Origin of the sequence: Paraburkholderia bengalensis, from assembly GCF_037126505.1 — a bacterium.
GTDB classification, from domain to species: domain Bacteria; phylum Pseudomonadota; class Gammaproteobacteria; order Burkholderiales; family Burkholderiaceae; genus Paraburkholderia; species Paraburkholderia bengalensis.
This window is the reverse complement of record NZ_JACFYJ010000018.1, coordinates 1-107,863: the sequence shown is the minus strand read 5'-3', so window position 1 is coordinate 107,863 and position 107,863 is coordinate 1. Positions and strand designations below refer to the sequence as shown.

Here is a 107,863-nt window from a genome sequence, read left to right as displayed (position 1 = left end):
GCCTTCCCGGCGCAGCATCACGTGCACGCGGCGATAGCCATAGTGCACACGCGTCTGCGTGATCTCCCTGATGCGCATGACGAGCGCGCTTGGGTCGCGCGCCACGGACTGATAGCTGTACACCGAACGGGACAGCTTCAATACCGCACAGGTCTGCCGCTGGCTCGCGCCAAAGCGATGCATCAGGTGTGTTGCGAACTCACGCAGCCGGGAAGGCTTCAGGCTCTTTTTGCCTCCACATCCTGCAACATCGGCCTTGTCCAGTGACAGGTCAGCCACCAGTCTTTTGAGCTTCGCGTTTTCTTCCTCGAGCTGCTTCATGCCCCGCACTTCCGAGGGCGACAGCCGCCGAACTTCGTACGCCAGTTATAAAACGTCGCATCGCTGATGCCCATCTTGCGACACACCTCGGCTACGGGTGTACCCAGCTCGGCCTGCTTCAGCGCGTAGGCAATCTGCTCGTCGGTGTACCTGCTCTTCTTCGCGGCATGACCTCCTGGTCGCAGTTCCTGAATCATGCCGGATTTTTCCACCTCTGACTGGTCCGGAATTCCGGGTCAGCCTCAGCTTCCCGCGAGCCCGAGCGTGAAGCCGGTGGTCTTAACCTCATGCGTTTGGTCGTGGTGCGTCGTACCCGTGGCCGCATCGATAATCACGTTTGCGCCCGTGCCAACTATGTTCTGCCCCGCGATCAAGTCGCTGCCCGTGACATGCAGATCGTTGCCGGCTGACAGATGCAGACTGCCATCCGTGCTGCCGATTAGGGTCGCATTGTTCGTCACGACGCTATCGTGCGTCGTGTCTTTATGATCGTTCGAGCCATATGAAATGCCCACGCCGCCCGAACTACCCAATCCCGTTTTCAGATCCTCATGAAAGTGACTGCTCTCTTCTCACGCAATTGGGTCCTTGGTATTTGAGCCTTCGGCTTGGAACCCGCTACCGGTGCTATGCCAAGTGTCGTGCTGAACTATGTCAGTGGGCACCTCATATTGAGTTGGCCACTTCCGCCAGTACAGGTTTCGTTTGTTCCCCACCAACGCATGGCAGCAATTGATGCGCATCCCCGAACACCGCACAACGTTGCTCGGCGCTTGTGACGCCGGAACGCCTTCTCCAGCACCGTAAGCATTTTGATGTTTGACGAAGAGAATCCCGGTGACGAGGAATAGCGGTTGGGCCCGCCGTTGCGACTTGCCCCAGCCTACGGATGCAGAAATCTTTCGCGTTCTGATACTAGACTGTGAAAACACGCTACGGCGCAGCACATCGTTCCAGGAGAAAAGTCATGAGCATTCTGTTAATTGGCGCAAGCGGGAGAACGGGTCGGCTAGTAGCCGAGAAATTGCATGCCTCTGCCATCCCGTTCTGCCCGTTGATACGCAACCCGGCAAAAAGCGATGCTTTCGAGCGGTTCGGCGTCCGGCCGCTCATTGCCGACCTGTCTGGCGATTTCTCGCATGTGTTCAGCGGCGTACATACCGTCATTTATACCGCCGGCTCGGCAGAAACCGAGGGCGCGGAGCAAGAACGCCTGATCGACCGCGACTCGATCATCAAGTCGGTCGATTACGCAAAGCAAAGCGGTGCGGGTCTTTTTGTCGTTATCAGTACATTGCTTGCGTACGCGCCGGAACGCTCGCAGCAAGCACTGCAACACTACGCGCAAATGAAACGCGAATCGGACGACTACGTGATTGCTAGCGGGCTCGATTACCTTGTGCTGCGCCCCGGCACGCTGACAATGGAGCCGGGAGTCGGAACCATCCAGATCGTGTCGAATGCCGACGCTGCGGGCGACCCGGTGGCGCGTGAAGACGTGGCCGAGGTCGTTCTCGATGCGCTCAAGGCGCGCCTGGCGAACAAGGTAATTGGTTTTGCAGGAGGGGACGTGCCTATCGTAGATGCGTTAGCCCGCGTGTAGCCCTGCGACCGCTTTCTCGAACGCATACCGCATGCCTTGGCGTTCTTCAGGCGAAGTCCGCGGATGAGTCTGCCTGTCGAAGGCAGTATTCTGGATTGACAGACTGATTTCGATCGACGCGACGCCTTGATGATCCGAGTCTGACGGCGGCGACTCAGGTCAACTGTCGGATTGGCCGCCTTCGCGGGGCGGCCCTCCTTGCTGTCGCTGCGCGTGCACCACGCGATCACGCTCTGCTTGCGCCGCGATCGTCGCGTCGACCGGGTCATCACGCTGCCGCATCAGCCAGTAGACGATCCCGAGTGCCACCAGCGCAAATGCAAGCGCCGCGATCTGGGCAGGCGCACTGGCCGGATCGAGAATGATGAATTTGCGGGCGATTGCCAGCAGCGCAACCAGAAGCACCGTTTTGACCTGCACGATGTGATCGCGCCGCGCCATTACACGCGTAATCGAATGCTTGAATTCCATCGCGATCAGCAGCGTCATGACCATACCGAAGATGGTCTGATACACCGCGTGATCCAGCGGGTTCAGCGCGTCCGCGACCAGCAACGAAATCACCGCGTGGATCAACTGCCAGAGCGACACGAGGATAATGATAGAGATGACGAAGCTCAGCACATGCGCGACAAGCTGCTCGAATCGTTCATAGAAGGTGAGCATGTCCCACTGCAGACGCAACGCATCGAGATCCTTGCGTAGCCAGCTTTTCTTACTTTCCATGACTCGACTCCCGAAAGGCCGTCGCTGCGCATCGAGCGCACCGCACGTGCATGGATTGCGCACGCGCCGTGCATGCATAGTCCATTCGACGGTCGTAACGCACATGCTACGATCCTTCGCGTTTGCGCGGCTTCTTTATGGATCGCTGCCCAAAACAGAACTGACGTATTCGGTTATTTGATAACAACGAACAGCGGTCGAACCATTCTCGCGCTTCTGATAAAGATCCCTGTCGAGTATTCGATGAGGTACTGAGCCGCAAGCAGGTCCATTCACTGTACCCCAACGAGCGCGAGATGGATTGCGCCATTTTGGCGGCGCCAGCTCGCTAGGGGCATTTCCTGTTTTTGGTGCTATACCGTGTCCGTCCCTCGGCCACCCGCCACGCAAGCGAGCCGCACGGTCTCCAGTGGCCCCTCAGTATTCGATGGTGATCCGATTGTCGACCCACATCACACCGGGGGCAAGCCATGCGATCCGCTCAGCCTCCTCCCGCGCAGCCCATGTGCGAACCGTGCCGCGCAGGACGACCTTATTACCTTCGGCCTCCACCGTGATGTGCTGTGCGTCGACTTCCGCGTTGCGCTTGAACGCGTCCTCGATCTTGTGTTTGAGGTTCTCGGGCTCGACCTTCGGCTTGATCTCGATCTCGTTTATCAGGCCGGTTACGCCGCTCACTCCCAGCGCCGTGTCGGCGGCACGGCGACGTTGGTAGTCCCATTCGACTTCGCCCTTCAGCGTCACGTTTCCGTCCCTGACGACGGCCTTGATGGTGCCCGCCGTATCTGGCAGTTCGGCCTTCAGTTCGGCAATGATCTCGCGCACGATATCCGGATCGGGGCGCTTGTTGATCAGCGGCAAGCGCACCTCCACATCGTTTGCGATTCCCCTGACACCGCGCACACGCGTCGCATCCTCTTCGGCCTTGCGCCTTTGCCGGAAGCTGCGCGCGAAACCCGACAACGTGACCGCGCCGTCCTTGACCGCAACCCCGATATCTGAAGGATCGATGTCCCGATCCCACTTCAGTTCGTACTCCACGTCTCGCTTGATGTCTTCGTCGGTTCTCATCGCTGCTCCTCGGTTTGTTGACGGACTGACGCTCGCACGCGGGCCACGCCAGTGCCACACGAATCGGGCCACGGTAGGGCGCGCCGAGACGATTTTCTTCCTTACGTCTGTGCAGTTTTTACGCAATGCCGCCGTACGTTCGCATCTGAAAGCCGCGCAGCAGGAGCTGCAGAGATCCGACACGTCCTGCAGGAATCAGGAAGAAGTGCAAGCCACAAGAATCTAGTGTTGATGCCATCGCCGTATCGTCAGGGATCGGTGACGTGTATCTGCTTGTTGTCATGTCGCGATTTCTGATCTGCGTGATGGAGGTGACGATCTCTGCTTCCAACGGCCGTAATTGCGTGCGCGTAACGGCGGTGCGACAGCGAGATTCCGCTGGTATGACAAACGCAAGTCGCGTCGACATCCGGAAGGAAGCGCCGATGACCTTGGATCAGCAACTCGACGAAGCGCTCGGAGAGACCTTTCCTGCGAGCGATCCAATCGCCGTTCACCCCGAGCCCGAACAACCCGCGAAGACGCAAACTCAGTCGTCGCCGGTACTAAGGCAGACCAGGGGATCACGCCGAAGTGACTGACGCCGACTAACCGACGCGTCTATAGCAGCACTTTTCGGAGCCAATATGGCTGAGACGGAAATCGCGCCCGGGGCCGCCGGGCAGCACGACGAGCAGGTCTCGCCGCGCAAGCTCTTCGAACCCGTAAAGGTCGGACCCTACAACCTGCGTCATCGTGTTGTGATGGCGCCCCTGACGCGTTCGCGCGCAAGCCGACCAGGCAACGTTCCGACGCAGCTCAATGCCTGCTATTACGCGCAGCGCGCAACGGCCGCGCTCATCATCAGCGAGGCGACGCAGGTGTCGATGCAAGGACAGGGCTATGCATGGACGCCTGGAATCCATAGCCGCGAGCAGGTCGAAGGCTGGCGGCTCGTGGCCGACGCCGTGCACGAGACGGGCGGGTTGATGTTCATGCAGCTGTGGCACGTCGGACGCATATCGCACCCCTCGTTGCAGCCCGATGAAATGCTGCCCGTTGCGCCCTCTTCTGTTCGGCCGAAAGCGGAGGCGTTCATCGAGAACGAGCGCGGCGAAGGTGTCGTCGCGCCTTGCGTCACACCTCGCGCGCTACAGGTCGAAGAGATGCCGTATCTCGTACGCCAATACTCAAGGGGTGCGCGCAACGCAAAGGCTGCCGGAATGGACGGCGTCGAAGTGCACGCGGCGAACGGGTATCTGCTCGATCAGTTTCTGCTGTCCGGCTCGAACCGCCGCACGGACGAATACGGCGGATCGAGCGAGCGTCGGGCCAAGCTGCTGTTCGAGGTGATCGAAACGGTGTGCGAAGTATGGGGGCCGGAAAAAGTCGGCGTCCGGCTGTCCCCTCTCGGCACCTTCAACGACATGCATGACCACGATCCCGAGGCGACCTTTTCTTACGTCATCGAGAAGCTTAATCGATACGGGCTGGCTTATTTGCACATCGTCAATCCCGCGCTGGCGGCGACGGGTGAGGACGTCGCTTTCACGGAGCGCGCGAAACGCATGAGCGAGACGATACGCCGCACCTACCGTGGCGTGTTGATGGTCGCGGGCGGATTCGACGGCGGCAGCGCGGAAAGATGGCTCGAGGACGGCAACGCGGACCTGATCGCGTTCGGACGCCTGTTCATCGCCAATCCCGACCTCCCGGAACGCTTGCGGTCGCGCGCTCCGCTCAATTCGCCGGACCCGTCCACATTCTACGGAGGCGGCGAGCGCGGATATACCGACTATCCGTCGCTCGCGCAGGAGCGAGGCGAGGCCCCACGGTCCGTCATCGATGGGCGTTGGAGATAACGTGTCGTTGACCGGCCGGCATCGCAAGCGTGACGCGATGCATTGCGATGCCCGCCGAGCCAGCGGCCAATCACACCGAGAGGCGCATCATGGCTGTCACTACCTGGGTTGTCGTTGCCGACGGCAGCCGTGCTCGAATCTTCGAGACGCGGGGACTTAAACTGGACTTGCAGGAAATCGAAGACCTCGTCAATGTCGTCCCTGGTGGACGGACGTTGAGCGAAAAGGATCGCGAAAAATTCGCGAAGACCGTCGCAGACTACATCGAACAGGGACGGCTCCATCAGCGGTATCAGCGATTGCGATTTGCCGCGGAGCCGAAGTTTCTCGGGATGCTCCGCGAGCGTCTGAGCGAAGAGACGCGCCAGATGCTTTTCGAAGAGCTCAACGAAGATCTCTCGGCACTCGATGCGCGCGAAATTCAGGCGCACCTGCAAAGGCATTGACGTCGAATTCCAGAACGATCGTGTGCCGCATGGCGTCTGCCGTCGCGTAGCGATGGAAACAATACCTGGTTGCTCGATGACGACGGCGAAACACCGCATAGCCGATGCTTGCATTCATACCTTATCGTCGAGCATTACAGCCACGGTCCCCGCCTCACCCTGCACGCCTGCATCGAGATCGACTTCATGCGAAGTCAACCCGCCAATGGCTTTTAGCAGCCGGGGCGAGAAGCTCGCGCCGAAGCGCGCGATGAGCGCGCGCCGCGAATTTTCGTCAGCGTTGGACAACGCTCGCAGTTCATCGAGCGGCAGGCCGACGAACAGATCGAGGGGATACGGCGGAGCCTCGGGATCGCCGCCTTTCGGCGGTGTTTCGGGCACGCGAAACCGCAAGCCGGGTTGAAGATGCGAAGCGAGTTCCATCGTCACATCGTATCGAATCGGGCCTTGCAGCGCCGTGACCGCTTCGCTTTGGAGGAAAGGCGCGATCGACTCGAGTCGCGCCAGTTCTTCGTCGCTGAGTAGCATACGGTGCCCCTCTGTTGACACGGAATCCGGCCGCGCGATCTGCCGGGCGCAACGTTCACGTCCGCAACGTTCCCGGCATTCCACGCGCAATCCTGCATCGAACGGGCATTAGCGGGCAGCGAGCATGCCGATAATGAGCCCGCCGATGAGCGCCATCGAAACAGCTTTCCACGGACTATCATGGACGAAATCGTCGGTCGATTCGGAGACAACGCGGTACTTCGATTTAACGACGTCCTGCGCATCCGTGAGCTTCTCCTTCAGACCAGCCAGCGCGGCACCGCTTGCTCGTTCTCCGTTGCCGTCGTTCGGGTTCGCAGACGTCTGGAATGAACCCGCAGAGCCGGACGTCGTGGATAGATGGGACTCGGCCATTTGAACCTCCCGTTTCTGGTTGAATTGCCTCTAACGGACAGCAACTGGCGTGCCTCGCGAAAAGGATGAAGGCGCCAAACCTCATCAACAGATGTCCGCGCGCCCCGGTTTTACAGGCGCTCTATCAGGCGCGGATCTCCCGCTGCGCAATACTCGTGACATGCCGTACGCGCCGCGTTCGCTGCGCCGTGCACGAACAGTGCTGCGTCCGAGCGTCGCGACATCGACACCACGATGGAAGGGGGCGAAGGCTGCAAAGGTAACTCCACCACCTCGCCGCGCGCGATCAGATCGTCGACGAAAAGACGCGGAATCGCCGCCACGCCGAAACCATCACGCACAAGTTGCACGATTACCGAAATCGACGGCGACCCCGTGATGCGCGTGTCTGCGAGCGGTACGCCATTCGCGAGCGCCAGCTTGCCGACGATGTCCTCCAGCGCCCGATACGGCGCAGTTCCGCGCCCGAACGTCAGGATCGGCTGACGCAGCACATGTTTGGCGAGTCCGCTGCGCGAAAGCGGCAGCAGACCCGCGCGCGCTATCCAGTGCACGGGGTAGTTGGCAAGCGCATCGCACACCACCGATTCCTCGTCGCTGCCTTCCACGCGAATGATCAGATCGAGCTCACCCGCCATCAGCCGCCGCTGCAATACCACACTCACGTCCACCGCCAGTTCGACTTCGAGTTGCGGAAAGTCGTCGGCGAGGCGTCGCATGTAATCGGCGAGCCAACTATGCACGACCGTCTCGATCACGCCGAGCCGCAGCTTGCCGCGCATCGCGCCTTCATGCGAGGCCGCGGCCTGTAACTGGCGCGTCGCCTCCACCACGGCCTTCGCATAGCCAAGCAGATATTCGCCGTTGGCCGTGAGCCGGAACTCGCGGCTCTCCCGATCGACAAGCGTGGTATGCAACTCGTCTTCCAGCGACTTCAGCCGTTGCGAGATCGCAGCGGGCGTGGCGTGCAACGCCGTCGCCGTGGTGCGGAAGCTGCGCAGCTTGGCCAGCGTGACGAAAGTCTCGAGAAAGCGCGTATTCATAAGTCGAGGGCCGCTAGGGCGACAAGAAGAACCGCTCCAAAAATCTCAACGTGATCGGGGAAAACCCGCAAACTCGTTAAGAAATTCTATTCATTCAACGCAAATAAAACTAGTTGGCGTCAAATTTTCTTCTTTTCTATGCTTTGTCTGAGCGCAGGACCAACGTTTCGCACCCTTTACGTTGTAGGCAGACAACCCAGAGCCATCCGCACCAGCACGCCGACACCATGACTCCATTCGAATTCCGCCAAGCCGTACGCCATCGCGACTTCCGCGGCCCGACAGCCGGCCATTGCGGCGACTACGCGCAAGCCAATCTCGCGGTTCTGCCCGCCGCGCACGCGCACGATTTCCTGCGGTTTTGCCACGCGAATCCCAAGCCTTGTCCGCTGCTCGGCGTGGGCGAGCCGGGCGATTTCCGCGTGCCGGTGCTCGGGCGCGATATCGACATCCGCACCGACGTGCCCGCCTACAACGTCTATCGCGACGGCGAGCTGAGCGAACGTGTCGAATCGATCGAGACGCTCTGGCAGGACGATTTCGTCGTGTTCGCAATCGGCTGCTCGTTCTCGTTCGAGCAGATGCTCGCAAAGGAAGGCATCGGGCTGCGTCACGTCGAAGAAGGCCGCAACGTGCCGATGTACCGCACCACGATCGCGAACCGGCGCGCGGGCGTGTTCGGCGGCGAACTCGTCGTGTCGATGCGCCCATTGCGCGGCGCCGACGCGATCCGCGCCGTGCAGATCACGAGCCGCTTTCCGGGCGTGCACGGCGCGCCCGTGCATATCGGCGATCCGGCGGAACTCGGTATCGCCGATCTCGCACGCCCTGAGTTCGGCGATGCAGTGACGATGCGCGCAGGCGAGTTGCCCGTGTACTGGGCGTGCGGCGTGACGCCGCAAACCGCGCTGATGGCCGCGAAGCTGCCGCTCGCCATCGCGCACGCGCCGGGGCACATGCTGATGACGGATATCACCAACGCGTCGCTGGCCATCTTCTGATCGCTGCGGCGGCGCTTATGGCGTGACATGGCGCTATCGCCGCGCCGCCAGCCGATTCGAAGCATCACTCGCAGTATCTCGAAGCCATCCGGCTATCCAGCCCGGAGGGAATGACGCATCCCTACGCTCGTGCGCGGCTTCGCTCGTTACTCATGCGTCTATCCACGGGAGCAGCAGATGGACAGCAAGACACTCACGGCAAACGTCGACGATGCTGCCGGCATGAACACAACGGCAGACACGCAAGCGCTTTCCTGGTACGCCGAAGCCAGTCCGCGCGCCCGTCGCGCGTTCTGGAGTTGCAAGGTCGGCTACATGCTCGACGGCATGGACACGCAGATGCTCTCGTTCGTCATTCCGACACTCGTCGCGACATGGGGCATTTCGCTCGCCGATGCCGGCTTCATCGGCACCATGACGTTGCTGTCCTCCGCGCTCGGCGGCTGGGTGGCGGGAATCCTGTCCGATCGCATTGGCCGCGTGCGCACCCTGCAGCTCACCGTGCTTTGGTTCGCCGTGTTCACTGCATTGTGCGGACTCGCCCAGAACTACGGCCAGTTGCTGGCGGCGCGCGCGTTGATGGGCTTTGGCTTCGGCGGCGAGTGGACGGCGGGCGCCGTGCTGATCGGCGAAGTGATCCGTGCACGCGATCGCGGCAAGGCGGTCGGTCTCGTTCAGTCGGGCTGGGCGCTCGGCTGGGGCATGGCCGCTCTGCTCTACGCCGTGCTGTTTTCCGTCATGGCGCCGGAAATCGCGTGGCGCGCGTTGTTCCTGATCGGCCTCGTGCCCGCGCTGCTTGTGCTTTTCATCCGCCGCTATGTGAAAGAACCCGAAGTATTCGAGCACGCTAAAGTTCACCAGAAACACACGCAGGACACGCCGCGTTTCACCGAAATCTTCTCGCCCAGACTGCTTTCGACGACCGCACGCGCCGCTCTGCTCACGACGGGCGCACAGGGCGGCTACTACGCCATCACGACGTGGCTGCCGACGTTTCTCAAGACCGAGCGTCATCTGACCGTGATGGGCACGGGCGGCTATCTCGCGATGATCATCGCGGGTTCGTATGTGGGCTATCTGTGCAGCGCGTGGCTCACGGACCGCATCGGCCGCAAACCGAACTTCATTCTGTTCGCGCTCGGTTCGATGGCGATCGCCTTCGCGTACACCGCTTTGCCGCTCACCAATACGTCGATGCTGTGGCTCGGCTTTCCGCTCGGTTTCTTTGCGTCGGGCATCTTCTCCGGTATGGGCGCGTTTCTCACCGAACTCTTTCCGACCCGCGTGCGCGGCTCCGGTCAGGGGTTTTGCTACAACGTCGGCCGCGCGATCGGCGCACTGTTCCCCGTGCTGATCGGCGCGCTGTCGAGCCGCTTCGGTCTCGGCACGAGCATCGGCCTGTTCGCGGTGGCTGCGTATGGCGTGCTGATCATCGCCGCGCTCACGTTGCCCGAAACACGCGGCCGTGAACTCGAATCGGCCTGAACTGCGCGCTGTTCACCGCATTGCCTGCACCTCATTACATTTTTCGCATCAAGCCCACGACATGATGAAGCACGATCAAGCCTCCGATGTTTGCACGCCGTCCCGCTGGCAGTTCTGGATCGACCGCGGCGGCACCTTCACCGATATCGTCGCGCGCCGCCCGGACGGCACGCTCATCACGCACAAGCTCCTTTCAGAGAACCCCGAACAGTATCGCGATGCGGCCGTCGCCGGCATTCGTCATTTGCTCGGTCTGGAGGCGGGCGTTGCCATCACGCCGCGCCACGTCGAGATGGTCAAAATGGGCACCACTGTCGCGACCAATGCCCTGCTCGAACGCAAGGGCGAACCCGTCGCGCTCGTCACGACACGAGGCTTTCGCGATGTGTTGCGAATCGCGTACCAAAATCGTCCGCGGCTCTTCGACCTCGACATCGCATTGCCCGAAGCGCTTTATGAGCGCGTGGTGGAAATCGACGAACGCATGAGCGCACAGGGCGAGATCGTCGCGCCGCTCGACCGTGTCGCGGCTGAGCGTGCACTGCGCGAGGTCTACGACGGCGGCATCCGCGCGCTCGCGATCGTGCTGATTCACGGCTATCGCCACACGTCGCATGAACGTGAGCTGGCTGAGATCGCGCGTCGCATCGGTTTCACGCAGATTTCGGTGTCCCACGAAGTCTCGCCGCTGATGAAAATGGTCTCGCGTGGCGACACGACCGTCGTCGATGCGTATCTGTCGCCGATCTTGCGCCGTTACGTGGATCAGGTCGCCCACGAAATGCCGGGCGTGAACCTGCAGTTCATGCAAAGCAGCGGCGGACTGACGCGCGCCGACGTCTTTCAGGGCAAGGACGCGATTCTCTCCGGGCCGGCGGGCGGTATCGTCGGGATGGTGCGCGCAGCGCAGGCGGCAGGCTTCGAGCGCGTGATCGGCTTCGACATGGGCGGCACGTCGACGGACGTGTCGCACTTCAACGGCGAGTTCGAGCGTGTGTTCGAAACGCAGGTGGCAGGCGTGCGCATGCGCGCGCCGATGATGAGCATCCATACGGTGGCAGCAGGCGGCGGCTCAGTGCTCGACTTCGATGGCGCGCGACTGCGGGTCGGCCCGGAATCGGCGGGCGCCAATCCCGGCCCCGCAGCGTACCGGCGCGGCGGCCCGCTCGCGGTCACCGACTGCAACGTGATGCTCGGCAAGATCCAGCCCGACTATTTTCCGCGTGTGTTCGGTCCACACGCAAACGAGCCGCTCGATCGCGCTATCGTCGCAGACCGTTTTCAATCCCTCGCTGATGACATTTTCGCGGCAACGGGCCAGCGCCGCACGCCGGAAGAACTGGCCGAAGGCTATCTGGAGATCGCTATCGGCAGCATGGCGAACGCAATCAAGAAGATTTCGGTGCAACGCGGCCACGACGTCTCGCAGTATGTGCTGACCACGTTTGGCGGCGCGGGCGGCCAGCATGCCTGCGGGGTGGCCGACGCGCTCGGCATGACGCGCGTGTTCGCGCATCCGCTCGCGGGCGTGCTCTCCGCGTACGGCATGGGACTCGCGGATCAGACGGCCATGCGCGAACGAGCACTGGAAATCACACTCGACGAAGCATCGGTGCCTGTACTGAAAGCCGCACTCGATGCGCTCGCGAACGAGGCGACACGCGCACTGCTCGACCAGAGCGTGGACCCCGCGCGTATCTCGACCGAGCGGCGCGTGCATTTGCGTTACCAGGGCACCGATTCGTCGCTTGCTGTGCCGGCGGGCAGCGTCGACGACATGCGCGCCGCGTTCGAGGCGGCCTATCGTCAACGCTACGCGTTTTTGATGGCGGACACGCCGCTTATCGCAGAACTCGCGTCCGTCGAAGCCATCGGCCATTCCGATGCGCCTGTCGATACGGGTAGCCTGCCGAGGCGCGCGGCAGACGACGCGCTTCGCGCACAGACGACCGTTCGCATGTACTCGGGCGGTCAGTGGCACCATGCATCGCTCTATCAGCGCGACATGCTATGCGCCGGCGACACGCTCGACGGTCCGGCGATCATCGCTGAGAAGAACGGCACGACTGTGGTCGAACCGGGATGGCAGGCGGAGCTCACCGCACAGGGTAACGTGGTGATGACGCGCGTGCAGCCGCTCCCCACGCGCCGCTCGATCGGCACCGAGGCAGACCCCGTTCGCCTCGAAATCTTCAACAACCTGTTCATGTCGATTGCTGAGCAGATGGGGTTGCGCCTGCAAAATACGGCGTACTCGGTGAACATCAAGGAACGTCTCGATTTTTCGTGTGCGATCTTCGACGACGAAGGCAACCTGATTGCCAATGCGCCGCACATGCCGGTGCATCTGGGCTCGATGGGTGAAAGCATCCGGACGGTGATCGAGCGCAATCGCGGCGCCATGCGCGATGGCGACGTGTTCATGCTCAACGACCCGTATCACGGCGGCACGCACTTGCCCGACGTGACCGTCATCACCCCCGTATTCGCGGACGGATCGTCCGAACCGCTCTTCTACGTCGGCTCGCGCGGCCATCATGCGGACATCGGCGGCATCACGCCCGGCTCGATGCCGGCATCCTCGTCGCATATCGACGAGGAAGGCGTGCTGATCGACAACTGGCAGCTCGTGCGCGCAGGCGTATTGCGCGACGCCGAGACGCGCGCGTTGCTTGCGTCGGGCCGCTATCCCGCACGCAATATCGCGCAGAATATGGCCGATCTACGCGCGCAGGTCGCCGCGAATCAGAAGGGCGTGGACGAATTGCGCCGCATGGTCGCGCAATTCGGCCGCGACGTGGTGCTCGCTTTCATGCGTCACGTGCAGGACAACGCCGAAGAGGCGGTGCGCCGCGTAATCGGCGCGCTCAAGGATGGCAGCTACCGCTACGAGCTCGACAATGGCGCGGTGATCGACGTCGCGATTCGCGTCGATGCCGCGACCCGCAGCGCCACGGTCGATTTCAGCGGCACGTCTGCGCAACTGCCCAACAACTTCAATGCGCCGAAGGCGGTCTGCATGGCAGCGGTGCTCTATGTGTTTCGCACGCTCGTTGGCGACGATATCCCGCTCAACGCGGGTTGCCTCAAGCCGTTGTCGGTGCTCGTTCCGGACCGTTCGATGCTCAATCCGGTATATCCGGCAGCGGTGGTGTCGGGCAATGTCGAGACGTCCTCGGCCATCACCAATGCGCTGTATGGCGCACTCGGCATCGTGGCATCGAGCCAGGGAACGATGAACAACTTCACCTTCGGCGATGCCCGCTACCAATACTACGAAACGATTGCAGGCGGCAGCGGCGCGGGCAACGGTTTCAGCGGCGTCGATGCCGTGCAGACGCACATGACCAACTCGCGCCTGACTGATCCCGAAGTACTCGAATGGCGCTACCCAGTGCGGCTCGAATCGCATCTGATCATGGCGAAATCGGGTGGCCTCGGGCGCTGGCACGGCGGGAACGGGGCGATCCGGCGCATTCGCTTCCTCAAACCGATGACGGCATCGATTCTGTCGAATAACCGCATCCATGCGCCTTTCGGCGCGTGTGGCGGACGGGCAGGACGGCGCGGCAGCAATCGGGTCGAGCGCGCGGATGGTCAGGTCGTTGCACTAGGTCACATCGCGAGTGTCGACATGGAGGCGGGCGATGTGTTCGTGGTCGAAACGCCGGGGGGGCGGTGGTTTCGGTGAAGTTTGACTCCCGCACAGTGGGGGTTGCGTCCAGCGTGGTCCAGGCGTGCCACGCTGGATGTTGAACTGTCAGCCGTGGGTAAGGTACATCTCCGGGGTAAAGCGGCCGTTCGAGGGTCCCGGGCGCCTTCAATGCGAACGGCTCCGAAACTGGCCGGGTAAACCCGCCTGGTTCCCGCCAGTTTGGCCGGACACTCGTGCTTTCAACGGACGGCACCCTCGGCCTCGATGAGAGGCTGCAAGTTTGCATGATGATGCGGTGCATTCGTTGCGATCCGCGACAGGTTCTTCACCGCCGACCTCCAACGGCGGAGCGCTAAACATTAATTGTTTCTGCGGCCCGCCCGCCCAGCGCTGCCTGCTTGATGTAAATCAACGATCATGGGTTCGCGCCCGCTAACGTCGAACCACTGATTCGCCTGTCACGCAGATGCCTCCGACCGGCCCACGGCTGGTACAGATTTCGCATGCAGGTCCCATCGCGCGACGTGCGCAATAGCTGTCTATCGGCTTTCAACGACACTCGCGCGGCGTGATACGCCAGCCGAGGCTCAAGACAACAAGGTTGCCTCGGCCGGGAGAAGCAATACAAGGAGGAGACAATGCAGCAGTCTGCAAGTCCATTGGCCTGTGCCAGCGGCTGGAGTAGTCCATCGATCCAGAAAGCGCATGAGCGGTCGGAAAAGTTCGGGCTCAAGGCATTGATGCGGCCCGACTATGACGTGTTGACGGGCGGTGAACTGCGAATGAAGCTCGAGCAGAACCGCGCGCTCAGCGCTCACGCGATGCCCGTCATGGAGACGCTGCGCGAACAGATCGCGAACACGCAAAGCATGATCGTACTCACCGACGCGCAAGGACTGATCCTTCATTCAGTAGGCGACGACGACTTTCTCCGGCGTGCTGAAAAGGTTGCACTCAAGGCGGGGGCCAACTGGGCGGAAGAGCGGCAAGGCACGAATGCGATCGGCACTGCGATCGCAGATCGCTGTCCGACTGTCGTGCATGGCGACCAGCACTATCTGGCCGCCAATCGCTTCCTGACCTGCGCTAGCGTGCCGATTCTCGATCCGTACGGCGATCTCGCGGGCGTGCTCGATGTGACAGGCGACCATCGCAGCTATCACCAGCACACCATGGCGCTGGCAAAGATGTCCGCGCAGATGATCGAAAACCATCTGTTCACGAGTACGTTTCGCCATACGCTCCAGATCGCGTTTCACGCCCGGCCGGAGTTTCTCGGCACATTGATGGAAGGCATCATGGCCTTCACGTGCGACGGGCGTTTTCTCTCCGCCAATCGAAGCGCGCAATTCCAGTTCGGGCTTCCCCTCGCCGCAATGCGCGCGCATACGTTGTCATCCCTCTGCGGATTGACCACGCCTCAATTAATCGACCGTCTGCGCACCAGTCAGGGACACCCCATTTCGCTCGCGCTGAACAATGGGACGGTAGTATGCGCAAGCGTCGAATTTCGCCGTCCGACGCTTGGAGAGTCCGTTCAGCTGCCCGTTGCATTTGACCCTGCTACGCCGCCCGCTGTACGCCACGCCCAGCCAGCACGTTCCACTCTGGTCGACAGCTCACCGTCGAAGCTTGCATGTCTGGATACGGGCGATGGGCAGGTTTCGACCGTCATCGAGAAGGTTCGCAAGGTGATCGGCAAGGATATCCCTATCCTGATCACCGGCGAAACGGGCACCGGCAAGGAGCTGCTCGCGCAGGCAATTCACAATGACTCGCCGCGCCGCTCGGGCCCATTTGTCGCCGTCAATTGCGCGTCCATCCCCGAGAATCTGATCGAATCGGAACTCTTCGGCTATGAAGAAGGCGCGTTCACGGGTGCACGTCGTAAGGGTGCGGCAGGCAAGCTGTTGCAGGCCAACGGCGGCACCCTCTTTCTCGACGAAATCGGCGACATGCCGTATCCGTTGCAAGTGCGTCTGCTGCGAGTTTTGCAGGAACGCGTGGTGGACCCGCTGGGCTCGAGCAAATCGGTGCCCGTCGATGTCGCCATTATTTGCGCCACTCACCGCAACCTGCGCGAGATGATCGCCCAGAACCGGTTCCGCGAGGACCTGTACTACCGGCTGAACGGGCTGGTCGTCAAACTGCCGCCGCTGCGCGAGCGCACCGATCTCGCTGTCGTGATCGAAAAGATGCTGGTCTCGGTGCGATCCGAGCAGGCTTCGGACGCGCCGTTGAGCGTCGCCGGCGACGTCATGACGTTGTTCGAGCAATGTGCGTGGCCGGGCAACTTTCGGCAGCTTGGCAATCTGTTGCGCACAGCCGCCGCAATGGTCGACGACGACGGGCAGATCAGGCGCGAGCATCTGCCTGAAGATTTCTTCGAGGATTGCCGCTGTGTCGCCATGCCCGGTGGTCAGCCAGCGGGTGATCCGATGCAACCGCCCGGTGCGCGGCTGCAGGACGTCGAAGCCTCGGCGATCGCCGCCGCAATCGCGCAGCACAATGGCAACGTCTCGGCAGCGGCGCGCATGCTCGGCATTTCGCGCAATACGGTCTATCGCAAGATGCCGCCACTCGGTACAGGCCGGGCCAATTAGAAGCACGAACGCGCCGCGCGTCATGCTCGGCGGTTTGCATGCTGCGCAAACAGGTGTTGCATTTCGCAACACCTGTTCCAGATCTGAACGCTGTGTTCAGTGCCCTCGCCCATACGGTATCAAGCGATTCGCGATTGGCCGATCCCGCGCGGTAGCCGCCGGTTCGAACGAGCACACATCAATGGCACACGACTTGCCGTGACCATCGCGCGGCCGATCCGCAGGCACACTCCGCTCTGCCGAAGGCGTCGCACGATCACTCAAGGAGACATTGATGAAGACAACTTCGATCCCGGCCACGCGCTTCGCGCTGCTCGCAGCAGGCGTCGCGGCAACCACCACCCTGAGACCGGCAATGCGTATCGTTGCCGCGTGTCTCGCGCTTGCATCGATGCCTTCCATTGCCAGCGTGAAAATCTGTACGTTTCCGGGCAGCCCGACCGCATCGCTCGATCAAGCCGTCGCGCGGGACGTCTTTGCTGCTGCGGGTATTACGGCGCAACTGGTCCAGCATGGCATTGGCGACGGCGACGATGACGGTGTCTCGCTCAAGGAACTCAATCGCACCCTGGCACGCGACTGCGATGTCATCGCAGGCTTTCCGCTTTCAACTGTGGCGGATGCATCCGGTGGGAAACTGACGTTCTCCCGCGGCTATCTGCGCGCGGGCTACGTGAGTATCGCTGTGTCTGATGCAAACCCGGACAGTGCCGTAAAGGACATCGTCGCGGCAACCTATGCGAGCCCCGCGCAATTGATCGCCGTGCAAACCTCAAACGCGAAGCTGCACCTGGAAAACACGTCGGCGCTGACCATCGAGGCAGTGGCGAAGGGTCAGGCACAGCGCGCAATCGTCTGGTATCCGGCGGTAGTGGCTTATCAGCATGCGCATCCGCAGCAGCATTTCATCATCGCACCCGCTCATTCGCCGTACTCGGATTGGCAGCTTGTCTTCGCCTTCGGTGCGCGCACAGCGGCACTCCGTGACCGGATCAATGCCGCCATGAGCGCGTTATCGAACAATCAGCGACTCTCGACCCTCACTCGCGAATGGGCGCTGCCCCGAAATGCGACCGATGCGGCCGCTGCTGCCAAAGTCGACGCGATGCATGATCGAGGCGAATCGACATTCGCCTCGATCATGCATGCATCCTCAAACGTCGCGCGTCCCGGTTCACCGGGACTGTGACGACGCACAGCGTGCGCACGTCGACAGACCCACCGAAGCCTGCCCTACGCTGTTGCACCTGATGTTCCGTTTCGCAACACGTGTGCTCCGGATCCGGACAGCGCCCTGCTGCACAAAACGTCGGATGCGGCGCAAAGCTTCGGCACAGAGCTTGCGTTGTACCACCCCGACCGCAATCCAGACAGCGGTTTTCAACCCGGTCATCAAGGAGACAGCCATGCAGTGGACGACACCCGCCTACACCGATCTGCGTTTCGGTTTTGAAATCACGATGTACATCGCCAATCGCTGACGTCATGTCGCATTGCCGTCGCACGTTGCATGCAGCGCGCGACGGCACACGGAGCCGTCATCATGAAGATCAGGGTTCTCGGTTCGGGCGCAGGCGGCGGACTGCCGCAGTGGAACTGCAACTGCACGAACTGCAGCCGTGCGCGTCGCCGACTGGACGACGTACTGCCCCGCACACAATCGTCGATCGCTGTCAGCGACGACGGCGTCAACTGGATTCTCATCAACGCCTCGCCCGATCTTCTCACGCAGTTGCGTGAGCATCCCGAACTGCAGCCCGCCCGTTCGATTCGTGACACGGGCATTGTGGCCGTGATGCTCGTCGATGCGCAGATTGATCATGTGACAGGTCTGCTGATGATGCGCGAACGCACCTCGCCGCTGCCCCTTTATGCGACCGCGCCTGTATTCGATGACCTGTCGGGTGAACTGCCGATCGTACCGCTGCTCGGCCACTATTGCGGCGTGCAACAGCACGACATCACACCCGGCGAGCCATTTACCATTGCGCCCGTCACAGGCGTGCGCTTCACGGCGATTCCCGTCAACAGCAATGCACCGCCCTATTCCGCGCGCCGCGATATGCCGCTTCCAGGCGACAACATTGCGTTGCTGATGGAAAACGTCGCGACAGGCGCTCGCGCGTTCTACGCACCGGGCCTGGGTGAAGTCACGCCGCAAGTGCGCGATGCGATGTATGCGTCGCAACTGGTGATTGTCGACGGCACTTTCTGGTCCGAGAACGAAATGATTGCGCACGGCCTCTCTGGAAAGCGCGCCAGCGAAATGGGACATCTCGCGCAATGCGGCCACGACGGCAAGCCAGGCATGGTGCAGTGGCTCGACGCATTGCCGGGCTCCACGCGCAAGGTATTCATTCACATCAACAACACGAATCCGATCCTCGATCCGCATTCAGCCGAATACGCAGTGATTCGTGCGCGCGGCATTGAAGTGGCGCGAGACGGAATGCATTTTCAGGTATAACCATGAACGCCCCCTTACCCGCCCTTGCGCACGCGCACGAAACGCCCTGGTCCGAAGCTGAATTCGAAGCGCGCTTACGCGGCATGAACGCGCGCTATCACATCTATCATCCTTTCAACCAGCGGCTCAACAGCGGCCGATGCACACCCGCTCAGTTGCGCGGGTGGGTCGCCAATCGCTTTTACTATCAGATCAACATTCCGCTCAAAGACGCGGCGATTCTCTCCAATTGCGACGATCGCGAAACGCGCCGGCTATGGGTGCAACGCTTGCTGGATCACGACGGCTACGCGGGCGAGCCCGGCGGAATAGAAGCATGGGCACGTTTGGCCGACGCCGTTGGAATCGATCGCGATGCGCTCTGGTCATGCGAGCAGGTGTTGCCAGGCGTGCGGTTCGCCGTTGACGCGTATGTGAATTTCGCCCGACGTGCCCCCTGGCAGGAAGCTGTGTGCTCATCGCTCACGGAGATGTTCGCGCCGAAGATCCACCAGGATCGCCTCGCCGGATGGCCGTCGCTCTATCCATGGATCGACGATGAAGGGCTGCAGTATTTCCGGCATCGCATTCCCCTCGCGCAACGCGATGTCGAACACGGTCTGGCCGTCACCTTGCAGCACTTTCGCACGGCCGCCGAACAGCAGCGCGCGCTCGATATCCTGCAATTCAAGCTGGACGTCCTGTGGTCTATGCTCGACGCAATCGAAAAGGCCTATCCCCTATGAATCCGACGCCCGAAAACACCAGCGCGAACGTGCGCCCGCAATTGCGCCAACTCTTCCGCCTGCAATGGGAACCGGTGCAGGATGCGTATGTGCTGCTCTATCCCGAAGGCATGGTGAAGCTCAATCCGAGTGCGGGCGAGATACTGTCGCGTTGCGATGGCACGCGCGAACTCGACGACATCATCGGTGAACTCGAAACCCTCTTCGATACGTCGGGTCTCGCAACCGACGTGTACCAGTTCATCGATCACGCGCGGCAACGCGGCTGGCTGGAATGAAATGGACCGTGCAAATCCGGTTGCTCGACATTGCTCGTCACAGCCGCTGTGGCTGCTCGCGGAGCTGACGTATCGGTGTCCGCTGCACTGCGCGTTCTGCTATAACCCGCTCGATTTCGCGCAACTCGACGACGAACTCGATACAGCGACATGGCTCGACGTCATCACCCAGGCGCGTGAACTTGGCGCCGCGCAAATCGGCTTCTCCGGCGGAGAACCGCTGCTGCGCGACGATCTCGAAACATTGGTCGAACATGCCCGCCGTCTCGGCTTCTATACGAATCTGATCACGTCGGGCGTCGGCCTCAATGAAACACGCATCGAAGCGCTCAAGCGAGCGGGCCTCGATCATATTCAGCTTTCGTTTCAGGATTCGTCGCGCGAAATGAACGACTTTCTGTCGAGCACACGCACCTTCGAACTGAAGCAACGCGTCGCGAAGCTGATCAAGGCGCACGGTTACCCGATGGTGCTCAACTGCGTGCTGCATCGATACAACCTGCCGCATGTCGCGCAGATCATCGACATGGCCATCGAGATGGGTGCCGAGTACCTCGAACTCGCCAACACGCAGTACTACGGCTGGGCAATGCTCAACCGTGCACAACTGATGCCGACACACGAGCAATTGGTCGAAGCGGAAGCGACGGTCAACCGGTATCGCGAACAGCACGGCAACCGCTGTCGCATTCTTTTCGTCGTGCCCGATTACTTCGAGTCGCGACCCAAGGCCTGCATGAACGGCTGGGGATCGGTTTTTCTCGGCGTCGGCGCCGATGGTGCGGCACTACCCTGTCATGCAGCCCGCCTGTTGCCGGGGCTCGCGCTGCCGAACGTGCGCGACGCGACGCTGGCCAGCATCTGGCACGAGAGCGCCGCATTCAACGCGTTTCGCGGCGACACGTGGATGCGCGAGCCATGCCGCTCCTGCGACGAACGCCATCACGATCATGGCGGCTGCCGCTGCCAGGCGTATCTGCTGACGGGGGATGCCGCGGCCGCCGACCCCGTCTGCGCGAAGTCGTCAGCGCACGGCGAGATTGAAAAGGCTGTGGAGTTCGCACGTGCGCCGATGCGGGAACGCGATGTCCAGCCAATCGTGTTCCGCAGCCGAAGCGAATCGCTGCGCCTTGCATCAGCAGCGGGTCATATCGCCGGTGCCGAAGATTGACACCAGCGGGCAACGCCTCTTGATTCGCTACTGCACCGCTGAAGATCGCATGCGCTGTCACGTTTGGCAACAGCCGGTCTGATCCAGTGCTCCACGATGTAACACACCCGATCTCTCATGTGCGATGCGAGTTCGAACCATGCCATGGCCAGTCCACACCAAGCGTGGATGCAGGCAGGTTCCTCTCCCATGTCATGGTCAATGGCATGTGAATTGCCTTAATGACCCGCAGCCTTTACGCAGATATCGCAGATCAACGCACCTCTGCCGACAGGCGTCGCATCGATAATCCACAGGAGACAGTGATGAAGACAAGTTCGGCTTCCGCCGTTCGGCTTGCGATGCTGGCAGCAGGCGTCGTGACAGCCATCAGCATGACGACACGGCCGGTTGCAGCCGCAGCCGACTATCCCGCGGTGACATACGAACGGCTCACGTCGGCGCAAAGCGATCCGGGCTGGCTGACGTACTATCGCACGTACAACGGCCAGGCGCATTCGCCGCTCAAGCAGATTGATGCGTCCAATGTGAAAAACCTGAAGCAGACCTGGGCCTACAGGTTTCCCGTCGATCTTCAGCAAGGCTTCGAGGCAACGCCGATCATCAACGGCCGCTTCCTGTTCGTGACGACGCCCAAGGACAACGTCTACGCGTTCGATGCTGTCACGGGCAAACAGCTATGGAAGTACGAACCGAAACTCGGTGCGGAGTCGTTCAAGACAGCCTGTTGCGATGTCATCAATCGGGGCGTCGCGCTGTACGGAAAGAACGTTTATGTCGCGATGCTGAGCGGCGAAGTGGCAGCACTCGATGCGCAAACTGGCGCGGTCGTCTGGAAGAAATCGATGTTCGAGCCGGGCCTTGGCTACGCGTTCTCGCTTGCGCCGCTCGCGCTGGATGGTGCGATCGTGGTTGGCAGTTCGGGTGGCGAATACGGCGCGCGCGGTTTCATCGCAGCACTCGATCCCGAGAACGGCAATGTGTTGTGGAAGCGCTATACGGTGCCCGGTGCGAAAGAGGCGGGTGGCGACACGTGGCCCGACGGCATGCAGGAACACGGCGGCGCACCGGCGTGGCTGACGGGCACTTACGATCCCGATAGCAAGACGTTGTACTGGGGCGTCGGCAATCCGGGACCGTGGCTCGCGGACCTTCGGCCTGGCGACAATCTCTACTCCGATTCATTGCTCGCACTCGATCCGAAAACGGGTAACCTCAAATGGCACTACCAGTACACGCGTCACGACACGTGGGACTATGACGGCGTCAATACTCCCGTTCTCGCGAACATCAAGTACGAAGGCAAGGACTATGACGCCATCATTCATGCAGACCGCAACGGCTATTTCCACGCAATCGATCGCAGCAACGGCAAGCTGATCTATGCACGGCCCTTCGTCAAGGCGACGTCGGTCACCGGCTACACGGCCGATGGTGTGCCCGTGCAGGACGCGGCGAAGTATCCGAAAGCCGGAACGACGATCGAGACATGTCCGAGTTTCCTCGGTGGCAAGAACTGGTGGTCGGTTTCGTACGATGCGGACAAGCACATCGCCATCGTGCCCGCCTTGCATGCGTGCATGTCGCTGTCCGGCAAATCGGTGAATTACATGGAAGGTCTGCCGTATCTCGGCGAGGGCTTCGAGATCAAGCCTGAACCAGGCAGCAAGGGCTATGGCGAACTTCAGGCCATCGACGTGAACACCGGCAAGAAGATCTGGAGCCACTGGAGCAAGCTGCCGTGGAACGGCGGCGTCGCGACGACGGCGGGTGGTCTCGCGTTCAGCGGCTCGCTCGATGGCCATCTCTATGCGTTCGACGTCACGAACGGCAAGGTGCTGTGGCAAAGCCCGAAACTCGCGAGCGGCATTATCGCGCAGCCTTCGGTGTTCGAGATCGAGGGCAAGGAGTATGTCGCCGTGCTCGCAGGCTATGGCGGCGCCAATCCGATCTGGGGCGGCCCGATGGCCAAGGCGGCGGACAAGGTGCCGCGCGGCGGCACGCTGTACGTGTTTGCGCTCAACCACTCGTGATCTTTCTGTATGGGACGGGCAATGCATCGTCAGTTCGCGCTGCGTCCGCCCGCCCCGATCTTTCCGGACGTACCGACATGAACCACTCTCTCAATCGTATTCCGGCGATGCGTCTCGTCGCCGCGTGTCTCGCGCTCGCATCCGTGCACGCGATGGCGGGGACACGGGATAGCGTCATCGCACGCGATGGTTTCGCGCAAGCGGGCATCAACCCGATATCCGCGACGCGAGACCTCACCGACGATGCCACCCGCTACCGCGACGGCCCATCCGCTTCTCGCACGACTGCGCGACACGCGGTTCTCTCCGCTACCCAGGGCAGCAGCAAGGGCGGCTTCGTCAAGATTGCAGCCGACGCGGGCAGTGACGCACCATCGTTCGATCAGGCGCAAGCCGCGCACGGCAAGGCTCTGTATTCGGCTGCTTGTGCGAAATGCCATGGCGCGCAGTTGCAGGGGATGGCGGGACCCGCGCTGCAAGGCCCCGCCTTTGCGCCTGCGTCCAATGCTCACCTGACGATCGGCGCCGTGTACACCTACATGGCCACCAACATGCCCGCCGACAAGCCCGGCAAGATGAAGGATCAGGATTACGCCGACATCATGGCGTTCCTCCTTTCTTCGAATGGTTATCGGGCTGGCGGCGCGAAGATGACGGCCGACACGGTGCGCGCGTCGACGACGAAGCTCAACGCAGGACCATCGCATTAAGCAACTGTGAGGCACGCCTCTTTCCGGTTTGACGAAGGAGGCGCTTAGGGTCCCAGCGCTGCCCGGGACGCGCTCGCTTGAGTCGTCGGTCGATGGGGTTGCTTTCTGGCATACGGGCAAGAACGGCGACTGCTTCAATGCTCGGTGACAGGATGGTTGCGCGCGGCTAACGGGAGCCGCCGTCATGATCCGGGGACTCACGCCCGACGACCTGAAGCGGGACGCAGAAACCCACACGGAGGACGGTGCCGTAGAAGCTGCACGTTTTCTTACGCTGGTGATCGGAGCCGGCGAAAGAAGCCTTCGCACGCGAGGATTCCGGTAGATCGAATCTGCGCGTTTTCCAGCCTAGAATGAATGTACGCAAGCGCCGCCACCTGCGACGCTTCAAGTGAACGGCGCGGAGGGGCCATGTTTCGCACAAGCTTCATTGGCCGGCCAATCGCTGTGGCGGGCGCGTTCACGCTGTGCGGGTGTGTCTACTATGGGCCATACAGCTACTACCCCGGCGCCGGTGGCTACTACGCCTGCACGAGTGGCGACGCAGCGTCTACAGCGAGTCAGCAATCGACTTTAGCGGGCAGCCATGTCGGCGCCTTGACGCCGAATGCTCTGCCGGCATCCGGCCAGAACTGCACGTTCGTGTCGGTACCGCCGCCTGCGTACTATCCAGTCCCCGTTTATTACGGCCGCCCCGTGTACTACTACGGCTATCCGTAGTGCGCAACGCTGTCGAGCGCTCCGTCCCCCTCCTCGCCAGGACCGCGCCGAACCGGGGTTCTTTGCCGCGATAACCGGAGGCGAGCGCCGTTCGCGCGCGAAGATCAGGATCCGCATATGCGCCGCACGCACTTGCAGGACACCTGTGTTCAATGATCGAACCAGCGATATTGAAGCGCAAACGTGATGGACTTGTAGTCGCCGCCAGCGCGCGTGACAAACCCGCTGGAAAGCGCCAGCTTCGCGGACCAACCGCGTGCGAAGGGTGCGGAGAATGTCAGGCCGTAACGCATGTTGGCCTGCCTGTCTTCATTGGGCACCCCGTTCGTGCTTGAGCGGCCGCCCGCGGCGTAGCCGATGTCGGCCGCGATCCATAACCCCGGACGGAAGCTATACCCAGCGTGCAGTTGGAGTAGCATCAAAGGGTCCTGGCCGCGCGTGTTGCCGTTAAAGAAATCATTGTTGCGTGTGAAAAACCACGCACCAGCCGACGCGTCGAAGAACCAGTTGCCATAGGGCTGCGAGAAACCGATCTCGGGTCTGAATCCCCAGCGGTTGGTGCCTATGTTGACCAACCGTGAAGGGAGATACTGACCGGTCGGAGCCGATACCGTGAGGCTGATGCCGGCCGAGCTCATTTGCTCGCGCCGGGCGAATTCCTCGGGCGTGAGCGCCGGACTGCCGATGAAGTTCCACGCAAAGCGCAGCTTCAGATCGCCAATGCCGGCGCGATGCACTTCGGCAGGCGCGCCAATGACGACGCCGCTGAGATTGCCGCTGCTGAAGGGCATCGCGAATGCGAGCGATGCCGTGTGGCCAGCCAGCGCGAACGTGCGCGAGTAAGCGAGCGACACAGTGCTGATCTTTGCCCGCACGCCGGTAATGGGCAGGGACGGGTCCGTCAGCACGTCGCCATACAGATACGCATAGCTGGCGACGAGAAAGTTCGTGCCGATCGGCGACGGCGAATAGCTACGCGGCTCCAGCTCCTGCGCTTGCGCGCCCATCGCCAGAAGCAGAAGCGCGACGGCGCTGGCGTGCCGAAGCTTCCAGTGGGTGAACAGACCCCTCATGCTCACCGCTACCTGGCAGGCCGCCAGCAGCGACGATGCACGGCGCAATCGGAGTGGGAACCACACCACGAGCATGATTAACCCAGCGCATCAGTGAGCTCAATCACGAGGTACAGGACATAGGCCCCATTGTTTGCGCACACGCCATGTCCGATAAAGACTACTGCGAGTCCACGCGGTGCGGCTTGCCGCCGTCCGGCAGGATCAGGCGCGTCGTGTTCCCGGAGCGGCGTCATGGTCAATGCCGCCCTACACAGCCAGACTATATGATCACTGGAAACACAGCTATTGGACCTTGGTCGCATGTCGCCGCAATAGCGCACCCTTTTCGGAGATCTGTCTCAATCCGCCGCGGGCGGCTCCTGCATACGTGCTGGCGCTCCAACTCCGGAAAAACCCCCTAGGCGAACTGATATAGCTTGACCGGATTGTCGACGAATATCCGTTGCTGCCAGTCCGCACGCCCAATCCAACTCGCGATCATGTCCAACAGGTTCGCATCGTCCGGCTTGTGCGTCTTCTGCGTCGGATGGGGCCAGTCGGTACCCCATAGCATCCGCTCCGGCGCCATTTCGATCAGCGTTTTCGCGACGGGCGCAACGTCTTCGTACGCAGGCGCGCCCGTCTTGCTATCGACATACGGCCCCGACAACGTGATCCACGTATTGCCCTTTTCAACCAGGCGTTGCGCGGCACGCAATGCATCCGACGACAGCCCGCCCGGTTGCGGAACGTGCGCGATATGGTCGATGACAAGCGGGCAAGGCAGCGCCGCCAGATGGCGTTCCAGCTCCGGCAGCCGCGCGCCCTGCACGACCAGCTCGATATGCCAGCCGAGATTGGCGATACGTGCTGCAAGCGGCTCAAGCATGTCCAGCGTCGTGGCGCCCGGATAACTCAGGTTGAAGCGAATCGCGCGGATGCCGCCCCGATGCAATGTCTGCAGTTCGGCATCGCTTACTGAACTATCGACGACGGCGACGCCCCGCGCCTGATCGCCGAATTGACTGAGCGCTTCGAGCGTGCAGCGGTTATCCGTTCCGTACGTCGACGGCGTGACGACCACATTCCGCTTCACACCAAGGCGCGCCTGCAGCAGCCGATACTGGGCGACCGTCGCATTCGGCGGACGAAGCGTCGTGCCCGGCGCAACCGGGAACCGGTCGTCGTAGATATGCATGTGACAGTCGATGGCGCCTTCCGGCAACCTGAACGATGGCCGCTCCGTGCCGCTCGACCATGTTTCTTGCGCACCGGCAAGCTTCGGCAGCGCTGCCGACATCAGCGCCGCGCCACCGGCCTGGAGAAATTCACGCCTTGTTCTGGTCCTCATGCTCAGATGGCACCCGTCTTCCCGGCAAGACGGCTTGCCGGACCGTTGCGCGTCAGGAGCAACAGCGTCGCGACGCTCACCAGTGTGAGAATGGCGAGCGGCATCAATGCCAGCGCGTAGCTACCCGTCGCATCCTTCACCCATCCGTAGACGTTCACCATCAGCCCGCCGCCGAGCAGATTCGCGATCGCGTTGACGGTCGCAAGACCCGCCGCCACGGCGCTGTTCGACAGCATGTCGGTAGCCAGCGCCCAGAACGGGCCCTTGAAGGAATACGCTCCGACCAGCACCGCGCACAGCATGCAGATCGTCGGCAACAGTGAGCCGCTCAGCGACGTCGCGAACAGGCCCACGCCGATCAGCAGCATCGGCACGACGGTGTGCCAACGGCGCTCGTCCAACCGGTCCGAGCGGCGCCCCCAGTAGACCATCAGAACGGATGCCACCGCGTACGGAACCGAGTTCAGCAAGCCCGTCTGCATGACGGAAAGACCAAACGACTTGAGCAGTTGCGGCTGCCATACCGACAGCGTGCTGCCCGCCGCCGACGCACACGTATCGACGAGCGCGAGACACAACACATAGCGATTGCGGAACAGTTGCGCGAGCGGCAGCGACGGCACCTTCTTCGGCGCCTTGTGCTCGCTGACAAGCGCGTTGACGAGCCACGTGCGCTCGTCGTCGTCGAGCCATTTCGCGTTCTCAGGCTTGTTGGTCAGCATGAACAGACAGGCAATGCCGAGCAGCACGGTCGGAATGCCTTCGAGAATGAACAGCCAATGCCACCCGCGCAGCCCCCCGAATCCGTCCATCTGCAGGAGCAGCGCCGAAATCGGCGAGCCGATGAAGCTCGCGGCGGGAATCGCGACCATGAAGGTCGCCACGATTCGCGCGCGGTACGACGCCGGAATCCAGTACGACAGATACAACAGCACGCCGGGGAAGAAGCCCGCTTCGGCCGCGCCAAGCAGAAAGCGCAGCACGTAGAACGTCGTCGCGTTGTGTACGAGCGCGGTCGCCGCCGACACGATGCCCCACGTGATCATGATGCGCGCGATCCAGATGCGCGCACCGTACTTTTGCAGCGCGAGATTGCTCGGCACTTCGCAAAAGAAGTACGAAATGAAGAACAGACTGCTGCCGAACCCGAAGACCTTCGCCGACATGCCAAGGTCATGATTCATCTGCAAAGACGCCATGCCTACGTTGCCCCGGTCGATAAAGGCAAGCAGGTAGCACACCATCAGGAAGGGAATGAGTCGCCAGACGACCTTTCGTATCGTCCGGCGCTCGATCGCGGACTTTTCCATGACACCAGTTTGCATTGTCGTCTCCCTTTATTGTGCGCCTGTGCGCTGATTCGTGAATCGTTGCCACGCAATGACGGCGATGACGCCGCTGGCAAGCACCGCCGCCATTGCTGCAAAGGTATGTCGTACACCAAGTGCTTCGGATGCGGTCCCGACGAGCAGATAGCCGAACGGCATCGTACCGTTGTAGGCCATCCCATACATGCCGACGAGCCCGCCGCGCACGTGCTCGGGACACTGCCGCTGGATGGTCGCGTTCGTCGACGTGGCCGCAAAAGTGAGGCTGAAGCCGAGCATGTAAAACGCCGGCACCGTGACCGCCGCCTCCGACGTCGCGGCGAGCGCTGCCAGCGCACCGACGGCCGTCCACGGCGCCCACGCGATGAATCTCCGTGAAGCCATCGGACCGATCGCCGAAGAAAGCAGGATCGCCGCGCTCAATGAACCCGCTCCGGCGCACGCGAAGAACACGCCCGTAAAGCGCGCCGCGTCGTGGAACCCCTGATCCGCGAGCAGCGGCACGAGCGTTTGATAGCTGCCGGCGAACAAACCGATGCACGCGAGAATCGGCAGATAGCGCGCGGAGAACACATCGGACATCACATAGCCCACCGCGTCGCGCAGGCTGCTGTCCGCCCGCGCAGGCCGTGCCGCGGAGGCCGTTCTGATCGAACGCACGCAGGTCGCCATGAAGCAGAGCGCCAGCGCGTAAATCACAAACGATGTTCGGGGTCCGAGCGTCGGGTAGACGAAGCCCGCAATCGTCGGGCCCACCATGCGGCCGACGTTGTAGACCATCGTGTTCATCGCGACGGCATTCGACGTATGCGCCGGATCTTCCAGGCTCGTGAGCAGCAGAACCTGGCGCGCGGGTGTTTCGATCGCACTCGACACGCCGATGGCGAGCGCATGCGCAAGGATCAGTTTCACACCGAGCACGCCGAGCAACGACAACGTGAAGAGACTGGCTGTGAGTATCAGCGAGGTCGTGAGCACGCACAGCGTCGCGCGCTTCGCATTGGCCGAACTGATCCGCGAGCCTGCAACCGGTGCGACGATCAGCTGCGGTCCGTACAGCAGGAAGTTGAGCAGCGCGAGAATCGCCGCCGAACCCGACAGGTGATACACGAGCAGGTTTAGCGTGACGTTCTGCGTCCAGCTTCCGAGCACGGACGCGACCTGTCCGCTCAGATACCGACGCAGCGACGCCTCCGCCAGCGCCGGAAACAGCCTGCTGACGAAGCCGGTTTGTGCGGTCATCGTCACGACAGCGCCTTGCCGCGCGTTTCCGGCGCGAAAAACACGACTACGGCGGCGGCGATGAATGCGACGATCGTCGTCGCCAGTCCCATCACGAAACCGCCCGACGTCGACGCGAGTGCGCCGATGATCAACGGCGCAATGAAGCCGCCAAGACGGCCACCGTTGTACGCGAGGCCCATCAGAAATCCGCGCGATGCCGTATCCCCGATGATCTCCGCGAGGAACGGTCCTGCGCCGGCGAAAATGCCGTTCACGCTAAAGCCAGTCAGGAAAATCGCAATCATCAGCAGCAGCGCATCCGATGACGTGATGTACACACCGACGGCGGCCGCCCCGACGAGCAGATAGGCAAGGAACATCGGCCGCCGGCCGAGCCGGTCGACGAACGCCGAGAACAGCAGAAATCCACTGATCGCACCGAACTGCAGCGCGAGCACAAACTTCAGGCTATGCACGAAGTCGAGATGCTTCACCGTGACGAGGAACGTTGGCGTCCACGTAAAGACGCCCCAGTACAGATACTGCAGAAAAAAGATGAACCCGAATGCCGTCACCAGTCCGCGCACATTGAGCTTGTCACGGCTAGCCGTGGCCACGCGTCGAACCGACGACTTCGCCTGCCTGCGCTCCAGCCAGATCGGCGATTCAGGCGTTTTTCTGGCGACCCAGAACAGAATGAAAAACGGCGACGCGCCGATCAGAAACAGCAGACGCCAGCTGTTTCCGCCGAGTCCATCGTTCACGCCGCTGACGATGCCCGAGATCGTGATGGCGAGAATCGCGCCGATGGGCAAACCCATCTGCATCAGTGCCCCGCCCTTGCCGCGCCGGCTTGCGTGCCATGTCTCGGCGATGAGGGCGGCACCCGCCGTCCACGTACCGCCCATGCCCAACGCGCCAAAAAAGCGCAACGTGGCGAACCAGTGTTCGTTCGGCGCGAACGCAATCAGGCCGGAGAACAGCGAATAAATGCCGACGCAGAGCAACGCGGTACGCACGCGCCCCAACCGGTCCGACACATAACCGAACAGAATGCCGCCGATGATCTGTCCGGCCGCCGTGATGCTCGTGAAAAGGCCGAGCTGTGCCTTGCTCAAGCCGAACTGAAGGGCCAATGTCGGCAGGAGAAGCGAAAGCAGGAACGAGTCATAGCTCTCGAACGTCCACCCGAGTCCCGCGAGCGAAAGCGACCGCCACTCGGTGCCCGTGATGTTCTTCAAACCCTTGGCTTGCGCGCCGTCCGTGAATTCAGTTGCAGCAACCGTTGCACTCGTTTTCATGTGTTGTCTCCTGCAATCGCGAGCCGGTAGGTCGTCGCCGCAGTCCGGCTGAAGAGCGCGGTCTTTTCATCGGCGGACATCGCGGACGCGAGTCGTTTGAAGGCGTTCCACAGGACGCCATAACTGAACATCCCTTTGTCGACGGGAAAATTGCTTTCGAACATGCAGCGATCCACACCGAACAGTTCGATGCAAACATCGAAATAGGGCCGCCACGCGACGGCCAGTTCCTCGGACGAAGGCGGCAGCGCGCGCGCGGCGAAGTCGAAGCCGAACACGTTCATGCCTGCACCGCCGAGCTTGATGCGCGTGTTGGGCAGGCTCGCAAGCCGCGCGAGTTTCTGCTTCCATTCGGCATGCACAGCCGCGCGTTGACCGGCATGCGGGCCCGCGCCCAGCGGACCGCCAAAATGGTCGATAACGACAGTCACGTCTTGTGCAGCACGTGCGAGTTCGTACAGATCGTCGAGTTGCGTGTGGTAGACCCACGCATCGAGCGACAAATCGAAGCGGCCGAGCGTCCTGACACCCTGCCGGAACGCCGGATTCGTCATCCGGTCGCACGGCGGCGTGACCGGGCTGGAACTCACCTCGGGACTCGCATGCCACGCGAGCGGATTGCGCATGCCTCGCAGACGTCCGCCGGATACCTGCAGCATCGCTTCGAGCACGCGTTCGAGTTCTGCGCCCAGCGTCAGGTCCGCGCCACCGACGATCGCCTCGCAGCAGCGCGCTTCGCCATACGCGCCGCTTGCGAACATCGCAGCGACGCCCGTGGCGAACTCGACTTCGCCGACCGGCTTCATCGCTTCCGGACCGTCCTGTCGCAACATCGAGCGGCATTGCACGTAGACCGTCGACACGACTCGATGCCCGCTCGCCACATCCCTGCCGAATTCATCCGCGAGATACCGACCTGTCTGGCGGTCCCACAGGTGATGATGCGCATCGACGATGGCAAGCGCCGGTTCGAGCACCGGCTCGTCGCGAAGCGCGAGCCACTCGGGTCGGACAGGCAAATGAGGCGCGTGGACGATCTGCATGACAGTCGCCCTTTAAAACTTCTGGCGCATGCCGATGACCACGCCCGTCTGGTTGTGGCCGGCCGCGACCGTTCCATAACCGTTGACGCCGAGCGCCGAGCCGTCCTTGTTGCGCGCAAAGCCCGCCGTCGCGTAGACATCGGTGCGCTTGGACAGCAGGTAATCGGCGCAAAGCACAGCGAGCCACGGATCGGCGCCGGTCGAATGGACGTCCTGGTAGTAGCCCGTTGCCGTCAGCAGGAAGGCTGGCGTGACGTAGTACTGCGCGCCCGCCCAGTAAAGATTTGCGGCACTCGCTTCCGAGCCGTTTGCAACGACGATCGGGTTCACCGGCAGGAACGCATTCGACGCACGCAGATAGCGGTAGCCCGCAAAGCCCTTCACGGGTCCAATCTGATAAGAAGCGGCTACCGTCGCGCGACGCTCGGTCCCCGTGTTGGTTGCCACCGTGTTGCTGTTGCGCTGCTCGTACGACACGCTCGCCGCCAACGGACCTTGCGCGAACGTCAGCGCGCCGCTGAAAAAGCGCCCGGTGATTTCGGCGCCCGGCACTTCGGCGCCGTAGCCTGTGTCGTAGCGCGTGCTGTACATCGCCTGTGCCGTCAACGGGCCGAATACGCCCGTGTATTTCGCGGAGTTGTCGATCCGCGCAGCCATCGCGTAGTCGAGCGACAGCACCGAGTAGCGCGACGATGCGCCCATCGGATCGAACGCCACCGCCTGTTCGTAGAGCAGCGCGTTCTGCCGGCCGAAGGTCAACTGCTGGCCTTTATATGAAAGGCCGACCCACGCCTGACGGCCGAACAGCCGGGAAGTCGTGGTCGCGTTCGCGCCGAGACCTTTGGTCGATTGCGCGGTCGTGCCGTCATTGATGTTGAAGCCGCTCTCCAACTGGAAGATTGCCTTCATGCCGCCGCCGAGGTCTTCGACGCCCTTCAGTCCCCAGCGCGAGCCGGACAGGTTGCCCGACACTTCGCGCGTCTGTGCGCCGCCAGCACTTGTATTGTTGATGTGCTCGATGCCAACGTCCGCGATGCCATACAGCGTGACGCTGCTTTGCGCATGCGCGGCGCTGCAGGTCAGGCTCACGCCTGCGGCTGCGACTGCGCCGAGCATCAGGCGGGTGTTCGTGTTGACGTTGTGGCTGGCTTTCTTGAACAGCATGGAGTCTCCAAAAAGTGTGTATGGATTGGTTTTGAGAGCGTGGATCACACCTTGTGCGCCGACGGCGCTTCGCCCGCGTCAGCACCCGGATCGCCGAGCCAGGCGATGGTCAGCGCACCGAGCAGCAGCACACCTGAGACGGCGAGCAACGGCACGGTGAAGCCGCCCGAGATCTGCTTGAGCGCGCCGATCATCGACGGGCCGACGAAGCCGCCCAGATTGCCCACCGAGACGATCAGCGCGAGGCCGCCTGCTGCAGCGCGGCCCGTAAGGAAGCCTGACGGGATGGCCCAATACGTCGCCTGAAACGCGAGGATGCCGCTCACCGTGAAGCAGAGTGCGATCAGCTTGAGCACGGGCGTGTCGACGAACGTGCTGGCGCACAGCGCGACGGCCGCCACGATCAGCGCGCCGGCCACATACGGAATGCGGTTCTGCGAGCGATTGGCGACGCGCGCCCACCACAGCATCACGATCGCGCCGATCGCATATGGAATCGCCGTGAGCCAGCCGACGACCGCGTGCTCGACGCCGAACTGCTTGATGATCTGCGGCATCCACAGACCGACGCCGAGCGAGCCGACGATGCCGCAGAAGTTGATGAACGCGAGCACGAACACGCGCCAGTTGGTCATCGCATCGCGCAGATTGCTGCCGTGACGCGCGCCGATGTCGCCCTGCTCGTGCGCAAGACGCTTCGCCAGCGACGACTTTTCTTCTTCGCTCAGCCACTTCGCCTTTTCGGGGCGGTCGGCCAGCACGAACAGACAGGCGATGCCGAGTATCACAGCGGGCACACCCTCGATCAGCAGTAGCCACTGCCAGCTACGCAGCCCGTGCAGACCGCCCAGTTCGAGCAAGGCACCCGAGACCGGCGAACCGATCATGTTCGCCACGGGAATGCCGACAAGAAATGCAGCCGTGACCTTCGCGCGCCACTTGCCCGGAAACCAGTGCGTGAAATACAGATAGATGCCGGGCGTGAAGCCCGCCTCGGCGAGACCGAGCAGGAACCGTGCGGCGGCGAAACTCTTCGGGCCGACGACGAACGCTGTCGCCATCGAAAAGAGACCCCACGTGATCATGATGCGTGCGATCCACACGCGCGCCCCGACCTTCTGCATGATCAGGTTGCTAGGAATTTCGAAGAGAAAATAGCCGACGAAGAACAGCCCCGCACCGAAGCCGAACTGCTCGGCTGTCAGACCGAGATCCTTGTTCATCGTCAGCGCGGCGAACCCGACGTTGGTCCGGTCCAGATAGCTGATGACGTAGCAGATGAAAATGAACGGCAGAATTCGCCGGAACGCCTTCGCGAGCGTGCGCTCGCTGGCTGCATAGTCTTCGTGAGCAATGCCCGGCACGGGTTGTGCACCAGCGCGCCGCGCGGCGCCCTCGGCGCGCAAGGTTTGCGAAATCGTCATGCTTGCCTCCTCCAACGCGCTGCTGTCGGCGCGATGTATCGATAATTGGCGGGCGCAGCGCCCGCCGCGCCTCAGACGGTCCGCTTCGCCCGCTTGGGCAGCGGACCGGCAATCGTCATTTCGGCTTTAAGAACCGTTCCGGAAACGGATTCGGTCATGAAGAGCGTCTTCATCGCTGGGCCGCCGAAGCAGAGATTGGTGAGCGAAGCGCCTGCCGGGCTCGTCAGGATCCCGACGGGTTCGGCACGATGGTTCAGCACCCACGCGCGGCCGAGCCCCGGGTTCGCGACGAACAGCCGGCCCTCGGTATCGATGGTCAGACCGTCCGGACCGCTCGGACCGTAGGAGGTGAAGAACTGCCCGACCTTGCTGACGGAACCATCGGCCTGAAGCGGCACGCGCCACACGCAGTTCCCGCGCGTCATGCCGACGAACAGGACCTTCTCGTCGGGCGACAGCACGAGTCCGTTGGGGCTCGGACAATTGCCAAGCAGCATGTCGAGCTTGCCGTCCACCGACAGCCGGTATACGCGGCCGGTCGGATCGTGCAGACCGGTTTGGCCCTGATCGGTGAAATACAGGTTGCCGTTCGAATCGAACGTGAGATCGTTCACGCCTCTGAAGCGCTCGGAATTGCGCCGCTCGAGAAGCGGGCGCACTTCGCCGCTCGCGATGTCGAGCAGCATCAGACCATTGCGATAGTCGGTGATGAGCAGGTGCGCATCGTCGTAACGCTTCATGCCATTCGGCTCGCCGTCGTACTGCACGACAAGTTCCCACTCGCCCGAAGGCGAAATCCTGAACACGCGGCCGTGAGGGATGTCGGTCACGAACAGATAGCCTTCCGGGTCCCAGACCGGGCCTTCGAGGAAGGAATCCGTGGCGAGGCCGCCGCGGTTTGCGCGCGCCCAATCGGTCTGCACATCGGGCTTGCGGAATTTGTCCGGCATACGCGTGAAGACTTCGGCTGTGCGTACTTCGGGCGAGCTGAGATAGAACATGATGGACCTTCTCTTGCGAACGTCAGGCTGCGTTGCGGGCGCGTTCGTCGACGACGGCGAGAACATTGGCGGCAGCGCCCTTGCCCATGTTCACGTATGCGGCATCGCTCACGCCGCCGATGTGCGGCGACAGGATCGCGTTTGCGATCTGCTGGAACGGATGCGGATTCGTCATCGGTTCGACGTCGAAGCTGTCGAGACCGGCCGCGCGCAGCTGGCCGCTGGCGAGTGCCTCGGCGAGCGCGGCTTCGTCGATCAGACCGCCACGCGCCGTGTTGACGAGAATCGCGCCGGGCTTGAAGCGCGCGAACGTGTCGCGGTTGAGCATCTGCCGGTTCTCCGGCGTCAGCGGGCAATGCAACGAGACGATGTCCGATGCGGCGTACAGGTCGTCGAGCGCAACGAGTTTTACGCCCGCGGGCACTTCTTTCGCGTACGGATCAAACGCAAGCACCTTCATGCCGAACGCGGCGCCGATCGCTGCGACGCGTCGGCCGATCGCGCCGAGTCCGACGAGGCCGAGCGTGCATCCATCCAGTTCAACGGACTTATGCGTGGATTTGTCCCAGTGACCTGCGCGCATGCGCGCATCCAGTTGCGGCACCGATTTGGCACACGCGAGAATCAGCGCCCAGGCATGCTCCGCAACGGCCGCGGCGTTGGCGCCGACGGCTGCGCGCACCGCGATCCCACGTGCAGCCGCGGCTGCCTGATCGATCACGTCGATGCCGCTGCCGTGCTTCGAAATCACCTGCAGGTTTTCGGCGGCATCCATGATGCGGGCGTTGACCTTGCCGTATCGAACGATGATCGCGACCGGCTTGTGCTCGGTGCACAGCGCGACGATGTCGTCTTCCGTAGGCTGCTTGCCCGCGAACACGATGTCGAACTGGGTGAGCATGTCGAGCGCTTGCGGCGCGAGATCCGCGGCCGTCACGAGGACGACGGGTTTATGCGAAGCCGTTTGCATCACAGTGCCTCGCCTTCGGCCAGCATGCCGACTGCACGCAGTTCCTTCTCGATCCATCCCGGACGCACATCACCCTTATGGATCGCCGCAATACGCGCGGTCTCGATGTCGAGCTTTTTCTGCGCGAGCTCGACGATGCGCGCAACGTCGTTGCGCGGAATGACGACCACGCCGTCCGCGTCGCCGACGATCAGGTCGCCGGGGTTGATGGCCGTGTCGCCGGCCGAAATCGGCGCGTTCACGAGGCCCGCGACGCTTTTGGTCGGGCCGCACGGGTTGAGGCCCGCCGCGAAGATCGGATAGTCGCCGTTGGCAAGCTCGTGCGCATCGCGCACCGCGCCGTCGATGATGATCCCGGCGATGCCGGTTGCTTTCGCCTGCGTCGCCATGATCTCGCCGATCAGCGCGCAGGACAGATCGCCCTTCCCGTCGACGACGATCACGTCGCCCGGCTTCGCGATCGAAAGCGCGGCGTGGATGGCGAGGTTGTCGCCGCGACGGACTTCGACCGTGACGGCCGGACCCGCGACTTTCATCTTCGGCGACAGCGGCTTCACCCGGCCATGCAGCGTGCCGCGACGGCCCGCAACGTCGGCGAGGATGGCAGCCTGATATCGGGCGGCCGCCTTAACCAGGTCGGACGATACGCGTTCAACGTTGCGATTGATGGCGGAAGTACCTGCGGACGTAGTGCTCATCGATTTCACCTCAGTTCGAAAGTTTTACCGTGTACAACGATGGTGTACTGTGTGAAATCACTATAGCGAGCGTGCGCGCACGCAGCCACTAGCGTTTACCCTTTTACGGTGTAAACCATCGTTTTACTGTGTAAAATGTCGCTGAACGAACGGCGGGAGGCGGGAATGGGAAACGAGGGAGTCGTTGCGGTCGAAAAAGCGCTGGCACTGCTAGATTGCTTCAAGCCGGGGGCAGAATCGCAGTCACTCGCGATGCTGTCGCAAGCGTCCGGCATGCACAAGACGACGGTTTATCGGCTGATGAACTCGCTGGAGCGAATGGGTTATGTCGTGCGCGCGCAATCGGGCAACTACTCGCTCGGCCATCGCGTGCTCTATCTTGGCAAGCTGTACGAGCAGTCGTTTCATCTGTCCACGGTGGTGGAACCGGCGTTGCACGCGCTGGCGGCGCTGACCAAAGAAAGCGCATCGTACTACGTTCACGACAACGGTCAACGGCTTTGCCTGTTCCGCGCCGAGCCGTCCGAAGGTCTGCGCGAAACGCGGCTCGCGGGAACCGCGCTTCCACTCGACGACACGGCTATCGGCCAGGTGATCCGTTTCTGGGGCCTTGGCGAGCCGATATACGACAAACCGCCTGCACTGCCCGTCTTCACGGCGGGCGCGCGCGACGTGCACACAGCGGCATTCGCCGTTCCGGTTTTTGGCGCGGGCGACAAGTTCATGGCGGCACTCACGCTGTCGGGCCCTGCGTCCCGGCTGAGCGCGGCACACGCGTCGGGCGAGCTTGACCGACCGCAGCTGGACGCAGCCGCTGATCTATCGCGCAAGTTGGGGGCGAGTGTGGCGTTGTGCGAGAACCTCTACCGCACGTGATGGCCGCTTGCGGGAACGCCGGTGCCTGGGGGAAATGCGCAAGGAAGCATCTTCAGGCGCTGTGCTGTCCGAGTGGATCGATCATCCCGAGCCGTTCCTGCAGGCGGCCGTCTTGCGCGCATTGCGCGAACTGCGTTACGCCGATGCGTTTTCGCCTGCCGTGCGTGCGCTCGATCATGACGATCCGAAAGTCCGCATCGAGGCTGTGGGTATGCTCGGCTGGCTCAAGGATGCGCGCGCGCTCGCGCCGCTGGCGGCCATCGCCGCGCATGACGCCAATGCGGACATTCGCCGCGCGGCCGTCGGCGCATTGGGCTTTGCGCCCGCAAACGATGTAGCGACAACAGCCGCGCTACGGCACGCACTCGCCGACGCGGCCTGGCCCGTGGGCCTTTCTGGCGCAACTGCCGGGCACGCATTGACACTCGCGCATGTCACGTCACGTCACATCTAACAGGCGCACCCGATAGCTCAGGCTTCGCTATTAGCAGGACATCGGCTGCTGAGGGCCGCTGTCGTTTCGAAGCTACACCTTATTTCGGCGGCGAAGGAAACCGGACCACAGGCGGCGTATTCAAGCCGTCGCGTGCCACTGCGCAACCCGGGCTGTAGACCACGACAGATGCGCCGGCTGGTTAGCCGATTCGAGTCCCGTCAGGAGAACGCGGCCTGATAGACCTTCGGCGTCACGCCCATCTGTTGTTTGAAGACGCGCGTGAAATGTGATTGATCGGCAAAGCCGCTGAGAGAACCGGTTTCCACGATGGGCCTGCCGGACCGCAGCATCAGAATGGCTTTACGGATGCGCTCTTGTTGCTGAAACGCGTGCGGACTCAACCCCACTTCGCGCTCGAACGCACGCAGCAGCACGAAAGGCGTCACGTCAAACTCGGTGGCAAGCGTCGCCAGCGTCACCCGCGCATGCAAGTCATCCCGTAGACGGCTCTTGACGGCACGAACCAGCGCAGGCTCGCGGCGCACGACTGGCAAGGCGGTGGCGCGCAACGCATGGCGCGCCTGCAAACCGATCACGGCGCACGCGAGCGCTTCGCTACGCTTGAAGGGATCGTCATCGACCTCCGAGCACCAGTTCACGCCGTACAGGTTCCTCGACAACTCCTGATCGGAGATAAACGGGCTTGTCACTTCAAAGCGCTCTCGTCGCGGAACACCGAGCCTTTCACAATACGCGGCAAGCGCGGCGGGCTGCACATGTTCCACACGCATCTTCCAATGACCGTCACCCGCAGCTGCACCGGCATGCGGCACGTCAGCATCGATGACGATCACGTCGCCGCGCCGACACTGTCGCCGTTCCTGACGGACTTCGACCTCCAGAACTCCGCCCGTGATGACAGCAAGACAATGCGTGTCATGCGTATGCCGCGAATAGCGATGGCCAATGAACTGCCCCCTGAGCATCACAGCGTCCATCACGTCGGGCGCGCGCCAGAGTTTGACCGATGGCTTCGGAAAGGTAGTTTTCAGCACAATGGCGGGTGCGGGAGCGGGCGAAAGATCTCATCATAGTACTCGAGCCTGGGCATCGTCATGCTCGGCTGCTTGTCGAGTTCGTTAATGAAGTCCCTCCACCGCACAAGGGTCTCGGCACGCTGGTCGGGCGAGCAGTACGGAACGTGCCAGGCGAAGAACGGTTCGAGCACTTCATAGCCGACGTAACCGAGCGTGCCTTGCAGCAGGTGACGCAACATACCGCTTGCCAGTTCGCCATGAATGCCTGCCGGGCCGAACATGTGCTCGCGCCCACCCAGTGTCACGCCAACCACAGCGCGCTTGCCGACCATGCCGCCGCGGCCGTAGATACGTTTGCCACCATACAGCGCACCCGACAGGAAACATCGGTCGATCCAGCCCTTTACGAGCGCCGGCACGGAGAACCAATACAGTGGGAACACGAGCATCAGCGTGTCACTGGTGAGAAGCGCGTCCACTTCGCGCTGGATCTCGGATGCAATCGCACCATGCTCGAGCGCGTGGCGTTGCTCCAATGCATAGACGAGATAGTCGCTATTGGCGCGCTCCGGGAAATCGGTTGCACGAACTACGGGATCGAAATCGAGTGCGTAGAGGTCCGAAAAACTCACATCGTCGCCGCGCAACGTCAACTGATGCCGCGCCTCATGAGCCATCGCCGTACAGAAGGAGCGCGGCTCCGGATGAGCGTGCACGACATGCACTCTAGCCATGAGGGATCGACCTCCATGAAATGGCGGGAATATACGCATTGAGGTAGGCGAACTCGCCTTCGATCGCTTTCCCAGCCGGAAGCGTCGAGCCCTCGCACAGCAAACGTCGCGTATCCTGCAATGCACCCGGTGGCTTCGAAGCAAGGCGCGCGGCGTAGTCGCTGGCCGTACGTCGAACGTCGTCGTCTCGCACGACTCGTGAGATGAAACCGCATCGCAATGCCTCATCAGGCCTGATTTCGCGACCGCTCAACAGCCAGTCCCGCGCGACCAGGTCGCCCACCCGTCGGGCCAACAAAGCCGTCGCTCCTGCTTCGGGGACGATGCCGAGGTCAGCGAACGGGAAACGGAACCTGGCGCTCTCCCCCGCCACGACCCAATCGGCGTGCAACAACATCGTCGCTCCGAAGCCGACCGCCGCACCGTTGACGGCTGCAACGATGGGCTTCGGCTGCGTAGCGAATGCATTGATGCAGCGCGCGACCGCACCATCGGTTGCCTGGGGCCAGAGCGAGCCAAATGCCGCTGTATCGTGGCCTGCGCAAAAGGCGTCGTCAGTTCCGTGCAGGAGCACGCAATGAACGCGCAAATCGCCCTGCGCAAGCAGCAATGCATTCGCTAGCGCGTCGAACATCGTGCCGTCAAGCGCATTCCGCTTTTCGGGCCGATAGATGCCGATGGACCAGATTTTCCCGTCGAGCGCGGACGTGATGTTGGCCGTCATCATGCGAACAACGAAAAACCGCCGACCAGCTTGCCGACCCTGTTCCTCGGTCCAACAAGCCCAATCGCGAGGTATTGCAGTGATGCTCCCGGGACAGCCTGGATGGCATCGAGGAACGCGTGGTAGTCCGTGGTGGCCTGGCCTTGCACGGGAAAGTCCACCACATCGCAATGGGCCAGCGACTTCTGCCGAAGTTCGCTCAACTGTTGCGTCGTTGCCTTGAGTACCGGGATGCCGATCGGGATAAGCCCTGGATGAGCAGTACCGTCACTTTCTCGCAGGGGCGCGCCGACGAGATGACTGTGCCGCTGCCCCAGGGTGAATGCGACGACAGCGACCGCGTTGGATGCCTTGCCCGGGTTCAGCGCTTCGTCGACGACGATCACGCACCGCTCCGGCTTCTGCTGCGTCTGCATATCGCTCCCGGAGCGTGCTTCCGTTTGCGCTAACAATCCGTCTCTCCTTTGAATCCGTCCTGGAGAGCATGCTATGAGAGGATCTGCTGAAAGTATTGGACGATTTTGCAGGACGGGGCTGACCTCTTTTTGCCGTTAGCAATTATCAATAGCCCGCCATAACGGACCGGCCCCCGTTCCGGCTCCTCCTCGACTAACGGACGGCGGACCGAGGGCGGTAAAACTTTCGCGGCCGTCGTTGTTTTGATGTAGCGCCTGTAGCGGACGCGCTTCGTTAGACGCGTACCGCGTACCCTCTAATAACAGGGCATGACATTTGCTCCGGCAGGCGGACGACGCGTGTACGCTGGCAAATCAAATCTCTACTGAGCGCGATTTTCTGGCGAAGCCGGGCGAATGCTTTTGAGGACTCGACCGTTAGTTGCAGATGCGACAGAATGAAAAACGCGTACACAATCGTCGCGTATGACGTTTAACAGTTGACGTTTAACATGCCATCCGAGGAGACGCCGATGACCCGCTATACGACAGCCGAGTTGGACTCGCTTGCCAATCAGTTCGACACCGACGGTATGGTCGTGTTGCGTCAGCACTTTGCCCGCGACACCTTGCTTCAATGGCGCAGCGCCTTTGACGACCTTCTCGATCAGCGTCTACGCGAAAGCGCAACGGCTGTGCGAGGACCGAACCGGCATTACATCACGCTGCCTTTTTCCGGCGTTTTCGCCGACGAGGCCATCTTTGCAGACCCGGACGTGCTTGGCATTGTCGAACGGGTGGCGGGCGATGAACCCGTCATGTGTCAGCTGGCGACGGACACGCCGCTCTATGGTTCCGACTATCAGGACGTGCACCGTGACACGCCCGCGCTTTTCGAGGGCTTTCCCGAAACGCCCTCGTTCCAGCTCGCCGTCAACTTCCCGCTTTGCGACGTTACCGCCGACAACGGACCGTTCGAGACGACGCTTGGCACGCATCGGATGCATTCGGCGGATGCACTGCAAGCCTACGAATCCGGCCGCGCGCCCCTGCATGCAATCACGATGCAATTGGGCGACGTGATTATCCGCGACGTACGCGCATTGCACAGAGGCACGCCCAATCTGACACAGACGCCGCGGCCGATGGTCGTGATCGGCTATAGCCGCAGCTGGTACTATCGGCCGGAAGTGAAAATCGACGTGCCGGAGAGTGTTTATCAGAGCCTCAGTGCGACGGCGAAGCGACTCTTGCGCACCATGCCGCGCGTGGACAACATCGACAATAACGCCGCGCGCGAGCATTACACGAAGTTCGCGTATTGACGAGCCCGAAACGACGATGAGAACGTTGAATAGGTTATGGAACGCGCAGTTGCAACGGCAGTTCGGAGCGCGACGTTCCAGCGCATTGCTTTGTGAACCGGCAACGCCCCTAACGCCCCTCATGACCCTCACGCCCCTCACCCATCCTTGTCGATACCCTTCCGATACACGCTGGGCGAATTTCCAGTCCACTTTCTGAACGACCGGCGAAAGCTCGCTGCATCCGAAAATCCAATGCGCTCGGCGACCTGATCGATGGGAAGCCTCGTGTTTTCCAGAAATTCGATCGCGAGAGACCGGCGAACATCATTTAACAAGGTCTGATACGAGTAGTTATCGTCGGCCAGCCGTCGATGCAAGGTTCGCAGTGACATGCCCAGTTGCGCGGCCATCTTCTCGGCGGATGGAAACACGCCCGGTGCGTTCAGGCAGGCCATGCGGATCTGCCTCGGCAGTTCCGGAATGCCATCGCGTTCTTCGAGAATGCGATCGCAAAGCTGCTGGCAGATTTGCGCAGTGATCGGATTCGCATTCGGACACGGGCGATCGAGTACATGCACGTCGAAATGCCACTCCATCGTATCGGCGCCGAACTCCACAGGACAGTCGAACATCCTTTCGTAATTTCGCCAGTGTGGCGGCGCCGGATACGCCATGATCATCCGCTTCGAAGGAAAAGGCGCTTCCAGCACCCGGCTGAACAACACTGTCATCGAGCTTCGCCAGAATTCGGCGACGAAAGGCAGCATGTCGCCTAACGATGCGAGTCCATGGCTCCGCAAAATGCCCGTGTTGCCCTCGGTGGAATAGCTGATCTGCAACACCGCGCCCGCCATCCTGACATTCTCGACGCTGAATTTAAGTGCGTCTCCAAAGGTCGTGCTGCTGACCATGGCATAGCCATATATGCCGAAGTCACTGATTCTCTGACGCGCACCCGCAAGTAATCCGACATCGGCACGTGTAGCCAGCCGTTGAGCGTTTCGATAAATGGCAATGCGCTGACGATGCGAAATTCTCGCCTGCGAATCCTCCAGCTGGGTCGCGTGGACGCCAGTGTGCGCGAACAGCTTGTTGACGGAAACGCCCTCTGCGGCCAGTTCCGCGGCGAGCGCAGCCAGACCAAGAAGACTCTGCGTCGGCGCATCGAGATCGGGATGCAGCGGCGTGATGATTTTCGGTGGACGCACGATATGCCTCACTTCAGTTCCGAACCATGCTCGCACATTTTCCGGATTTTCGTCGAGCGCGGTTGGCACACTTTGACGCGGCAATTGGCAGGGTTGAACGTTGTTGCGGGATGCGCTCGCTGAGATAGTAACCATCAACGGCGCAAGCCGAAAAACAGATGGAGACAAGCCTTGATGCCCTTAGCCACGCCCGCTCTGGCACTCGCCACGCCCCTGATCAGCGCCAGTTCAGTATCGATTGATGGCGCAATTGGCCCTCATGCGGCAACGCAACACGACAGTCGATTCCAGCTGCGAGCCCCGTATAAAACGCCTCGCTAATGGACTCGTCAGCCGCCCCACACGCGTGCAGCGCGCAAAGGGCTGCCTGACGCCAGTGCCTTTGCTTCGCGTATCGCACATTGCTCATTGCTCATTGCCGAGAAAACCATGACCACCGTAAAGATTGAAATGGATGGCGCAGTCGGAATCGTTTCACTCGCCAAGCCGCCGCACAACCTGATTGACGACGCGATGATCGCGGACCTGCTCGCCGCGTATCGCCGCGCCGTCGCCGAAGGCGCCCGCGCGATCATACTCAAGAGCGATATGCGGCACTTTTCCGCGGGCGCGGAAATGAGTTCATTTACCAACGGCAAGACGGTGATCCAGCACGACGCCGATCAATTCCTCGAGTTCCTCGACGTGCTGGAGAACGCCCCTGTCCCGACCGTCGCGGCTGTTCACGGGGCCGCGCTTGGCGGCGGTCTCGAACTGGCGCTCACCTGCGACATGATCGTCGCTGCGGACACGGCCTACTTCGGGCAGGTCGAGAACATCGTGGGCCTCATCCCGCTGCTCGGCGGCACGCAACGACTCGTTCAGCGAGCGGGCGTCGTACGCGCCAAGGAAATCGCACTGATCGGGCGCCGGCATTCGGCGGAAGCATTCGAACGCTGGGGAATCATCAATCACGTCGTGCCCGAAGAAGAGCTGCAGACTGCCGCCATGTCGTTCGCCCGCCAACTGGCCGCGGGCCCGACCAAAGTCCTCAACGGCATCAAGCAGCAGGCCAATCTCGCGGCCAACGGCGGCGTGCGCAGCGCAGACCTGGAGCAGATCAACCTCAACAACATGATCTGGAAGACGGGCGATCGCGAACGCGGTTTCGCTTCGTTCTTTGCAACCGGGCCCGCCACCGCCGAATTCAAGGGAGATTGATCATGTCAGCACCGCTCGAAGGTATTCGTGTGATCGATTTCACGCGCGTGCTGGCCGGACCGCATTGCACCAAGACGCTTCTCGATCTCGGCGCCACCGTGACCAAGATCGAACCGCCCTCCGGCGATATCGGCCGCGTGAGCATGCCGCATATCGGCGACATGTCGCTGTATTACGTGCAGCAGAACGCCGGCAAGCGCAACGTGAGCCTCGATCTCAACTTCCCCGAGGCACGTTCGATCATGGTCGACATGTGTCGCGACGCGGACGTCATCGTCGAAAACTTTCGTCCTGGGACGCTGAACCGCTTTGGACTCGGCTATGAGCAGGTGCGCGAGTTCAACCCGTCCGTCATTTATGCCTCGTTGAGCGGCTATGGACAATCCACCTCATGGCGCAACCGGCCCGCGTTCGCGCCGACCGTGCAAGCCGAGTCGGGATTGACCGACATCGTCCAGCACCATTTCGGCGACGCGCTGACGGAAGTCCGTAACGACGCATGCAGCCACGCCGACATGTACACCGGACTCCACGGCGTCATCGGCATTCTGGCCGCGCTCGCGCATCGCGCGCGAACCGGCGAGGGGCAACACGTCGACGTCTCGATGGCCGCCACCATGCTGTCGGTCAACGAACGCGTGGGCGCACAATTGTCGGAAATCGACACCGAGGGCGAGCCGATCATTCTCTCGGCGCCCGATTCGCACATCTTCGATTTGCCCGATGGACGCCAACTCACCATAGCGGGCAGCCCGATCTACACGCCGATGTTCTCGCGGTATTGCGCGATGATGCGCCGCAACGATCTGCTGCGGGACCCTCGTTTCGGCACGGCACTTTTGCGGCGGCAAAACATTGCCGATTTGCTGGCCGAAGTCCGCGCGTGGATTCTCACGTTCAACGACCTGGATCTGCTCCAGACGCAGGTCAGCGAAGCGGGGCTGGCCATTGGCGTGGTCCGCAGCGTGAACGAGTTCGCCGAATCGGAGTGGGTGCAGGAATGGGGTGCGCTAGTCGATGTCGACGACAGATCGGGCGGCACGACACGCATGCCCGGCGCGCCTTGGCACTTCAGTCAGTCCGAGTTGCCGCCGCCGGGCAGCCCCGCTTTCCAGGGCGAGCATAACGCCGAGGTGCTCGCCGAGCGCAAGCTCAGCGCAGCGTTCATCCGGGATCTGCAGGAACGCGGAATCCTTCTCAGCAGGCCCGGCCCCACGCGCCCGTTCGACTGAACGTCGATGCGTTGATGCGCACGGCTCGCACCTTCCCCCAATTGAATCGAGACGACGATGCAACACACACTGAATCAGACTCATGACCCCGCTGCACGCAGTTGGGTCGAGTCCGCTAATGCACAGGCGGGCGACTTCCCCATCCAGAACCTGCCGTTTTCGGTCTTCCGCAGACGGAATGCCGATGAGACGTTTCGCGGCGCGGTCGCCATCGGCGATCAGGTCATCGACATCGCCGCGTGGGCGTCTCGCGCCAGTCTGGATGGAATCGCAGGCGAGGCTGCGCGGGCATGCGCGCAGCCCGTGCTCAACACGTTGTTTTCAATGGGCCCGGCGGCATGGCGAGCTTTGCGGCACGCGCTATTTGCCGCGCTTCACGAGCGCGCCGCTTCGGAGGATCGTGCGGCAATCGAGGCATGTCTGATCCCGCAACCGGAAGTGGAGCACAGCCTGCCTGCGCAGATCGGCGACTATACGGACTTCTACACCTCGATTCATCACGCGACCAACATCAGCAAACTGCTCGGCTTGAACGGTGTCGGCGCCAACTTCAAGTCGATACCCATCGCATACCATGGCCGGGTTTCAAGCATCGGAGTAAGCGGTCAGCAGTTTCGACGCCCCGCGGGTCAAATCATGCTGCCGGGTGAAGAAGCGCCGATCTTCTCGCCTTCGCGCAAGCTCGACTACGAACTCGAACTCGGCATTTACATTGGACAAGGCAACGCCGCTGGCGAGCCGATCGGACTGGATCAGGCCGACAGCCACGTATTCGGGCTTTGTCTGCTCAACGACTGGTCCGCCCGCGATATTCAGGCGTGGGAGATGCAGCCATTAGGCCCGTTTCTGGCAAAGAACTTCGCCACCACGATCTCACCATGGATCGTGACCATGGAGGCACTCGCGCCGTTCAGGCTTCCTTTGCCGCGTCCAGACGCGGATGGAAAGCCACTGCCCTATCTGGATTCCGACGGCAACAGCACGACGGGCGCCATCGATATCCAGCTTGAAGTCTGCATGGAGACTGCTCGCCATCGGGCCGCGAGTCTCCCGGCGGCACTACTCTCACGCACGAGTTTCAAGCATCAGTACTGGAGCATCGCGCAGATGGTCGCGCATCACGCCATAGGCGGCTGCAATTTGCGTCCGGGAGACCTGCTTGGCAGCGGCACCATTTCAGGGCCGCAGCGATCGGAAGCCGGCGCGCTGATGGAACTTGCTCGCAACGCAAGCGAGCCCGTCACCCTCGATACGGGTGAACAGCGCAGCTATGTGGAGGATGGCGACGCCGTTATTTTGCGCGGCTACTGCGAGAAAGCGGGCTTTGCACGAATCGGATTCGGAGAGAGCCGCGGCGAAGTCTTACCGGCAAAGCGCTGGCGATGACCGCTTCAGATGTCTGTCACGTAGACCATAACGGAGGGGACCCGACATGCAATCGATGGAATCAATCAACGCGGAGTTCGAGAGGCAAAACGGGACGAAAGTCAGATCATCCGGCGCGTCACTCGTCGAGAAGACGCAAGCGCTCGCAAAGTACCGGAACCACTTCGTGTGGTCATTGCTTTACACCTCACTGGGCATCTATTTTGGCCTGTTGATCGCAGTACTCGAGTTTCCCGGCGCAATGTCCATATCCGTCTACGGCGAACTCAACCTTGGACTGCTTGCGGTAGTCGTTCAGTTCGCGCTTACGATCGCTACCTTCTGGGGCTACTGTGCGTGGGCCGAGCACGTCTACGACCCGAAAGCAACTGAACTGCTGCGCAGCGCGTCGGCGCACACGGATGGTGATCGACATGAATAACCTGATCAGTCATGGCGGACTCAGAGTCATCGCCTTCGTGGGATTTATCGGACTCAGCCTTCTTCTGACCGGTTGGAGCGCTCGCCGATCGCGCGGCACCTCCGGATTTTTCGTGGCCGGACGCAATCTGTCGCCGGTTCAGAACGGCCTCGCGCTGGCGGGAGACTTCATGTCGGCGGGCTCGTTCCTGGGTGTGACGGGGCTGGTTTCGCTGTTCGGATTCGACGGCATCGTCTACCAGGTGGGCTTCATTGCGGGATGGATCATGATCATGCTGATCGTCGCGGAGCCGGTCAGAAACTGCGGCAAATACACCCTCTCCGATGTGGTCGCCATCCGCTTGCGCAGCCGTGGCGTGCGAGCGGCCACATCGGGTTCTTCACTGATCATTTCGTTAGCCTATCTGCTCGCGCAACTGGTCGGCGCCGGCGCCCTCGCCAGTCTGCTCTTGCCGATCGGCGCCAACGCCGCCATCGTGCTGATCGGCGTACTCATGATCGCGTATGTGCTGTTCGGCGGCATGGTGGCCGCGACTTACGTGCAGATCGTCAAGGCCGTCCTCGTCTGGACGGCCGGCGCGGTGCTCGTGCTGCTCGCTCTGGCGCATTTCTCCTTCGACGTGGGCGCGCTATTCAACAAGGCACGTCTGTCATCGCTGCACCCGGCGCAATACTTTGTACCCGGCGGCTACTTCAAAGACCCGCTCGATACGCTGTCACTTACGCTCGCCCTCGCGTTGGGTACAGCCGGCCTGCCGCACGTGATGACCCGCTTTTACACGGTGCCGTCCGCCGTCGCGGCGAGAAAGTCAGCCAAAATCGGCCTGATCGTGATGACGTCCTTTGCCGTCATGATGATCGTGCTCGGATTTTCTGCCACCGCGATCGTGGGGCCGGCGGCGATTCTCGCGACACACAGTTCCGGAAACAGCGCCATCACGTTGCTCGCCACGACACTCGGCGGCGGTGCCGGTTCTGTCGGCGGCGAGCTTTTGCTCGCGTGCGTGTCGGCCATTGCTTTTGCAACCATTCTTGCCGTCGTGTCGGGCATCATGATTTCATCGGCGTCGACCATCTCCCACGACATCTTCAGCCATCTCTTCCCGGCGGCGCACGACAGGGAACGCCGGAAGGTCGTGATCGCGAAGATCGCCACGATAGTCTTCGGTGTGGCCGCCATGGGACTCGCGCTGCTTGTGAAGACCTTCAATGTCGCGTTTCTCGTAGGGCTCGCGTTTGCCATCGCCGCTAGCGCAAATTTGCCCGTGGTTCTCTTCTCGATGTACTGGCGGCGCTTTACGGATCGAGGCGCAGTGGCCGCCGTGCTCGCCGGCACCGTATCTTCGATCGGCCTCGTGCTGCTGGGGCCGGCTGTTATAGGGGCGAAAGGCATCATCTTCAAGGATTCCACTCCGCCGTTCTGGCTCTCGAATCCGGGTCTGTTCAGCATTCCAGTGGGCTTTATCGCGGGCTGGATCGGATCGGTCACGACACGCCGAAACATCAACGACGGTTCCTTCGACGCGCAGCAACTTCGCATGCTAAGCGGCCTCGGAGCGGAAGCCGCATCGGAACACTAATGCGAGAAAGTTCAAACCAACTATCTGTCCAACAAGGAGACTCCCAGTGATTCGCTTACGTATTGCCGCTTCACGATTTGCGTTGTCCACAGCCGCCATTGCCATCGGCATGAACACATTCTGGGCGTCAGCGATGGCGGCGACCGTCGAGGTATCGGAAACAAAGACGATCATCGATCATGTGACTGTCTCGTCCAGCAAACCTTACGCGCTCGTCAAACAGGAGCTGGAGAGCCGCCTCGGTCGACTCGACGATCATATCCGCACGCTGCTGAAGCAGGACAAGGTCGACGAATTGCGCACTGCCCTTCAGAAAGCCGCCGGCCACGACGGGCTCGTGATTCACTACATTGGGCTGCATGGAGACTGGCTCGTGCTGAAAGGACAGCGCAGAAACGGCACTGAGTACTTCACCGGCAACATTCTCACCGCGACTGAAATGACGAGCGTCAACATGGCGGCCGGACTGTATGCGCCATTACGTATCATGGTCTACGAGAACGCGCAGGGTGGGACGACAATCGAATACGATAAGCCGTCAACCCAACTCAGCCAGTTCCACAGCGCCCAGATCGATGTTCAGGGCCGTTCACTCGACGATCGACTCGCGAAGCTTTGTGCTTCCGTATTGCAATAGGAACGCCCACGCGCAGCGCACGGAGAGCGCAACGTCGCGCGTCCGGTAACGAACGACAGGCGGACAGAAGGAACCCGTATTTCGCACGCGGTTGCGCTGTCGCCGCGTGCGCGAATCCGACGGCCAGGTGGCGACCGGCTACATTCCCCATCTGAGCGATGGTGTATGCACCGGGCTATCCCAATGCCGCTTCATTTCGTCGTCCAGCACGCACAAGGTGATCGACGCACCGGCCATTTCCAGCGACGTCGTGAGCGATCCGATCTGCACGCGTGCAATGGCCAGACCGCGCTCTTGCAGCCACGACCGTGTGGAGTTGAACAACAGATACAGTTCGCCGAGCGGCGTGCCGCCCAGTCCATTGATCAAGACCAGCAACTCCGAGCCGCTGCCCGGCTTCAGATCGGCGATAATCGCCGTCAGCAGCTCTGCCGCGATCGCATCGGCTGCTGCAAAGCGCGCGCGACGCCGCCCTGGCTCCCCATGAATGCCGACGCCAACCTCGATTTCATCGTCGCCGATCTTGAACGTCAGCGTGCCCGCTGCGGGCACCGTGCAACTCGAGAACGCCACGCCCATCGACGCCGTATGTTTGTTGATCCGGTCGCCGAACGCCTTGCATTGTTCGAGATCGGCGCCGCTCTCGGCGAGACTGCCCACCAGTTTCTCGACGATCACGGCACCCGCGACGCCGCGCCGCCCCGTCGTGTAACTTGAGTTTTCGACGGCGACGTCGTCGTTGATCAGCACCATCGCATTCGGCAACTCCGACATCTCGGACGCCATTTCAAAGTTCATCAGATCGCCGGAATAGTTCTTCACGATGAAGAGCGTCCCCGCGCCCGTATCGACGGCCTTGGCGGCTGCCATCATCTGATCGGGCGTCGGCGATGTGAAGACCTGACCCGGGCATGCGGCATCCAGCATTCCGTACCCGACGAAGCCGATATGCAAGGGCTCGTGTCCCGAGCCGCCGCCCGACACGAGCGCAACCTTGCCTGGCTTCAGCGTTTTACGCCGCACGAATACAGGTTCGTTGTCGAGCACGACGAGATCGTCATGCGCGGCGGCGAATCCGGCAAGGCTCTCAGTCAGAAAGTCGTCGACATGGTTGATGAATTTTTTCATGGCCTGCGCTCCTTTCAGTCTCTGTCTTGCGCGAGCCGCGCGCATATCGCACCGATCATCAACTGGCTCGACCGTGCGCCGGGATCGATGTGCCCGCGCGCGCGCTCGCCAAGAAACGACGCGCGTCCCTTGGTCGCGAGCATGTCGCGCGTCGCCTGCATGCCCTCTTCGGCCGTCAGCGGCAGCGCATCGAGCACGGCTTCGGGTGCCGCACCATCTTCGGCTAGTGCCACGAAGCGTGACGCGACGGGGATCAGCACGTCCATCATCGTCTTGCTGCCGATGCCGGCCTTGCCTCGCTGGGCGACGGCATCGACACCCGCAGCGAAGATCCGCGCTGCGTCTTCCACGCTCATGGTGTCCGCGCCCTGCGCCGCCTGTGCCATGCCATGCAGCAACGAAAAGAACAGCGGCCCCGACGAACCGCCCACCGTCGACAGCAATTTGGAGGCGGCCTGGTCCAGCGCGGGCGCAAATGCCTGGGCCTCGATAGTCGCGCGCATCGCCAGCAGCGCATCGACGCCGCGCAACAGGTTGAAGATATGATCGCCGTCGCCGATCTGCTGATCGAGCGCGGCGATCTCGTCCGTGTGTTCCTTTAGCGTCGCATGCGCGGCCTCGATGCACGCCATGACCGTTTTCCCGTTCATGCCGGAATCCTCCTGCCGTCGGAGCGGAAGTAGAGAAGGCTGCGCGGAGGCAGCGACACGCCGACCGTTTGCCCAGGCGTGAAATTGCGCTCGGTCATCGTGGTCGCGACGATCGCCGTGCCGTCGCGCTCCATGATCAGCAGATGTCGCAGCGGCGAATATTCGAGCACGCGAAGATTGAGCACGTCGCGCGTATCAGGCGCGTGCAGCACGATGTCTTCAGGCCGTATTGCGACGGTCGAGGTGCCCGACGGCATCGTCGAAGGATCGAACAACACGGGCGGCAGCAAATTGATGGGCGGCGAGCCGAGACGTTGCGCAGCGCCTAGCGAAGCGGGATTGCCATAGACATCGCGCGGCGCACCCATCTGCACGATGTGCCCTTGTTCGAGTATGCCGATGCGGTCCGCGAGCGTAGTCGCCTCGACCTGATCGTGCGTCACGTAGATGATCGTCGCGCCAATCGTGCGATGCAGCCGCTTCAGTTCGATCCGCAACTCCTCGCGCAACTTCGCATCGAGCGAGGACAGCGGCTCGTCCATCAGAAACACCTTGGGCTGACGCACCAGCGCGCGTCCGATGGCGACGCGCTGCATCTCGCCTCCCGACAGACGCGTCGCCAGATTGCCGAGTTTCGACTCGATATGCAGCATCTGCGCGACCGTCTGCACGCGCGCGGTGACTTCCGCCTCGCTCACGCGCCGGCGCGGTGAGCGAAGTGGAAACGCCAGGTTGCCGAACACCGTCAGATGCGGATACAGCGAATACTGCTGAAAGATGAAGGCGACGTCCCGGTCCGCCGGATGCATGTCCGTCGCGGCGGCACCGTCGATGAATATCTCGCCTTCGTCGGGCCGTTCCAGACCGGCGATGAGCCGCAACGTGGTGGTCTTGCCCGCGCCGCTCGGCCCGAGCAGCACGACGAACTCGCCCTCTTTCACGTCGATCGACACATCATTCACCGCGACGATATCGCCGAATCGCTTCGTCACCCCCTGCAAGCGGATCTCAGACATAAGCGCCTCCGTTACCGCGTCCGTTGACGGCCATCTGCCGCGCAGCGCCGGGCAGCAGCACGCCGCTCGATGCGTCGTACATGAGCGTGCGCTCCTTGTGAAACGACAACCCGACCTGCGACCCGGCCGCTCGTCCTTCTTCCTTGCCGACCCGCACGCGCACGATGCCGAGCGCGGTTTCGACAACCAGAATCTGATGCGAGCCGAGATACTCGTCGGCGATCACGCGTCCGCGCAGCGCACTGCGCTCGTCGATGACGACGTGCTCGGGCCGCACGCCAAGCAGCGCTTTCGCGGCGGACGCCTCCGTGCGGGGCACAGGCACGGCCACACCGCCGAGCGAGACCGATTCCACACCCGCTTCGACGCCGCCGTCCACGGCCAGAAAATTCATCGGCGGACTGCCGATAAAGCTACCGACAAACACGGTCGCCGGAAAGTGATAGACCTCATGCGGCGACGCGGATTGCAGCACCTCGCCGCCGCTCATCACAACGATGTCGTCGGCCATCGCCATCGCTTCGCGCTGGTCGTGCGTCACATAGACCGTCGTCGCGTTGAGCGCGTTGTGCAACTTGCGCAACTCGAGGCACATCAGTTCGCGGAAATCCGCGTCGAGCGTGCCGAGCGGCTCGTCCATCAGAAAAGCCTTCGGGTGCCGGACAATCGCGCGGCCCAACGCGACGCGTTGACGATCGCCGCCCGACAGCCCGCCCGTCTTTCTGTCCAGCAGACTTTCGATGCGCAACATATGCGCGGCCGCATCGACGCGCGACGCAATCTCGCGGCGCGAAATGCCTTCGTTCTTCAGCGGAAAAGCGATGTTGTTACGCACCGTCATATGCGGATAGAGCGCGAACATCTGGAACACAAAGGCAATGTCGCGTTGGCGCGCCCGCAATCCCGTCACATCTTCGCCGTCGATCAGAATCTGGCCAGAGGTCGGCAGCTCGAGTCCGGCAATCATGCGCAACGTCGTCGTTTTGCCGCAACCGGACGGGCCGAGCAGCACGACGAAGCGGCCGTTGCTCACGGTAAGATTCGTGCCGCGCACGGCAGTGAATTCGCCGAAGCGTTTTTGAAGGTTGGAGAGAACGATCGTCGACATGGCTCACTCCGGGAAGTGACTGGTCACGACGAAAGCCAGCGCACCCACCAGAATCACGGGAAATGACCATGTGTACAGATCGACCGTGAACGGCTGGACGAGCATCGCAATGCCGAGGCCGATCAGCACGGTCGATGCGCCCTCGCAATAGCGGCGTCGGAACAGGCGGCGGCGCGGCATGATGGGTTGGGCTTTCATTTGCGCACCGCTCCGAAGGTGATGCCGCGCAACAGATGTTTGCGCAGCACAACGGTAAAGATCAGGATGGGCAGAACGAACAGCGTCGTCGCGGCCGCGACGGCCGGCCAGTCCTGTCCGCCCTCGCCGATGATGAACGGAATGAACGGCGGCATCGTCTGCGCATCGCCGCTCGTCAGCAGCAATGCGAATGCGTACTCGTTCCATGCAAAGATCAGACAGAAAATGGCGGTCGCGGCAATGCCCGTGATCGCCTGCGGCAACACGACCTTGACGAAGGCCTGCAACCGCGTATAGCCGTCGACGAGGGCGGCTTCCTCATATTCGCGCGGGATTTCGTCGATGAATCCTTTGAGCAGCCACACCGCGAGCGACACGTTCACAGCCGTATAGAGCACGATCATGCCGAGATAGCTATCGGAGAGGCCGAGCGCGCGGTACATCAGATAGATGGGAATCGCGACGGCGATGGGCGGCATCATCCGCGTGGACAGAATGAAGAACAGCAGGTCGTCGGCAAGCGGGACCTTGAAGCGCGAGAAGGCGTAGGCCGCGAGCGTACCGAGAAAAACGGCAAGGAAGGTCGAACCGAAGCCGATGACAAGCGAATTGACGAAGCGCGGCAAGACCTTCGACGGCCCCGCGATCACCATATTGCGCTTGCGCACATCGCGGTCATACCACGTTTGAGCGGGCGGCAAGCTCGCGATGAACTCCGGCGTCTGCCGCGAGCGGATCGTGAACAGATTCACATAGCCTTCCATCGACGGGTGGAAAACACGACGGGCGGATAGGCAACCGCGTCTTCCTGCGTCTTGAAGCTCGTCAGGATGATCCATACGATCGGCAGCGTTGCAATCAGCGCGTAGGCGATCACGACGAAGGCGGCGAACGTCTTGCTGCGCGGCGATGCCGCCACCACCGACTGTTGAAGCGCAAGGTCTGTCATCGCTGTTTCACCCGGTTGAGTGCCTTCACATAGATATTCGCCGCGCCAAAGACCACCACGAACAGAATGATCGCCAGTGCGGACGAGTACCCCGTCTGCCACTTCTCAAACGCAGCGCGCTTGAGCGTGATCGACACGGTTTCCGTTACGGAGCCCGGCCCGCCCGATGTCAGCAGGTTCACCATGTCGAACATCTTGAAGTTCTCGATACCGCGAAACAGGATCGCGAGCATCAGGAACGGCAGCGTCATCGGCAATGTGATCGACCAGAATTGCCGCCAAGGCGAAGCACGATCCACTTCAGCCGCTTCGTAGATGTAGTCCGGGATCGAACGCAGTCCCGCAAGACAGATCAGCATCACGTACGGCGTCCACATCCACGTATCGACCATCACGATGGTCCACGGCGCGAGCGGCACGTCGCCGATCATCTGAAACGAGCTCGGCGAGATGCCCGTGAAAAAACCGACGATGTCGTTGAAAAGTCCCGTTTGCGGTTGCAGCAGAAACGTCCAGAAGTTGCCGACCACAGCGGGCGAAAGCATCATCGGCAGCAGAATCAGCGTGGTCCAGAAGCTATGGCCGCGAAACTGCCGGTTGATCAGCAGCGCGAGCCCGAAACCGAGCAGCACTTCGAGTCCGACCGACCAGAACACGAAGCGCGCCGTCACCTGCATGGCGTACCAGATGTCCTCGTCGGTGAGTATGTCCGTGTAATTGTCGATGCCGACATTGCGCGCGGGCACGCTCGGCATATTCGACTTGAAGTTCGTAAACGACAGCCGCAATGCCCAGATCAACGGAAAGATGTTGATGGCGAGCAACAGCACGATAGTCGGAAGAATGAACAGCCATGCGATGGTCCGGTCCGATAGCCCGTGCAGGCGCGCGCTGGCGCGCGTTTGCGCTCGTGTCTGCAACCCTTCCGGAGGAAAAGGCTTGTTTGCCAACATGCCTGACTCCTTGTTGTCGCGGACCGGCAAGATCGATCGGCTGGCCGGTCCGCGCGTTCATGTGCGGTGACGCTAGTTCTTCCCTTCCGCCTTGAAGACCTTGTTCCAGTCCTTGACGAGCAGATCGAGCGCTTCTTTCGCGGTACCTTTATCGGCAACCACATAGTCGTGCACGCGCTTTTGCATGTCGAGCAGCAACTCGGCATAGGCAGGCTCGGCCCAGAAGTCTTTGACGATCGACATCGACTTCAGGAAGGCAGGCGCAAAGGGCGCGCTCTTTGGAAAGTCCGGCGCATCCACCACTGACTTCGCCGCCGAATAGCCGCCGAGTTGCCACCACTTCTTCTGCACATCGGCCTGCGCAAACCACTTGATGTATTCAAGCGCGTCAGCCTTGTGGTCCGAGTACGACACGACGGAAATGCCTTGCCCGCCGAGCTGCGTGAACTGCTTCGTTTCCTTCGGATTGACGAAGAAACCGATCTTGTCGCCGCCGACATTCGGGTCCTTGTACAGTCCGGGGAAGAACGCAAACCAGTTCATCTGCATCGCGACCTGGCCCGACTTGAACGCATCGAGACCTTCCTGCATGTAGGCGTTCGTCATGCCGGGCGCAGTGCAACACTTGTAAAGCGCCTTATAGAATTCGAGTCCCTTGATGGCGCCGGGTGAATTCACAAAGCCGTCGAGATGATATGGCTTTTTCGGGTCCTGGTATTCAAAGCCGAAGTTATAGAGCATGTTGGTCACGCCCATCGTGATGCCTTCCGAGCCGCGCTCCGTGAAGATATACACGCCATACACGGTTTTGCCGTCGATCTTTCGGCCCTGAAAGAACTCGGCTGTCTGCTTGAGCTCATCCATCGTGGTGGGTGGTTCGAGTTCGCGCTTGTACTTCTGTTTGAACTCCGCACGCAGTTCGGGCCTCGCAAACCAGTCCTTGCGATACGTCCAGCCCACGGCGTCCGCCATGGCGGGCAGCGCCCAATAATTCGGCGTGTTCTTTGGCCATTCCGCGTAACCGACCACGGTGGCCGGCACGAAGTCGCTCATTGAAATCTTGTTCTTGTCGAAGAAATCATTGAGCTTGACGTAGTGCCCATTGACCGCTGCACCGCCAATCCACTGACTATCTCCGATGATGAGATCGCAAAGTTTTCCGTGTGAATTGAGTTCATTGATAAAGCGGTCCGCGTAACTCGTCCACGGCACGAACTCGAATTTCATCGCAATGCCGGTTTTCGCCGTAAAGTCTTTCGACAATTCGACGAGTGCATTGGCGGGGTCCCATGCGGCCCAACATAACGTCAACTGCTTGCCCTGCGCGTGCGCCGCCGATCCGAAGCTCAGCCCAAGCGACGCCAGCAGCGCCGCGATTACCCTTGCTGTCGTAAGACGTATCATGTCTCTTCTCCTTGTCTCCGTCGGGTCTCCAATCTGATGACAGACAGCGCCCATGCGCCGGACGCTGTATTAGAGCTCTGGCAGACTCAGCGAGGCGTCCGCGTGTCGCGAGCTTCAGGCATGCGCATTCTCACGAAGATAAATCCGGGTTTCGGGCGTCGGAATGGCGAGCACGCCGCGCACGTCGTTCAGAAAATTGATGGCGGCGAGCCCCGCGCAATGGACGATGCCGCGCACATCCTGATCGAGGATGACGTCGATCGCCCGCTCCGACAGTTGCGCCCGCGTGTCGGCGGTGCACTCGTGGCCGATCAGCACGACGCGCGTCTTGTCGCCCGATTCCTGCAACGTCGATGCAATGCCGGAAATGCCGCCACCCGCCACATACACACCGACGAGATCGGGGTGTCCCGCCATCAGCCCTTGCACGGCGAGTCCTGCGCTGTCGTCGTCCTCAGCGAAGTCAGGCTCGGTCAGCCAGCGCAGGTTGCGAAAATCTTCTTCGAGAACCTGAGAAAAGCCCGTGCGACGCTCGAGCTGATCGTGCAAACGCGACGATGCCGACAGCACCGCGACCGTGCCGATGCGCGCACCCACGAAGCGTCCCATCAGCAGTCCTGCCGTTCTTCCAGCGATCCGGTTGTCCACGCCGACATACGCAGCCCGCGCGCTCGACGGCAAATCCGAAAAGACCGTGACGACGGGAACATTCGCATCGGTCATGTCCTGAATCATCCTCTCGATCCACGGGTAATCGAGCGGCACGAGCACGAGCGCGTCATAGTCGATCAGTTGCCGGGCGAGCGATGTTGCGTCGCGCTGGCTGGACAGGTCGCAACGATAGAACGACGAGATAAGACGATGCTCGCGAAAGAAGCTGGCCGACAGCGCGATATCACGCTCGACCTGATCGAGAAAGCGCGAATTGATTTGCGGTAAGACGAACGCGACCCGGAATGACGTGGCTTTCGCCGGCCGGCCCCGGCTTGCGCGATCGTCACGCAACGTCGCCAGCGCAAGATGAACGCGCTCGGCCGTCTCGGGACGAACCCCCTGGTCGTCGCGCAACACACGATCGACCGTGGCTACGCTCACGCCGGCACGACGCGCAATCATCATACGTGTAGCCGGCATGGGTCTCCTCCGGTGCCAGGCGAAGAATCGTTTTGTTAACTCAAGATAGTTTTCCGCACGCGGAATGCAAGCTTTTTTAACGCGTTAAATGCGTCAAGCTTGCAAGCATCGGTAATCCGATTCTCTGTATGCGTTTAAATGCGACGGAGTAGAGTGACAGTTTCCATGAGCTGAGACCATCGATCTAATTAGTGATGCTTATCTAATCGTCCAGGCTAGCGAGGACCTATGCGCAGGTCTGTGGGCTGATCTCGGTCAGCAGTCAGTCGCGTTCAAAATCGAATGCGTGAAGATGACAATCGAGCCGCAGATGTCGACGCACAGAGTAATAGCGATAGGAATCTCAACTCAAATCTTCAGAACGAAATCGCTGGAGCACGTGCTTTGTGCGCAACGATCCCGACCGATCCACGATCGGCCGTCATGTCGGGCAGCTTTCAAACAGCCAGCCTCGTGCAGCGTCAAGCTTTGCACTTGCCAGTGACCGCGGGCATACTCTCCAACATTCAAAAGCACCCAGAACATTCGATGCGTTTCGATTTCCAGTCGCTGAAACTGTTCGTCGCGGTCTGCGAGCACGGTAGCATCGCGCGGGCAGCGGAAGCCGAGAACATAGCGCCCTCGGCGCTCAGCAAGCGTATGTCCCATCTCGAGGACACCCTGAAGACCGCACTTTTTGTGCGAAGCAACAAGGGACTCGAACTGACCGCTGCGGCGGCTGCCCTCCTGCAGCACGCCCGCGTGCTGCTGCGCGACGTCAAACAGATGGAGAGCGAGTTGCTCGACCACGCCGAAGGTGTGCGTGGACAGATCCGGCTGCACGCCAGCCTCTCGACCATCGTCCAGTACATTGCCGACGATATCCGCGAGTTCCTCGCACTACACCCGGGACTACGCATCGACCTGCAGGAAAGCCTGAGCCCCGCGGTGGTCCGCGCCGTGGCCGAGAATACGGCTGATATCGGTGTCTTCGGCGGCATGACCGTGACGACCGGCCTGCGGGTATTTCCATACCGCAGCGACCGGCTGGTGGTCATCATGCCGCCCGATCATCCTCTTGCCGATGCAGACAAGGTGAAATTCCGCGACGTGGCCAGGTATCCGCTGGTCGGACCGCAGGAGGGCAGCTATCTGAATTCGCTGGTGCTACGCGCCGCCGCGGACCTGGACCACCCGCTCAAGCTGTCGATCCGGGTTACCGGCTTCGAGCCGGTGCGAAGCATGGTGGAAGCACGTCTTGGCATCGGCCTCGTGCCGGAACAACATGCCCAGCGCTATGTCAGCTCGGCGCCACTGGTTGCCGTGGAACTGGATGAAACATGGGCCGAACGGCATTGGAAAATCTGCGTGCGCGAGGCAGAGCCGCTCCCCGCACCCGTCGATCTCTTCCTCAAGCATCTGCTCGCACGTCGAGACGCAGCGGACGCCTGTCATCACGAATAAGCGAGCTTCAACCCTGCTTGCGGCCACCTCATGGTCCCGAGGCGCCCCGTGCCCGACAACGTGAGATAAGCCGTCTTCATGTCGGCGCCGCCGAAGCAGATGTTGGTCACCATGCCGTCGGGCACCATCACCTGTCGCAGCACCTCGCCGGAGGGCGAGACTACCGTGATGCAGCCCGTGACCAGGGTGGCCACGCAAATGTTCCCCTCTGCATCGACGGCGAGACTGTCGAAGCGCTGGTAGCCAGGCAGCCCGCAAATGAGACGGCCACCATGCGGCGAAGGATACGGATGCTTGCGCGCCTTGCCGGGCGCTTCGAGGTCGAAGGCCCATAGGCGCGCGGTCTCCGTTTCCGCCACATAGACAACACGATCGTCCGGCGACAATCCGACGCCGTTGGCCGTGGTGAGCGGATACGCCACTTCGACGATCATCGATCCATCGGCTCGCCCGTAATAAAGCCCCGCGTGATCGCGCTCGCGCAGCCGGTTCTTGCCGAAGTCGGTGAAATAGAAGCCGCCCTCGTGGTCGAACACGATGTCGTTCGGACCGCATAGCGGATAGTCGCCACAGCGGTCGTACAACGTCGTCAGAGCGCCCGTGTGCGGATCGAAACGCTCGATGCGGCCGCTGGTATAACGCGGGTGCACGCCAGGTTTGGTGCGATTCAGCCCGGCTACGGTACGGAACAGGAAGCCGCCGTTATTGCAGATATAGAAGACGCCGTCCGGGCCTAACGCGAGACCGTTGGGGCCGCCGCCCACCTCCGCCAATACGCTCACCGTGCCGTCGGGCGCCACGCGGCTGATGGTCTCGCGCTCGATTTCGACAAGGACGATCGCGCCATCGGCCATCGCCACGGGCCCTTCGGGAAACTTCAACCCTTCCGCCAGAATGCGGACATTCTCCATTCTCGAATTCCTCGCAAGTCAGTGCCTGTTTGCATTCTCGACGAAGCGATTGTCATAGGTGGCTTTCAGGTCGATTGACGCCTTGTCGATGTCGGGATCGAACGCGGCAAGCACATCGCGAACCGTGTGCGCGGCTGCGTCCGTCATCAGGCCGTCGCGCGAAATGCAGCTCTGCATGTTGCCGTAAGCCCGGATGAACATCTCCTTGTCGGCCAGCGCGTATTGCGGCGGCACTGCGGCGACAACCTGCTCGGGCGTCGCCTGCGCCATCCAGCGCTCGGCCTCCAGGATCGCGTTCGTCACGGCTTGCACCGTATTGGGATACTTCGCCGCGAATTCCCGGGTGGTGTAGACGGAAGCTTCCGGATAGTCGCCCCCCAGCGTCGCGCGCGTTCCTGCGGGGTCACGCATCACGGCCAGCGGATAAAGATCGCCGCTGCCCTGCAGTACGGTCGCGACGGGGTCGTTGCTCATCAGCGCGTCGATCTGCCCGCTGCGCGCCGCCGCTATGGCGCCAGCAGACGAACCGACGCCGATGATCGAGACATCGCCTGGCTTGAGGCCAGCCCGGTTCAGCAGATAATTCACGCCCATGTGGAAGCTCGAACCCGGTGAGCTAACGCCGATGCGTTTTCCCTTCAGGTCCGCATACGTCTTCACCTTGTCGTGGCTGCCGCGCGTCACACCAAAGACCCAGCCCGGACACGAGGCCAAGGTCACGAACGACACCAGCTTCTGTCCCTTCGCCGCCATCGTGATCGTGTTGGAATAGGCGCCCGCGACGATATCGGCGCTGCCGCCCAACATCGCCTGCAGCGCCTTGGCGCCGCCGCTGAACACGCCAATATCGACATCGAGTCCGGCCTGCTTGAAATACCCCCGGCTTTGCGCAATGACGAACGGAAGGTAGGGAAAGCCCACGCCCGCGGCGGCAAGACTCAGCTTGGGTTTCTCTGGCGCCGCGGCGGCGCTCGCACCGGGCTGGGTCACGAGCGCCGCGCAAGCGGCGAGTATCGACAGCAGCAGACGCCTGGTTGATATCACAGTAGGTTGTCTCCTTGTTTGCGCGGTCTTTCCGACCTTCGGTACTCAGCCCTGTACGACGTTCTGGCGTTGCTGCCCCAAACCTTCGATACCAAGCGTCACCACGTCGCCCGGCTTCAGGTAGACGGGTGGCTTCTGTCCCAACCCGACGCCCGGCGGGGTACCCGTCGATATGATGTCACCGGGCTGCAGCGACATGAACTGCGAAAGATACGAAACAAGGTACCGTACGCCATAAATCATGGTAGCCGTAGTGCCGTTCTGATAGCGATGCCCATTGACCTCCAGCCACATCGGCAACGCCTGCGGGTCATGCACCTCGTCCGACGTGACCAGCCACGGTCCCGTCGGTCCAAAGGTGTCGGCCGACTTGCCTTTGGTCCACTGCCCCTGACGCTCGGCCTGGAACGCGCGCTCGGACACGTCGTTGATGACGCAGTAGCCTGCCACATGATCCATTGCATCGTGTTCGCTGACGTACTTCGCGGTCTTGCCGATGACGACGCCTAATTCGACCTCCCAGTCGGTTTTGACAGCGTTGCGCGGAATTTCGATGGCGTCTTGCGGACCCACGATCGCACTGGTTGCCTTCATAAAGACAATGGGCTCGGGCGGTATGGCAGCGCCCGTCTCCGCGGCGTGGTCGGAGTAATTCAAGCCAATGCAGATGAACTTTCGCGTCCCGCCCACGCACGAGCCCAGGCGCGGATTGCCTTCCACCAGCGGCAGCGATGTTGGGTCGAGCGCGCTCAGCCTGGCCAGGTTGGCGGGCAATAGAGCGTCGCCGGAAATGTCGGCCACGTGATCCGACAAGTCGCGCAAGTTTCCATCGCTATCGAGCAGGCCCGGCTTCTCCTGACCGGGTGGACCGTAGCGCAAAAGCTTCATCTCTATCTCTGCGTCAATAGGTGGCGCGTCCGCCGGATAGATCGAAAACGGCAGCCGTCGTAAAAGAATTCTCTTCGCTGGCAAGCCAGGCGATCATTGCGGCCGCTTCGTTGAGTTCAAGGAAGCGGCCGCGCGGAATCTTGCCCAGCATGTAGCTGATATGCGCGGCCGACTGTTCCATCGCGCCGGGCGTACGCGCCACCGCGGGCGTGACGCAGTTGACCGCGATGTCGTGGCTTGCCAGTTCCTTGCCAAGCGATTTGGTCATCGCAATGACGGCCGCCTTGGCAGAGCTGTAGGCTGCCGCATTGGGGTTACCCTCCTTGCCGGCGACGGAAGCGAGATTGACGATGCGTCCATAGTTCTGCGCAACCATGACGGGTACCACGGCGCGGCAGCAATGAAACGTGCCGTTCACATCGATATCGATCACCTGCTTCCAGACGTCGACCGGATAGTCGGCCAAGGTCGCATTCGGGCCGACAATTGCCGCGTTGTTGATCAGAATGTCGATGCGGCCCGTCGCTTTCAGCGTGCCCGCCACGCCCGCCTCGACGCTCGCGTAATCGGCGATGTCGACACGCTCGAAGTGAATATCGTGATTGCCCAGTTCTGCACGGGCCCGCTCCAGACCGGCAGCATTGATGTCCCAGATCGCAAGGCGAGCGCCGGAGGCGAGCAGCCGGCGGCCGACCTCGAGGCCGATGCCTTGTGCGCCGCCCGTCACGATCGCCACGCGGTCCGTCAAATTGATAGCGTTAGTTTGCAAGTTGGCCTCCTCGGCTCGATTCGTCGATTGCTCCGCCGCGCACGCTCAAGCGCTGGCGGCCACGGTCTGCCCTGTACCGGGGCGCCAACGCAGCAGATAGTCTTCGACCATTGACACTGCCGTATCGAGTACCAGTGCAAAAACGGTCAAGATCAGAATGCCTGCGATGACCGAATTGATGTCGAACACGCCTTCGGCGAGCAGAATCAGATAGCCCACTCCCTTTTCCGAGCCGAGATACTCGCCGACCACGCTGCCGACGAACGCAATACCGATCGCGTTGTGAAGGCTCGAGAACACCCAGCTCGTTGCCGATGGCAGGTACACGTGCCGCATGAGCTGACGCCCATTGGCGCCGAGCATGCGGGTATTGGACAACACGGCCGGACTGACTTCGCGCACACCCTGGAAGACATTGAAGAACACCACGAAGAAGACCAGTGTCACGCCCAGCGCGACCTTGGACCAGATGCCGAGGCCGAACCAGAGCGCGAAGATCGGCGCAAAGATCAGGCGTGGCATGGAATTCATCGCCTTGATAAATGGATCGAAGACGACGGCGAGAAACGGATTGAGCGCGAGCCACAGGCCGCACGCCAACCCGGACACCGTACCGATCGCAAAGGCCAGCATGGTTTCGAGCAGCGTCGTGTACAGGTGGCGAAATACTGAGCCCGTCACAATCCAGTCGATGATGCGATGAACCACACCCAATGGATCACCGAAGAAAAACGGCGACAGCCATTTCTGACTGGTTCCGATCCACCACAGGAACAGGACGCCGAACAGGAGTGCAAGCCGCGTGACAAGCACGGCAAACCGGTTGCCAGGATTAAACTCGATTGCGCGCATAGCTTTTCAACACCTCCCCTCGAAGCACGTCCCAAATCTGGGTGTGCAGTTGCAGGAAACGCTGTGTCATGCGGATCTCCGACATTTCTCGTGGACGTGCCAGGTCGATCTCGAACTCGGCGATAGGTCGGGTACCAGGTCCCGCCGACAGCACGATGACGCGATCCGATAGCGAAATCGCTTCTTCCAGATCGTGAGTCACGAACATCACCGACTTGCGATCGTATGACCACAGCCGCAGCAGCTCGTTTTCCATCAGGTGCCGCGTCTGGATGTCGAGCGCGCTGAAGGGCTCGTCCATCAGGATGATGCGAGGGTTCAGCGCCAGCGCCTGCGCGAGGCCAGCGCGCTTGCGCATTCCGCCCGACAGCTGGTGCGGATATTTTTTGCCGTGGCCCTGCAAGCCCACTCGCTCCAGCCATTCATGCGCCACCCGCATCGCCTCTTCACGCGGCGTGCCACGGAAGATCAGGCCCATCGCGATGTTTTCTTCCGCGGTCTTCCAGGGCATGAGCGCGTCGACCTGGAACAGATAGGCCGCTTGCTTGTTCAAACCCGTGCTCAACTTCTCGCCGAACACGCTCAAACTACCCGACGTGGGCCGCGTCAGCCCAGCCGCTACGTTGAGCAGCGTCGACTTGCCACAGCCTGTGGGGCCGACGATCGACACGAACTCCCCATCGCCGATCGTCAGATTCCCGCCGGAAACGGCCGTGTAGGTCTGCGCGTTCTTGCCATTGCCGGCAAAGGTGCACGTCACATTGTCGAAGCGCAAAGCCTCGCGCACATGCGTCCGGCCGCTGGCCCGCGCGATATTGCACGTTACGGTGCTCATGGTTGAATCCCCGCCGCTTTCTCGACGAACCGGTTGTCATAGGTCGCGGTGAGATCGATTTTGGCCGACGCCACAGTCGGGTCGAACGCCGACAGCACGTCCCGCACGGTCTGCGCGCCTTTGGCGGTGATTTCCCCGTTCTGCGCGATGCACCGGCGGCTGTTCCTGAAGGCATCGGCATAGAGCGCCTTGTTGTCCACCAGATACTCGGGCGGCACATTGTCCGCAACCTGCTCGGGCGTGGCCTTGGCGATCCACTTTTCGGCACGCACGATGGCGTTGGCGACTGCTTGCACCGTCTTCGGGTACTTGTTGATGAAATCCTGTGTCGCGAACAGGCTCGACTCGGGGTAATCCGAACCGAACACCTTGACGTTGCCCTCGGCAGTGCGCATGTTCTCCAACGGTATGAGGCTGCCGTCTTTGGTCAGGATCGTGGCGCTCGGATCGTTGACGATCAGCGCGTCGATTTGTCCCGCCCGCACCGCCGCTACCGCGCCCGCCGCTTGACCCACACCGATGACGGAAACGTCGGAGGGCTGAAGCCCCGCTTTGTGCAAGATGTAGTTCAGCGCCATGTGCGTGCTGGAACCCGGCGCACTTACACCGATCCGCATGCCCTTCAGATCCCTGGCGGATTTGACTTCGGCCTGGCGCTTCTGGGATACGCCGAAAATCCAGCCCGGACAGATCACCTGCGCTGCGATCACCACCAGATGCTGCCCCTTGGTGGCCATCGTGATGGTGTTCGAATAGGCACCCGCGACGATATCGGAGCTGCCGCCCAACAGGGCCTCCAGCGTCTTGGACCCACCGGAGAAAGCGGCGATGTGCACGTCCAGCCCTTCGTCCTTGAAATAGCCGCGCTGCTGGGCGACGAGCATGGGCAAATAGGTGATGCCGACGGATGCGGCCGCAATGTGCAGCTCGGGCTTTTCAGGCACATCTTTAGCCACGGCCGCGACGGAACCGCAGACAAGCTCGAACGCTGCACAAAGCGCGAAGGCGAATTTCAGCTTCATCATTGTCTCCTCCCTTTCCGGGGATATTGTGGTGCGACCGACTGCCGAAGATGAGTCAGGGTGCTCGTGAATCCAACACCCTTTCATGCCAGAAACGATTGAATATATTTGGGCTCCTTACGTCCTCGATGCCCGTGATGGGCCTTGTCCATACGCCGCGCGCCGGCCTACGCCGCCTGTTTTCTCAGCGCCTCGACCACCGCATCGCCCATGTCGCGGGTGCCGACGGATTTCATTCCATCCTGATAGATGTCGGCTGTGCGATAGCCTGCCGCCAGCACTGCGCGCACCGCCTGCTCGACGCGGCGCGCGGCATCTTCCATCTCGAAGCTCTCCCGCAGCATCATCGCAAGGGAGAGGATCGCAGCGAGCGGATTGGCGATATCCTTGCCGGCGATGTCCGGGGCCGAACCGTGCACCGGCTCGTACAACCCTTTACGGTTGTAGCCGAGCGACGCCGAAGGCAGCATGCCGATCGAACCGGTCAGCATGGCCGCGGCGTCGGAGAGAATGTCGCCGAACAGATTGCCTGTGACGATCACGTCGAACTGCTTGGGCCGGCGCATGAGCATCATCGATGCGGCGTCCACAAAGAGATGGCTGAGTTCGACGTCGGGGTAGTCGCGCCCGACCCGTGTGACCACTTCGCGCCACAACTGACTCGCTTCCAGCACATTGGCTTTATCGACCGAGCACAACTTGCGGCTGCGGCGGCGGGCGCTTTCGAACGCCGCGCGTGCCACCCGCTCGACCTCGGATTCCGAATAGCGCATCGTGTTGAAGCCCACACGCTCGCCCGCCTCGTTGGTCTCAAACCCGCGCGGTTTGCCAAAGTAGGCATCGCCGTTCAACTCACGCACGATCACGATGTCGAGGCCATCCACCACTTCCGGCCGCAGTGTCGACGCGCCGATCAGTTCCGGGAACATGTACGCCGGCCGGAAGTTGGCATACAGCGTCAGCGCTTCGCGCAGTTGCAACAGCCCGGTACCCGGACGACGTTCGCGTGGGATCTCGGCTTCGTCGGCCACGCCCACCGAGCCGAACAGGATTGCGTCGGCCTTGCGCGCCAGTTCCAGAGTGGGCGCAGGCAGGGGCACACCGTGCGCCCGAATGCCCGCCTCGCCGATGGGCGCGTCCTGAATCTGGGCGTGGGGCGCCACGATTCCCAGCACCTTCACAGCCTGTGCTACCACTTCCGTTCCGATACCGTCGCCGGGCATGACTGCAATTTTCATCTGAACGTCTCCTTGGTTGCGCTCTTCAGGCGTGCGCCTTCAATAAGCTCTGGCATGGTTGCGCTCGTATGCGTCGATGCGGTCCCGATGCGACAGTGTGTAATCGATCTCGTCCATGCCGCGCAGCAAGCACGCTTTCGCGAAAGGCTCCATCTCGAAGCTATGAGATGAGCCGTCGGGTAACGCCGCAGTCTGTGCGGACAAGTCGATGGCAATGCGGCTGCCCGGGCTGACGGACAGCGCGTCCAGCAGCGGCAGAACCACTGCCTCGGGCAACACGATGGGCAGCAGTCCGTTTTTCAGGCAGTTGATGAAAAAAATGTCGCCGAAGCTTGGCGCAATCGCTGCACGGATTCCGTAGTCGTACAGCGCCCAGACGGCGTGTTCGCGCGAGGAGCCGCAACCGAAGTTGTGATTCGCCACGACGATGCGCGACTCCCGGTAAGGCGCCTTGTTCAGCACGAAATCCGGCTGTTTCGCGCCATCGTTTCCGAAGCGCAGTGAATGGAACAGAAACTGCCCGAAATCGTCGGAGCGGGGTTTCTGGAGAAAGCGCGCCGGCAGTATCTGATCGGTATCGCAATTGATGGCCGCGATTGGCACGGCTACCGCGTCAAGGTAGTTCAGACTTTCCATCATCAGGCTCCGAGCAGGCGGCGAACATCGGTCAAGCGCCCCGTTATTGCGGCCGCCGCAGCCATGGACGGACTCATCAGATGCGTGCGCACGCCGGGGCCCTGGCGCCCCACGAAATTGCGGTTCGAGGTGGAGGCACAACGCTGGCCGGGTGCGGCGATATCGCCGTTAGTGGCAAGGCACATGGAGCAGCCCGGGAACCGCCACTCAAACCCCGCTTCGCGGAACACGCGGTCCAGTCCCTCGGCCTCGGCCTGCGCGCGCACCGGGTGCGATCCCGGCACCACCCACGCCTCGACCCCCGGCGCAACGCGACGACCGCGCGCAACCTCCGCTGCGTGGCGCAGGTCTTCAATACGCCCGTTGGTGCACGAGCCAATAAACACCCGGTCGATGGCCACGCCTTCCAGCGCCTCGCGAGCGGTCAATCCCATGTAGTCCAACGCCCCCGCCATTGCCGCACGGAGATCGGGATCGGCCTGCTCTGCAGGATCGGGCACGCGCTGGTCGATCGCACACGCATGTTCGGGCGTGGTGCCCCACGTCACCATCGGGGCAATCTCGGCCGCGTCGACATGCACCTCCCGTTCGAACCTCGCACCTGCATCGGAAAACAACGTGCGCCAGTACGCCACTGCCCGCTCCCACTGCTCGCCCATTGGCGCGAATGGACGGCCCGACAGGTAGGCGAACGTGGTTTCGTCGGGAGCGATCATGCCGGCGCGGGCGCCCGCCTCGATGGTCATGTTGCACAGCGTCAGCCGCCCTTCCATCGACAGACCGCTGATCGCCGAGCCTGCGTACTCGATCACGTGGCCGGTTGCGCCCGCCACGCCGATCCGCGCAATCACGGCGAGGATCAGATCTTTGGCCGTGATGCCCGGGCCCAGTGCGCCGTCGATGACGACCCGCATGTTGCTCGACTTGCGCTGCCACAGACATTGCGTGGCGAGCACGTGAGCCACCTCCGTCGCACCGATACCGAAAGCCAGCGCGCCCAGTGCGCCGTGTGTCGACGTGTGGCTGTCGGCGCAGACGAGCGTCATGCCAGGCAGACTCAGACCCTGCTCGGGCCCGACCACATGGACGATCCCGCGCCGGCTGTCAGCCATCCCAAACAGCGTGATATGCGACTCTGCCGTGTCACGCTGCAGTGCGACGATCATGGCCCGGCGCTCGGGGTCCGCCACGGACGCCATGTCATTCGCTGCGCTCGAAACGTAATGGTCGGCCGTGCCGAAGATGCGCTCGGGGGAGCGTGGTTTGAGTCCGCGTTCGCGCAACATGTCGAACGATTGCGCGGTGACGTCGTGAACGAAATGCCGGTCGATGAACAGCAAGTCCTGCCCATCGTCACGCGACATAACCCGGTGGGCGTCCCAGATTTTGTCGTAAAGGGTCCTCGGACCCATGATCGCCTGATCGGGTGGCATTGGCTTCGTCTCGCTCCATCGATTTATTGGCCGCGGGAAAATCGGCCCTGCGGTTGCGCAGCTGGATTTGATGAGAAAACATCATGCATCAGGCCAGTCGCGCTGTACGTGGTCTTTTGGAAAGGCACCATCGCCGATCGCGATGATGGGATTGACCGGCGCGGACATGCTCGATCGAGCGACGGCCACGGTAGGTTGCAGACCAATTCGACAAGGCCAGCGGCTACTTAGCGGGAAACGCAGCGCGGCTCGCTCTGCTGCAGGCGCAAATCCATTGCAGTTCGAAGAGCAGTCGCGCCCGCTGCCAGGCGCGTGCGTTTTGGATGGAGTTCCGCCCTGGTCGGCAGGACGCGACTATCAGTACCCGGCGAGGTGCAATGGATGACAGCGGGCGCACGGATACTGCATGAGGCGTTCCATTCGTGCGCGTTCGCCAGAACAGGCGGGACGCTGGAGAGGGTCCATCTTTGGGTCGATCGGCCCGCGAAGGACAAGATGACCCCGCCAGGCTATCAGGGCATCCTGGCCAATCAGATTCCTCTGGTCCGGTTGCGCGAAGGCGCTGGACATGTGCGGGTGATCGGGCAACTACGCCGGCAGCGCTGGTCCGGCGCTCACCTTCCCGCCGATGGACGTCTGCGATATGCGGCTCGACGCGCAATGCGGTGCAACGCTGACGCTGCCGCAGGCAGGACGCTCGCGCTCGTCCTGCTGCACGCCAGGTCCGGGTCAATGGCGATGAGCGGGGCATCAGCGCCGCACAACGGGTTCTCCCCGGACCTCGCTGCCTAGTTCAGCCGCTTGAGTTCGCCATCGTCCGCATACCAGTCGACCGTCTTGCCCGTCGTGTTGATCGTCACCGCGCGCGGTTCGCTGAACTGGTCGAATGACTCGATGCCCGTCTCGCGTCCGACGCCGCTGTTCTTGAATCCGCCCCACGGCGACGCCGGGTCCAGACGATGATGGTCGTTGACCCACACCATGCCGAATTCCAGCTTGCCCGCGACCCGATGCGCACGCGCGACGTCCTGCGTCCAGATGGAAGCGGCTAGACCGAACTGCGTATCGTTGGCGATCCGGATCGCATCGGCTTCGTCTTCGAACGGCATGACAACCGTCACGGGCCCAAATACCTCGTCCTGGCCGATCTCCGAATGCGGATTCGCGTCATAGATGACGGTGGGCTCGAGGAAATACCCCGACCTCAAGGCGGCCGGCACGCGTCCCCCTGTCAGCACTTTTGCACCTGCCTCCTTCGCGCGTTCGAGCATCGCGAGGATGCGCTGCCGCGAGCGCTCGGAAATCACCGGCCCAAGCTGGGTCTTCGCATCAGCCGGATCGCCCACGCGGATGCCATCCACCTTCGCGCGGAAGCGTTCGAGGAACGCCGCATACATCGACTTCTGCACCAGGATGCGCGCACCGCACACGCAGGTCTGCCCAGCGCCGATAAACGCCGCGAACGCCGCGCCGTTCACCGCACGCTCCATATCGAAATCGTCGAAAAGGATCACCGCGCCCTTGCCGCCCAGTTCCAGCGTGGTGAGCGCGAAATTGTGCGCGGCTGCCTCACCAATCGAGCGACCCACTTCCGTGCCGCCCGTGAACACGACTTTGCGGATCAGCGGATGACGTGCGAGTGCCGCGCCCGCTTCGCGCCCCTCCCCGTTCACGACGTTGACAACGCCTCTTGGGACGCCCGCTTCCTGCAGCAGCCTCACGAGCCGCACGGTCGTGAGCGGCGTCTGTTCCGAAGCCTTGATGACCACGCTGTTGCCCGTCGCGAGCGCGGGCGCGAGGCTCTTCGAGAGAATCATCAACGGATGATTGAACGATGTCATCAGCGCGACCACGCCGAGCGGCACGCGCTGCGTGTAGCACAGGTACGGTCCTTCGATGGGAATCACGTCGCTGCGGCGTGTGAGCGCGAGCGCGGCGAAGTAGCGATAGAACTGCGGCAGCCGTGAAATCTGCGCGCGCGTCTCCGACACGGGACGGCCGTTATTGAGTGTTTCGAGCTTATAGAACTGTTCGAGATCCGCTTCGAACAGATCGGCGAAGCGATTGAGAATGCGCGCACGCTGCTGGATCGGCATATCGCGCCACGCGCCGCCTTCGAACGCGCGATGCCCTGCCTGCACAGCGCGATCCACGTCGCTGGCCGAAGCCGACGCGAGCGCCCCGATCACCTCACCCGTCGCGGGATTCAGGATATCGAGCGTGCGGCCTTCCTCGGCATCCGTCCATTCGCCGTCGATCAACAATTGTGCGTCGTAGTGCTGCGTGTTGGTTGTATCCATTGCATTGTTCCTGTCGAGTCATTTGAGAGGCGAAGCGTGTGCATCGGTATGCAGCGCATCGCGCGAGCTTGTGTCTTCCGGCTGAAGGTCTTCGAGGCGCCGCCCCGTCGGTTCGACGCCCAGCCATGCCACCACGACGATCTGCACGGCGAGCAAACCGATCATCATCGCGAGCACGCCGACGATGCCGTATTGCGCGAACAGCGACACCACGATGAAAGGCGTGATGATGGTGGCCCCGCGTCCCAGCGTGTTGCAGACGCCCGACGCGCGCAGCCGCACTTCCGTCGGAAAGAGTTCGGGCACGTACACGGCGAAGAGCAGCGCGACCAGCACGTAAATCGGAATGGTCAGCAGCAAGCCGACGATGGGGAGCACCACGGGGTTCGTGATGAACGGATACATTGCGCCGAACACGATGGCAGCGAGCGACGAGCCGATGATGGTCGGCTTGCGTCCCCAGGCATCGGCCGTCAGGGCGCCGATTGCGGAGCCGATGGGCGCGCCGAGCGACATGACGAGCGCAAAGCCGAACGACTTCGCGATGCTGAAGCCCTGATGCACGAAGAACGTCGGCAGCCACGTGACGAAGCCATACAGCAGCGTATTGATGACGATGAGCGTCACGCAGCCGACGATCATCCGCTGCAGCATCACGCCGCTGAACAGCGAACCGAACGACAGCATCTGCGAGCCGGCCGCGCCGGGTTTCGTCGAAGCTGGCACTGGCAGCGGTTCGCCGCCTCGCGCGGCCGTCACCTCGGTTTCGATTCGACGCAAAATCGCATCGGCTTCGTCGTGCCGTCCAACGGAATCGAGCCAGCGCGGCGACTCAGGCAACGACTTGCGCGCATACCAGACGCCCAGTGCGCCAATGCCGCCGAGCACGAACATCGCGCGCCAGCCGAACGACGGAATCAGCAAGAGCCCGATCAGCCCCGCGACGGGCAAGCCCGACACGACGAACACCGCCATCAAACCCTGCAGCTTGCCGCGCTTTTGCGGCGGCACGAATTCCGTCAGCGTCGAGTAACCGACCACGTTTTCCGCGCCGAGGCCGAGTCCCATCACGAAGCGGCACGCAATCAGCACGCTCATGCTCGGTGCGAGCGCGGCACCGAGCGACGCCAGCCCGAATACAGCGAGGTTCGCCTGATACGTAAAGCGCCGGCCGAAGCGGTCACCAAGGAAACCGGTGCCGAGCGAGCCGAGCATCATGCCGAGAAAGGTCAGCGACACGAACAGCGCATTCTGTCCGAGCGTGGAGAAGCCGGATTTGAGCGTCGCACCGAGCACCGTCGACGCAACGTAGATGTCGAAACCATCGAAAAACATGCCAATGCCGATCAGCCACATGATGCGCCGATGAAATCCCGACATCGGCAAGCGGTCGAGCCTGGCTCCTGCGTTGACGTTCATGTCTGTCTCCTGTCGACGTTACGGTGCGCAGCGCCTCAGCGCTTTCTGCCGCATCCGCACGCCGTGTTGTATCGAGCTGGCGAAGCGCGGCCGCGCTCAGCGGGCCTGCATCAGCCGCAATGCGTTGACGGTCAGCATGTCGGTTGCGGCGCGGAAGTTCTGCTCGACGCTGCCTTCCTGCGCCGCGAGGAAGAATGCCTTGCACCCTCTCGCGCCCGCTTCGTCGAGCGAGAGAATGCGTGCGGCAAGCGCATCCGCGTCGGCATGCAGAGTCGCGGGCTCGCATACGCGCGTGATGAGCCCAGCCTGCAAGGCCGCTTCCGGTGCGATGACGTCGCCGAACAAGACCATCGGGAACACGGCCTTCGGCAACGCATAGCCGCCGAGGTACGCCATGATCGCGGCGGGCGGAAGACCGGCGCGCATCTCAGGGAACGCGAGCCGCGCCGACGACGCGACGAGCGTGAAGTCGCACAGAATTGCGAGTCCGAAGCCGAAACCGAATGCATCGCCCTGCACCTGTGCAATCGATATCAACGACGTGTTGCGTACGAGCCGCTTGAGTTCGATCAATCGCGCGACTTCGGCGCGGATCGACACGGCATCCCTGCCCGCGCGCTCGCGGCCCGTGCAGAACACATCGCCGTGCGCGCGGATGCGCAGGACGCGCGCCTTCGCCTGCACGGCTTCGCTGCGCAACGCATCGGACATCGCGTCGAACATCGCACCGGAGACTTCGTTGCCCTCGTCCGGACGGTTTAGCGTAAAAGTGAGCGTATCGCCGCTATGGTCGATCAGAACGGGCGCCTGCAATGGACTGCGATCCATGTCGTCTCCTGATGTATAATCTGTATACAGCGTATTCAGAGAAATCCGAGGTGTCAATGCCCGCCGCAAAAACAGCATCCTCAAAAGCCACGACGGCCCCCAGGCGCCAGGCGCCTACGCTTGAATCGATCGCCACGCGCTACCACGCGCAGCTGCGCTCGCTGGATTCCGCAGGCGATTCGTTGAGCGATGGCGTCGTCGTGCCCGCGCTGCGCGAGGCAATCGTGGAAGGCGTGCTCGCGCCGGGCAGCCGTCTGTCGGAGGTACAGGTCGCGAAGCAGCTGAACGTCAGCCGCACGCCGATGCGTGAGGCGTTCGCGCAACTGGAGCGCGAAGGGCTGGTGACGATCCTGCCGCGCGTGGGCGCCTATGTGCGCTCGGTGACGCTGCGTGACGTCGAGGAGATTTATACGGTGCGTGCCGCGCTCGAATGCCTCGCGGTGCAACTCGCGTCCGAGCGCATGACACCGCTCGGCGCCGCGCAGCTAGACGAGGTGATCAACGCGATGCGCGCCAGCGTAGAGGCCGACGACGCGGCGGCCTATGTCGATGCGTTGGACCGCTTTTACACGATCGTGATGACGATAGCCGACAACCGCACGTTGCAGCAGAACCATGCGTCGTTGATTGGGCCTGTGCGCCGTCTGCGCCGTATCGCCATGGCGCGAGGCGGACGGATGCGCGCGTCGTTCGAACAGGCAGTGCGAATTCGCGATGCAATCGTCAATGGAACGGGCGATGTGCAGGATTTGATGCGTGAACAACTGCGGGGCGCATGCGCGGCGGCGCTCGATGTGCTCAACAATGCCAGCAAATAAGCGCAGGCGGCGCTGGTGAATGATGCTGTGCACCCGATGCCGACAAAGCATGGTCGATAGCGTCGATAGTGTCGGTAGCCGGGCGCGAGCAAACGTCAGGCTTTCTCGCGGCGATGCTCACGTTGAGATAAGCGCCAGCGGACCAGATCGTCGGCGCCGGGGCCTTCCTCGATGGCCAGATCGGCCGGGTTGATTGGCTCGCCCGTGTTCTGATCGACAAAGCTCCACCGTACTTCGGCCCCCGTCTTTCGATTCACGAACTTCATCGGCGGCGCCGGCGCTCCGGAAACTTCGAGACTATCCCCAATCTGGGCGAGCATCGGCATCAGCGGGGCGAGCTGCCGGCCCTTGCGGGTCAACAGATATTCGAACCGCTCCGGATTGACCTGATAGCGCCTGCGCTCAACCAGCTCGTTGGCCTCGAGGTGTTTGAGCCGATCGCTGAGCGTTGCATTGGTGATGCCGGACGACTGGCGAAACTCGTCATATCGGCTGAGCCCGCAAACAAGATCGCGCAGAATCAGCAAACCCCATCGGTCGCCGATCGCCGCCATCACGCCCGCGATCGGGCACACCATTCCGTCGAAACCCTTCGATCGCATGTCCGTGTCCCTTGTCCGTGTCCCTTGTCCGTGTCCCTGGTAGTCCGACGATCGTCGCCGGGTAAGTCTCATTGCCGGGTAAGTCTCATTATAAGAGTCGCACGCGTATAGGCGGATACGATCTCACAACGCAGTTCCTTCAAGTCCCGAACCCAAAGCCGAAAAGTGCTTGCTGGGTCGGCCACTAACTCTTATCATAAGAGTTAGTGGCCGGCCTGTCCGCAGGCGTTAGCGGCGATGCCCGTTGTTTCGACCTCAAGGAAACCACCATGTCTTCCCAGATTGCGTCCCGGATATTCGTCGTCGGCGGCACAGGCGCGCAGGGCCTGCCTGTCATCCGCACGCTTGTAGCCGACGGCAAATATTCCGTCCGGGCTTTGAGCCGTGACCCTGATTCCCGGCGTGCCAAGGCGCTGCTCGCACTCGGCAACGTCTCCATCCTGAAGGGTTCGTTCGCCGACGAGGCCATCCTGCGAGAAGGTTTCCGCGGTTGCGACGGTGCCTATATCAATCTCGACGGCTTCAACACAGGCGAGAAAACCGAGATCTACTGGGCGATCCGTTGCTACGAAATTGCGCTTGAGGAAGGCATCAGGTTTTTCGTGTATGGCAACCTCGACTATGCACTCAAGAAGGCCGGCTACGATTCCCGCTTTCGCACCGGCCACTATGACGGCAAGGGCCGCATAGGGGAATGGATTCTGTTCCAGAACCAGACGAACGGGGACCGCATGGGTGCAGCCGTGTTCACCACAGGGCCGTACATGGAGATGGCGATTTCGGCCATGACGCCGATGATGCCGCTCGTCGAAGACGGCGTGCTGACCTGGCGTGTGCCGCTTGGCAACGGCACGGTGCCTCACGTCGCGCTGGACGATTGCGGCCACTACGCGCGCTGGTTGTTTGACCATCCCGAACGCGCGAACGGCATGGCACTCGAAGTCGCGATCGAGCAGGTCGGATACCAAAAACTGGCTGAGGCCTTCGAGCGGGTAACGGGACATGCGGCTCGCTATATCGACACGGATCTGGACACCTACTGGAATGGGCCGCTCAAGATGGCCGCCCGCCTGCCCGCCGGATACAACGCGGATCCGAATGACAAGAGCACGATGAGCTTTCGCGACAACTTCACCGGGTTCTGGAATATCTGGAAGCACAACGTGATCCAACGCGACTACGCGCTGCTCGACGAGATCCATCCGAACCGTATCAGGACCGTCGAACAGTGGCTTCGTCTCGAAGACGAACGTGGTCGTCAGCAACGAAAAGGAAGTCTGTGGGAGCGCGTGCAGACGGACAATCTGCTCAAGTCGACGCCGCTTCTGAAGCTGACCGAAGACGGCAGAAAGGGCGCGCTGTAACTGCGCAGACGGTACGCGGCATGCGCTGACAAGCATATCGATCAATTAGTCACCCTAATGAATATTGATGATGAACAAGACAGTTGAGATTCGTAAGAACCGTGGGACGCGCATCCTGTTGGCCGTCCTGTCAGTATGGGGAATGGCCGTTGTTATCGCCGCCGGGACTGGCGCCTACCGTGCCATCTATCCGTTGTGGCTTGCGGGCCTCATCGCCTTGGGGATCGTCGTGCCAGTCGTCGTCTACGGTTTGTCCAGGCGCTTTCGGGCCTACATCGAGACGGCGGGATTGCAGACGCTGACGGCCTTCCATATCTGGCGCATCGCAGCCGCGCTGGTTTTCTTCTGGTACGGGGCGCACGGCCTTCTGCCGGAAGTCTTTGTCCGGAATGCGGGATGGGGCGATCTCATCGCCGGCTTGCTGGCCCTCGGCGTCACCTCGCTGCCGAAGACGCGCAACCGCTATCTGGTCTTCCATCTGTTCGGATTTGCCGATTTCGTGGTGGCAGTCGGTACAGGGTTGACCTGCTTCCTGCTCAACGATCCCCGCATGTCGGGCATCCAGACACTGCCGATGGCCTTGATCCCCTTCTACGGCGTCGGAATCTCGGGGGCGAGCCACATCATGGCGTTCGACTTGCTGCGTCGCTGCGCGGGAACTGTCGAACGCGACGTCAAGCATGCCGACGCAACGGCATGACCCGAAATCCAGCCGCACACACGCCTTCCTCAATCCAGCCAGGAAATCATCATGAAATTTCGTCGTACCCGTGCCGCAACTAGCGCGCTGCTTGGCTTGCTGATGTCCGGGTCCATCTTCGCGGGCACCGTATCGCCCCCGGCCAGCGCGCCGACGCCCGCATCCGCCAATGAAGCGGTGCCGCTCGACCAGCGCGGGAATCCGGCGGCGAATCAGGCCGATGCCTGGTTCGACAACTACAGGTTCAGGGACGGCGAGACGCTGCCCCGGTTAAAGCTTCACTATGCGACGCTCGGCACACCGCATCGCAATGCGCAAGGCGCCATCGACAACGCCGTTCTGGTCCTGCACTGGACGGGCGCTGACGGCAGGACGCTGCTGGGTCCAACTTACACGAAGGCGCTGTTCGACCCCGGGCGACCCCTCGACGCTAACCGCTACTATCTGATCTTTCCCGATAACGTGGGCCACGGCCAGTCGAGCAAACCGAGTGACGGACTGAAGGCGAAATTTCCCAACTACGATTACGGCGACATCGTCGATCTCCAGCACAAGCTGGTGACGCAAACCTTGGGTATCCAGCATCTGCACGCGATTCTCGGCATGTCGATGGGCGGCATGAACGCATGGCAGTGGGCCGAGGCGTATCCCGACATGATGGACGGCGTGATGCCCGTCGTGTCGCTGCCGATCACGGTCTCGGGCCGCAATCTGCTGTGGCGGCGCATGGTGATCGACGCGATCCGCTCCGATCCGGACTGGAAGAGCGGGAACTATACGCAAACGCCCGGCGGCTGGGTCGATGGCTTCCGGATACTGCGCATGATGATCGACAGCGCGCCCGCGCTACAGCACGAGATTCCCGACGGCGCGGCTGCCGACAAGTTTCTCGCGACCACGCGTTTCCAGGCGGAGCACGTCGACCCGAACGACATCCTTTATTCACTCAAGTCGTCGTTCGATTACGATCCCGAGCCGGGGCTATCCAGGATCAAGACCAGGCTATATGCCCTGAATTTCTCCGACGACGAATTCAATCCCGACACACTGCAGGTCCTCGAGCGACTCGTACCGACGCTTCAGCGCGGCAGGTACACCGTGCAGCAGGGCACGCCGTCATCGCCGGGCCACTTCACCATGACCCGCCCCGACCTCTGGGCGCAGCATGTGGGCGATTTCATGCAGTGGCTCGGCGATTCACCGTCACAGGCGGGCGCAAGCAGCGCAGCATCGGTACAGAGTTCATCCGGCTCATGAACCCGCCGCCTCGAAGGCGGCGGTGCAACTGCGCCGACTTGTGCAACGACGATCAGGCGTGCTGCGCCAACGCGATCTTCCCGTCGACGAGACGATTGATTCGCCACGGGTTGCCTGTTTTCAACGACTCGGGCAGCAGCGCCTCCGGCATGTCCTGATAGCTCACCGGCCGCAGAAAGCGGCGGATCGCGAGGCTGCCTACGGAAGTGGAACGGCCGTCGGCGGTGGAAGGATAAGGACCGCCGTGGACCATCGCATGCCCGACTTCGACGCCCGTGCCAAAGCCATTGACGAGCACGCGTCCCACGCGTCGCTCGAGTGCCGGAAGGAACGAGCGCGCCGCCGCGTAATCGGCTTCGTCGATCTGCAGCGCCGCCGTCAATTGACCTTCCAGCGACTCGATCAGTTCGCGCATCGTTTGCAGATCGGGGCAACGCACGATCAATGACGCCGCGCCGAATATTTCTTCCTGCAATGCCGCTTGCTCACGAAAGGCGGTGGCGCTCGTCACAAACAGCGCGCCTTGTCCCTTGTTCGCGCCCGTCGCGGGCTGCGCGCGCGCTGCCGTCTGCACCTGTGGATGGTCGGCGAACTTCGACACCGCTGTTTCGAACGCACGATGAATGCCCGGCGTGAGCATCGTTGCCGCCGGAACCTCGCTCAGCGCCTGCGAAGCGGCAGTCACGAAACGGTCGAGTGCGGGACCTTCCACAGCGAGAATCAAACCCGGGTTCGTGCAGAACTGCCCGGCACCGAGCGTCAATGATTGCACGAACGCCTGTGCGATCGCTTCGCCGCGCTGCTCGAGCGCATGCGGAAACAGCAACACGGGATTGATGCTGCTCATCTCCGCATAGACGGGAACGGGCTCGGGACGCGCGGCGGCGACTGCCATCAACTCGGTTCCCGCATGACGCGAGCCGGTGAATCCGACCGCCTTGATGCGGGGATCGCGCACCAGCCCCTGGCCGATTTCGCGGCCGCTTCCGAACAGCAGCGAAAACGTTCCCTCGGGCATCGCGCAATCCTTCACTGCCTTCTGCACGGCCATGCCGACCAGTTCCGACGTGCCGGGATGCGCGGCATGCGCCTTGACGATTACCGGGCACCCAGCCGCCAGCGCGGAAGCGGTGTCGCCCCCTGCCACCGAGAACGCCAGCGGAAAATTGCTGGCGCCGAACACTGCGACGGGGCCGAGCCCGATGTGCCGCAAACGCAGATCGACGCGCGGCATCGGCTTGCGCTCGGGCTGAGCGGGATCGATGCGCGCTTCGAGAAAGTCGCCCGCTCGCACGACGCCCGCGAACATCCGCAACTGCCCCACGGTTCGCGCGCGTTCACCTTCGATTCGCGCGCGCGGCAAGCCCGACTCCGCGACGCAGCGCTCGATCAACGCATCGCCTGCTGCGAGGATGTTGGCCGCGATCGCCTCCAGAAACTCCGCCCGGGCTTCGAGCGTGGTTTCGCGGAAGATATCGAAAGCGGTCCACGCCAATGCACATGCAGCGTCGACGTCTTCGAGCGTCGCGCCGCCGAAGCCCGGCTCCAGACGCTCGCCGCTCGCGGCGTCGATGGCATACGACACGCCGTTCGTTCCGCCTCGCACGCTCTGGCCAATCAGCAAGTTCCCAGCGATGTTCATTTCCATTTCCTCTATGGGGATAACAATGTCAGAAGGTGCCCGGGTAAGCGCCGCCGTCCAGCAGCACATTCTGACCCGTCAGATAACCGGCCTGCGCGCTGCACAAGAAGGCGCAGAACACCCCGAACTCCGCAGGCGTGCCGAAGCGCCCCGCCGGCACGATCTGGCGCTTCGCTTCCAGCGCCGTCTCGTAGCTTTGACCATGCGCGTCGGCCGCTGCCCGCGTCGACTGACGCAAACGGTCGGTTTCGAACAGCCCCGGCAGCAGATTGTTGATGGTCACATTGGCCTGGGCGATACGCTTTTGCCGCGCCAGTCCCGCGATGAAACCCGTCAGCCCCGAGCGCGCACCGTTCGATAGTCCCAGCACGTCGATGGGCGCCTTCACCGCACCCGACGTGATATTGACGATGCGGCCGAAGCCGCGTTCGGCCATGCCGTCCACGGTTGCCTTGATCAACTCGATCGGCGTCAGCATGTTCGCATCGACGGCGGCGATCCAGTCCTCGCGCGACCAGTTGCGAAAATCGCCCGGCGGCGGGCCGCCTGCGTTGTTCACGAGAATGTCGATGTGCGGCGCCGCCGCGAGGGCAGCCGCACGCCCTTCGCGCGTCGTGATGTCGCCGGCCACGGTCTTGACCGTCACCGCGGGATTGAGCGCCCGCAGCGCCTGTGCGGTCGCTTCGAGCGCGTGCTGCGCGCGCGTGATGACGACGTTGGCGCCCTCCGCGACCAGCGCTTCCGCGCAACCTTTGCCCAGCCCCTTGCTTGCCGCGCACACGAGCGCCCAGCGACCTTCGATGTTCAGATTCATCCCGCCTGCTCCTTGATTTAAACGATTGCCGGTTCAGCGCGATCCTGCGACTCCCGCACGCCGCCGCGCGACAGCAGATCATGACGACGCTGATAAAGATTGTGTCGGCCGATTTCGTCGATCGTTCGCACACCCGACAAAGCCATGCTGACGTCGAGTTCGCTTTGCAGTATGTGCAGCATGCGGGTGACGCCGGCCTCGCCCATTGCGCCGAGTGCGTACATGAACGCACGTCCGACCATGGTCCCTTTCGCGCCCAGCGCGAGCGCTTTCATCACGTCCTGTCCGCTGCGAATGCCGCCATCCACCCAGACCTCGATCTTGTCGCCGACCGCCTCGACGATCGCGGGCAATGCTTCGATGCTGGACGGCGCGCCATCCAGTTGCCGCCCGCCGTGATTGCTGACGACGATGGCATCGGCGCCGATCGATGCCGCCATGCGCGCGTCCTCGACGCTCATGATGCCCTTCAGCACGAGCTTGCGATCCCAGTTGCGCCGGATGGCGACGAGATCGTCCCAGCTGAGCGTCGGGTCGAATTGTTGCGCCACCCACTTGCTGATCGCGATGACGTCGCCGCCGCCCTTGATGTAGCCCGCCAGATTGCCGAACGTTTTGGCGCCGCGCAGCGCGCGCAGCATCCAGCCCGGCTTCGACGCGAAATCGAGCAGATTGGAAGCCGTGAGACGCGGCGGAACGGTCATGCCGTTCTTCAGGTCCTTGTGCCGCTGGCCGTTGATCTGCAGATCCAGCGTGACGACGAGCGCCGAACAGCCGGCAAGCCTCGCGCGCTCGATCAGCGACGCATTGAAGCCGCGATCGCGCATTACGTAGAGCTGAAACCAGAACGACGCAGCCGTATGACGCGCGACATCTTCGATCGAGCAGATGCTGACCGTCGACAACGTGAACGGCACGCCGAAGCGCTTTGCAGCAAGCGCGCCGAGCATTTCGCCGTTCGCCCACTGCATGCCGGCGAGGCCGGTCGGCGCGATGGCAACGGGCATGGCCACCCGCTGACCGATCATCGTGCTCGCCGTGCTCCGGCCCTCGACGTTCACGGCCACACGTTGCTGCAGCTTCAGGTCGTCGAACGCGCGGCTGTTCTCGCGGTACGTCCATTCCGAATAGGAGCCGCTATCGACATAATCGTAAAACGCCTTCGGCACGCGCTTCTTCGCCATCAGACGCAAATCCTCGACACACGTAATGACTGACATTCGATCCCTGCACCCTGACTGTCTATCGGTTTGGAAACTGCCTTGATGTGGCTGGTGCGCTTGCTGCCCTTCATTCGGCCGGCTGCACGGCTCCCAGCGCGGCACCCGCTTCATGCTCTTGCGTGACGCTCACCGGCCTGCGCACCATGACCATGTAGGCAACGGCGGACAGCAGCGCGACGGCGGCGCTCACGATCAGTGCGTTCACGAACGAATGCGTGCGGTCCACCACGAGGCCGGTCACGATCGGCGCAGCCGATCCCGCCAGGAAGCCGCCGAAGTTCTGGATGCCGCCGAGCGACGCCACGGCCTGACGCGGCGCGGCGACACTCACGAGCGACCACGCGCCGCCCGAAGCCATGTTCAGGAAGAACATAGCCAGCGAGATGTACGCGATGGCCATCCACGCGGAAGGCGTCAGCGCAGCCGGGACCGTGGCCGCCGCAGCGCCGACGAGTCCCACGCAGATCGGCCACTTGCGGCTCGTGATGGGCGCCATGCCCTTGCTGTAGAGCCAGTCTGCGATATAGCCGCTTCCCACCATGCCGAGCGTGCCGATGAAGTACGGAATCACCACGACCCAGCCCGCGCGCGCGATGCTCATGCCGCGCTCGTGCTCGAGATACGCGGGCAGCCAGGTCAGATACAGCCACACCATGTAGATGACGCCCATGAAGCCGAACAGCATGCCCCACGTCGTGCGTTGCGCGAAGAGATTGCGCCACTGCGCGCCGTTCAGCGGCGCTGCGTTGGGCTCTTCCTGCGCGCCTTCGGCGAGATGGGCCTGCTCGTCGGGCGTCAATTCCACTTCGCTGCGGTTGCGATACACCGCGTACCAGCCGAGCGCCACCAGGATGCCGAACACACCCGTGACGATGAACATTTCGCGCCAGCTGAGAGTCAGCATGAGCGCAGTGAGAATGGGCGGCGCAATCGCGGGGCCGATCGTCGACGAGGCCACGAAAATCCCCGTTGGCGCGCCGCGATCGCGCAGCGCGAACCATTCGCCTATCACCTTCGCGCCGGCAGGAAACTGCGGCGCTTCGCCGATGCCCAGGCACACCCGCGCGAGGAAAAACTGCTGGATGCCGTGTACGAAGCCCGTGCACAGCTGCGCGACCGACCACAGCAACATGCCCGTGCCGAGCATCAGCCGCGCGCCCAGACGATCCAGCAGGACGCCGACGGGCAACTGCGCGAACGCATACGACATCGAAAACGCGGAAAGCAGCAGGCCCATCTGCGACGCGCTCAGTCCCATTTCGCCGCTAATGGTGCTGTTGGCCACCGATAGCGCGCTACGGTCCAGATAGTTGATGCAACCCGCCAGCGTCAAAAAGAAAATGGAAAGGCGCTGGATACGACGCAGCTTCTTGCTCGCCTGCATGTTGAGTGTCTCCGGTTGATTTGTTGGAGTGCCGTCTGCGCGGCACTGAGTCGGTCAGATGCGATCGCGTCAGAGCGACGCTTCCAGCATGTGGCGGTAATCGCTTTCGGACGCTTCGCGGGGATTGGTCTTGTGGCTGTGGTCCTTGAGCGCGCCCTTGATGATGTCGGGGAACATCGCGGGCGTGACGCCCAGTTGCGCGAGGCCCGTCGGCAAGCCGAGCCGCTGCGTCATGGTCCGCACCGACGGCGCCACCTCCGCGCCGTTGCCAAGCCCCATCGCGGTCGCCATGCGGTTGAGCTTGTCCTCGTCGCGCACGGACGGCGCGTGCTGGTTGAATTCGAGCACCGCAGGCAGAAAGATCGCGTTGAGCGTGCCGTGATGCAGGCGCGGATTGATGCCGCCAAGCGAATGACTCAGGCTGTGCACGCAGCCCAGGCCTTTCTGGAACGCGAGCGCGCCTTGCATCGATGCGCTCATCATGTTCAGCCGCGCCACACGGTCGCCCGGTTCGCGCGTCGCGCGCTCGATATGACGCCATGCGCGCCACAGTCCGTCCAGCGCAATGCCGTCGGCGGGCGGATTGAATGCGCTCGCGAGGAAGGTCTCGATGCAATGCGCGATCGCGTCCATGCCGGTCGCCGCCGTCAATGCGGGCGGCAAGCCCAGCGTCAGCTCCGGATCGCAGATCGCCACGCGCGGCACCACGAACGGCGAGATCACGCCGACCTTGCGGCCGTCGTCGAGAATCAGGATGGCGCCGCGGCCCACTTCGCTGCCGGTGCCCGCTGTCGTGGGCACGGCAATCACGGGCGCGGTCTTCGCGGTGATGTTCGTCGCGCCGCCTTCGATCACGGCGAACCGCTGTAGCGGGCCTTCGTGCGTCGCGCAAATGGCCACACCCTTGGCCAGATCGATCGCCGAACCGCCGCCCACGGCGACGATGCCGTCGCAATCGCCCGTGCGATAGGCCGCCACCGCGTCGCGCACGGCAGCCTCGTTGGGGTTCGGCGGCGTGCCGTCATAGATCGCGACGGGCGCGGTGCCGCCAAGCGCGGCGAGCACCGTATCGATGATGCCGGCTGCCCGGACACCTTTGTCCGTGACGATCAATGGCCGCCTGATACCCACTCGCTCGCATTCGCTGCCGAGCAAACGGATGGCGCCATAGTCGAACTGAATTTGCGTGATGTAGTTGATGAGGGACATGGGAATGAGCGTCAGTTATAGTGGCTGTGGGCGCTGCGGCGCCGGGCTCCAACGGCCCATAACCCGACCGTCGCGTTGATGCTGGCGCTTTTTAGACACCGTTTGCAGCCAGTATAAGGAGACGTCTATTTCTCAGTAATTGAGAAGTTTTGATACAGCTATAACTTTTCCTCAACCCAATGACACCGCCGCTCAACTCCATCATTTCCCGCCTCCATCTGAAGCAACTGCGACTGCTAATCGCTCTCGGCGATCACGGCTCGTTGCTGAAGGCGGCGCAGCAGGTGGCGCTCACGCAGCCGGGCGCCAGCAAGGCCTTGCAGGAAATCGAAACGACCTTCGGGACACCGCTGTTCAACCGCACGAACCGGGGACTCGAACCGACGGAAGCGGGACGCTGCGTGATTCGCTATGCGCGCCTGATCCACACCGATCTGTCGCACATGCGTGAAGAGATCGTCGGGATCATGCGCGGCCAGGGCGGCCGCGTGGCCGTCGGTGTGATCATGGGCGCCGTGCCGCTGCTCACCGATGCGATTACGTCGCTGATCGCGCGAAACCCGGAAATTTCAGTCGAAATCGTCGAAGACACGAGCGCGATGTTGCTCAGCCAGATCGACGAAGGCCGTCTCGACCTGGCCATCTGTCGCACGACGATCAGCCAGACGCCGCAGCACTACGAAACCACGCGGCTGCAGGAGGAGACGCTCGCCGTCGTGGCCAATGTGCAGCATCCGCTGCGGCGCGCGAAGAAGGTCAGGCTTCAGGACGCGGCGGAATATCGCTGGGTGGTGTATCGCGCGAACATGCCGATGCGGCTCTTGCTGGAGCGCGAGTTCCGCGAAGCCGACATTCGCTTTCCGATGCATCTGCTCGAAACGACGTCGGCATTCGCCACGCTCGCGCTGCTGCAGAGCAATCCGTCGTTCGTCGCGCTGGTGTCGATCGACGTCGCGCAGTTTTTTGCCAGTCACGGAATGACGTGCATCCTTCCGCTGCATCTTGCTTCGCGTAGCGAGCCTTACGAACTCGTCACCCGAAAAGGCGCGCAACTCTCGCCCGGTGCGAGACAGCTGATCGAAGAGTTGAACGCCAAACATGGCGGCGACGCGTGATGTCGGGTGCCGCACGCCAGCAAGTTGTTGTGCGGGCGCCCTGAGCCCGACCGCGCTCCCGCACCCATCATGAATGACAAGCGCTGCCTCGAAGTGGGCCAGCAGCGATGGCACTCCGTTCGAGCGAGCCTGGCTGGATGCGACCGTCGATGACCGCATCCACGTGGGCGAGCGAACTCAGATCTGCTGTTGACCGCCATCGACAAACAGCTCGATACCGTTCACGAAGCTCGAATCGTCCGAGGCGAGGAACAGCGCGGCGCTCGCGATTTCGCCGGGTTCGCCGAGACGCCCCATCGGGATCTGCGCAGCGAGGTAATCGGCGAGACCCTGGCGCTGCGTGGCGTCGTCGCCCGCCAGATCGAGCAGGCCCGGCGTGCGGGTCGCGCCCGGGCTGATCGTGTTGACGCGGATCTGGCGGTCCTTGAGATCGAGAATCCAGTTGCGTGCGAACGAGCGCACTGCCGCCTTGGAAGCCGAATAGACGCTGAATGCCGCCGTGCCCGCGCTGCCCGCCGTCGAACCCGTGAGAATCACCGACGCCCCCTTGGCCAGCAGCGGCAGCGCCTTTTGAACCGTGAACAGCACGCCCTTCACATTGCGATTGAACGTGTCGTCAAAGTGCTCTTCGGTGATGTTGCCAAACGGCAGCATCGAGCCGCCGCCCGCGTTTGCGAACAGCACGTCCAGACGTCCCTGTTCTTCCTGAATCTGCGCATACAGCGCATCGAGCTCGCCGAGTTGGGTGGAGTCGACGCGTACGCCGGTTGCCTTGCCGCCCGCTTCGCGGATGCTCTTCACGGCGGCATCGAGTTCGGCCTGACGGCGGCCCGTGAGGTAGACGTGCGCACCTTCGGCCGCGAAGCGCTGGGCGGTCGCGAGGCCGATGCCGCTGCTTGCGCCGGTAACGAGTGCGATCTTGTTGTCGAGTGTGCGTGCCATGGTATTGCTCCTTTCGTTTCGTTCAGTGGATGGTTGACGTTCGGTGTTGCGTGCTGCGATGAAAGGAGAATATCGACGGCACCGTCTTTTCGAAATAGAATTGATTGCAATCCAACGTTGCATAAATGAAATGATGAGAACGAATGGCGAGACTGCCTGATTTCGAAGGACTGGCGATGTTCGCGAAGGTCGCCGAGGAGGGATCGTTCGCGGCGGCGGCGCGTGCAATGAGCGTGTCGGTGGCGACGGTCTCGCGCGGCGTGGCCCGCCTGGAGGATCGACTGGGCGCACGGCTTTTCAACCGCACGTCACGCCAGCTGTCGCTCACCGAATTCGGCCGGACGATCTGCGAGAAAGCCGGCGAGATCTACCGGCAAGCCGAGGAGGCCGAAAGTGCGGCGCGCGAGATGTCGCTGCAGCCGCGCGGGCTGGTGCGCCTCGCCGTGCCGATGGCGTTCGGGCTGCGCTGCGTCGCGCCGCTGCTGCCGGGCTTCTTTCGCGCCTATCCGGAGGTGTCGATCGACTTGCATCTATCGGATGCGCCGGTGGATCTGGTCGCGGATGGCTTCGACGCCGCGCTGCGTATTGCCGCGTTGCCGGATTCGTCGCTGGTGGCGCGCCGGCTGTGTGCGGTGACGCAATTCGTGGTGGCGTCGCCGGAGTATCTGCGGCGCGAAGGGCGGCCCACGCATCCGCGCGAGCTGGTGGATCGGCCATGTCTGTCGTACGCGTATCGCGCGCGCAGCGATGTGTGGCGTTTCACGAACGACGCCGGCGACGAGGAAGCGGTGATGCCGACGGGCCCGCTGCGCGTGACGAATTCCGATGCACTGTTGCCCACGCTGCTCGACGGTCTGGCGATCGCCGAGTTGCCCGAGTTCATCGCCGGTGAATATCTGGCCGATGGTCGGCTCGAAGCGATATTGACCGACTGGTCGCTGACGCGAGGCGGCCTCTACTTCGTTACGCCGTCCGCGCGTGCGCGACCCGCGAAGGTCTCGGCGTTGTCCGATTACTTCGCCGAATATCTCTCCGATCCAACCTGGCGATGGCCGAAATGATGTGCTCGCGGATTGGATCAGCCCGCTCGACCAGATGCCCGTGCTTCCCCGTCCTGCGCCGGTCGAAAGGACGAAAGCATGGATGTTGCGCGTTACCTGGTCATGTAGCGAGTGAGCCAGCGCTAACCGGGTCGCGACGAACGCTGCAGGCCTTCTTCAGTGATGTACCGAACAGCAACCACAGCGCGAGCGACCCCGTCGATACGGTGCCCAGCACGAGAAATGCCGCCGCGTAGCCGAAGTGCTGTGCAAGCATGCCGCCCAACGCGGGACTCAGCGCGGCACCCATGCCCTGCACCGTCATCACCACGCCCTGCCCCACGTTCACGCGGCCCGTGCCTTGCAGCAGCCGCACGATGAGCGCCGGAACCGCCACGCTTTGCAGCCCCGCACCGATGCCGTCCAGAACCTGGACGGGCCACACGCCCCAGGCCGAGATAAACAATGCCGCGACCAGACCGCGCAATGGCAGCGCGAGAAAGATGAGCAGGATGACGCCCCAGTAGCCGAGCCGCTGGATCAGCCGGTTCGCGATGCACGCGACGGCAATCATCACCAGTTGCGCGACGACGATGGTCTGCGCAGTGAACGCGCTTGGATTGCCCTTGTGCGCGGCAACGACGGCAAGACCATAGAGCGGCAGCATTGCCGCATTGCCGAGGTGAAACATCGCGAGCGCGGCGGCCAGCAGCAACAGCGGACGGCAGGTCACGAGTACGCGAAAGCCGCTCACGCGCTCTTGCTGATGTGCGGACGACCCCGAGGCGAGGCCGCGCGCGCGGTCGTGATCGATGGCATCGCGGCGGATCAGCAGCGTCGAGATGACCGTCAACGGACCGAAGCCGCCCGTCAGCGCGAAGATCGCGCCGAATCCATACCGCCAGCCGAGCCACCCCGACAGCGTCGCACCCACGACATTGCCCGCGTGATTGGCCACCTGATTGGTAATGCCGACATTCGGATCCCGCAACAACGGATTTCCGGACTGCACTGTGGGCCGCGCAAGAAACCGCTCAACACACCTTGAGACAACACGCGACAGCGTTGTCTCAATCGCTATCGCGCTTGAGCACGCCGCCAATCCAACGCTCTTCCGAAGCCATGAGATGCGCGCGCATCGCGGTTTGCGCAGCGATCGGGTCGCCCGACTGCAATGCCCGCAGGATCTCCTCATGTTCCCGCACCGCATCGGTCCATGTCTTCGCGCTTTCCGTGTGACCCCGCATCGCTGCCGCAATGGGATCGTGGCGGCTATCGAACAGTTCGCCCACAAAGCGCGCGAGCACCGAATTGCCGGCGGCCTCCGCGACCAGCATATGAAACTGCCGGTCGGCGTCGACGGGCGTCTTGCCGAGCGCGGCGAGCCTGCGCATCCGGTCAACCGTTCGCTTCAAGCGGCCAGCCATGGCAGCCGTCATATGTGCAGCAGCAAGTGCCGCGACACTGCCTTCAATGGCCGCGCGAGCCTGCATCAGTTCGGATGGACTGTCGCCCAGCGCGCCAACAGCGCTCTCCTCGTCAGCGCCCGTATCGCGCACGTAGACACCCGAACCCATCCGGATTTCGACGCGGCCATCAATCTCGAGCGCAATCAACGCCTCGCGCAATGAAGGACGCGACACGCCGAGTCTCAAGGCCAGTTCGCGCTCGGCCGGCAAACGCTCGCCGACTGGGAATTCGCCCTGGCGGATCAGCGTAAGGATCTCCGCTGCGACGGATTGGTAAAGCCGCTTGGGCTCTTGTGATTTCATAAACGGCCAGCGTCCGATTCACAGAAAACGCCAGGAACGGCGTCGTGGCGAAGTCTAGCAGCGGCCAATGCGGCCGCGCAAACGACCCCGTACACAAAGACTATCCAATATTGGTAAGGGCAGTTCGAAAATTTCAAACTGGATTGACCAATCGGCGAAATTGCGCTTTAATGTTTTGCAACTGGACTGACCAGCACCGCCAGGTCAGCCGTCACAGGAGACACGATGAGCACGCCTCTGAGCCGGCCCGGACCAACCGGCAAGCCGAACAGTCACGCCTGGAAGGGAGAGATCCTGCGGCTCAATGGGATTCGGAAGCAGTTTCCCGGCGTCATCGCGCTTGACGGCATCAACCTCGACCTGCATTGCGGCGAAGTCCATGCCATTTGCGGCGAAAACGGCGCAGGCAAATCGACGCTGATGAAAATCATCAGCGGGCAGTACCGTCCGGATGGAGGGACCATCCTCTATCGAGGCGAGCAGGCGAATTTCCGCTCGACATCCGATGCGCAGGCGGCGGGCATCGCGATCATTCATCAGGAACTGAACCTCGTTCCCGATCTTTCCATCGCCGAAAATCTCTTTCTGGCGCGTGAACCCAAGCGCGGTCCCTTCATCGACAGGCGCAGGCTCAATGCCGACGCCAAAGCATGTCTCGCCCGCATCGGCTTATCCATCGCGCCCACCACAAAAGTCGGCGCGCTGTCCATCGCGCAGCAGCAGATGGTGGAAATCGCCAAGGCTCTGTCGCTCGACGCGCAGGTCCTGATCATGGACGAACCCACCTCGTCACTGACCGAGTCCGAAACCGTCCACCTCTTTCGCATCATCAAGGAGTTGCGAGCCCAGGGGGTGGCGATTCTCTATATTTCGCACCGGCTCGACGAGATGGCAGAAATCGTCGACCGCGTGACGGTGTTGCGCGATGGCCGGCACATCTCGACCGACAATTTCGCGGCGCTCACCATCAACGATGTCGTCGCGCGCATGGTCGGCCGCTCGCTCGACGATGCCTATCCGCAACGGCAGTCGGTGCCGACCGACGAGGTGTTGCTGAGCGTCGACGGCCTGCAGCGCGAAGCGGTGTTCGGGCCGCTTTCATTCGAGCTGCGCAAGGGCGAAATTCTTGGCTTCGCCGGCCTGATAGGCGCGGGCCGCACCGAGGTCGCGCGCGCCATTTTCGGTGCCGACCCGCTCGACAGCGGCACGATCTGGCTGCACGGCGAGCCGGTCACGATTCGTTCGCCGCGCGAGGCGATTCGCCACGGTATTGCTTATCTGTCGGAAGACCGCAAGAAAGAAGGCCTCGCGCTCAGCATGCCCGTTGCCGCCAATGTCACGCTCGCGAATGTTCGCGGTATCGCCTCGCGCGCCGGATTCCTGCGGTTCAACGAGGAAGCGCGCATCGCCGCACGCTACGTGCAGGAACTCGCGATCCGCACGCCTTCCGTCAATCAGGTCACGCGCAACCTTTCCGGCGGCAACCAGCAAAAGGTCGTGGTTGGAAAGTGGCTATATCGCGGCTCGAGAATCCTTTTCTTCGACGAACCCACGCGCGGTATCGACGTCGGAGCGAAGTTTGCCATTTACGGGTTGATGGACCGGCTTGCTGCCGATGGCGTGGGCGTCGTGCTGATCAGTTCGGAGCTTCCCGAACTGCTCGGCATGACAGACCGGATCGCCGTGTTTCATGAAGGCCGCATCGCCGCGATTCTTCAAACGGATCAAACCAGTCAGGAGGAGATCATGCGCTACGCGTCGGGGCAAACCTATGCTTGAAATGACATCAGATCGTTCCCAGGCGGCCGACCGGTCCGCGCAGCAGCGGCGGCGTGAACTCATCCAGAAATTTGCGGCGTTGGGCAGCCTTGTGATTCTCGTGATTGCATTTTCGGTTACGAGCCAGGCGTTCTTTTCGGTCGACAATCTGATGACGGTCGGTCTACAGGTCACGTCGATCGCCTATCTCGGTGTGGCAGCGACCTGCGTGATCATCACGGGCGGCATCGATCTTTCAGTCGGCTCGGTGCTCGCGCTCGCCGGCGTCTGCGCGACGCTGCTTGCGAAAGCGGGCGCGCCCGTTCCCGTTGCGATGCTGGCCGGCGTGATGGTGGGCGCGATGTGCGGCCTCATCAACGGCATCTGCGTCACGCGAATGGGCTTGCCGCCGTTTATCGCCACGCTCGGCATGATGCTGGTTGCGCGCGGGATGGCGTTGCAGATCACAGGCGCACGTCCCGTGTCAGACCTCGGTGAAGCGTTCGGCGAACTCGGCAATGGCGCCCTCTTCCGCATCTCTCACATCGGCGCGGACGGTTTTCCCGACACGACATTCCCCGGCATACCGTATCCCGTCGTCATCATGGTCGTGCTGTTCGTCGTCGTCTCTATTCTGCTTTCGAGGACGTCGCTCGGCCGGCACATCTACGCGGTCGGGTCCAACGCGGAAGCAGCCAGGCTTTCGGGCGTCAATGTGCAGGGCGTCAAGCTCTTTACGTATGTGCTTTCCGGCGCACTGGCGGGCGTGACGGGCTGCGTGCTGATGTCCCGGCTCGTGACCGGGCAGCCGAACGAAGGGGTGATGTACGAACTCGATGCAATCGCGAGTTCGGTGATTGGCGGAACGTCGCTGATGGGCGGCGTCGGCACGATTTCCGGCACCGCCATTGGCGCGTTCGTCATCGGGGTGCTGCGCAACGGCCTCAACATGAATGGGGTTTCGAGCTTCATCCAGCAGATCATCATCGGTGTGGTGATTCTCGGCACGGTCTGGATCGATCAGCTTCGCAACCGCAAACGGTAGGCACGGCGCACTGGGCAGTCAGGAGAAGTTCAACCACTAAAGACAGGAGCGAGACATGAAGAAGTTTTCCATACTGGCTGTATCGGCCATGCTCTGTGCGGCATTCAGCACGGGCGCCTTCGCGGCGGGCGGCGAGATTGCCGTGATCGTGAAGACGGTCAATTCGAATTACTGGCAGAACGTGCAGAAAGGCGCCAACGCCGCCCTGGGCGATGCAAAGGGCTACACGATGACATTCCAGGGCCCCGCCGCCGAGTCCGACATCACCGACGAAGTCAACATGGTCGTGAATGCCGTGAACCGGCACGTCGCGGGCATCGTGCTCGCGCCTTCCGATCCGGATGCGCTCGTGCCCGCGATCAAGCAGGCGTGGAATGCGCATATCCCCGTCGTGATCATCGACTCGGCCATTTCTGATTCCGGCAAGCCCTACTATCAGTCGTTCCTCACGACCGACAATGAGAAGGCGGGCGAGTTGTGCGCCAAAGCGCTCATCGATCGTGTCGGGCAAACCGGCAAGATCGCGATTATGTCTTACGTGCCCGGTGCAGGCTCGGAAGTGAGCCGCGTGGGCGGGTTCCGGAAATACATCGAGAGCCACTCGAAGCTGCAGATCGTCGGGCCGTACTACTCGCAGTCGCAGATGGCGATGGCCTTGAACCAGACGACTGACGTGCTGTCCGCCAATCCCGACCTGAAGGGCATCTTCGGCGCGAACGAGCCGACAGCGGTTGGCGTGGGCCGTGCGCTCAAGCAGTCGGGCAAGGCGGGCAAGCTCATCGCGATCGGCTTCGACGGCAACGAGGATCTGCAAGGGTTTGTGCGCGACGGCACGGTGCAGGCCATTGCCGTGCAGGGATCGTGGCAGATGGGACACAAGGGCATCGAGACGGTTATCGGCGTGATCGAGCACAAGCCGGTGCCAAAGCTGGTCGATACGGGCGTCGTCATGGTCGACAAGCAGAACCTCGATTCGCCGCAAGCGAAGAACGTCCTCTACTGAACAACCATGCCCAATCGTGACGGTCCCGCAGCGTCGCAGGCGCGCCGCGGGTCCGGTCGACGGCACGAAACATAACGCGGCGCTTCCTATTCGTTTATGAAGGCAAACGCAAAACGCACCTTGCCGCGCGGCGGCCTGTCGATGACCGCGCTTGGCCTCGGCTGCTCCCAGTTCGGCGGGCTCTACCGGCCGATGGCGGCCGCCGAGGCGGCCGCGCTAGCCGATGCAGCCTGGTCGGCCGGACTGCGTTACTTCGATACGGCGCCGTACTATGGCTACACGCTTTCCGAGCGGCGCGTCGGACAAGCGCTGGGCTCGCGCGAGCGCGCCGCCTACACGCTGAGCACCAAGGTGGGCAGGCTGATGCGCCCCGACGCGAGCGTCAAACCCGGCGACGACAACTGGGCCGAGCCGCTGCCGTTTCGTCCGGTGTACGACTACAGCTATGACGGCATCATGCGCTCGTACGAAGACAGCCAGCAGCGTCTCGGGCTCGCGCGAATCGACGTGCTGTACGTACACGACATCGGCCGCCTGACGCACGGTCCGCAGCACCTGCATTACTGGACGCAACTCACGGATGGCGGCGGCTTTCGCGCGTTGCTCGCGCTGCGTTCGAGCGGCGACATCGGAGGGATCGGCCTCGGGGTCAACGAATGGGAAGTTGCCGCCGACGCGTTGAATGAAGTCGAGCTCGATGTAATTCTGCTTGCGGGCCGCTACACGCTGCTGGAGCAGACCGCGCTCGAACCGTTGCTCGATGTGTGTCTGCGTCTGAAGACCGCAATCGTTGTCGGCGGGGTGTTCAACTCAGGCGTGCTGGCCGGCAACGGCAAGTTCAACTACGCAGATGCCCCCATTGAAGTCATTGCCAAGGTAAACCGGTTGTCGGCTTTGTGCGAGCGTTTCGAGGTGCCGCTGCCCGCCGCTGCGCTGCAATTCCCTTTCGCGCATCCAGCCGTGGTGTCGTGTGTCGTCGGTGCCCGTAGCACTTTACAGCTCGAGCAAAACATTGCGTGGCTCGAACAGACGATACCGGCGGACTTCTGGGCCGCGCTGCGTCGTGCCCATCTTGTTGGCGCGCAGGTGCCGCTGCCCGAGTGGCGGCCATGACTCGCCCGTCTGTCTTTTGCGTTCGCGCGGCGAACGCCTGGCCTGTTTTCCCGCTCATGAGGATATCGATATGCTTAGCGTGATATGCGAATCTCCCGGCGTGCTTCGCGCGCACCAATCTGATGTGCCCGAACGCAAACCCGGAGAAGTGTTGTTGCGCGTGAGCCGGGTCGGCATCTGTGGCACCGACCTCCATATATTTACCGGCAACCAGCCGTACCTCCAATATCCGCGCGTGATGGGCCACGAACTCTCCGGCGTCGTCGTCGAAGCGGATGGCGATTCGGGACTCGCGACGGGCGACGGTGTGTACGTCATGCCCTATCTTTCGTGCGGAACATGCATCGCCTGCCGCCAGGGCAAGACCAACTGTTGCGTGAACATCAAGGTGCTCGGCGTACATCGCGACGGTGCGATGACGGAGTATCTGAGCGTGCCTGCCCAGTTCGTCCACAAGGCAGAGGGCGTCTCGCTCGACCAGGCGGCAATGCTCGAATTCCTCGCCATCGGCGCGCACGCGGTACGGCGCGCGAACGTCCAGACGGGACAACGGGTGCTCGTCGTGGGTGCCGGTCCGATCGGCATGGCGGCCATGATCTTTTCGAAGCTGCGCGGCGGCGACGTCGTGTGTCTCGATACGCGCGCTGACCGGCTCGCGTTCTGCAGTTCGCAACTCGATGTGAGCGCCGCCGTCCCCGTCGGCCCCGACGACGCAGCGCAGCTGTCGTCGTTGACGAACGGGGAATTCTTCGATGTGGTTTTCGACGCAACCGGCAACATCGACGCGATGAACCGCGGTTTCGGCTTTGTCGCGCATGGCGGGACCTACACGCTGATTTCGATCGTGCCCGGCCAGGTCGCCTTTTCGGACCCGGAGTTCCACAAGCGCGAGACGACCTTGCTCGCGAGCCGCAACGCGACAGCCGCCGACTTCGAAACGGTGCTCGAGGCGATGCGCGCCGGCCAGATTCCGGACCGTGCGCTCAACACGCACCGCATGCGCCTTGCCGACGTGCCCGAGGCATTTCCGCGTCTGCTGGAGCCGGAGCAGACGGTCGTGAAAGCGCTGGTCGAATGCTGAGCGAAGTGGCCGGGCAATCGGGATCGAACTCATGAGTGCACCCATACTTCAATTCGGCACCAGCCGCTTCCTTCTTGCGCATGTCGCGCTCTTTGTCTCCGAAGCGCTGGAACGCGGCGAAGCGATGGGCGGCATCAGCGTCGTGCAGACGACGTCGAACCCGTCGAGCCGCGCGCGGATCGATGCGCTTTCACACGCGGATCACTACCCCGTACATATCAGAGGTCGCGACGGGGGCGAAGTGGTGGACCGGGTGATCGAATGCCGCGCGGTGCGCGACGCGTGGGCGACCGATACCGATTGGGCCGTGATCCGTCGCGCCGTGATCGAGGACGTGCGCGTGATCGTATCCAACACCAGCGATTCCGGTTATCAACTCGATGAGCGAGACACGGCCGACCTGCTTTCGAACGATGCGCTCGTCCCGCACAGTTATCCGGCGAAGCTGCTGATGTTGCTGATCGCTCGCTGGCGTGAGCGCCCGCAGCACGGCGTATCGATCTATCCGTGCGAACTCGTCGAGAGAAACGGCGATACCTTGCGCGATATCGTGGTTGGTATGGCCCGGCAGTGGTTGCTGCCCGAATCTTTTATCATTTATCTGCAGGAGCACTGCGTCTGGGTGAATTCGCTTGTCGACCGTATTGTTTCCGCGCCCATTCATCCCGTAGGCGCGGTCGCGGAGCCGTATGCGCTATGGGCGATTGAGCGGCGTGAAGGAATGGAACTTCCATGTACACACGAGCAGATCGTGCTCACCAATGACCTGCAGCGTTATGCACAGCTCAAGCTCTATCTTCTGAATCTCGGTCATACGTGGCTTGCCGATCAATGGCTCAGCGAGAACCGCACATCAGAACAAACGGTCCTGCAGGCGATGAACGCAACGCGCGTGCGCGATGACCTGGAGATGGTGTGGCACGACGAGGTGCTGCCCGTCTTCGGCGCGATGGGGCTGCAAAGCGAGGCTGAAGCTTATATCGATAGCGTTCGCGAACGATTCCTGAATCCCTTTCTCGCGCATCGCCTTGCCGATATCGCCGTCAATCATCGTGAGAAGGTCAGGCGCCGGATAGTGCCGCTCGTCGAAATGGTCGATTCGCTGTCATTGCCCGTCGTACAGCCGCAGTTGCGTAAATTGCTGATGGCGAACGGTCTGCAATTCGACGGCAAAGACATAGCGGCCTCGTGAAAGATGAGCCCTCATCGTTCCGCTTTCTGACCGGTCCTGACAGCGGATAGCAATCAAGGTAGAGACTCAGATGGGCGCTTGCGCGCCGCCATCGCTCGGTCCGCTCGTCCAACGCAGCCAGCTCTTGCGATCGGGCGAGCGCACCTTTTGCCCCGCCATCCTTTCTCGCGGCGGCCTTCCGGCCCTTCCGCGGTCGCGACCAGAAACTTCAGCCGACCTTTTGCGCCCGCCGACCATAAGCAATCGTACCGTTCGCGTCTTATCCAGGCCAAGTATGTCGACTGCCAACACATGCGCAACCCGAACGACCGTTCCCAATTTCGACGGCCCAACGCTCAGTCGTATACCCGGTTGCCATACGTTTTTTTCCATGAAACACTGGGCCGCATCTGCTGTGCCGGATTTGATTCCGATATACCGGACAATCAGCAAAATGCGTGACGCGTCAGTTTGCATGCCGGATTGTCGCGACGTCCCCGCCAGTCGCGGGCTATTCCAACGATGGAGTCTTTTTCCAAGGTCGAAAATGAAACTGTTCAAAGAAAGCATGAGGTTCGCCTGCTTGTCCGCCGTCGTTGGGCTACTTGCGCTGACCGGTTGCACGAAGGTCGCGACGCCCGGCCAGGACGCCGCGACGGGCTCGACCTTGCAGGCCGTCCTGCAACGCGGCACGCTGCGTGTCGGTGACTGCCTGACTTTCGCGCCATTTGGCTTCTACGACAAGAACGGGCAGCCGGACGGCTACGACGTCGATCTCGCGAAGGAACTGGCGAAGCAAATGGGCGTGAAGCTCGAGGTGGTCAACACCACGAGCGCGAACCGTATTCCGAATCTGCAGACTGCCAAAGTGGACGTGGTCTTCTGCAACTTCACGCGCAATCTCGAACGGGCGAAGGAAATCGCCTTTACCACACCCTATGTCGTCGCGAGCGAGGCGCTGCTCGTCAAGAAGAGCAGCGGCATCCAGTCGGTCAAGGACATGGCAGGCCATACCATCGCAACGGTCAAGGGTTCGACGAACGGCGACGAAGTTCGCGCGCTCGGAATCCCCGTGAAGATCCAGGAATACGACAGCTCGGAAGCCGCCATCCTCGCTGTCAAGCAAGGCCAGGCAGACGCGATGATCGAGGACAACAACTTCCTCGCCTATCAGGCGAAGCTGGACCCGGACCTGACCGTCACCAACGAAGCCCTCGTGCCGCTCGAATACAACGCGTTCGGCGTGAAGGCAGGCGATCAGGTCTGGCAGAACTACCTGAACCTGTTCCTGTTCAACATCAACGCGTCGAAGCTCAATGCGCAGCTGTACACGAAGTGGTTCGGCGTCCCGCCCCGCTATCCGCTGAACCCGCAGTTCTGAATCCGACCACGATCCGCTCGTGATCGCGCGACACGACAGCAGTCCGACTTCGCGAAGGAATGGCAATGAGTTACCAATGGCTCACCTTGTGGGGCTATGTGCCCGAGTTCATTCAGGCAGCGTGGCTCACGTTGCAGGTCACGTTGCTGGCGTTTTGCGTCGCGCTGATTCTCGGCCTGCTGACGGCGCTCGCGGGCGCTTCGCGCGTTGCGCCGCTACGCGTCGTGGCGCGCGGCTATGTCGAGCTGATCCGCAATACGCCCGTGCTCCTGCAGATTTTCATTGTGTTCTTCGGCTTGCCCTCGCTCGGTGTGAATATGAGTGCGTATACGGCAGGCGTGATTGCGCTCGGCGTCAATGTGGGCGCGTATATGGCGGAAGTTTTCCGTGCGGGGATTCAGTCGGTGCCGCGCGGACAGATCGAAGCCGCTGGCATCCTCGGCCTTGGACGTTCGCAGATCTTCACCGAAGTGGTGTTGCCGCAAGCGGCGCGGGCCGTGTATCCCGCGATCGTCAATAACCTGATCCAGCTGCTGCTCGGCACGTCGCTGCTGTCCGCCATTGCGTTGCCCGAACTGACGGGCACGGCGACCGTGATCAATGCACGCACGCTGCTCTACATCCAGACGTTCGCGATCACGCTGATCGCGTATCTGATCCTGAGCAACTGCCTGTCGTGGATCGCGGAACAGATCGGCGCTCGCGTGTTCCATCCGCCGCTGGTGATGAAGCAGCATACGCGCAGGCGGCTCTTCCTGATTCCGCGTCAGGCGGGACGCAACTGAACCCGCAACTGAATCCGCACCCGGGGTTTCGAAGAGGACACGATCCATGTCAACCGAATTGCTGACGACCAGCCTGTCGATCCTGCTTCAAGGACTGGTCACAACCTTGCTGCTGTCGGCGGCGTCGATTGTCGGCGGCACGCTGATCGGCCTGCTCGCCGCCGTATTGCGATCGTTCGGACCGTGGGGCACGGCGCGCGCCGCGAAGCTCTATACCGAGCTGTTTCGCGGCACCCCCGTGCTCATCACGCTGATGTTCATCTACTTCGGGGTGTCGTACTTCGGCTATGCGATCGATGTATTCGCCGCGGGCGTCATCGGGTTGAGCGTGTACCAGGGGGCGTACATCGCCGAAGTGTTCCGCTCGGGTATCGAGGCCGTGCCGAAGGGCCAATGGGAAGTCTCGCAGATTCTCGGCCTCAGCAAAACGCAGACGTTCTTTTCCGTCGTTTTGCCGCAGACGGGCAAGATCGTGCTGCCGCCGCTGATCGGCCAGTATCTGTCGCTGATCAAGGACACGTCGATCGTCAGCATGATCGGCATGTCCGAGCTGATGCATGGCGGCCAGGCCATCGTCGATCGCGTCGGCAAGCCGGTCGAAATCTATGGGCTCGTCGCGTTGCTGTATTTCGTCGTGTGTTTCCCGCTGTCGCAGTGGGTGCGCCACCATGATCGTAGGAGCCTGTTGTCATGACCACATCCATCGGGTCCAAGCCTGTCATCAATCTGAGCGGTGTCAGCAAGTCCTTCGGCGCCACCAAGGTGCTCAAGGAAATCAATCTCCACGTGCGGCCGGGTGAAGTGCTCGTGTTGATCGGCGCATCCGGTTCCGGCAAAAGCACGGTGCTGCGCATCATGGCCGGCCTCGAAACCGCCGATTCCGGCGAAGTCTGGGTCAACGAAGTCCCGCTGCACGATGCGCGCCGCGCGAAGGAAATTCGCGGTCACGTCGGCATGGTGTTCCAGCAGTTCAATCTGTTTCCGCACAAGACCGCACTCGGCAACGTGACGCTCGCGCTGATCAAGGCGCGCAAGATGAGCCCCGCCGACGCGCGCAAACGCGCCATGGATGTGCTCGATCGCGTGGGCCTCGCCGATCGCGCCGAACACTATCCGAGCCAGTTATCGGGCGGCCAGCAGCAGCGTGTGGCGATTGCGCGGGCGCTAGCCGTCGAGCCGGGCATCATGTTCTTCGACGAAGCGACGTCGGCGCTGGATCCGGAACTCGTCGGCGAAGTGACGGAGGTGATGCGCGGACTCGCGCGCGACGGCATGACGATGGTCGTCGTCACGCATGAAATGGGCTTCGCGCGGAAAACGGCGGACCGCGTCGTGTTCATGGACAAGGGTGTCATTGCCGAACAAGGCGAGCCGGAGCAGATCTTCGTGATGCCGCAGAACGAACGGACGAAGCAGTTCCTGCACCGCGTGCTCGATCATTGAGGTACGGCATAGAGTGGCACACGGGCCTGCGACGGGTGCTGCCGCGAATCGCACCGCGAGCACGCCCCATGTCCGCTAAACCCGCGAACGCATGAACGACGAAAAACAAACTGCGATCCCTATCGCCCACGGAGTCGACCGAATGTCAGCACCAGAATCGTCACGGGCCCGGGGCGTGGACCGCGTGATCGGCATTTTCAAGCAGCTGCATATTGCGCGGCGTCCGCTGACGATGCGCGAACTGATTGAAACAACGGGCGCGCCGCGCTCGAGCGTCTATGAGCTGGTCACGATTCTCGCCGAAGCAGGATGGCTCGAAACCGCCGCCGACGGCAGCGTGTTTTTCGGGCGCGAGATGCATTACTACGGCGCCGACTATGCGATGCACAACGATCTCATCAGCCGCGCGCACCAGACGATACTCGGGCTCGTGCGCAAGTACGATGAGACCGCACAGCTGTGCATGCTCGAAGGCGACAAGTACACGGTGGTGCTGTCGGAGAACAGCGCGCGGCCGTTCAACATTACGTCCGATATCGGCGTGAAGGTGCCGATACCGTGGACGGCGACGGGCCGTCTGTTGCTCGGGCATCTGACCGACGAAGACGTCCACGCATTGATTCCCGACGAAGACTACTTGCTCGATGACGGCCGCCGCATCGCGTTCGATGACTTCATGCGGGATGTGCGCCATGCCGCGGCGCAGGGCTACTGCTGCACCGAGGGCCTGTCGATGTCGTTCCGGCTTTGCATGGCCGCGCCCGTGCGTGACCGCACCGGCCTGCCGATCGCGGCCCTGTGCTTCATGACAGCTCGCGATACCGACCCCAACAAGCGTGCGGCCATGCTCGACGATCTGATCGCGTCCGCGAAATCGCTATCCCAGCCGCTGATGCGCACATAGACGCGTTGCACGCGATGCTGCATCACGAGATGCTGACGGCTGGATCGAACCCCAAATCGTTTCGATGGCGCGAATCACGAAATTGCGCACTTTGCCACTCGCGTCACCTCACACGGCCAAATAATGACGGATGCATGCTGAAGGAAGTCGGCATAGCGGGTTGACGCTCATCCGCGGCTGACCGATATTGGCCAATCTGCCGGTAGTCGTATCGATTCCTCCTACTTTTGTTGGGAACGGCGTTAGCTGTCGATCGCGATACGAACCGTAGCGTCGCGACAATCGCTGCGAGCAAGACCGATGCAGTGTCTGCGTTCTTAATCGGGGGACATTGAATGATGGGCGCACAAACCGCTCGTGCCCTGCTTTTCCCGGCGACCTGCGAGCGTTGTGGGGGCCGGTTTTCTGAACGGGTGAACTTCTGCCCGCGATGCGGAACGCGGACGCTGCACGCGCCCGACAAACGCGTGCCCGCGAAGAAGCCCGGCATGGCGGCCCGCATCGGGCTATGGGGTTCACGGTCGACATCTCCGTCGGAATCAGCCGGTCCTGGCGCCGACCCGCGCTCGCCTGCAGCGCCGGTGCGCGCTGCCGCCCGTCGCGGCTGGAAAGCGGGCATAGCACTGATGCTTGTGACCCTGCTCGCGGTGGCCGTCACACTGCTGCTCTCGCACCGGCGCGACGACTCCACCGGCCACGATCGACAAGAAGCATCAACTTTCGTGCAAGGCAGCGTCACGGCAGATGGCGCGAGCCCGCGGTTGCAGGGGGCGGCGGCATCGGCAGCCGGCGATCTCACGGCACCAGCGCAGAGCCATACAGTCGCGTCGATTCCTCCCTCGGAGTCAGCGCCGTCGGCTGCTGCAACGACGCAGAACTCTCAATCGCCGCCCTCGCATTCGGAGCGTGAACCCATCTCGTCGTCCGAACCGGCCGCAAGCCCCCGGAGCGGCAGCAGCAAAAATCAGAGACTGATGACACTTGCCCTTGCACGAGCTCGCACCGGGCTCGAGAAGAACGACCTGCGAATGGCCCGATCGGGCGTCTATTGGGCGCTTTCGTTGGAGCGCGATAACAGCGAAGCGCTCATGTTGAAACAGCAGTTGCTCTCGCGTGAAAGGGGGCGCGCATCGCCGTCAGACGCGGCCCCTGGGCCCGCCGCGGGCGCAGGAGCAGATTGAGGCAAACCACCGCGGCAAGCGGTGCAAGTTCGGCTAGTATGGTTGTTCAAACACCAGGATGTTCGACGTCACCCGCTATCGCGGCGTCGGCGCGTCGTGACGGATCAGCTCGCGGCGTTTCAGCTCGGCCCAGAATTCAGCGGGTATCTCGGTCCGGAAGGTCCGCAGGTTGTCTTCGAGTTGCGCGACCGTACGCACTCCCGGGATGTTGGTCGGGATCGCAGGATGACCAAGAACGAATTGCAGTGCAGCGGCTTTGAGCGGCACGGAATAATCCCGGCATACCTGCTCCATCTTGCGCACGCGTTCCAGAATGGCTTCGGGCGCGGGCGCGTAGTTGTATTTGGCACCGGGCACCGCGCCCGTCGCGAGAATCCCGCTGTTGTAGCCGCCCCCGAGAATGACCGACACCCGTCTTGCTTCACACAGCGGCAGAAAGCCATCCAGCGCGTCCTGCTCGAGCAAGGTGTAGCGGCCGGCCAGCAGCAGGCAGTCGAAATCCTGCCTGCGGATCGCTTCGTGCGCGACCTGCCATTCGTTGACACCCAGCCCCACCGCCTTCACCACGCCTTCGTCGCGAAGCTTCAGCAGTGCTTTCGACGCACCCGCCATCGCCGCTTCGAACATCTCGGGCTGGCGCTCTCCATGCGTGAACACATCGATGTCGTGGATCAACGCAATATCGATGTGCTCCAGCGCCAGACGTTGCAAACTGTCTTCGATCGAACGCATCGTGCCGTCGTAGCTGTAATCGAAAACATTTTCAAACGGCAGTCCGTCGACCCACGGGGCGAAGTCGATGTCGGCGCGCTTGCGCGGCTTGAGCAGGCGCCCAACCTTGGTGGACAGCACAAACTCGTCGCGCGGATACCAGCGCAGCCCCTGCCCGCAGCGTGCTTCGCTCAAGCCATGACCGTACATCGGCGCGGTGTCGAAGTAGCGTACGCCCGCGTCCCACGCCGCCTTGATCAAGGCCGCCGAATCTTCTTCGCTGATCGGCCTGAAGATATTGCCGATCGGCGCGGCGCCGAAGCCCATCACCGTTGTTTCGAGCCCCGAACGCGGCCACTTGCGCTTTGCTACCGGATTCATTTTTCTTCCCTTTCACGAGTGATGTTGCGCGTTTCCTGATCGGCCCATACGCGCCGTCACTTGACCTTCGCCGCAGCCGCGAGCTTGCGCACGCCCTCTTTCGCATCCTCATTGGAGTTCATGAAATTCGTCACGACGTCGCTGATCGCGCCAGCCGTGACGGGCGACTGAAGCTCGCCAAAGGCGAGCGAAGGCAGGAACCCACCCGTCTTGATCGTCGCCTGCTCGTCCGCGCGCGATTTCTTCGCGCAGCTGTCGAACTTGTCCATCGGCACATCCAGCCTGACGGGAATGGATCCCTTGTAGAGACTGAACTGCTGCTGGAAGTCGACCGACATGATTGTTTTGGCAAGCGCAAGCTGTCCCGGCGTTGCATCCTTTTTGCCGTTCTGCTGGAAGAACACGAATGCATCCGCCGTGTACGTGTAGGCATTCGCCGTACCGGGCGCGGCTGCGCAGATATAGTCGACATCCGCCTTCTTGTTCGCGTTGGCGAACTCGCCCTTGGCCCAGTCACCCATGAACTGCATGCCGCCCGAGCCGGAAATCACCATCGCCGTGGCCAGATTCCAGTCGCGGCCGTGGTAGCCCTTGTCGAAGTATGTCCGGATCTTCTGGACGGTCTCGAACACCTGAATCATTTGCGGCGACGTCAGCGTTTTCTGATCGAGATCGACGAGGGCTTTGCGATAGAAGTCCGCGCCCTGCGACAGCACGACCGTCTCCCAGATGGTCATGTCCTGCCACGGTTGACCACCGTGCGCGACGGGCGTGATGCCCGCGGCGCGAAACTTGTCGGCGAGCGCGAAGAACTCAGGCCATGTCGTCGGCGGCGTGCCGCCCACCTTGTCGAGATCCGCCTTGTTGATCCACAGCCAGTTGATCCGATGCACGGAAAACGGCGCGGCGACATAGTGACCGCCAGCCTTCACGTCACTATCGATCTGCGTGGGCGTATGCGCTTTCCAGTCCGCAGCGGAAGGATCGACGGTGACCAGCGTCCCCTGCTCAGCCCAGTCCTGAATCAGCGGCCCCTTGATCTGCGCCGCCGACGGTGCATTGCCCGAGATCACCTGCGTCTTCAGCGCCGTCATGGCCGCCGCGCCCGCGCCGCCCGCGATAGCGAAGTCTTTCCACTCGTATCCCTGTTTGCTCATGTCGTCCTTGAGCACCCGGATGGCTTTCGATTCGCCGCCGGAGGTCCACCAGTGCAGTACCGAAATCTGTTCAGCAGCCAGTACAGCATGCGTACCGGCCATAAGCAGCGCGACAGCCGTCGCAACCGACGTCAGCGATTGTTTCATTGCAGTCTCCGAATTTGTCTTTATGGATCGGGCGACGCATGCGCCATCAGCGCAACCATGCATGCGCACCCGTTTTTCAGCTACAGATCGAAACCGAGTTGAGCCTTGCCAAGCCGTGTCAGGTCGTCGGCCGTCGCGCGGCCGGTGAAATCAACTTCGAAATGGTCGGTCGGGAAGTCAGGCGGACTTTCGCCTTTCAGGAAGCTCGGCAACTGACGCTTCAGATAAGCATCGTTTTTCGCGCACGCGGGTGCGGAGGCGATGTACATCACGTTGCTGTAGCCCGCGCCCTTATGCTCGTCCTCGACGGCATGAATGACGTCGCTGTGCCAGAACACGGTGTCGCCCGCTTCCATTTTGGGAATCGACGACAACGCCTCGAACAGGGGCGCGTGAAATTCCGGCTTGATCGAGAGCGCGCGACCGGGCATGGCGCCGCACAGATCGTCGTCGGCGACATCGTCCTGGAGCGCGCGCAGCAGGATGTACACCATCGAATTGGCGATAGGCACGAGTTGCAGCGTCCCGTCGCCCGGGCCTTGCGGCGTCAGCGCTGTCCAGCCCTGGAAGGTGCGGAACATCGAACAGACGGCAGGCGACGCGATCTCCTCCACATCGGTACGGAAAGCGGCATCGAATGCATCGTATTCACGCCAGTTGCCGGAGAACACGTGGCGATACACCTTGCGGAAATTGCTCTCGATCCAGCGCTCGACCGAGCCGCCGTCGCAATGCGCCGACAAGCCAAGCGATGCCGAACCGGGCGGCCGCCGGCGCAGACGGTCGGCGTAGACGGGAACATGCTCCGGATCGAAGTGAACGCGTCCGTCGCTTTCACTGCGCCAGAGTTTGTTGAGGAAGACGCGCGCCGCAGTCAGCGATTCCGACTGACGGGCCAGCACTTGTGGCTTCGACCAGTACACACCGTAGATCTGCGGCTTGCTCGACGCCAGCTGGCCAAAGTATTTATCCTCGGCCCGGTTTTCCAGACGCTTGTCGAGATGATTGCTCTCAACGTAGTGCGCGATATCGTCGTCCCAGCCCTGCACTAGCGCGCGCGGGAAGACGTTGCGGATCACACATGCGCCGCGCGATTTGACGAGCGCGGTCTGTTCGGCCGTCACGCGCTGTTCGGTGATGTCGGAGAATGGAATCTCGGGAATGACGTCTTCGCCGCGATCGCGCCGCGCCGCGATTCGCTTCGCCTCCTCACTAATCGATTTTTCGACTTCGGCGAAGACCTCCCGGTAATTCGGCAACGCCGCGCGAAGCTCCTTTTTTGCCTGCCGGATCGCGCCCGGCAAGTCGTCGATTTGCAGCGCCATGATTGTCCCCATGTAAATATCGTGGCCCTAGCATATGACGCATGCACGACACCTGGTGATACTATTCGGGCAATTCATTTGCGTTTTCGGCCATGAAAGCTGCTTACGAACACGTCGACTTCGGCGAAAGTTGTTCGGTCAGGGTTTACAACCGCCGCTTGCCTCGAATTCCATTCGAGTGGCACCACCACCCTGAATACGAGCTAACCCTGACGATGAACAGTCAGGGCAAGCGCTACATCGGGGATTCGGTCGCAGTCTATGGCGACGACGATCTGGTGCTGGTCCCGCCAGACCTGCCTCACACATGGTCGTCGAACCGCTCCATCGACCCTTCACAGCCGCAAGTGGCTATCGTCGTATGGTTCGATGGCGCGTGGGTGCAACGGCTTGCCGATCTGTGCCCGGAGTACGCTGACTTGCGCAATCTTCTCCGGCGGGCCGCTTGCGGGCTGATGTTCCAGGAGGGGTCGGGTACGCGGATGCGCGCGCAACTCGACCGCTTGCTCTCGGCAAATGCACGCGAAAGGCTGACCGCCGTGCTCGATATTCTCGTCTGGTTATCGGACTTGCCGGCTGAACCTCTGACCTCACCAAGCGCCTTCGAAACTCGTGCCGGCGCCACCTCGGCATACGGGCCGGACCGGCTCAACCGGGTGCTGTCATTGATTGACACGCAATTCGCACATCCTTTGAAGGTCGGG

At 62.1% G+C, this 107,863-nt stretch carries 98 protein-coding genes and 6 pseudogenes; 46 read left to right on the top strand and 58 right to left on the bottom strand.

The annotated features are described in order from the left end of the window. Positions 1 to 518, bottom strand: a pseudogene (locus H3V53_RS13900) (transposase); the annotation flags it as partial. Positions 519 to 563: 45 nt separating this feature from the next. Next, positions 564 to 878: pseudogene (locus tag H3V53_RS13895) on the bottom strand (hemagglutinin repeat-containing protein); the annotation flags it as partial. Between the two features lie 410 nt (positions 879 to 1,288). Between H3V53_RS13895 and H3V53_RS13890 the strand changes: the two are divergent. Then, entirely contained in the window at positions 1,289 to 1,924 is a 636-nt protein-coding gene (locus H3V53_RS13890) for an SDR family oxidoreductase (protein ID WP_336598402.1), read from the top strand. 159 nt (positions 1,925 to 2,083) lie between these two features. Here H3V53_RS13890 and H3V53_RS13885 read toward each other — a convergent pair whose 3' ends face one another. Then, positions 2,084 to 2,650 (bottom strand): phosphate-starvation-inducible PsiE family protein, encoded by a 567-nt coding sequence (locus tag H3V53_RS13885; protein ID WP_336598401.1) that lies wholly within the window; start codon positions 2,648 to 2,650, stop codon positions 2,084 to 2,086. Positions 2,651 to 3,067: 417 nt separating this feature from the next. After that, positions 3,068 to 3,721 carry a BON domain-containing protein gene (locus H3V53_RS13880; protein WP_336598400.1) on the bottom strand — a complete coding sequence of 218 codons (654 nt, stop codon included), beginning with the start codon at positions 3,719 to 3,721 and terminating at the stop codon, positions 3,068 to 3,070. Positions 3,722 to 3,984: 263 nt separating this feature from the next. On the opposite strand from H3V53_RS13880, the gene H3V53_RS13875 reads away from it, so the two are divergent. Genes H3V53_RS13875 through H3V53_RS13865 form a run of 3 tightly spaced genes read left to right on the top strand, consistent with a single transcriptional unit; the run spans position 3,985 to position 6,008 of the window. Beyond that, positions 3,985 to 4,302, top strand: coding sequence for a hypothetical protein (locus tag H3V53_RS13875; RefSeq protein ID WP_336598399.1), 318 nt, complete (start codon positions 3,985 to 3,987; stop codon positions 4,300 to 4,302). A gap of 45 nt (positions 4,303 to 4,347) precedes the next feature. After that, the gene (locus H3V53_RS13870) at positions 4,348 to 5,562 is read left to right on the top strand and encodes an alkene reductase (protein WP_336598398.1); all 1,215 of its coding nucleotides are present in this window, start codon (positions 4,348 to 4,350) and stop codon (positions 5,560 to 5,562) included. A 47-nt stretch (positions 5,563 to 5,609) separates the two neighbouring features. Beyond that, positions 5,610 to 6,008 carry a host attachment protein gene (locus H3V53_RS13865; protein ID WP_336598397.1) on the top strand — a complete coding sequence of 133 codons (399 nt, stop codon included), beginning with the start codon at positions 5,610 to 5,612 and terminating at the stop codon, positions 6,006 to 6,008. 114 nt (positions 6,009 to 6,122) lie between these two features. Here the strand turns inward: H3V53_RS13865 and H3V53_RS13860 are convergent, their stop codons facing one another. From H3V53_RS13860 to H3V53_RS13850, 3 genes are all read right to left on the bottom strand, one after another. Then, positions 6,123 to 6,536, bottom strand: coding sequence for a hypothetical protein (locus H3V53_RS13860; RefSeq protein ID WP_336598396.1), 414 nt, complete (start codon positions 6,534 to 6,536; stop codon positions 6,123 to 6,125). A 108-nt stretch (positions 6,537 to 6,644) separates the two neighbouring features. Beyond that, complete coding sequence (locus tag H3V53_RS13855; protein WP_336598395.1) at positions 6,645 to 6,911, bottom strand: ElaB/YgaM/YqjD family protein; 267 nt, start codon at positions 6,909 to 6,911, stop codon at positions 6,645 to 6,647. A gap of 110 nt (positions 6,912 to 7,021) precedes the next feature. Next, positions 7,022 to 7,954: a LysR family transcriptional regulator gene (locus H3V53_RS13850; RefSeq protein WP_336598394.1), complete on the bottom strand. Its 933-nt coding sequence runs from the start codon at positions 7,952 to 7,954 to the stop codon at positions 7,022 to 7,024. A gap of 221 nt (positions 7,955 to 8,175) precedes the next feature. Between H3V53_RS13850 and H3V53_RS13845 the strand changes: the two are divergent. The 13 genes and pseudogenes from H3V53_RS13845 to H3V53_RS13785 all read left to right on the top strand — a co-directional run. Further along, a pseudogene (locus H3V53_RS13845) lies at positions 8,176 to 8,955 on the top strand (putative hydro-lyase); the annotation flags it as partial. A 177-nt stretch (positions 8,956 to 9,132) separates the two neighbouring features. Then, on the top strand, positions 9,133 to 10,440 hold the full coding sequence (locus H3V53_RS13840) for an MFS transporter (RefSeq protein ID WP_419539495.1): 1,308 nt from the start codon (positions 9,133 to 9,135) through the stop codon (positions 10,438 to 10,440). A 61-nt stretch (positions 10,441 to 10,501) separates the two neighbouring features. After that, the gene (locus tag H3V53_RS13835; protein WP_419539494.1) at positions 10,502 to 14,131 is read left to right on the top strand and encodes a hydantoinase B/oxoprolinase family protein; all 3,630 of its coding nucleotides are present in this window, start codon (positions 10,502 to 10,504) and stop codon (positions 14,129 to 14,131) included. 602 nt (positions 14,132 to 14,733) lie between these two features. Beyond that, positions 14,734 to 16,698 (top strand): sigma-54-dependent Fis family transcriptional regulator, encoded by a 1,965-nt coding sequence (locus H3V53_RS13830; RefSeq protein ID WP_336598393.1) that lies wholly within the window; start codon positions 14,734 to 14,736, stop codon positions 16,696 to 16,698. A 274-nt stretch (positions 16,699 to 16,972) separates the two neighbouring features. After that, complete coding sequence (locus H3V53_RS13825; protein ID WP_336598392.1) at positions 16,973 to 17,887, top strand: type 2 periplasmic-binding domain-containing protein; 915 nt, start codon at positions 16,973 to 16,975, stop codon at positions 17,885 to 17,887. 217 nt (positions 17,888 to 18,104) lie between these two features. Continuing rightward, on the top strand, positions 18,105 to 18,179 hold the full coding sequence (pqqA, locus tag H3V53_RS13820) for a pyrroloquinoline quinone precursor peptide PqqA (RefSeq protein WP_006410019.1): 75 nt from the start codon (positions 18,105 to 18,107) through the stop codon (positions 18,177 to 18,179). Positions 18,180 to 18,241: 62 nt separating this feature from the next. Further along, positions 18,242 to 19,165 (top strand): pyrroloquinoline quinone biosynthesis protein PqqB, encoded by a 924-nt coding sequence (gene pqqB, locus H3V53_RS13815; RefSeq protein WP_336598391.1) that lies wholly within the window; start codon positions 18,242 to 18,244, stop codon positions 19,163 to 19,165. Positions 19,166 to 19,167: 2 nt separating this feature from the next. Then, positions 19,168 to 19,890: a pyrroloquinoline-quinone synthase PqqC gene (pqqC, locus tag H3V53_RS13810; protein WP_336598390.1), complete on the top strand. Its 723-nt coding sequence runs from the start codon at positions 19,168 to 19,170 to the stop codon at positions 19,888 to 19,890. Beyond that, complete coding sequence (gene pqqD, locus H3V53_RS13805) at positions 19,887 to 20,168, top strand: pyrroloquinoline quinone biosynthesis peptide chaperone PqqD (RefSeq protein ID WP_336598389.1); 282 nt, start codon at positions 19,887 to 19,889, stop codon at positions 20,166 to 20,168. The genes pqqC and pqqD overlap by 4 nt, the downstream gene beginning before the upstream one ends. Before the next feature lies 1 nt (position 20,169). Further along, positions 20,170 to 21,339 carry a pyrroloquinoline quinone biosynthesis protein PqqE gene (gene pqqE, locus H3V53_RS13800; protein WP_336598387.1) on the top strand — a complete coding sequence of 390 codons (1,170 nt, stop codon included), beginning with the start codon at positions 20,170 to 20,172 and terminating at the stop codon, positions 21,337 to 21,339. Positions 21,340 to 21,644: 305 nt separating this feature from the next. Next, the gene (locus H3V53_RS13795; protein WP_336598386.1) at positions 21,645 to 23,372 is read left to right on the top strand and encodes a methanol/ethanol family PQQ-dependent dehydrogenase; all 1,728 of its coding nucleotides are present in this window, start codon (positions 21,645 to 21,647) and stop codon (positions 23,370 to 23,372) included. A gap of 239 nt (positions 23,373 to 23,611) precedes the next feature. Further along, positions 23,612 to 24,082, top strand: a pseudogene (locus tag H3V53_RS13790) (c-type cytochrome); the annotation flags it as partial. Between the two features lie 411 nt (positions 24,083 to 24,493). Further along, positions 24,494 to 24,802 (top strand): hypothetical protein, encoded by a 309-nt coding sequence (locus H3V53_RS13785; RefSeq protein ID WP_336598384.1) that lies wholly within the window; start codon positions 24,494 to 24,496, stop codon positions 24,800 to 24,802. A 149-nt stretch (positions 24,803 to 24,951) separates the two neighbouring features. Here the strand turns inward: H3V53_RS13785 and H3V53_RS13780 are convergent, their stop codons facing one another. The 11 genes from H3V53_RS13780 to H3V53_RS13730 all read right to left on the bottom strand — a co-directional run bounded on the left by H3V53_RS13780 (position 24,952) and on the right by H3V53_RS13730 (position 37,361). Then, the gene (locus tag H3V53_RS13780; protein ID WP_336598383.1) at positions 24,952 to 25,875 is read right to left on the bottom strand and encodes a transporter; all 924 of its coding nucleotides are present in this window, start codon (positions 25,873 to 25,875) and stop codon (positions 24,952 to 24,954) included. A 400-nt stretch (positions 25,876 to 26,275) separates the two neighbouring features. Beyond that, complete coding sequence (locus tag H3V53_RS13775) at positions 26,276 to 27,208, bottom strand: amidohydrolase family protein (protein WP_336598382.1); 933 nt, start codon at positions 27,206 to 27,208, stop codon at positions 26,276 to 26,278. Between the two features lie 2 nt (positions 27,209 to 27,210). Next, a complete protein-coding gene (locus H3V53_RS13770; protein WP_336598381.1) occupies positions 27,211 to 28,533 on the bottom strand; it encodes an MFS transporter in 1,323 nt (440 codons plus the stop codon). Between the two features lie 12 nt (positions 28,534 to 28,545). Beyond that, a complete protein-coding gene (locus H3V53_RS13765; protein ID WP_336598380.1) occupies positions 28,546 to 29,778 on the bottom strand; it encodes an MFS transporter in 1,233 nt (410 codons plus the stop codon). Between the two features lie 2 nt (positions 29,779 to 29,780). After that, the gene (locus H3V53_RS13760; protein ID WP_336598379.1) at positions 29,781 to 31,061 is read right to left on the bottom strand and encodes an MFS transporter; all 1,281 of its coding nucleotides are present in this window, start codon (positions 31,059 to 31,061) and stop codon (positions 29,781 to 29,783) included. Beyond that, positions 31,058 to 32,104 carry an amidohydrolase family protein gene (locus tag H3V53_RS13755; protein ID WP_336598378.1) on the bottom strand — a complete coding sequence of 349 codons (1,047 nt, stop codon included), beginning with the start codon at positions 32,102 to 32,104 and terminating at the stop codon, positions 31,058 to 31,060. Before H3V53_RS13755 ends, H3V53_RS13760 begins: the two co-directional genes overlap by 4 nt. A gap of 12 nt (positions 32,105 to 32,116) precedes the next feature. Continuing rightward, entirely contained in the window at positions 32,117 to 33,268 is a 1,152-nt protein-coding gene (locus H3V53_RS13750) for a porin (protein ID WP_336598377.1), read from the bottom strand. A gap of 44 nt (positions 33,269 to 33,312) precedes the next feature. Further along, positions 33,313 to 34,692 carry an MFS transporter gene (locus H3V53_RS13745; protein ID WP_336598376.1) on the bottom strand — a complete coding sequence of 460 codons (1,380 nt, stop codon included), beginning with the start codon at positions 34,690 to 34,692 and terminating at the stop codon, positions 33,313 to 33,315. 71 nt (positions 34,693 to 34,763) lie between these two features. After that, positions 34,764 to 35,693, bottom strand: a complete 930-nt coding sequence (locus H3V53_RS13740) for an SMP-30/gluconolactonase/LRE family protein (RefSeq protein ID WP_336598375.1) — start codon at positions 35,691 to 35,693, stop codon at positions 34,764 to 34,766. Positions 35,694 to 35,715: 22 nt separating this feature from the next. Beyond that, entirely contained in the window at positions 35,716 to 36,663 is a 948-nt protein-coding gene (locus tag H3V53_RS13735) for an NAD(P)-dependent oxidoreductase (RefSeq protein WP_336598374.1), read from the bottom strand. Continuing rightward, positions 36,663 to 37,361, bottom strand: coding sequence for an RraA family protein (locus H3V53_RS13730; protein ID WP_336598373.1), 699 nt, complete (start codon positions 37,359 to 37,361; stop codon positions 36,663 to 36,665). Before H3V53_RS13730 ends, H3V53_RS13735 begins: the two co-directional genes overlap by 1 nt. Before the next feature lie 165 nt (positions 37,362 to 37,526). Between H3V53_RS13730 and H3V53_RS13725 the strand changes: the two genes are divergently transcribed. Both H3V53_RS13725 and H3V53_RS13720 read left to right on the top strand, forming a co-directional pair. After that, positions 37,527 to 38,237, top strand: coding sequence for an IclR family transcriptional regulator (locus H3V53_RS13725; protein ID WP_336598372.1), 711 nt, complete (start codon positions 37,527 to 37,529; stop codon positions 38,235 to 38,237). 34 nt (positions 38,238 to 38,271) lie between these two features. Continuing rightward, positions 38,272 to 38,691, top strand: coding sequence for a HEAT repeat domain-containing protein (locus tag H3V53_RS13720; RefSeq protein ID WP_419539493.1), 420 nt, complete (start codon positions 38,272 to 38,274; stop codon positions 38,689 to 38,691). 200 nt (positions 38,692 to 38,891) lie between these two features. Here H3V53_RS13720 and H3V53_RS13715 read toward each other — a convergent pair whose 3' ends face one another. From H3V53_RS13715 to H3V53_RS13700, 4 genes are read right to left on the bottom strand one after another with little or no spacing between them, the layout of a single operon-like run. Continuing rightward, positions 38,892 to 39,671, bottom strand: a complete 780-nt coding sequence (locus tag H3V53_RS13715) for a helix-turn-helix transcriptional regulator (RefSeq protein ID WP_336598371.1) — start codon at positions 39,669 to 39,671, stop codon at positions 38,892 to 38,894. A 50-nt stretch (positions 39,672 to 39,721) separates the two neighbouring features. Further along, entirely contained in the window at positions 39,722 to 40,444 is a 723-nt protein-coding gene (locus H3V53_RS13710) for an NAD(P)H-dependent oxidoreductase (RefSeq protein ID WP_336598370.1), read from the bottom strand. Beyond that, positions 40,437 to 41,168, bottom strand: a complete 732-nt coding sequence (locus tag H3V53_RS13705; RefSeq protein ID WP_336598408.1) for an enoyl-CoA hydratase/isomerase family protein — start codon at positions 41,166 to 41,168, stop codon at positions 40,437 to 40,439. The genes H3V53_RS13710 and H3V53_RS13705 overlap by 8 nt, the downstream gene beginning before the upstream one ends. Next, positions 41,168 to 41,584 carry a DUF2000 domain-containing protein gene (locus H3V53_RS13700; RefSeq protein ID WP_336598369.1) on the bottom strand — a complete coding sequence of 139 codons (417 nt, stop codon included), beginning with the start codon at positions 41,582 to 41,584 and terminating at the stop codon, positions 41,168 to 41,170. Before H3V53_RS13700 ends, H3V53_RS13705 begins: the two co-directional genes overlap by 1 nt. Positions 41,585 to 42,096: 512 nt before the next feature. Between H3V53_RS13700 and H3V53_RS13695 the strand changes: the two genes are divergently transcribed. Next, positions 42,097 to 42,888 (top strand): phytanoyl-CoA dioxygenase family protein, encoded by a 792-nt coding sequence (locus H3V53_RS13695; protein ID WP_336598368.1) that lies wholly within the window; start codon positions 42,097 to 42,099, stop codon positions 42,886 to 42,888. Between the two features lie 137 nt (positions 42,889 to 43,025). Here H3V53_RS13695 and H3V53_RS13690 read toward each other — a convergent pair whose 3' ends face one another. Next, positions 43,026 to 44,147, bottom strand: a complete 1,122-nt coding sequence (locus tag H3V53_RS13690; protein WP_336598367.1) for an AraC family transcriptional regulator — start codon at positions 44,145 to 44,147, stop codon at positions 43,026 to 43,028. Positions 44,148 to 44,507: 360 nt separating this feature from the next. Between H3V53_RS13690 and H3V53_RS13685 the strand changes: the two genes are divergently transcribed. The 6 genes from H3V53_RS13685 to H3V53_RS13660 all read left to right on the top strand — a co-directional run bounded on the left by H3V53_RS13685 (position 44,508) and on the right by H3V53_RS13660 (position 50,533). Continuing rightward, on the top strand, positions 44,508 to 45,278 hold the full coding sequence (locus tag H3V53_RS13685; RefSeq protein WP_336598366.1) for an enoyl-CoA hydratase/isomerase family protein: 771 nt from the start codon (positions 44,508 to 44,510) through the stop codon (positions 45,276 to 45,278). 2 nt (positions 45,279 to 45,280) lie between these two features. Further along, positions 45,281 to 46,510, top strand: a complete 1,230-nt coding sequence (locus H3V53_RS13680; protein WP_336598365.1) for a CaiB/BaiF CoA transferase family protein — start codon at positions 45,281 to 45,283, stop codon at positions 46,508 to 46,510. A 57-nt stretch (positions 46,511 to 46,567) separates the two neighbouring features. Next, positions 46,568 to 47,896: a fumarylacetoacetase gene (fahA, locus tag H3V53_RS13675; protein ID WP_336598364.1), complete on the top strand. Its 1,329-nt coding sequence runs from the start codon at positions 46,568 to 46,570 to the stop codon at positions 47,894 to 47,896. A 46-nt stretch (positions 47,897 to 47,942) separates the two neighbouring features. After that, a complete protein-coding gene (locus H3V53_RS13670; protein WP_054921914.1) occupies positions 47,943 to 48,317 on the top strand; it encodes a DUF485 domain-containing protein in 375 nt (124 codons plus the stop codon). Further along, positions 48,310 to 49,896: a solute symporter family protein gene (locus H3V53_RS13665; RefSeq protein WP_336598363.1), complete on the top strand. Its 1,587-nt coding sequence runs from the start codon at positions 48,310 to 48,312 to the stop codon at positions 49,894 to 49,896. Before H3V53_RS13670 ends, H3V53_RS13665 begins: the two co-directional genes overlap by 8 nt. An 82-nt stretch (positions 49,897 to 49,978) precedes the next feature. Further along, positions 49,979 to 50,533 carry a DUF302 domain-containing protein gene (locus H3V53_RS13660; protein ID WP_336598362.1) on the top strand — a complete coding sequence of 185 codons (555 nt, stop codon included), beginning with the start codon at positions 49,979 to 49,981 and terminating at the stop codon, positions 50,531 to 50,533. 138 nt (positions 50,534 to 50,671) lie between these two features. On the opposite strand, the gene dhaK is transcribed toward H3V53_RS13660, so the two are convergent. The 9 genes and pseudogenes from dhaK to H3V53_RS13615 form a co-directional block, all read right to left on the bottom strand. Further along, positions 50,672 to 51,661 (bottom strand): dihydroxyacetone kinase subunit DhaK, encoded by a 990-nt coding sequence (dhaK, locus tag H3V53_RS13655; RefSeq protein WP_336598361.1) that lies wholly within the window; start codon positions 51,659 to 51,661, stop codon positions 50,672 to 50,674. 14 nt (positions 51,662 to 51,675) lie between these two features. Then, positions 51,676 to 52,311, bottom strand: a complete 636-nt coding sequence (dhaL, locus tag H3V53_RS13650; protein WP_336598360.1) for a dihydroxyacetone kinase subunit DhaL — start codon at positions 52,309 to 52,311, stop codon at positions 51,676 to 51,678. Then, on the bottom strand, positions 52,308 to 53,327 hold the full coding sequence (locus H3V53_RS13645) for an ABC transporter ATP-binding protein (protein WP_336598359.1): 1,020 nt from the start codon (positions 53,325 to 53,327) through the stop codon (positions 52,308 to 52,310). Before H3V53_RS13645 ends, dhaL begins: the two co-directional genes overlap by 4 nt. Continuing rightward, positions 53,320 to 54,435, bottom strand: a complete 1,116-nt coding sequence (locus H3V53_RS13640) for an ABC transporter ATP-binding protein (protein ID WP_336598357.1) — start codon at positions 54,433 to 54,435, stop codon at positions 53,320 to 53,322. The genes H3V53_RS13645 and H3V53_RS13640 overlap by 8 nt, the downstream gene beginning before the upstream one ends. Positions 54,436 to 54,438: 3 nt before the next feature. Continuing rightward, positions 54,439 to 54,633, bottom strand: a complete 195-nt coding sequence (locus tag H3V53_RS13635) for a hypothetical protein (protein WP_054921904.1) — start codon at positions 54,631 to 54,633, stop codon at positions 54,439 to 54,441. After that, positions 54,630 to 55,582 (bottom strand): annotated as a pseudogene (locus tag H3V53_RS13630) (carbohydrate ABC transporter permease). Before H3V53_RS13630 ends, H3V53_RS13635 begins: the two are co-directional and overlap by 4 nt. Then, a complete protein-coding gene (locus H3V53_RS13625; RefSeq protein ID WP_054921901.1) occupies positions 55,579 to 56,535 on the bottom strand; it encodes an ABC transporter permease subunit in 957 nt (318 codons plus the stop codon). The pseudogene H3V53_RS13630 and the gene H3V53_RS13625 overlap by 4 nt, the downstream one beginning before the upstream one ends. A 72-nt stretch (positions 56,536 to 56,607) precedes the next feature. Then, on the bottom strand, positions 56,608 to 57,939 hold the full coding sequence (locus tag H3V53_RS13620; RefSeq protein ID WP_054921900.1) for an extracellular solute-binding protein: 1,332 nt from the start codon (positions 57,937 to 57,939) through the stop codon (positions 56,608 to 56,610). Between the two features lie 114 nt (positions 57,940 to 58,053). After that, entirely contained in the window at positions 58,054 to 59,073 is a 1,020-nt protein-coding gene (locus H3V53_RS13615; RefSeq protein WP_336598356.1) for a LacI family DNA-binding transcriptional regulator, read from the bottom strand. A 528-nt stretch (positions 59,074 to 59,601) separates the two neighbouring features. Between H3V53_RS13615 and H3V53_RS13610 the strand changes: the two genes are divergently transcribed. Next, positions 59,602 to 60,516: a LysR family transcriptional regulator gene (locus tag H3V53_RS13610; RefSeq protein ID WP_336598407.1), complete on the top strand. Its 915-nt coding sequence runs from the start codon at positions 59,602 to 59,604 to the stop codon at positions 60,514 to 60,516. On the opposite strand, the gene H3V53_RS13605 is transcribed toward H3V53_RS13610, so the two are convergent. The 13 genes from H3V53_RS13605 to H3V53_RS13545 form a co-directional block, all read right to left on the bottom strand. Next, positions 60,507 to 61,427, bottom strand: coding sequence for an SMP-30/gluconolactonase/LRE family protein (locus tag H3V53_RS13605; protein ID WP_336598355.1), 921 nt, complete (start codon positions 61,425 to 61,427; stop codon positions 60,507 to 60,509). The two genes, H3V53_RS13610 and H3V53_RS13605, sit on opposite strands and share 10 nt — an antisense overlap. Before the next feature lie 18 nt (positions 61,428 to 61,445). After that, on the bottom strand, positions 61,446 to 62,471 hold the full coding sequence (locus tag H3V53_RS13600) for an ABC transporter substrate-binding protein (RefSeq protein WP_336598354.1): 1,026 nt from the start codon (positions 62,469 to 62,471) through the stop codon (positions 61,446 to 61,448). Positions 62,472 to 62,516: 45 nt separating this feature from the next. Next, on the bottom strand, positions 62,517 to 63,359 hold the full coding sequence (locus H3V53_RS13595) for a fumarylacetoacetate hydrolase family protein (RefSeq protein ID WP_336598353.1): 843 nt from the start codon (positions 63,357 to 63,359) through the stop codon (positions 62,517 to 62,519). Between the two features lie 13 nt (positions 63,360 to 63,372). Beyond that, complete coding sequence (locus H3V53_RS13590) at positions 63,373 to 64,128, bottom strand: SDR family NAD(P)-dependent oxidoreductase (protein ID WP_336598352.1); 756 nt, start codon at positions 64,126 to 64,128, stop codon at positions 63,373 to 63,375. A gap of 45 nt (positions 64,129 to 64,173) precedes the next feature. Continuing rightward, entirely contained in the window at positions 64,174 to 64,980 is an 807-nt protein-coding gene (locus tag H3V53_RS13585; RefSeq protein WP_054921881.1) for an ABC transporter permease subunit, read from the bottom strand. Beyond that, on the bottom strand, positions 64,961 to 65,815 hold the full coding sequence (locus H3V53_RS13580; protein WP_336598351.1) for an ABC transporter ATP-binding protein: 855 nt from the start codon (positions 65,813 to 65,815) through the stop codon (positions 64,961 to 64,963). Before H3V53_RS13580 ends, H3V53_RS13585 begins: the two co-directional genes overlap by 20 nt. After that, positions 65,812 to 66,837: an ABC transporter substrate-binding protein gene (locus H3V53_RS13575; RefSeq protein ID WP_336598406.1), complete on the bottom strand. Its 1,026-nt coding sequence runs from the start codon at positions 66,835 to 66,837 to the stop codon at positions 65,812 to 65,814. Before H3V53_RS13575 ends, H3V53_RS13580 begins: the two co-directional genes overlap by 4 nt. A gap of 167 nt (positions 66,838 to 67,004) precedes the next feature. Beyond that, a complete protein-coding gene (leuB, locus tag H3V53_RS13570; protein ID WP_054921877.1) occupies positions 67,005 to 68,075 on the bottom strand; it encodes a 3-isopropylmalate dehydrogenase in 1,071 nt (356 codons plus the stop codon). Between the two features lie 39 nt (positions 68,076 to 68,114). Beyond that, positions 68,115 to 68,711: a 3-isopropylmalate dehydratase small subunit gene (leuD, locus tag H3V53_RS13565; protein WP_336598405.1), complete on the bottom strand. Its 597-nt coding sequence runs from the start codon at positions 68,709 to 68,711 to the stop codon at positions 68,115 to 68,117. 2 nt (positions 68,712 to 68,713) lie between these two features. Beyond that, positions 68,714 to 70,144 (bottom strand): 3-isopropylmalate dehydratase large subunit, encoded by a 1,431-nt coding sequence (leuC, locus tag H3V53_RS13560; RefSeq protein ID WP_336598350.1) that lies wholly within the window; start codon positions 70,142 to 70,144, stop codon positions 68,714 to 68,716. Between the two features lie 788 nt (positions 70,145 to 70,932). Then, the gene (locus tag H3V53_RS13555) at positions 70,933 to 72,444 is read right to left on the bottom strand and encodes an aldehyde dehydrogenase (RefSeq protein WP_336598349.1); all 1,512 of its coding nucleotides are present in this window, start codon (positions 72,442 to 72,444) and stop codon (positions 70,933 to 70,935) included. Between the two features lie 18 nt (positions 72,445 to 72,462). Further along, entirely contained in the window at positions 72,463 to 73,863 is a 1,401-nt protein-coding gene (locus H3V53_RS13550; protein ID WP_336598348.1) for an MFS transporter, read from the bottom strand. Between the two features lie 96 nt (positions 73,864 to 73,959). After that, positions 73,960 to 74,691: an enoyl-CoA hydratase/isomerase family protein gene (locus H3V53_RS13545; RefSeq protein WP_336598347.1), complete on the bottom strand. Its 732-nt coding sequence runs from the start codon at positions 74,689 to 74,691 to the stop codon at positions 73,960 to 73,962. A 56-nt stretch (positions 74,692 to 74,747) separates the two neighbouring features. Here H3V53_RS13545 and H3V53_RS13540 point away from each other — a divergent pair, with 56 nt between their 5' ends. Beyond that, entirely contained in the window at positions 74,748 to 75,509 is a 762-nt protein-coding gene (locus tag H3V53_RS13540; protein WP_054921866.1) for an FCD domain-containing protein, read from the top strand. A gap of 95 nt (positions 75,510 to 75,604) precedes the next feature. Here the strand turns inward: H3V53_RS13540 and H3V53_RS13535 are convergent, their stop codons facing one another. Further along, positions 75,605 to 76,111 carry a winged helix-turn-helix transcriptional regulator gene (locus tag H3V53_RS13535; protein ID WP_054921864.1) on the bottom strand — a complete coding sequence of 169 codons (507 nt, stop codon included), beginning with the start codon at positions 76,109 to 76,111 and terminating at the stop codon, positions 75,605 to 75,607. A gap of 206 nt (positions 76,112 to 76,317) precedes the next feature. Between H3V53_RS13535 and H3V53_RS13530 the strand changes: the two genes are divergently transcribed. From H3V53_RS13530 to H3V53_RS13520, 3 genes are all read left to right on the top strand, one after another. Further along, positions 76,318 to 77,475 (top strand): NmrA family NAD(P)-binding protein, encoded by a 1,158-nt coding sequence (locus H3V53_RS13530; RefSeq protein ID WP_336598346.1) that lies wholly within the window; start codon positions 76,318 to 76,320, stop codon positions 77,473 to 77,475. Between the two features lie 67 nt (positions 77,476 to 77,542). After that, on the top strand, positions 77,543 to 78,175 hold the full coding sequence (locus H3V53_RS13525) for a hypothetical protein (protein WP_336598345.1): 633 nt from the start codon (positions 77,543 to 77,545) through the stop codon (positions 78,173 to 78,175). A 51-nt stretch (positions 78,176 to 78,226) separates the two neighbouring features. Next, positions 78,227 to 79,432, top strand: a complete 1,206-nt coding sequence (locus tag H3V53_RS13520) for an alpha/beta fold hydrolase (protein WP_336598344.1) — start codon at positions 78,227 to 78,229, stop codon at positions 79,430 to 79,432. A 52-nt stretch (positions 79,433 to 79,484) separates the two neighbouring features. On the opposite strand, the gene H3V53_RS13515 is transcribed toward H3V53_RS13520, so the two are convergent. The 5 genes from H3V53_RS13515 to H3V53_RS13495 form a co-directional block, all read right to left on the bottom strand. Next, a complete protein-coding gene (locus H3V53_RS13515) occupies positions 79,485 to 81,074 on the bottom strand; it encodes an aldehyde dehydrogenase (NADP(+)) (RefSeq protein ID WP_336598343.1) in 1,590 nt (529 codons plus the stop codon). Between the two features lie 28 nt (positions 81,075 to 81,102). Continuing rightward, on the bottom strand, positions 81,103 to 81,888 hold the full coding sequence (locus H3V53_RS13510) for an SDR family oxidoreductase (RefSeq protein WP_336598342.1): 786 nt from the start codon (positions 81,886 to 81,888) through the stop codon (positions 81,103 to 81,105). Between the two features lie 17 nt (positions 81,889 to 81,905). After that, positions 81,906 to 83,108: an alpha-hydroxy acid oxidase gene (locus H3V53_RS13505; RefSeq protein WP_336598341.1), complete on the bottom strand. Its 1,203-nt coding sequence runs from the start codon at positions 83,106 to 83,108 to the stop codon at positions 81,906 to 81,908. Positions 83,109 to 83,178: 70 nt separating this feature from the next. After that, entirely contained in the window at positions 83,179 to 84,495 is a 1,317-nt protein-coding gene (locus H3V53_RS13500; RefSeq protein WP_336598340.1) for an MFS transporter, read from the bottom strand. Between the two features lie 69 nt (positions 84,496 to 84,564). After that, entirely contained in the window at positions 84,565 to 85,704 is a 1,140-nt protein-coding gene (locus H3V53_RS13495; protein WP_336598339.1) for an iron-containing alcohol dehydrogenase, read from the bottom strand. A gap of 179 nt (positions 85,705 to 85,883) precedes the next feature. Between H3V53_RS13495 and H3V53_RS13490 the strand changes: the two genes are divergently transcribed. Beyond that, entirely contained in the window at positions 85,884 to 86,819 is a 936-nt protein-coding gene (locus H3V53_RS13490; protein WP_336598338.1) for a LysR family transcriptional regulator, read from the top strand. 177 nt (positions 86,820 to 86,996) lie between these two features. Here H3V53_RS13490 and H3V53_RS13485 read toward each other — a convergent pair whose 3' ends face one another. Continuing rightward, on the bottom strand, positions 86,997 to 87,761 hold the full coding sequence (locus H3V53_RS13485) for an SDR family NAD(P)-dependent oxidoreductase (RefSeq protein ID WP_336598337.1): 765 nt from the start codon (positions 87,759 to 87,761) through the stop codon (positions 86,997 to 86,999). A 143-nt stretch (positions 87,762 to 87,904) separates the two neighbouring features. Here H3V53_RS13485 and H3V53_RS13480 point away from each other — a divergent pair, with 143 nt between their 5' ends. Continuing rightward, on the top strand, positions 87,905 to 88,822 hold the full coding sequence (locus H3V53_RS13480; RefSeq protein ID WP_336598336.1) for a LysR family transcriptional regulator: 918 nt from the start codon (positions 87,905 to 87,907) through the stop codon (positions 88,820 to 88,822). 100 nt (positions 88,823 to 88,922) lie between these two features. On the opposite strand, the pseudogene H3V53_RS13475 reads toward H3V53_RS13480, so the two are convergent. Beyond that, positions 88,923 to 89,765, bottom strand: a pseudogene (locus H3V53_RS13475) (MFS transporter); the annotation flags it as partial. Positions 89,766 to 89,871: 106 nt separating this feature from the next. Then, entirely contained in the window at positions 89,872 to 90,573 is a 702-nt protein-coding gene (locus H3V53_RS13470; protein ID WP_336598335.1) for a FadR/GntR family transcriptional regulator, read from the bottom strand. 225 nt (positions 90,574 to 90,798) lie between these two features. On the opposite strand from H3V53_RS13470, the gene H3V53_RS13465 reads away from it, so the two are divergent. The 6 genes from H3V53_RS13465 to H3V53_RS13440 all read left to right on the top strand — a co-directional run bounded on the left by H3V53_RS13465 (position 90,799) and on the right by H3V53_RS13440 (position 97,765). After that, positions 90,799 to 92,352 carry a sugar ABC transporter ATP-binding protein gene (locus H3V53_RS13465; RefSeq protein ID WP_336598334.1) on the top strand — a complete coding sequence of 518 codons (1,554 nt, stop codon included), beginning with the start codon at positions 90,799 to 90,801 and terminating at the stop codon, positions 92,350 to 92,352. After that, on the top strand, positions 92,345 to 93,376 hold the full coding sequence (locus tag H3V53_RS13460) for an ABC transporter permease subunit (RefSeq protein WP_054921845.1): 1,032 nt from the start codon (positions 92,345 to 92,347) through the stop codon (positions 93,374 to 93,376). The genes H3V53_RS13465 and H3V53_RS13460 overlap by 8 nt, the downstream gene beginning before the upstream one ends. 55 nt (positions 93,377 to 93,431) lie before the next feature. Beyond that, positions 93,432 to 94,379 carry a substrate-binding domain-containing protein gene (locus H3V53_RS13455; protein WP_054921843.1) on the top strand — a complete coding sequence of 316 codons (948 nt, stop codon included), beginning with the start codon at positions 93,432 to 93,434 and terminating at the stop codon, positions 94,377 to 94,379. Between the two features lie 96 nt (positions 94,380 to 94,475). Next, complete coding sequence (locus H3V53_RS13450) at positions 94,476 to 95,492, top strand: aldo/keto reductase (protein WP_336598333.1); 1,017 nt, start codon at positions 94,476 to 94,478, stop codon at positions 95,490 to 95,492. A 70-nt stretch (positions 95,493 to 95,562) separates the two neighbouring features. Next, positions 95,563 to 96,573: a zinc-binding alcohol dehydrogenase family protein gene (locus tag H3V53_RS13445; RefSeq protein WP_336598332.1), complete on the top strand. Its 1,011-nt coding sequence runs from the start codon at positions 95,563 to 95,565 to the stop codon at positions 96,571 to 96,573. Positions 96,574 to 96,604: 31 nt separating this feature from the next. Then, positions 96,605 to 97,765 (top strand): mannitol dehydrogenase family protein, encoded by a 1,161-nt coding sequence (locus H3V53_RS13440; RefSeq protein WP_336598331.1) that lies wholly within the window; start codon positions 96,605 to 96,607, stop codon positions 97,763 to 97,765. Between the two features lie 66 nt (positions 97,766 to 97,831). Here H3V53_RS13440 and H3V53_RS13435 read toward each other — a convergent pair whose 3' ends face one another. Beyond that, positions 97,832 to 98,314: a hypothetical protein gene (locus H3V53_RS13435; protein ID WP_336598411.1), complete on the bottom strand. Its 483-nt coding sequence runs from the start codon at positions 98,312 to 98,314 to the stop codon at positions 97,832 to 97,834. Between H3V53_RS13435 and H3V53_RS13430 the strand changes: the two genes are divergently transcribed. From H3V53_RS13430 to H3V53_RS13405, 6 genes are all read left to right on the top strand, one after another. After that, positions 98,292 to 99,125, top strand: a complete 834-nt coding sequence (locus tag H3V53_RS13430; protein ID WP_054921836.1) for a transporter substrate-binding domain-containing protein — start codon at positions 98,292 to 98,294, stop codon at positions 99,123 to 99,125. The genes H3V53_RS13435 and H3V53_RS13430 overlap by 23 nt on opposite strands. Before the next feature lie 65 nt (positions 99,126 to 99,190). Continuing rightward, positions 99,191 to 99,910, top strand: coding sequence for an amino acid ABC transporter permease (locus H3V53_RS13425; RefSeq protein WP_336598330.1), 720 nt, complete (start codon positions 99,191 to 99,193; stop codon positions 99,908 to 99,910). 46 nt (positions 99,911 to 99,956) lie between these two features. Next, complete coding sequence (locus H3V53_RS13420; protein WP_336598329.1) at positions 99,957 to 100,604, top strand: amino acid ABC transporter permease; 648 nt, start codon at positions 99,957 to 99,959, stop codon at positions 100,602 to 100,604. Continuing rightward, entirely contained in the window at positions 100,601 to 101,353 is a 753-nt protein-coding gene (locus H3V53_RS13415) for an ATP-binding cassette domain-containing protein (protein WP_054921833.1), read from the top strand. The genes H3V53_RS13420 and H3V53_RS13415 overlap by 4 nt, the downstream gene beginning before the upstream one ends. A 142-nt stretch (positions 101,354 to 101,495) precedes the next feature. After that, positions 101,496 to 102,257 (top strand): IclR family transcriptional regulator, encoded by a 762-nt coding sequence (locus H3V53_RS13410; protein WP_336598328.1) that lies wholly within the window; start codon positions 101,496 to 101,498, stop codon positions 102,255 to 102,257. Between the two features lie 626 nt (positions 102,258 to 102,883). Continuing rightward, positions 102,884 to 103,438 carry a hypothetical protein gene (locus tag H3V53_RS13405; protein ID WP_336598327.1) on the top strand — a complete coding sequence of 185 codons (555 nt, stop codon included), beginning with the start codon at positions 102,884 to 102,886 and terminating at the stop codon, positions 103,436 to 103,438. A 75-nt stretch (positions 103,439 to 103,513) separates the two neighbouring features. On the opposite strand, the gene H3V53_RS13400 is transcribed toward H3V53_RS13405, so the two are convergent. The 3 genes from H3V53_RS13400 to H3V53_RS13390 all read right to left on the bottom strand — a co-directional run bounded on the left by H3V53_RS13400 (position 103,514) and on the right by H3V53_RS13390 (position 107,159). Beyond that, on the bottom strand, positions 103,514 to 104,530 hold the full coding sequence (locus tag H3V53_RS13400) for an aldo/keto reductase (protein WP_336598326.1): 1,017 nt from the start codon (positions 104,528 to 104,530) through the stop codon (positions 103,514 to 103,516). A gap of 56 nt (positions 104,531 to 104,586) precedes the next feature. Continuing rightward, positions 104,587 to 105,834, bottom strand: a complete 1,248-nt coding sequence (locus tag H3V53_RS13395; RefSeq protein ID WP_419539492.1) for an ABC transporter substrate-binding protein — start codon at positions 105,832 to 105,834, stop codon at positions 104,587 to 104,589. Between the two features lie 80 nt (positions 105,835 to 105,914). Next, positions 105,915 to 107,159, bottom strand: coding sequence for a DUF1479 domain-containing protein (locus tag H3V53_RS13390; RefSeq protein ID WP_336598403.1), 1,245 nt, complete (start codon positions 107,157 to 107,159; stop codon positions 105,915 to 105,917). A gap of 92 nt (positions 107,160 to 107,251) precedes the next feature. Between H3V53_RS13390 and H3V53_RS13385 the strand changes: the two genes are divergently transcribed. After that, a partial coding sequence (locus tag H3V53_RS13385; RefSeq protein ID WP_336598325.1) for a cupin domain-containing protein occupies positions 107,252 to 107,863 on the top strand: 612 nt, incomplete at its 3' end.

What these genes read in the sequence shown, in the direction of transcription:
- H3V53_RS13890 (WP_336598402.1), top strand. Translation starts at nt 1,289, where the DNA reads ATGAGCATTCTGTTAATTGGCGCAAGCGGGAGAACGGGTCGGCTAGTA.
- H3V53_RS13885 (WP_336598401.1), bottom strand. Translation starts at nt 2,650, where the DNA reads ATGGAAAGTAAGAAAAGCTGGCTACGCAAGGATCTCGATGCGTTGCGT.
- H3V53_RS13880 (WP_336598400.1), bottom strand. Translation starts at nt 3,721, where the DNA reads ATGAGAACCGACGAAGACATCAAGCGAGACGTGGAGTACGAACTGAAG.
- H3V53_RS13870 (WP_336598398.1), top strand. Translation starts at nt 4,348, where the DNA reads ATGGCTGAGACGGAAATCGCGCCCGGGGCCGCCGGGCAGCACGACGAG.
- H3V53_RS13865 (WP_336598397.1), top strand. Translation starts at nt 5,610, where the DNA reads ATGCCCGCCGAGCCAGCGGCCAATCACACCGAGAGGCGCATCATGGCT.
- H3V53_RS13860 (WP_336598396.1), bottom strand. Translation starts at nt 6,536, where the DNA reads ATGCTACTCAGCGACGAAGAACTGGCGCGACTCGAGTCGATCGCGCCT.
- H3V53_RS13855 (WP_336598395.1), bottom strand. Translation starts at nt 6,911, where the DNA reads ATGGCCGAGTCCCATCTATCCACGACGTCCGGCTCTGCGGGTTCATTC.
- H3V53_RS13850 (WP_336598394.1), bottom strand. Translation starts at nt 7,954, where the DNA reads ATGAATACGCGCTTTCTCGAGACTTTCGTCACGCTGGCCAAGCTGCGC.
- H3V53_RS13840 (WP_419539495.1), top strand. Translation starts at nt 9,133, where the DNA reads ATGGACAGCAAGACACTCACGGCAAACGTCGACGATGCTGCCGGCATG.
- H3V53_RS13835 (WP_419539494.1), top strand. Translation starts at nt 10,502, where the DNA reads ATGATGAAGCACGATCAAGCCTCCGATGTTTGCACGCCGTCCCGCTGG.
- H3V53_RS13830 (WP_336598393.1), top strand. Translation starts at nt 14,734, where the DNA reads ATGCAGCAGTCTGCAAGTCCATTGGCCTGTGCCAGCGGCTGGAGTAGT.
- H3V53_RS13825 (WP_336598392.1), top strand. Translation starts at nt 16,973, where the DNA reads ATGAAGACAACTTCGATCCCGGCCACGCGCTTCGCGCTGCTCGCAGCA.
- pqqB (WP_336598391.1), top strand. Translation starts at nt 18,242, where the DNA reads ATGAAGATCAGGGTTCTCGGTTCGGGCGCAGGCGGCGGACTGCCGCAG.
- pqqC (WP_336598390.1), top strand. Translation starts at nt 19,168, where the DNA reads ATGAACGCCCCCTTACCCGCCCTTGCGCACGCGCACGAAACGCCCTGG.
- pqqD (WP_336598389.1), top strand. Translation starts at nt 19,887, where the DNA reads ATGAATCCGACGCCCGAAAACACCAGCGCGAACGTGCGCCCGCAATTG.
- pqqE (WP_336598387.1), top strand. Translation starts at nt 20,170, where the DNA reads ATGGACCGTGCAAATCCGGTTGCTCGACATTGCTCGTCACAGCCGCTG.
- H3V53_RS13795 (WP_336598386.1), top strand. Translation starts at nt 21,645, where the DNA reads ATGAAGACAAGTTCGGCTTCCGCCGTTCGGCTTGCGATGCTGGCAGCA.
- H3V53_RS13785 (WP_336598384.1), top strand. Translation starts at nt 24,494, where the DNA reads ATGTTTCGCACAAGCTTCATTGGCCGGCCAATCGCTGTGGCGGGCGCG.
- H3V53_RS13780 (WP_336598383.1), bottom strand. Translation starts at nt 25,875, where the DNA reads ATGAGGGGTCTGTTCACCCACTGGAAGCTTCGGCACGCCAGCGCCGTC.
- H3V53_RS13775 (WP_336598382.1), bottom strand. Translation starts at nt 27,208, where the DNA reads ATGAGGACCAGAACAAGGCGTGAATTTCTCCAGGCCGGTGGCGCGGCG.
- H3V53_RS13770 (WP_336598381.1), bottom strand. Translation starts at nt 28,533, where the DNA reads ATGCAAACTGGTGTCATGGAAAAGTCCGCGATCGAGCGCCGGACGATA.
- H3V53_RS13765 (WP_336598380.1), bottom strand. Translation starts at nt 29,778, where the DNA reads ATGACCGCACAAACCGGCTTCGTCAGCAGGCTGTTTCCGGCGCTGGCG.
- H3V53_RS13760 (WP_336598379.1), bottom strand. Translation starts at nt 31,061, where the DNA reads ATGAAAACGAGTGCAACGGTTGCTGCAACTGAATTCACGGACGGCGCG.
- H3V53_RS13755 (WP_336598378.1), bottom strand. Translation starts at nt 32,104, where the DNA reads ATGCAGATCGTCCACGCGCCTCATTTGCCTGTCCGACCCGAGTGGCTC.
- H3V53_RS13750 (WP_336598377.1), bottom strand. Translation starts at nt 33,268, where the DNA reads ATGCTGTTCAAGAAAGCCAGCCACAACGTCAACACGAACACCCGCCTG.
- H3V53_RS13745 (WP_336598376.1), bottom strand. Translation starts at nt 34,692, where the DNA reads ATGACGATTTCGCAAACCTTGCGCGCCGAGGGCGCCGCGCGGCGCGCT.
- H3V53_RS13740 (WP_336598375.1), bottom strand. Translation starts at nt 35,693, where the DNA reads ATGTTCTATCTCAGCTCGCCCGAAGTACGCACAGCCGAAGTCTTCACG.
- H3V53_RS13735 (WP_336598374.1), bottom strand. Translation starts at nt 36,663, where the DNA reads ATGCAAACGGCTTCGCATAAACCCGTCGTCCTCGTGACGGCCGCGGAT.
- H3V53_RS13730 (WP_336598373.1), bottom strand. Translation starts at nt 37,361, where the DNA reads ATGAGCACTACGTCCGCAGGTACTTCCGCCATCAATCGCAACGTTGAA.
- H3V53_RS13725 (WP_336598372.1), top strand. Translation starts at nt 37,527, where the DNA reads ATGGGAAACGAGGGAGTCGTTGCGGTCGAAAAAGCGCTGGCACTGCTA.
- H3V53_RS13720 (WP_419539493.1), top strand. Translation starts at nt 38,272, where the DNA reads ATGCGCAAGGAAGCATCTTCAGGCGCTGTGCTGTCCGAGTGGATCGAT.
- H3V53_RS13715 (WP_336598371.1), bottom strand. Translation starts at nt 39,671, where the DNA reads ATGGACGCTGTGATGCTCAGGGGGCAGTTCATTGGCCATCGCTATTCG.
- H3V53_RS13710 (WP_336598370.1), bottom strand. Translation starts at nt 40,444, where the DNA reads ATGGCTAGAGTGCATGTCGTGCACGCTCATCCGGAGCCGCGCTCCTTC.
- H3V53_RS13705 (WP_336598408.1), bottom strand. Translation starts at nt 41,168, where the DNA reads ATGACGGCCAACATCACGTCCGCGCTCGACGGGAAAATCTGGTCCATC.
- H3V53_RS13700 (WP_336598369.1), bottom strand. Translation starts at nt 41,584, where the DNA reads ATGCAGACGCAGCAGAAGCCGGAGCGGTGCGTGATCGTCGTCGACGAA.
- H3V53_RS13695 (WP_336598368.1), top strand. Translation starts at nt 42,097, where the DNA reads ATGACCCGCTATACGACAGCCGAGTTGGACTCGCTTGCCAATCAGTTC.
- H3V53_RS13685 (WP_336598366.1), top strand. Translation starts at nt 44,508, where the DNA reads ATGACCACCGTAAAGATTGAAATGGATGGCGCAGTCGGAATCGTTTCA.
- H3V53_RS13680 (WP_336598365.1), top strand. Translation starts at nt 45,281, where the DNA reads ATGTCAGCACCGCTCGAAGGTATTCGTGTGATCGATTTCACGCGCGTG.
- fahA (WP_336598364.1), top strand. Translation starts at nt 46,568, where the DNA reads ATGCAACACACACTGAATCAGACTCATGACCCCGCTGCACGCAGTTGG.
- H3V53_RS13670 (WP_054921914.1), top strand. Translation starts at nt 47,943, where the DNA reads ATGCAATCGATGGAATCAATCAACGCGGAGTTCGAGAGGCAAAACGGG.
- H3V53_RS13665 (WP_336598363.1), top strand. Translation starts at nt 48,310, where the DNA reads ATGAATAACCTGATCAGTCATGGCGGACTCAGAGTCATCGCCTTCGTG.
- dhaK (WP_336598361.1), bottom strand. Translation starts at nt 51,661, where the DNA reads ATGAAAAAATTCATCAACCATGTCGACGACTTTCTGACTGAGAGCCTT.
- dhaL (WP_336598360.1), bottom strand. Translation starts at nt 52,311, where the DNA reads ATGAACGGGAAAACGGTCATGGCGTGCATCGAGGCCGCGCATGCGACG.
- H3V53_RS13645 (WP_336598359.1), bottom strand. Translation starts at nt 53,327, where the DNA reads ATGTCTGAGATCCGCTTGCAGGGGGTGACGAAGCGATTCGGCGATATC.
- H3V53_RS13640 (WP_336598357.1), bottom strand. Translation starts at nt 54,435, where the DNA reads ATGTCGACGATCGTTCTCTCCAACCTTCAAAAACGCTTCGGCGAATTC.
- H3V53_RS13635 (WP_054921904.1), bottom strand. Translation starts at nt 54,633, where the DNA reads ATGAAAGCCCAACCCATCATGCCGCGCCGCCGCCTGTTCCGACGCCGC.
- H3V53_RS13625 (WP_054921901.1), bottom strand. Translation starts at nt 56,535, where the DNA reads ATGTTGGCAAACAAGCCTTTTCCTCCGGAAGGGTTGCAGACACGAGCG.
- H3V53_RS13620 (WP_054921900.1), bottom strand. Translation starts at nt 57,939, where the DNA reads ATGATACGTCTTACGACAGCAAGGGTAATCGCGGCGCTGCTGGCGTCG.
- H3V53_RS13615 (WP_336598356.1), bottom strand. Translation starts at nt 59,073, where the DNA reads ATGCCGGCTACACGTATGATGATTGCGCGTCGTGCCGGCGTGAGCGTA.
- H3V53_RS13610 (WP_336598407.1), top strand. Translation starts at nt 59,602, where the DNA reads ATGCGTTTCGATTTCCAGTCGCTGAAACTGTTCGTCGCGGTCTGCGAG.
- H3V53_RS13605 (WP_336598355.1), bottom strand. Translation starts at nt 61,427, where the DNA reads ATGGAGAATGTCCGCATTCTGGCGGAAGGGTTGAAGTTTCCCGAAGGG.
- H3V53_RS13595 (WP_336598353.1), bottom strand. Translation starts at nt 63,359, where the DNA reads ATGAAGCTTTTGCGCTACGGTCCACCCGGTCAGGAGAAGCCGGGCCTG.
- H3V53_RS13585 (WP_054921881.1), bottom strand. Translation starts at nt 64,980, where the DNA reads ATGCGCGCAATCGAGTTTAATCCTGGCAACCGGTTTGCCGTGCTTGTC.
- H3V53_RS13580 (WP_336598351.1), bottom strand. Translation starts at nt 65,815, where the DNA reads ATGAGCACCGTAACGTGCAATATCGCGCGGGCCAGCGGCCGGACGCAT.
- H3V53_RS13575 (WP_336598406.1), bottom strand. Translation starts at nt 66,837, where the DNA reads ATGAAGCTGAAATTCGCCTTCGCGCTTTGTGCAGCGTTCGAGCTTGTC.
- leuB (WP_054921877.1), bottom strand. Translation starts at nt 68,075, where the DNA reads ATGAAAATTGCAGTCATGCCCGGCGACGGTATCGGAACGGAAGTGGTA.
- leuD (WP_336598405.1), bottom strand. Translation starts at nt 68,711, where the DNA reads ATGGAAAGTCTGAACTACCTTGACGCGGTAGCCGTGCCAATCGCGGCC.
- leuC (WP_336598350.1), bottom strand. Translation starts at nt 70,144, where the DNA reads ATGCCACCCGATCAGGCGATCATGGGTCCGAGGACCCTTTACGACAAA.
- H3V53_RS13555 (WP_336598349.1), bottom strand. Translation starts at nt 72,444, where the DNA reads ATGGATACAACCAACACGCAGCACTACGACGCACAATTGTTGATCGAC.
- H3V53_RS13550 (WP_336598348.1), bottom strand. Translation starts at nt 73,863, where the DNA reads ATGAACGTCAACGCAGGAGCCAGGCTCGACCGCTTGCCGATGTCGGGA.
- H3V53_RS13545 (WP_336598347.1), bottom strand. Translation starts at nt 74,691, where the DNA reads ATGGATCGCAGTCCATTGCAGGCGCCCGTTCTGATCGACCATAGCGGC.
- H3V53_RS13540 (WP_054921866.1), top strand. Translation starts at nt 74,748, where the DNA reads ATGCCCGCCGCAAAAACAGCATCCTCAAAAGCCACGACGGCCCCCAGG.
- H3V53_RS13535 (WP_054921864.1), bottom strand. Translation starts at nt 76,111, where the DNA reads ATGCGATCGAAGGGTTTCGACGGAATGGTGTGCCCGATCGCGGGCGTG.
- H3V53_RS13525 (WP_336598345.1), top strand. Translation starts at nt 77,543, where the DNA reads ATGATGAACAAGACAGTTGAGATTCGTAAGAACCGTGGGACGCGCATC.
- H3V53_RS13520 (WP_336598344.1), top strand. Translation starts at nt 78,227, where the DNA reads ATGAAATTTCGTCGTACCCGTGCCGCAACTAGCGCGCTGCTTGGCTTG.
- H3V53_RS13515 (WP_336598343.1), bottom strand. Translation starts at nt 81,074, where the DNA reads ATGAACATCGCTGGGAACTTGCTGATTGGCCAGAGCGTGCGAGGCGGA.
- H3V53_RS13510 (WP_336598342.1), bottom strand. Translation starts at nt 81,888, where the DNA reads ATGAATCTGAACATCGAAGGTCGCTGGGCGCTCGTGTGCGCGGCAAGC.
- H3V53_RS13505 (WP_336598341.1), bottom strand. Translation starts at nt 83,108, where the DNA reads ATGTCAGTCATTACGTGTGTCGAGGATTTGCGTCTGATGGCGAAGAAG.
- H3V53_RS13500 (WP_336598340.1), bottom strand. Translation starts at nt 84,495, where the DNA reads ATGCAGGCGAGCAAGAAGCTGCGTCGTATCCAGCGCCTTTCCATTTTC.
- H3V53_RS13495 (WP_336598339.1), bottom strand. Translation starts at nt 85,704, where the DNA reads ATGTCCCTCATCAACTACATCACGCAAATTCAGTTCGACTATGGCGCC.
- H3V53_RS13490 (WP_336598338.1), top strand. Translation starts at nt 85,884, where the DNA reads ATGACACCGCCGCTCAACTCCATCATTTCCCGCCTCCATCTGAAGCAA.
- H3V53_RS13485 (WP_336598337.1), bottom strand. Translation starts at nt 87,761, where the DNA reads ATGGCACGCACACTCGACAACAAGATCGCACTCGTTACCGGCGCAAGC.
- H3V53_RS13480 (WP_336598336.1), top strand. Translation starts at nt 87,905, where the DNA reads ATGGCGAGACTGCCTGATTTCGAAGGACTGGCGATGTTCGCGAAGGTC.
- H3V53_RS13470 (WP_336598335.1), bottom strand. Translation starts at nt 90,573, where the DNA reads ATGAAATCACAAGAGCCCAAGCGGCTTTACCAATCCGTCGCAGCGGAG.
- H3V53_RS13465 (WP_336598334.1), top strand. Translation starts at nt 90,799, where the DNA reads ATGAGCACGCCTCTGAGCCGGCCCGGACCAACCGGCAAGCCGAACAGT.
- H3V53_RS13460 (WP_054921845.1), top strand. Translation starts at nt 92,345, where the DNA reads ATGCTTGAAATGACATCAGATCGTTCCCAGGCGGCCGACCGGTCCGCG.
- H3V53_RS13455 (WP_054921843.1), top strand. Translation starts at nt 93,432, where the DNA reads ATGAAGAAGTTTTCCATACTGGCTGTATCGGCCATGCTCTGTGCGGCA.
- H3V53_RS13450 (WP_336598333.1), top strand. Translation starts at nt 94,476, where the DNA reads ATGAAGGCAAACGCAAAACGCACCTTGCCGCGCGGCGGCCTGTCGATG.
- H3V53_RS13445 (WP_336598332.1), top strand. Translation starts at nt 95,563, where the DNA reads ATGCTTAGCGTGATATGCGAATCTCCCGGCGTGCTTCGCGCGCACCAA.
- H3V53_RS13440 (WP_336598331.1), top strand. Translation starts at nt 96,605, where the DNA reads ATGAGTGCACCCATACTTCAATTCGGCACCAGCCGCTTCCTTCTTGCG.
- H3V53_RS13430 (WP_054921836.1), top strand. Translation starts at nt 98,292, where the DNA reads ATGAAACTGTTCAAAGAAAGCATGAGGTTCGCCTGCTTGTCCGCCGTC.
- H3V53_RS13435 (WP_336598411.1), bottom strand. Translation starts at nt 98,314, where the DNA reads ATGCTTTCTTTGAACAGTTTCATTTTCGACCTTGGAAAAAGACTCCAT.
- H3V53_RS13425 (WP_336598330.1), top strand. Translation starts at nt 99,191, where the DNA reads ATGAGTTACCAATGGCTCACCTTGTGGGGCTATGTGCCCGAGTTCATT.
- H3V53_RS13420 (WP_336598329.1), top strand. Translation starts at nt 99,957, where the DNA reads ATGTCAACCGAATTGCTGACGACCAGCCTGTCGATCCTGCTTCAAGGA.
- H3V53_RS13415 (WP_054921833.1), top strand. Translation starts at nt 100,601, where the DNA reads ATGACCACATCCATCGGGTCCAAGCCTGTCATCAATCTGAGCGGTGTC.
- H3V53_RS13410 (WP_336598328.1), top strand. Translation starts at nt 101,496, where the DNA reads ATGTCAGCACCAGAATCGTCACGGGCCCGGGGCGTGGACCGCGTGATC.
- H3V53_RS13405 (WP_336598327.1), top strand. Translation starts at nt 102,884, where the DNA reads ATGCTTGTGACCCTGCTCGCGGTGGCCGTCACACTGCTGCTCTCGCAC.
- H3V53_RS13400 (WP_336598326.1), bottom strand. Translation starts at nt 104,530, where the DNA reads ATGAATCCGGTAGCAAAGCGCAAGTGGCCGCGTTCGGGGCTCGAAACA.
- H3V53_RS13395 (WP_419539492.1), bottom strand. Translation starts at nt 105,834, where the DNA reads ATGAAACAATCGCTGACGTCGGTTGCGACGGCTGTCGCGCTGCTTATG.
- H3V53_RS13390 (WP_336598403.1), bottom strand. Translation starts at nt 107,159, where the DNA reads ATGGCGCTGCAAATCGACGACTTGCCGGGCGCGATCCGGCAGGCAAAA.